Here is a 110,668-nt window from a genome sequence, read left to right as displayed (position 1 = left end):
ACATATTCGAACGTGTCCCAGTCCAGCCCAGACCCGGTCGAGCCGACACCAAAGACCGTGGCCATCAGGATTTGTACGTCATTTCCGCGCGGCGCGACGATCAGGTCGATCCCCGAGGCGGAATTTGCAAAAGCCAGCCTTGCCTGGCTGCGCAGACGCTCGACGCCAAGGATCAGGGCAACGCTGAGCGCGATGGAGAACACGGTAAGCAGGACGACAAAACGCCGGTTCCAGAGACTTTGGATACCCAGAGAGATCATGCCGATGCCCCCCTGTTCAGATCACGAAAGTCGACAACCCGGTCGAAATGTTGCTCAAGCCCGGTGTCATGACTGACGAACAAAAGCGCGGCGTTGGCTTGGGCACATTCCCGCATCAGCAGTTCAACGAACTGGTGCTTGGTGGCCTCATCAAGCGCCGAGGTGGGTTCATCAGCAAGGATCAGTTCCGGTGCGCCGATCAGGGCGCGGGCGGCCGCGACGCGTTGCTGCTGACCAACGCTGAGCGTGCTGGCTGGGGCGGACATCAGCGCAGGCTCTCCCAGCCCGAGATCCGTGAGAAGTGCGCGGGCCGTCTCTTGCGGGTCGTGTCCGGCGCGATCGCGGCGGCGGTTGGAAAATCGGCAGGGCAACAGCACGTTGTCCAGCGTGTTGAGCCAAGGCAGCAGGTTGAAAACCTGAAAGATAAGGCCAAGGTGATCGACCCGGAACCTGTCGCGCGCAGAGCCGGACAGCGCGCCCACGTCGGCGCCTGCGACCGAGATGGCATCGGCTGGAATGTCGACGACACCGGCAATTGCCGACAAAAGGGTGGATTTGCCAATACCGCTGGGACCTTTGAGAAGAACGCTCTCGCCAGGGGCGAGCGCAAACGAAGCCAGATCAAGCACGGGTGTCGTGCTGTTAGGCCAGCGGAAGACAAGGGAGTTAATGGTCAGGGTGTTCATGATATGTGATACTATTACAAAGTTTGCCTATGGATATCCAATGCCAGGCGAATTTACCAGTTCATAAATGACAGTCGTGCAGGTTTCCGCTTTTTGGGCAGCGTTCCGGTCAAGTCAAAGGGCCAAGTACAGCGTAAGAACGGGATTCTGGCGCAGCGGGCATAGACCCGAATCCTTCCATTCCATGTCGGACGGCGTTTTGAAATGTCCTATCAATCAGTGCTAGAATCTTTCGCCGACGGAAATGTACAACAAGGAGTCACCTTCGTCGTTGTAGGACATGTCGATTGCGAAATTGACGGGCATCGTCTTGGAAACACGATAGCGGATTCCCACCCCTCCGGCATAGCCGCTGCGGTCCAGTGAATTGAAAGACGATCCAACGCTTCCCGCCCCCACGAACGCCACAAAGCCGAATCGATCCGACAGGCGGTGCCGATATTCCGCTTGGGCCGATAGGAGCCGTGGACCCAAATACTGGGTGGGGTTGAACCCACGCATCGCATCCGTCCCGCCAATCGAGCACAGATCAAAAAACGGAACGCTGCCATTCGTGCCGCATCCCGCCACGCGCAGGGCGAGCACGTTTTCCGCGCCAATGGGCGTGTAGTGGGAAAACAGGGCGGTTGTCTTGGAATAATCCGTCACGCTGGAAGATTGCACTTCGTTGGCTAATGCGGTCGCCACAAGATGCGTGCCGTCTTTCGGATAGAGGTCGCTGTCCCGCGTGTCATATTCCGCGACCAGACCAAGGCTATAGGTCGTCAGGCCGCCGAGAAGACGATAGTTGCCGGGCAGACCGGAGAAGTTGGGGTTTCCCGAGGAAATGTCAGTGTCGAGATACTTGCCCAGGATCCCGACCTTGAAATTCGACGCAACCTTGCGATCGAGCTGGACCTTGGCGAACCTGCCGGTCTGCAGAAGCGGAATCGCAACTGGACCCGCCAAAAGGTCGTAGTTCAAATTCGCTTCTGCCAAGGTCGAGGAGAATGTCCAACGATCCTCGTCCAGAGCAAGCTTGAACGAAAGACCATGGGCCTCGCTCCCATTTTCCGATTTCATGGCACCAATCCCGAGCATGGATGTTCGCGAGGCCGGATCTGCCTGAAACAGGTATCCCGCTCCAAGCGCCAGACCGGCCCCGATCAGGGGATTGGAAAAAGGAATCGGTGCAACGATGAATGACCCGTGACGGAATCCGACAGTTGCTTCGGTCTCTGTGACCTTGGCGATCTGGTTGCCGGCCAAGTGCCGATCTTCGGCTTGCGCAGTTGCAGCTGCAAAGGTGATTGCAAGTGTCGCGAGCGTGACCGGAGTGGTGAATGGCCTAAGGAAATCACACAAAAACGAAAACATCGGATCCCCGCGCAGGCGTTAAGAACCCTCGAATTCTAACATGGCAACCAATGAAATCCCATGCGGTACACCGCCCATCCGTAAGTTTAGCTTTCGGCCTCGTCCATCAGCCCGCGAATCCATTTGGCGCAGAGCCAGGTCGCCGGAAAGGCCAGCGGGAATGCCAGAAGGATTGTGATCACGGGCTCCAGCGCGGTCCAGCCCAGCGCCTGCCACATCAACCCGATAAAATACAGGTTGATTGCGACCGCGCCCCACGCAAAGACAAAGAACCAGAGCGACAGGCGCCGAACCGTCCAATAGACGGGTTCGGCATTGTCGGCCTCAGTGGCTGGTGCCTTCGGAGAAGGTGATTTTGTTCCAGACATTGTATTTTCCCGAGGGTTTGCGCATCGGCAGGCGGCGCACTTCTTCCAGAGTTTCGGCATCATAAACGATCACCGCGCCATCGTCTTCCCAGATCGAAACCAGCGCATAACGCCCATCCTTGGTGAATTCGACATGCGCAACGGTCTTGCCGACGGCGGGTTGCAACGTTTTCACGATCTCAAGGCTTTGCTTGTCGATGACGTGCATAAGATCCCGGTTGGGGCCAAAAAAGACATCGGCCCAGACATAGCGCGAGTTCTCGTGGCTGCGCACAAAGAACCCCGGCCCTTTGGCTTCGATCTTCTTGATGGTTTCCCATGTCGACATGTCGATCACCGACACCACGCCACCGCGCATGTGCGGGGTTGCCATCACGGTAGTGCCATTACGTTCCCAGGTGGTGCCCGAACTCAGATGCGGCATGCCCGGCAGGTCGAGATCGGCGATCTTGTGACCGATGACAAGGTCGATGACCTGCCCGCCGGTGCCTTCGGCCCCATCACGGGACGCGCCCATGATGTATTCATAGGTCTGGTCAAAGAAGAAATCGTCGAGATAATCGGGCAATGTGATCTTGCGAAGGGGGAAGGGAATATCCTTGTGTGCCAGACCCTCGGTGCGCCAGTCATGGGCAAAGCCGAATTGTGGGGGATTTTTGCCGTAAAAGATCTCCCAGATCTCCGGCACATCCTTGAGCGCCAGCACAAAGCTTTCGCGCGGCGGCACCTGATAGACGGCCGACACGCGGCTTGGTGTGCCATCCTTGCCCACTACGGGCTGCACCTTGGCGACGGTCAAATCTTCGGTATTTAGGATGGTCAGCAGATTGGGCAGATAGCTGGCCACGGCCAGCCATTTGCCGTCACTCGACATCGCGATATTGCGGCTGTTTAGCCCTGCGCGCACCTGACCGACGGTCTGCAGCGCGTAGATGTCATATTTCTGCACCCAGCCATCGCGCGACATGATGAACAGATACCGCCCAGTCGGATCGTATTTCGGCCCGCCATGCACGGCAAAAGGCGTCGGAAACCGGTCAAGTACCTCGAACGTGTCGCCATCCAGAACACTGACGTGATGGTCCCCCGTTTCCACGACAACGGTGATGTTCATCGGGTCTGCATCCCAAACGGGTCCATCCACCGGCGTATAGTCCGGGTTCATCTCGCGGCTGGCGTTGATCTCGGCTTCACCCCACGGAGGGAGCGCCTCAAGCGGGGTTCTGAGCAGTTCGACAATGGCATCTGCCCGCGCCTGATCCAGCTCTTCATTGAAGGCCGGCATCTGCGTCGCTACGCGCCCGTTCAGGATGACTTCGGCCAGGTTCGGCCCTCGGATCTTGCGCAAGGTTTCGGGGATCAGCGCCGGTCCCGAACCGCCCAGCCGATCTTCTCCATGGCACGAGGCACAATGCTCGGCGTAATCCTCCTTGGCTCCGGCAAACGCCATGCCCGACAGGAACACGGCCGCCAGCGTGGTCAGCATTCGTCCTATCTTCATTTTGCCGAAAATACTCATGCGGTAGGCGTCCGAACGCGCGCCGACGAAGGGGTCAGAAGAACTGGTGTTGCGGGTCATGTTTCTTGCCTCGAAACGGGGTGACGCTCAGCCGTTCGGCCTCATCGACACCGATCTCGGAATTTGTCAGGTAGCAGGCCGGATCTTCGGCCCACGGATCGCCCGTAACCTGCAATGCGCGGATGCGGGTGTTGCCGCCACAGACATCCTTGATCGCGCAGGCGCCGCAACGGCCCTTCAGGGGGCGCGGCCGGGTGCGCAGGGTGGCCAGCATCGGATCGTCACCAGTCCAAAGCTCGGAAAACGGCGTCGTCTTAACGTTGCCGACGGTATAATCCGACCAGTAGGTGTCAGGATGCACCTTGCCTAGGAAATCGATATTGGCCACGCCAAGGCCAGAGCTGTTGCCGCCCCAGGCCACGAGGTGGTCGCGCAGATGGGCGACCTTGTCGGCGTCGAACCGCTCAGCTGCCCATTGCAGGAAATAGCCCGCGTCGGCGTCGTTGTTGCCGGTCACGATATCCAATTCGCGCCCGCCATTGGCAGATTCCCAAGCGCGTTCCAGCAACAGGTCCATGCCCTTGCGGGTCATCAGGTGATGCGCATCCTCGCCCCGGTTCTTGTCGCCGCGCCCGGCATAGACAAGGTGGCTGAGGTAGAACTTGTCCACGCCCTCGTCGTCGCAAAGCTTGAGAAGATCGGGCAGGTGGTGCTGTGTGCCTTCGGTCAGGCAAAAGCGCAGACCCACGCGCACATCGCGTTTCTTGAGCTCGCGCACGCCGCGCACGGCATCGTCAAATGCGCCATCGACACCGCGGAACCAGTCATTGGTCGCGCCGATCCCGTCGATGGAAATACCAACATAGTTGAAGCCGATCTCGGTCACGCGGTCGGCGGTTTCGCCGTGGATCTTGGTGCCATTGGTCGACAATGCCAGAACGCGGGTCAGCTTGCGCGCCCGTTCCGCCAGCGGGAAAAGATAGGGGCTGTCCAGCGGCTCGCCACCCGACAGGATGATCGCCGGGACCTTGAACTGACCCAGATCCTCAAGCGTGTCGAACGCCTGTTGCTCGGACAGTTCGCCGGGGAAGTTCACATCCGCCGAAACGGTATAGCAATGGCGGCATTTGAGATTGCAGCGCCGGGTCAGGTTCCAGATCACCACCGGCTTCACGGCGCGATCGGGGTTGCGGTGCCGCGCGGGTGTCGGCTTGACCAGCTGGTGCATGTATTCGGTGAGGCGGAACATATCAGTCCCCTTTCTTACGAAGCCGAAGCCCCGTCTTTTTCAGAATCCGGGTGGAATAGAGCGTGTCACAGCCCCGCAGCGCATCGCCCAGAAGGGCCACGATCTGCTGGCGTTTTTCCTCGACCTCGTCCTTGGAAGACCCGTGCACCATGGCAAACAGGTTGTAAGGCCAGTCAGGAAGCGCGCGCGGACGCTCGTAGCAATGGGTGACAAAAGGCAGGGCACCGATCTGTGCGCCAAGCTCGGCCAGGCGATCATCCTGAACGTCCCAGACGGTCATGCCATTGGCGGTCATGCCAAGCTTGTAGTGGTTCGGTGCGGCGGCGATCCGGCGGATCACGCCGCTGTCTTTCATCGCCTGCAAACGTTTGGTGAGTTCGCCTTCTGGAATGGCGAGCTCCGAGGCCACCTTGGCATAAGGCGCCGGGACAAGCGGCAGCCCCCCTTGAAGGGCTTCAACGATGCGGCGGTCTGTAGCGTCAAGTGTCATGCGGCAACCCGAAACCCGATGTAGAATTCCTGAAGCTTGGGAAACTGGAGTACCCTGTACCCGGTGTCCTGTTCGATCTCTTCGGCCACCTGTCCGATCGCTTCTGGCGTTTCACAGGCCAGCACGAACCACATGTTCAACCGATGCGTACGTTCATAATTATGCGCAACCTCGGGGCGCGCATTGACTTTGGTTAGCACGGTTTCAAAGTCGTCTTCCGGGATCGCCATGGCGCACAGGCAAAAGTCACCCCCCATCGCATGGGCATCAAAGAACGGGCCAAACCGGGTCAGAACACCATCGGCGCGCAGTTGACGGATCCGGGTGAGCACCTCGTCTTCGGTGATCCCGAACTCCTTGGCCAAAACCTTGAAGGGGTGATGGTCCAAGGACAGATCATCCTGCAACCGGTTGATCAGGTCGCGGTCCAGTTGGTCAAGCTCGCTCATGCTGCGCTCTCCTTGGGGGCGGTGATCATTGCGCCGGTCTGTTTGAAGCAGCGGGTGGAAAACAGCGCCTGATGCCGTACCCCTTGCAGTTCGGGCAGTTTGGCCGCGTTTTCCAGCGCTTCCAGCGCCTCGCCACGGCTGCGGGCATGAATCATGGAGTATAGGCGGTAGGGCCAGACGCCCTCGACGGGCGTGCGTTCGTAGCACAGGGTCACGCCTGGCTGAGCGGCCAGTTTCGGGCCCGCCACCGTAATTTGGTCGGGCGACAGATCCCAGACCACCATGGCATTGCTGCGCCATCCCAGCGCGCGGTGCCGCACGATCACGCCAAGTCGGGCAATGATGCCAGAGTCTACCAGTCGATCAACGCGTTCAAGCACGCTGGCCTCGCTGCGGTTCAGCGTTTCGGCAAGGGCGGCATAGGGTTGAGCCACGATCGGCATGCCTTTGGTCAGAAGTTGCAGGATGTCCTGATCACCCGGGCGCAGCGCGGAACAATCGGCCTGTTTTGCCGCGGGAGGTGCACCGCGTGTCCCCTCGCCACCATTGAGGCGGAAGCCGAGATCGACATTGAAGGGCCGCACGAGGCGCAGAGCCAGAACACGCAGGCCCGTACGTTCCTCGATCCGCGCCAGCGATGCATCCACATGGGCGCGGTCAGGCCCGGTGGCAACGAACCACAGGTTCCATTCATCTTCACGCTCGTAGGAGTGGTTCACACCCGGTTCCTGTCCGATGATCGCAGCAACCTCTTCGATCCGCTCATCTGGTGCCGCCACGGCGGCCAGCGTGCTGGCCGACACGGTGTTGGGCGCGCAGGTCGCGCCGACCCGCGTGATCCGTCCGCTATTCTGCATCTTGGACAGGCGGTCGAGCACGTCGTCCTCGGTAATCTCCAGCGCCTTGGCCAGCTCGGCAAAGGGGCGCGCGGTGATCGGGAAATCACGCTGGAAATCATCCAGCAAAAGGCGGTCAATCGGGTCGGCAACGATCTTCATGGCTTACAGTCCCGTCCTGTGCGCACGCGCTGTGAAAAAGATGCCCGAGGGGCTGTCGGCGTCAATCTCGCGCAGCTTTTCAAAGCTGTGCGTGTCGTAGATCATGACCTTTCCGGCATCGCGCACGCTGATCCAGACCTCGTTGCCACGCGGCGTGAACTCCATGTGCAGCACGGCGGGGCCGGGTTTGAACTCGTGGATGATTTCCTTGCTCACCGTGTCGATCACCTGGATCGTGTCGTTGAGCGGATGGGCAAAGTTCACCCAGACATGCCGCCCGTCGGGGCGCGCCATGGCAAAGACCGGCTGGCCATAGGTCTGGGTGCGTCCGCTTTCCTCCAGTGTTTCGGAATTGATCCATAGAACCTCGTGATGGCCCACGGCGGGCAGGACAAATTCGTTGCCAGTATGCGCCCAGCCTTCGAGGTGGGGCATCTTGTAGACCGGCATTTCCTTTTGGCCGCGCCCATAATTGGGCAGCACGCGGATCGGTTGGGGATTCTCGTCCCAGAGATCAAGCGCGGTCAGCCCGTCTTCGCCAAAAAGTCCGGTGATATAGGTGCGGCCATTGGCGGTGATCAGCGCGTCATAGGGACGGTCGCCCATGTCCGGGATCTTGGTGATGTCGAGATCACCGGACGACAGGTCGGCAATCCATGTCTCGCCGGTGTCCCACATGGTGAACACGAAACGGCGCCCCGGCGCATCGACAAGGCCGATGGTCTTGCTGTCGGTCGGGATGTCGGCAACCATTTCCAGCGTGTCAGCATCAAAGATGCGCACACCACCGGGCTCATAGTTGGACACGGCTACGAGGGTTCCGTCATCCGAGATTGCACCGCCGATGGCGTTTCCGGCCTGTACCACGCGGTTGGCAATCTCGCGGGTGACGATGTCGACCTTGGTGAGGCCACCGTCACGGCCAAACACATAGGCAAAGCGTTCGTCCGGTGAATAGACCAGCGACGCGTGGCTGAGATCGCCCAATCCTTCGATCCGCGCCAGCGCGGCGCGTTCGGACTGGTCCACCAGAAGCACAGAACCCTGCGCGCGCTCGATCACCAGACCGAGATCCCCCGTCGCGGTGGGTTCACCAAACGCAGTCGTCGCCAAAAGCGCCGCTGCCAGCGTCAGGCCGAGCGATTTCATTGCATGTCCTCCGGGGAAAGCAGGTAACGGGCCACCCATTCGGCTTCTGCCTCGCTCATCAGCGGGCGCCAGGGCGGCATGGGGGTGTCGGGGATGCCGTCAAGGATCACGTCCCTGAGCACCTCGACGTCGTAATGTTCGATGGTTTCGGGGCGCAGGTCGGGACCCAAGCCGCCTTTGAGCGTCAGCCCATGGCAGGAGCCGCAATCCTGAACCACCAGCCGCTTGAGAGCGTCCGGGTCAATCGCGTCCGTGGCCAGCGCCATGGTTGCCAGAAAGAGCGCCCCAGTGAAGACTGCATTGCCGGTCAGGGCGTTGCGCCGCCGCCGGGGTGGGCGCGGGATCGGGTCGCGATATGCTTTTTCAAACCTATCCATTTGCGCTCACCGCTTCGACGGGCAGGTCTTGCGGTTTATGGGCATAAAGCGAGACGACCTTGCCGATGATAAAGAGGGTGGGAGGTTTCAGACCGGCATCGCGGCAATCCTGCGCGATGGTGCCAAGGGTCGAAACCATGCGTTCTTCGTTTGCCGCCGTGGCACGAGAAATCGCCATGACCGGAGTCGAGGGTTTGAGACCCTCGGTCATCAGGCCCACGGCGATCTGACCGATGTTGGCCACTCCCATGTAGACGACCAGCGTCGTGTCCGGGTCCGCGAGACGTTTCCAGTCAAGATCAAGCACCTTGTCCGCCTGACGGTGCCCGGTGACATACTGAACGCCCGTGGCCAGCCCGCGATGGGTCAGCGGCACGCCGGTCGAACAGCTTGCGCCCTGAGCAGCAGTGATGCCGGGGGCGTATTCGATCTCGATATTGCGATCCAAGAGATAGGCGGCCTCTTCCGAGCCGCGGCCAAAGATCATCGGATCACCGCCTTTGAGTCGCGCCACCTTGCGCCCCATCGTGGCCTGCTCCCACAGGATTTCATTGATCCGGTCCTGCGGGACGAGATGATTCTTGGGGCATTTGCCAACCGCGATCAGCTCTGCGCCCTCGGGGCAAAGCTCCATGATCTCGTCCGAGACAAGCCGGTCATAGACCACAACGTCGGCCTCTTTCAGCATACGCAGGGCGCGCAGGGTCATCAGCTCGGGGTCGCCTGGGCCGGCTCCAATCAGGAACACTTTACCGGTCATGGGAAATCTCGCTTGTTGGTGTGGATGCGGACAGGCCCGGACTCCGCGCCGTAAACGGCACCGGAAGAGAAAATTCTGGCTTGGGAATCCTGGCGTTTCATGGGCCCGAGATTGGCCCCTGGGCGCCCGCGCTTCCTTGACAAAAGTTAAGGCAGGGCGAAATAGATGCGGCAGATAAATATCTATTAGAGATAGAGGTTTTTGGGGTCAGAGCCTGGGCGAAATAGGATTGCGATCAGAGTCATTTGGTGATTGCTTCGAGCCTTCTTGACCGATGTTGCGTGTTGAATAAGTGCTGGCTGTTCGTGTTGGTGGCAAAACCGTGTCAAAATCTACAAGGGTTTGTGGCACAAGTATTTGCAGTGGTTTCAGCCCTCGAGCGACAAGTGGCAAAAATGACCGTTTTTGGCACACAGGTTCTCTCAGGGGCTTTACGTCCGCTCGCCGGACAGAACGACTGTTCGCCCCACGTGGAATCAAGCCGAAGGCGCAGCGCATCGCTGGGCCGTCCCCCGGCACAGCGATTTGGCCGAGTTTGACGCACGACTGTGAGGGTATTCGGGTTTTGCGGGCATAAAGTGCTGTCCTTCAAATGTTGGGTCGCTGCGCCACGGCCCAGTGATGCGCTATTGCAAGCGAGGCACTTTCGGTTCACTGCGGTCCTTCTCGGCTCCGCTGAATGTGCCAAAAGCAGCGTCGGACCTTGCAGCGCTTCCGGCTAGAGCCTCGCGAAAGTCGACCTTCCTGATTTTCGGGGCAACGGCGGGTTCAGTCCTGAACCTTGACCATTCCGATCATGTTCTGGGTTTCCCAATGCGGGCCACAGAGTGTCTGGGCGTCGACCGGTTCAAGGAAGGTGAATTCGACATGCTCTTCGGGGAAGGCGCGGTCGGATTCCGGCATGCTGGCATCGGGCGAAAGAACGCTGTGGCTTGTGCGTTTGTCCACGTTCACCCAGCGCACGGTTGTGCCAACGGGCACGGTGATTTCAGCAGGGCAGAAGTTGTACTTGTACATGGTCACGACCGTCACGCCCTCGGCTTCGGAAGACGGTGCGCCGAACATCTCGACATAGCGTTCCTCGGCTTCGGCGCAGATTGCGGCCTTGTCGTCGTCACCCGCCAAAACGGGAAAAGCTGCCGCGAGCGACAGCAGGGCAGGTGAGAGAAGTTTAAGGATACGCATGGGTTCACTCCTGACCAAAAAGCGGTGGCCGGGAAATCGCCGGCCACCGTCTGATTGTTTACTGACCAACCACGTTGATCTGTGCTTCGCCGTTGTCCAGCGCCATCGTCGTGTTCAGCGTGACGTGGTGGAAACGTGCGGCGGCAAAGTCGTCGTGGATGGCAAAGCCCACAGTGTAGGTCTTGCCCGCCTCGAGCGGCACGTCGCCCACACCCCCGGCCAGAGGCCGCGAGAAGACAACAGTCCACATACCGGCCGACAGATTGGCAGAGGCGGCAATCTCGCCTTCGTTCTGCACCCGGCGCTCAAGCAGGTAGCCGTTGGTGGCGCTGCCGTCGGCGTAGACGCGCATCAGGTCCATGAAGGTGCCATCGTTGAGATAGGCGTCAAGTTCTTCCGCAGACTTCAGCTTGTCCCAGCCACCCTGCGGCGCACGACGTCCCTTGATCTCGATGTCGGTACGGGACTCTGCGAGGTACTTGGTGATGGTGTCGGTTGCCTGAAGCTGAGCGGCGATCTCGGCAGCTGAAGCGATGGCATCCGCACCCGGATCTGCGGGCATGTAGGTGTTGTCTGCGTGGCATGTTGCCCAGCAGCCAACTTGCTCGCCCATCTCGATACCGGTGCCGGTGATCATCATGGCCACCTTCACCTGGTTGTCCGGGTCCATCTTGCCGCCGTCCACAAACGGTGCCGGGGCGTGCGGATTGTCGGCCCATTGCAGGCGGAAATAGACATTCTCGCCGTCATGTGCCGCCTGAACCGTGGCATTGATGATGCCAGGCTTGCCCGGAATCGGGGTCGGCTCAAGCTCGCCGTCCTTGCCTCCGGCGCCGCCGACGATCTTGTTGCCGATGGTTTCAAGCTCTGCCGCGTGGCAGGTGGTGCACTGATCGCCACCCTTGGTCAGCGGACGCGCGCCGCCGTGGGTTTTGCCGTTCTGCACCCATTCGAACGAGGCCTGACCGGGGTAGAACAACGTCAGATCGGCGCCACTGACAGAGGCCCAGTCGACGTTTGCGCCAACTGCGTCACCGGCATCAGCTTCGGTTGCCTGACCAGCAGCCTTGGCCTGTTCCTCGGCACGGGCCGCGTCGACCGCGCTGGCGATCTGGGCCTGAACCGCGTCACGAGCAGCTTTTTCCGCAGTTTTCTTGGCTTCGGCTTCCTCTGCCTCGATGGCTTCGATCTTGGCAAGGCTGTCGAGGTATTTCTGCGGCACTTCGCGCACGAATTTCGGGTTCGGCGCTTCGAGGGCTTCAAGATACTCCTCGTCCGCACGGCCCCTCAGGTCGCTGTGTGCAATGCCCTTGTGACAGTCGATACAGGTCTGACCGGCGGTCATGGCGTTCAGGTGTTGTTGACGGGCACGCGGTTTCTGGAACTCGGGCAGCATCGAGTCGAAGTGGTGACAGTTGCGGCATTCAACCGAGTCGGTCTTCTTCATCCGCTCCCATTCGTTCATCGCGAGTTGCAGGCGGTGCTTGTCGAATTTCTCGGGTGTGTTGATCTTGCCGGTGATCTTGCCCCAGACTTCCTTGGAGGCCTTGATCTTGCGGATGATCTTGTGTGTCCAGTCTTTCGGCACGTGGCAATCCGAGCAAACGGCGCCCACACCCGAGCGGTTCACATCGTGAATCGTGCCCTTGTATTCCTGGTATACGAAGTTCTCCATCTCGTGGCACGAGATGCAGAAATCCTTGGTGTTGGTAGCTTCCATGGCGGTGTTGAAACCACCCCAGAAGACGATCCCGGCGATAAAGGCCACGAGGACCCCACCGATGGGCATACCCCAGAGCACATAGCGCTTCCACAGGGGCTTTTTGGTTTCTGGTTCGTTGGTCTGGGTCATCTCCAGGCTCCGTCTGTCACTCTTCTAAGAGGGCCCCGTTTGCCGGGGTCTGAGGGTGTTGGATTGCAAGGAGCGGGGGGCAAAATCCGGGGTTTATGCTCTGCCCGGGTTCCCCGCGGTCGTCGCAATCCGGCACCGCGGTGCAAGAAAAGAAGGGCGGGCGCGTGGCCCGCCCTTCCGAGGTGGTCTCAGGTCACGATCAGGTGACGTGGTTCGAACGGTTGTAGACGTTGAACTTGCCGGTCGGGGCGTAGAGGCCCTTCACGCGACCAATCTCTTCCAGCGTTTTCGCGTCGAAGATCACGATCTCGCCGTTCGGCTCTTTCGAGGTCGACAGGTTCCACTTGGACACCCAAACTTCGGTACCGTCAGCGTTGAACTCGAAGTGAACAGCTGCGCTGCCTTCTTCTTCGGTGATCTGGATCGTTTTCACGATTTCGCCGGTCTCTTTCGAGATGACCTGCACCGACTGCTGAATTTCAGGCTCGGGGTGCTTGGTCTGGTCCGCCCAGATGTAGTCCGAATTCGGGTGAGTCCGTACGAACAGGCCGGCACCATCGGTTTCGGTCTCGTAGCAGACTTTCCACGCCTGGTCCGGGTGGCCTTCGGGGTCGTTGCCCCAAACGGTCACAGTACCAACACCCAGGTGGGTCGTACCGGCAACCGGACCACAGTTCGGGTCGTTCCAGTTGGCGCCGGGGCCGGGGTGCGGCAGGGCTGCGGTATCGATCATCGCTTCCAGCTTGTGGGTCTTGGTGTCAACCACAACCATCTTGTTCGAGGCGTTTGCCGCGATCTGGAAGTAACGACCTGTCGGATCAAAGAACCCATCGTGCAGGAACTTGGCCGAGTTGATCTTGTCGATCCGCAGGTTGTCGAGATCGGTGTAGTCCACCTGCCACAGCTGGCCGAGTTCTTTCACGGCAACGATCCAGGTCGGCTCGTTCGGGGTGGTGTAGATGGCGGCCACGCGGGCTTCTTCCACATAGTCCCCGTCCACGTTTACACCGCGGGTCGAAACGACTTTCAGCGGTTCCATGGTTTGTGCGTCGACGATGGCGAAGTGCGGAGGCCAGTAACCGCCACCGATCACGTATTTGCCGTCGCCGGAAACGGCCACGTCACGTGCATCGTATGCGATCTTGACTTCCGAAACCAGCATCTTGTCCGGCGTCTGCCAGAGGTCGATCTTGGTCATCTTGCCGTCGCGGCCCATCGTGTACCAGAAGCGGCCCGGGTTTTCCGGCTCTTCCAGCTTGTGGTGCTCGGAGGCTTTCAGAACGTGCACCGCGTAACCGGTGGGGATGTGTGTCAGCACTTCCTTGGTGTCGCCGTCGACAACGGCCACTTTACCTACGTCACGCTCGATGACGACGAAGAAGTTTTCCCAGTTGCGGCCGTGCAGCGGCTCGGTCGGGTAATCGGCTTCTTCGACATAGACCTTGCGGGTCTCTTTCATCTGAGCGAGCGACATCTCCGGCGGCTTCGGCGGATCCATCATGATGTAGGTCGCCATGTCCTTGATTTCCTGCTCGGTCATGATGTCCGAGAAGTTGTTCATCCCGCCTTCGGTACCCCAGGCGATGATTTTTTCAAGGCGTTCCTGGCCAAGCTTCAGCGTGCCACCTTCGGTGACGGTGCCATCCTTGGCAGTCTTTTTCCAATGCGGCTCCAGGTTTTTGCCGGTGGCGCCTTTACGCAGAACGCCGTGGCAGCCCGCGCACTGTTCAAAGTACAGTTGTTTGGAGGCTTCAAAGGCTTCCTCACTCAAGGTGGGGCCTTCTGCCAATGCGGGCGCAGCGGTGGAGCCAAGCAGCAAAGCAAAGCCGACTCCCAGTGCCCGACGAGATTTTTTGTAGGTGATTCCAAGCGACATGATCACTCTCCTTTGCTGGTGAGGCAGGTCGGATATGAGGGGGATCACCGATTCCAATCCTTGACTTTTGTTAGCTCCCCTTCCGATTTGCAAAGACGTCGCAGTGAAAAATTTCGCCGCCCTTTGACAATTGTTAAGAGCGGCCGCAGGCGCAGACATATTCTTGCACGCAAGAGCAGATGGCGTGCCGCTCCCTTCTCATCCAAACGGCACGCCGCCAGAAACCCGCCCCCATCGGGGCGAGCGCAGATCAATGGAGAAGGTCAGGTGTCTACTCTCAAACGTATTCTGAGCGAGGGCTTTCGGGTCTTTTTCCTGTTGGCCGGCCTTTACGGTGTGTTCGTGGGGTTGGTCTGGGCGGTGTGGCTGATCACGGCCACCGGCACCGACGCGACGTTCCTGTACGCGCATGACCCGATCATGTGGCATGCCCATGAGATGATCTTTGGCTATGCCGGGGCCGCCATGGGCGGCTTCTTCCTGACCGCTGTGCCGAACTGGACCAACACGCCCGCCGCGCGCCTTTCCTTCTTGTCGGTGGCTGCGGGGCTGTGGCTGGCCGGGCGGCTGGCCATGTGGTTTTCGGGGGCGCTGCCTCCCGGCCTTGTCGCGGCGTTCGACCTGTCCTTCGTGCCAATTCTCGGGCTCAAAATCGCGACTCAGCTGATCAAACGGCCCAAACCGCAGAACCTGATGTTCTTGCTGATCCTCACCCTGCTCTGGCTCGGCAATCTGACGGTGCACCTTGAATGGAGCGGCGTGACCCAGGATAGCGCCGCAACGGGGCTGCGGGCAGGTCTGTTTGCGCTCTGTGCAATGATCGTTGTGCTGGGTGGCAGGATCACCCCGGCCTTCACGCGCAACGCGATGAAGCGGGAAGGTGTGCCAGAAGAGCAATGGCCCGCCGCATGCGCGGTCTCCGACCGAGCGTCCCTTGTGCTCGGTCTGCTCCTGCCTGTGTTTCTTCTTCTTCCCGTTCCCGGCGTCCTGCCGGCCATCGCGGCCATTTTGCTGGGGGTCGTTCAGGTGCTCCGCATCAGCCGGTGGCGCGCGGGCTGGGCATGGAAACAGCCGATTCTCTTTGCCCTTCATCTCGGACTCGGAACGCTGGGTATCGGCCTGATTCTCTGGGGTGCGGCCGGATTGGGTCTTGGCCACGAGGTTGCAGCGCTGCACGTGATTGGGATTGGCGGTGTCGGGGGCATGACCCTGGCCGTGATGAGTCGTGCCGCGCTCGGGCACTCGGGGCGCCCCCTGGTCGCGCCCCGCGCCGTGGCATTGTCCTACGGGTTGCTGGCCCTGACGGCGCTGGCGCGCTGGCTTGTCCCGATCCTGAGTCCCGATGCCTATTTCCCGTTGATGGCGGGCATCAGCCTGCTTTGGGGCTGTGTGTTCATCCTGTTTGTTCTCAGCCTTTGGCCTGCTCTGACACAACCCCGTGTAAGCGGCTAAATACCTGAAAATACAAAACTAAGAAGAAAACCCTCATGTTTTCCCCAGCAATGAATCCGCAAGCTTGACTTTTGTTAAGGAAGATCGGCGGACCTCCGCCGATAAGTGTTCCACTATCAACCTGGCGCAAAGGAGAGCCCAATGCGCGAAGTCATGACAAAAAGCATGGCCCGAAACATCTTCTACGGCGGGTCACTGTTTTTCATCATCATCTTCCTGGGACTATCGTTCCATTCGCATCGCTATATCGTCACTACCTCCACCAACGTAGAAACCCTGTCCGAAGAAGTCGCGCTGGGTAAAAAGGTGTGGGAAGATAATGCGTGTATCAACTGTCATACGCTCTTGGGCGAAGGGGCATACTTTGCACCCGAGCTTGTGAACGTGATGACCCGCTGGGGCGTCGATGACGACCCGGAGGCCGCTTTCGAAACCCTGAAAGGCTGGATGGAAGCCATGCCGACCGGGATCGAGGGACGCCGCCAAATGCCCAACTTCAATCTGAGTGACGACGAAATCCGTCACCTGTCCGAGTTCTTCCTGTGGATCAACACGATCGACGCGCAGGACTGGCCACCGAATGAAGCGGGTTAAGGAGGTCTGAACCAATGAAATACAAATCTCAAAAAATCGCGCTGGTCTACTTTGCCGTGGCAATGGGCCTGTTCGCGATCCAGGTTCTGGGCGGCCTTCTGGCTGGCTGGATCTATGTCTCGCCGAACACGCTGTCCGAGCTTCTGCCGTTCAACATCGTTCGGATGCTGCACACCAACTCGTTGGTTGTCTGGTTGCTGCTGGGCTTCTTCGGCGCTGCCTACTTCCTGATCCCGGAGGAATCCGAGCGGGAAATCCACAGCGAAAAGCTTGCCTATCTCCAGCTTCTGATCCTCGTGGTCGGCACGCTGGGCGTGGTTGTGACCTATGTGTTCAACCTGTTCGAAGGTCACTGGCTGCTGGGTAAAGAAGGCCGCGAGTTCATCGAACAGCCCAAATGGGTCAAGGCCGGTATCGTCGTGGCCGCGCTGATCTTCCTCTACAACATCTCGATGACGGTGTTGAAAGGCAAGAAAACCGCGATCACCAACATCCTGCTTCTGGGTCTCTGGGGTCTGGCGCTGCTGTTCCTGTTCAGCTTCTACAACCCGCATAACCTGGCACTCGACAAAATGTACTGGTGGTACATCGTGCACCTGTGGGTGGAAGGCACCTGGGAATTGGTGATGGCCTCGATCCTCGCCTACCTGATGCTCAAGCTGACCGGTGTTGACCGCGAGGTCGTCGAGAAGTGGCTTTACGTGATCGTCGCCGCCGCCCTGTTCTCGGGTATCCTTGGTACAGGTCACCACTACTACTTCATCGGTACGCCCGGTTACTGGCAGTGGATCGGCTCGATCTTTTCGTCGCTCGAAGTTGTTCCTTTCTTCGCCATGATGGCCTTCGCTTTTGTCATGGTCTGGAAAGGGCGTCGTGACCACCCCAACAAAGCTGCCCTCCTGTGGTCGCTCGGCTGTGGTACTCTGGCGTTCTTCGGCGCGGGTGTCTGGGGCTTCCTGCACACGCTGCATGGTGTGAACTACTACACCCACGGCACGCAGATCACCGCCGCTCACGGTCACCTGGCCTTCTACGGTGCCTATGTCTGTCTGAACCTCGCGATCATCAGCTATGCCCTTCCGGTGCTGCGCAACCGTGATCCCTACAACCAGGTTCTCAACATGGCGTCGTTCTGGATGATGACCTCGGGCATGGTGTTCATGACCTTCGTCCTGACCTTTGCTGGCACCGTGCAAACGCACATGCAGCGTGTTCTTGGCGAATACTTCATGGACGTTCAGGACTCGGTGGAACTCTTCTACTACATGCGCTTTGGTGCGGGTCTGGTGGTTGTCCTCGGTGCGATCCTGTTCATCTACTCGATGGCAGTACCGCGCAAGGAAATCATCGAAGCCGGCTCGGCTGAGACGCCTGCGGAGTGATGAAAATGGACGGTTCAATGAACCCCGAACTGAAGGGGGCGGCAGACGCCCCCTTCTACCTCGCCCAAAGCGACGAATGCGACGTGTTTGAAGCTGCCTCATCCAACAATCTGCCGGTTCTCCTCAAGGGTCCGACCGGCTGCGGCAAAACCCGCTTTGTGGCCCATATGGCCGCGAAACTGGGCCGCCCCCTTTACACGGTTGCCTGTCATGACGATCTGGCCGCCGCTGACCTGATCGGGCGTTACCTTCTCAAGGGTGGTGAAACGGTCTGGGTCGATGGCCCCCTCACCCGCGCGGTGCGCGAAGGGGCGATCTGTTACCTCGACGAGGTGGTCGAAGCGCGCAAGGACGTGACCGTGGTGCTGCACCCGCTCACCGACGATCGTCGCATCCTGCCGATCGACCGCACCGGCGAAGAACTCGAAGCCGCTCCCGGCTTCATGCTCGTGGCGTCCTATAACCCGGGCTATCAGAATATCCTCAAGACGCTGAAACCGTCGACACGGCAGCGTTTCATCTCGGTCGAATTCGACTTCCCCACACCCAATCTCGAGGAGAAGGTCGTGGCCGAGGAAAGCGGTCTGGAGCTGGAGCGTGTGAAACCGCTCGTGCGTCTGGCCAACAAGCTGCGCGGCCTCAAGGGGCAGGATCTGGAGGAAGGGGTTTCGACCCGCCTCGTGGTCTATGCCGCCACCCTGATCGCGCAGGGAATGAACGTGGATCGCGCCATTCGCGCGGCCATGATTGAACCGCTTACTGATGACGAGGACATCAAACGCGGCCTCTTCGATCTTGTCACTGCTGTCTTTGGGTGAGGCCGGTAATGGCTAAGATCGAGTTTGAGCCATGGGAACCCGAAGAAACCGTCGGGAAACTGTGGCACAATTTTGCCAGTCGCCTTGATGCGCCAGAGGCGCATGATGAGGCCGGAGTTGACCTTTCCGAGGTTGGCGGGCGGCTGGCAGTTCTTTTCAGGGGATTGGGGGGCAGTTCGAGCGTCGAACTGCGCCCCGTCTCCGACGAGATTTCCCGTCACCGTCTGAGCTGGCGCCGTCGCCTTGGCACCGAGGCCGAGTTGGTTGCGCGCACAAGCTTTGACGGTGAAATCCTGCGTCTGCCGTCGCGTCTGGCCGTGTTGCCCACGCGCGAGGCAAACGGCGCGATGTATGTCTGGCTGGCCGCCGTGGCTGCCCATGCGCCGGACCGCGTGGCCGAGGATGACCCGCTGCGCGCCGATCTGCGCGCGCTGGCCGCATCGCGCAAGATGGTCGCTGACACGCTGGAAGACGCGCCCGGATTGCGCGATCTCTATCATGCGTTGTGTCAGGGTATTCTGCATTATCGCTTGAAATCGGACCTGCCCCGCGACGAGGCGGCGGTGGATGACATCGTGCGCCACATGCTTGGCGACGACCTTCCTGCCAGCGCGCAACCGCTTTGGCAGGCCATGGAAAACGACGCGCTTGACGGAATTTCCGCACCGCGCGGATACCAGACATTCCGGCCCGTTCCGCTGTGGCCCGAACTGCGCCCCGTGCAGTTCTCGGAAGGCCACGAGGTCGAGAACCGCGAAACCGAAGGCCCGCCGGAAGAAGGCGATACCAACGAGAAAACCCACCGTGCACGCCGCCGCAAGTCGGATCAGGCCGAGCGCACGGACAGTTTCATCCTTCACAAGTTCGAAGCGATCCTGAGTTGGGCCGAGTTCCTGAACCTCAACCGCCGCGTGGATGACGACGATCCCGACAATGCCAAGAAAGCGGCGGATGATCAGGACGAGATCGGCCTGGGACAGATTTCCAAGGCCCCGCCGACCAAGCTCAAGCTGCATCTTGATCTCGCCCCTGAAGACGTCGACCGCGAGAGGCTTTCGGGCAAGATCATGTATCCCGAATGGGATGTGCGCACGGGCCAGTATCTGCAAGATCACGTCTGTGTTCTGACCTCGGATGCCGAGGCGAAAGAGGAAAATCAGGCCTATGCCCGTGATCCGGTGGCGGCGCGGCGCATTCGGGCCGTCAAAAAGCAATTCGAGGCGCTCCGCCCGGGCCGCGTGACCACGCGCGGGCATCTGGACGGCGATGCGCTGGATATGGACGCCACCGTGCGCTCGCAGGTCGACCGGATTGCCGATGGTGAAGGCTCTGACCGGATCTGGCTGCAATCGCGCCCCGAAGCGCGCGATCTGGCCGTGTCGATCCTGCTTGATGTCAGCCGCTCCACCGAGAGCGCCATTACTGGCCGCGCCGTGATCGACATCGAGCGCGAAGCGCTGGACGCGCTGGCGTGGGGTCTGAATGCTTGTGGCGATGATTTTGCCATTCACGCGTTCTCCTCGCTCAAGCGTGACCGGGTATATATCCAGAAATGCAAAGGCTTTGACGAACCGATGAGCCCCCTGGTGGAACAGCGGATCGGCAGCTTGCGCCCCGGCTTTTACACCCGCCTTGGGGCGGCGATCCGGCATGTGTCCGCGGATCTGTCCGAACAGACCCGCAAGCGCCGGTTGCTGCTGGTGATCACCGATGGCAAGCCAAACGACCTTGACCACTACGAAGGGCGCCACGGGATCGAAGACACTGCGATGGCAGTCCGCGAGGCGCGTCGTGCCGGACATGCGGTCTATGGCGTGACCGTGGACCGGGACGGAAAAAGCTGGTTTGCGCGCATGTTCGGGCAGGGCGGCTTCTCGATCATCCCGGACCCGGATAAGCTGATCTATGCCCTGCCGCAAATCTACAAGCAGCTGGTCACGGGATGAGTCAAACAGACAGCACGCATCCACCGGGCGCCTTGCCGGGCGAACTCATGATGTGGGTGCTGATCATCTCGGAACTGTTGGTGTTCGGAGCCGGACTCTTGGCCTTTATGGGGGTGCGCTTGACCGATCCGGCTGGCTTTGCCGAGGCGCAATCGCATTTGCACCGCACCGGGGCGGCGCTCAATACCGGGGTGCTGGTCACCTCGGGTTACCTCGCAGCGCGGGCCTATCTTTGGCGGGTCGGCGGCGCGCGTCTGAAGGCGCGTTTGGCGCTGGTCGGCGCGGCGGCGCTGGGCATCGTGTTCCTGATCATCAAGGGAGCGGAGTACGCCGACAAGGCCGCGCAGGGCATTGCGTGGGACACGCACCCGTTCTTTACCTTCTACTACCTGCTCACGGGTTTTCACGCTACGCATGTCGTGGCAGGTGTTGTGCTGTTGCTGCTGGTGGCGTGGAAGGACGCGCCCCGCAATATCGAGGCCGGGGCGCAGTTCTGGCACATGGTCGACCTGGTCTGGGTACTTCTGTTCCCGGTGATCTACCTGTTGGGATGACGCTGATGACGCACGCAAAGCTCACTCGCGCCTGGGCCATGCTGGTCGGACTGTCTCTTTTTGCGGCAGCATGCTCGATGGGTTTGCCGATCCGCATCGCGGCACCGGCAATCCTGTTGCTCGCGCTACTCAAGGCGCGGATTATCCTGCGCGATTATCTTGACCTGGCATCCGCGCCAAGCTGGGCGCGGGGCTTTACCCTGACGCTGAGCCTGTTCTGCGCAACGATTCTGGGTCTCTACCTTGCCGGGTGAAACGCCCTAATGCTCGACTTCGACGTAATCACGCAGCGTTTCGACATCCTTGATGCGCGCCACGTCTTTCTCGATCTTCACGCCGGCATCCTTGAGCCGCGCAAAGGACCGCGACAGGCTCTCGGGTTTCATCCCCAGTCTGCCCGCGATCAGCACCTTGTCATAGGGCATCTTGACCGTGCAGGACCCGCTTTCGCAATCCGCAAGGCTCAACAGGAACTCGGCGACACGCTGTGCACCGGTCTGCGCCTTGAGCTGCTCCAGCTGGCTGACCAGAGAATGCAGGTGGTTGAAGGTTGACGACAGGATGGTCAGGCCAACTTCGCTATCGTGCCGGATCAGATCGACAAGCGTGTTGGTCGGGATATGCATCACGTCGCAGGCGGTCGCCGCCTCTGCCGAAACCGGATAGGGCATATGGCGCAGCGCCACGGCTTCGCCAAAGCTCTCTCCGCGCGCAAAAACACTCACCACCGCCTCGTTGCCGTTCGGTGTGACGCGGTAAAGCTTTACCCACCCATCCAGCACGATATGGATCGCGGTGGCTTCCTCATCCTGAAGAAACAGGGTTTCGCCGCGGTCGTAATGCCGCCAGAGCGCCTTGCTCAGAAGCGTTTCGATATGTTGATCCGGCAACGCCTTCATCAACAGCGCGTTCCGCGCAATTGCCTTGTGAATTTCGTGTGGCACGCGTGTTTCCTTAAGTCCTGTGGCCCGCTCTGCGGCCCAACATGGCAACAGCCCTATCAAATGAATGACGAGACGTCCATGACATGCGGATCGACGCTGCTCTTGACGTTGGTCAAGAATTCACCGGCCTGAATGTGGTTTCTGACACTCAAGAAACCGCAAGAGGCCCGCCATGGATTTTCAGAGCTACTTTTCAGACCGCCTGACTGCGCTGCAAGACGAGGGTAACTACCGCGTCTTCGCCGATCTCGCCCGCTATCGTGGCGATTTCCCCCGTGCGGAGCACACCGCGCAATCGGGACAGCAGCAGGACGTGACGATCTGGTGCTCGAACGACTATCTCGGCATGGGTCAGCATCCCGACGTGACCGGCGCCATGCATGACGCACTGGATCGCTGTGGCGCCGGGGCAGGGGGCACGCGCAACATTTCCGGCACGACGCATGACCACGTTCTTCTCGAACGTGAACTGGCCGATCTGCATGGCAAGGAAACCGCGCTTCTCTTTACCTCGGGCTATGTCTCGAACTGGGCGGCGTTGGGGACGCTGGCTTCGGAAATTCCTGACATGATCGTGTTTTCGGACGCGCTCAACCATGCTTCCATGATCGAAGGCATTCGCCACTCACGGGCACAGAAGGTCATCTGGAAGCATAATGATCTGGCTGATCTCGAGGCCAAGCTGGCTGCGGCGCCTGCCAATGCGCCCAAGATGATCGCCTTTGAATCCGTCTACTCGATGGATGGTGACATCGCTCCAATCGCGGAAATCTGTGACCTTGCCGACAAATACGGCGCGATGACCTATCTTGACGAGGTGCATGCCGTGGGTCTTTACGGCCCGCGCGGCGGCGGTATTGCGGAGCAGGAAGGTCTTATGGATCGCCTGACCGTGATCGAAGGGACGCTGGGCAAGGCATTCGGCGTTGTCGGCGGATACATCGCCGCCTCGACCGAACTGTGTGATTTCGTGCGCAGCTTTGCCAGCGGGTTCATCTTCACCACGGCATTGCCACCAGCAGTCGCCGCTGGTGCGGCCGCGTCGGTGCGCCACCTCAAGCAATCGGGCAGCGAACGCCAGGGTCAGCGCGACCGCGTGGCCGCGGTGCGCGCCGGTCTCGACGCGCTTGGCATCCCGCATCTGCCCAATCCGAGCCACATCATCCCGGTGATGGTGGGTGACCCAGTCAAATGCAAATTCATCTCCGATACGCTCATGGAAGAGTTCGGGATTTACATCCAGCCGATCAACTATCCGACCGTGCCAAAGGGTACGGAACGGCTGCGAATCACCCCGTCCCCGGTTCACTCCGAGGCGGATGTCGCTCAACTTCTTGGTGCTCTTTCTGAACTTTGGAATCGGTGCCAAATGGCAAGGATTCCGTGCGCCGCCCAGTGAGAAACCACTAAAAGGTGCACGATTCAGTCATGTTTTATTGGCTCGCAGCAGAATTGCTGCGGGGCAGCATCTACTTATTCAATTTTTGGAATTTTTACAGGGACTTAATCCAGAAAAATCTGCATTTGTATGATGCAGATCAAGTACCCGACTCGGGGTTTCGCTCTATGGCTATGTCGATGTTTTCGCGAGCAAGAGCATGTCTCATAAGCCAGCCCGTCGTTCCTTCCTGAGAGGCCGCTTTACGCGGCCCAATGTCATGCGTCCTCCCGGCGCATTGACACCTGACGACTTTGCCGAGATCTGCACCAAGTGTGATGCCTGTATCAAGGCCTGTCCCGAGGCGATAATCTTCCGCGACGAGGACGGGTTGCCTAAGGTCGATCTGACCAAGGGAGAATGCACCTTCTGCGGGGTGTGCGCATCGGTTTGCGAGCCAGAGGCCATTCTGCCTGCCGAGGGCTGGAACTGGCGTGCGAAACCCACGTCGTCCTGCCTGAACCTGCAGGGCATCACCTGTCGGACGTGCGAAGATCAGTGCGAACAGCGGGCCATCCGGTTCCGCCCCCAGCTTAACGGACGGGCCGACATCACCTTTGACAGCGACACCTGCATCGGCTGCGGCGCCTGCGCGGCGGCCTGCCCGGCGGGCGCTGTTGCCTTTCACCAAATCACCCCCCAGCACAGCGAGGAAAAGCCATGCTGAACATCTGCGGATGCCTGGTCCATGCGACTCCGGAAAAGGCCGAAGAAGTCATTTCCGCGATCAACGCGACCGAAGGCGGCGAGGTGCACGCCCATGAAAACGGGCGCATCGTTGTCACCGTTGAAGACACCGCTGACAAACGCGCATCGGATCAGATCATGGACATGCACCAGATCCCCGGCGTGCTGACCGTCACGCTCACTTATCACCATTTCGAACCGCTCGGCCCCGACACGGCCGCCGCGCATACGCTCTGAGGAGGCCCTGCCATGACATTGCCAACGTCCCGACGTTCCTTTCTGAAAGCCTCGGCCGCCGCCGCAACCGCTTCGGCTGCCGGGATCACCCTGCCCAGCGCCGCTGCCGCACAGGTCGGCACCCCTGACATCCGCTGGGACAAGGCCGCCTGCCGCTTCTGCGGCACCGGCTGCTCGGTTCTTGTCGGCACCAAGGATGGCCGCGTCGTCGCCACCCAGGGTGACCCCAAGGCGCCCGTGAACCGGGGCCTGAACTGTATCAAGGGCTACTTCCTGTCCAAGATCATGTACGGCGAAGACCGCCTGACCCAGCCGCTGCTGCGCAAGACCAACGGCAAGTACGACAAGGAAGGCGAATTCACACCGGTGTCGTGGGAAGAGGCCTTCGACATCATGGCCGAAAAGTGGAAAGCCGCTCTCAAGGAAAAAGGTCCCGATGGCATCGGCATGTTCGGCTCGGGCCAGTGGACCGTCTGGGAAGGCTATGCCGCGTCCAAGCTGATGAAGGGCGGCTTCCGTTCGAACAATATCGACCCGAACGCGCGTCACTGCATGGCGTCCGCCGTGGCCGCCTTTATCCGTACCTTCGGCATCGACGAACCGATGGGCTGCTATGATGACCTCGAGCACGCCGATACGTTCGTGCTCTGGGGCTCGAACATGGCCGAGATGCACCCGATCCTGTGGTCGCGCCTGACCAACACCCGCCTGACCAAGCCGGGCAGCCAGGTGCACGTGCTGTCGACCTTCGAACACCGCTCGTTCGAGCTGGCCGACAACGGCATGATCTTCAAACCGCAGACCGACCTCGCGATCCTGAACTTCATCGCCAAGTACATCATCGACAATGACGCGGTGAACTGGGACTTCGTGAACAAGAACGTCAACTTCACCAAGACCCCGACCGACATCGGCTATGGCCTGCGCCCCGAACACGCGCTGGAACAGGCAGCCGCCAATCCCAGCCACGAAGGCAAACACGGCAAGCTCGAGAAGATCGATTTCGAGGCCTACAAGGAATACGTCTCGGAATACACGCTCGAGAAAGTCAGCGAAATGTCCGGTGTTCCGGAATCCGCGCTGCTGCGCCTTGCTGCCCAGTACGCCGACCCGGACCGCAAGGTCATGTCGCTCTGGACCATGGGCTTCAACCAGCACACCCGCGGTTCGTGGGTGAACTCGCTGATGTACAACGTCCACCTGCTTACCGGCAAAATCTCCGAGCCGGGCAATTCGCCCTTCTCGCTCACCGGTCAGCCGTCGGCCTGTGGTACCGCGCGCGAGGTTGGCACCTTTGCCCACCGTCTTCCCGCCGACCTCGTGGTCGCCAACGAAGGCCACCGCACCTTCTCGGAAGAAAAGTGGAAGCTGCCCAAGGGTCTGCTCAACGGCAAGGTCGGCGCCCACGCGGTTCTGCAGCACCGTCACCTCAAGGATGGCAAGATCAACGCCTACTGGGTGCAGTGTACCAACAACATGCAGGCGGCGCCGAACATCAACGAAGAAGGCTGGCCGGGCTATCGTAACCCCGACAACTTCATCGTGGTGTCCGATCCCTATCCGACCGTTACCGCGCTCGCCGCTGACCTGATTCTGCCCACCGCGATGTGGGTCGAGAAGGAAGGCGCCTATGGTAACGCCGAGCGTCGCACCCAGTTCTGGCGTCAGCAGGTCAAGGCACCGGGTCAGGCTCGGTCTGACGTCTGGCAGGTGATGGAGTTCTCCAAGCGCTTCAAGACCGACGAAGTGTGGCCGGCCGAGATCCTCGATGCCAACCCCGAATACAAGGGCAAGACCCTGTTCGAGGTGCTCTATGCCAACGGTCAGGTGGACAAGTTCCCGCTGTCTGAAACCGCAGAAGGCTTTGACAATGACGAATCCGAACATTTCGGCTTCTACATTCAGAAGGGCCTGTTCGAGGAATACGCGTCCTTCGGGCGCGGCAAGGCGCACGATCTGGCCGACTTCGATGTCTACCACAATGCCCGCGGTCTGCGCTGGCCGGTCGTCGATGGCAAGGAAACGCTCTACCGCTTCCGCGAAGGCTATGACCCCTATGTGAAAGAGGGCGAAGGCGTCAAATTCTACGGCAAGCCCGATGGCAAGGCGAACATCATCTTCGCGCCGTTCGAACCCGCCCCGGAAGAGCCGGATGCCGAGTATGACCTGTGGCTGGTCACGGGCCGTGTGCTTGAGCATTGGCACTCGGGCTCGATGACCCGTCGTGTGCCGGAACTGCACCGTTCCTACCCGTCTGCCGTGGTCTACATGCACCCGTCGGACGCCAAGGATCGCGGTCTGCGCCGGGGTCAGGAAATCACCCTGTCGACCCGTCGTGGCGATGTGGTGAGCCGGGTCGAAACCCGTGGCCGGAACAAGATGCCCAAAGGGGTTGTGTTCATGCCGTGGTTTGACGAAAGCCAGCTGACAAACAAGCTGACGCTGGACGCGACCTGCCCGATCTCGAAAGAGACCGACTTCAAGAAATGTGCCTGCAAGATTGAGCGCGCCTGACGCGCTCACCTTCTGGCTCAATAGCTAACCCCAAGAGAAACCCATGTCCGCCAAGTCGACACAGATCAAGAACCGCGACCGCCGCCGCTTCCTTCAGGATGCAGCGCGCGGGGCGGCAGGCTGTGCCGTGGCGGGCATGGGACTTACCTGGCTGGTTCAGGACGCCCGCGCCCTGCCAGACCGTGCCATCCGCCCGCCGGGGGCTCTGGCCGAAGATGATTTCCTGTCTGCCTGCATCCGCTGTGGTCTTTGCGTGCGCGATTGCCCCTATGACACGCTGGTGCTGGCCGAACTGGGTGTGGATGGCGCTGCCACCGGCACGCCGTTCTTCACCGCCCGCGACATCCCTTGCGAGATGTGTGACGACATCCCCTGTGTCGCCGCCTGCCCGACAGGTGCGCTCGACAAGGGGCTGACCAATATCGACGACGCCAAGATGGGTGTCGCCGTCCTGATCGATCAGGAAAACTGCCTGAATGCGCTGGGCCTTCGCTGTGACGTCTGTTATCGCGTCTGCCCCGTCATTGACGAGGCGATCACGCTTGAGACCACGCATAACGCGCGTTCGGGTCACCACGCGATCTTCATGCCCACGGTGCATGCCGACAAATGCACTGGCTGCGGCAAATGCGAAAAATCCTGCGTTCTGCCGGGCGAAAGCGCAATCAAGGTGCTGCCGATGCGCACGGCGCGTGCCGAAGCCGCCGACCATTACAAACGCGGCTGGGAAGAGAACAACCCGCTGGTTGACGAGCTGATCGACCTGCCCGACCGCCTGCCCGGACCGGGCACGGACAACCTTGTTGCGCCCGGTGGCTTTACCGGGGACACGATCCCCGATCCAAGCATGCAAGGCGGGTTCAATCCGTCCTTCTCGCTGCCCGGCACAGGGGGGTCGAACTGATGAGTGACAAGACCCATCTCCCCGTCGGTGCCGAAGCCATCCGCGACAAAGGCTGGTTCAACGCCCACCGCTTCCTGATCCTGCGTCGGGTCAGCCAGGCGTTTTTCCTGTCGCTGTTCCTGTTGGGGCCGTGGTTCGGCATCTGGTGGGTCAAAGGCAACCTCTCGGGGTCGATGACCTTTGACATACTGCCGCTGACCGACCCCTTCATCACGCTCCAGGGCCTGGCCGCCGGCCACTGGCCCGAACTCACGGCGCTTATCGGCGCGCTAATCGTGGGCGTGGCCTATGCGCTCATTGGCGGCCGGGTCTATTGCAGCTGGGTCTGCCCGATCAACCCGGTGACAGACGCGGCCTCTTGGCTTCACCGCAAGCTCGACCTGCCCAAGGGCTGGCAGCCCAAGCGGGGCACCCGGTATTTCATGCTCGGCATGGTGGTCGTTGTTTCGGCCCTGACCGGCACGATCGCATGGGAGTTCGTGAACCCGATCTCGATGCTGCATCGCGGGCTGATCTTTGGCATGGGCTTTGCCTGGGCCTTCGTGATTGGCGTCTTCCTGTTTGATCTGATCCTCGCGCGGCGCGGGTGGTGCGGCCACCTCTGCCCCGTGGGCGCCTTCTATGGCCTTCTGGGCCAGAAATCCGTGCTCCGCATCACCGCCGACAAACGCGAAGCCTGTGACGATTGCATGGACTGTTTCGCCGTGTGCCCGGAAATGCACGTGATCACCCCCGCCCTGCGCGGCTCGGACGAGGACACCCCTCTGATCCTGTCGCCGGATTGTACCAATTGCGGCCGTTGCATCGACGTGTGCTCGGTCGACGTTTTCCACTTTACCCATCGTTTCGACGAGACGCCCGCGCCGGGGCGTGTCCGAACTCGATCCAACCCTGCGCCAAAGGTCGGCAAAGCCGCCTGAGCGAGCCAAGGAGATAGCAAGATGAAAAAACAACGCCTCATCAGTGCCCTGACCATAGCGGCCGTGGTTGCCGCAGGCGGCCTGGCCGTCGCTCAGCAGGCCAGCAATGTCAAAAGCCTGCGCGGATCGCAGGTTGATGAATACGTGCCGCTCGAAGACAACTACCGTCAGGAAGAAAAACGGTTCGTGCGCAACTATCGTCAGCAGCCGCCGCTGGTCCCACACCAGATCGACAGCTACCAGATCGACCTCTCGGCAAACCAGTGTCTGGCCTGCCATGACTGGAGCAATGCGGGTGAACGCGGCGCACCAACCCTGTCGATGACCCACTACCTCGACCGTGACGGCAACCAGCTTGACAGCGTGGCTGGCACCCGCTGGTTCTGTAACCAGTGTCACGTACCGCAGGCCGAAGCGCCCGCGCTGGTCGACAATACCTTCAACCCCTCGAACTGAGGCGCGCGGAAAGGACAACGATCATGTCAGACCAAGACAAAAGACCGGGGCTGCTCGGCCGCATCTGGGGCTGGTTCTGGAGCCCGTCCGGGGTGCTCAGCGTGGGCTTCACGCTGATCGTCGGCTTCATGGCAGGCATCCTGTTCTGGGGTGGATTCCACTGGTCCATGGAAATGACCAACACCGAGGAATTCTGCACCGGCTGCCACACCATGGAAACCAACCTTGGCGAGTACCGCGAAACGATCCACTACAACAACCACTCGGGTGTGCGTGCGATCTGTTCGGACTGCCACGTGCCCAAGGAATGGAACCACAAGGTCAAAGCCAAGGTGATGGCAGTGAAAGATGTCTATCACGAGCTGATGGGCACCATCGACACGCCTGAGAAATACGAAGATCACCGCCTGAAGATGGCCTCGCAGACCTGGAAGAAGATGAAAGCGTCCGACAGCCGTGAATGCCGGAACTGCCACAACTTCGATTACATGGACTTCACCATTCAGGAGACCCGCGCCGCCAAGGAACACCAGCGCGCGATCGACAACAACATGACCTGTATCGACTGCCACCAGGGTATCGCGCACCGCCTGCCCGAAGGCTATCTCGACGAATACAAGCGCGTTGTTGACGAGCTGGCGATGGAGAAAGGGCCCAAGTCGCTCAAGACGGCGGATGCCAACCCCGGAGCTATCAAGGGCTACCTGAGCAAGACCACTTCAGAGAAAACCGGAGACTGATCCATGCTTAACTTTCTGGGCACGATTGCCGGTAACATTCTTGGCCTTGCCGGTATTCTGGGCTTCACGCTTGGCCTGATGACCCGCAACCTCTTCCTTGCCGCAGGCATGGGTGCCGTGGTCGGCTTGGTCGAAACCTTGGGGTTTGCCGGGTTCGACATGGCCAAGGTTGAAATTCTGGACCTGATCATCGCGATTGGCGTGGGCCTGATGGCGGGGGCGCTGGGTTGCGCCGTCCGCGTCAAGGGCACCACGGTCTGAGTCCGGATCGAATGTATAGGGCGGGCTGACGAAGCATCGTTGGCCCGCCCCTCGCGACAACCTCCATTCTTTCCCGGAGAAACGCAATGAAACTCGCCTATGTCCTGACCGACCAGACCGGCGATCTGAACCGCGCCCTGGCCGCAACGGCGCAAGCCCTGATCGCTCAGGGTTTTCGGGTGGCTGGAACCACCCAGACCGACACGCCGCGTCCAAAGACCCACCATTGCGATATGGACGTGCAGGTGCTGCCGGATGGACCGGTCCTGCGCATCAGCCAGGATCTTGGTGAGGGTGCAAAAGGCTGCCGGCTGGACGCCGATGCGCTTGAGCGCGCCGTGGGCTTGACCTTGCCACGTCTTGACGATGCGGAACTGCTTATCATCAACAAGTTCGGCAAGCACGAGGCCGAAGGGCGCGGGTTTCGTGAATTGATCGCCGAGGCGCTGAGCCGCGACATCCCGGTTCTGGTGGGCACAAACGCACTGAATGTCGAGGCGTTTCAGACGTTCTGCGATGGCATGGCAATCCGTCTGCCCGCTGATGCGCAAGCGTTGGTTGGCTGGCTTTGTCCCGCGGCCAAGGCGGCCTGATCCACAACCTCAAACCCGTTTAGCATTACCTAAGGGCCATGCGACAAGTTGGCCCTTGAGCCCTCGCACGGCTTTCTTCACATATTCCACAATAAACATATCATAAAATTGGAATATTGAGTCGGAGGATCCCATGACCAACATCTTTAAAACGCTTGTTCTGGTACTGGCCGTCGCGCTGAGCCCGTTTTCGGCGCAGGCCGAGGACGGAAAACAGCGCCTGTTCGTGAACCTGACCACCGATGATACGTGGGCGGCTGCCAAGGCGATCATGTTTGCACATCAGCGGGCGCAGAACGCCGGGTATGACGCGGCGATCTGGATGAATGTACGCGCCGTTTATCTGGCGGACAAGAAACGCCCAAGCCACGTGCATGGCCTGATGGCGGACAACGGCACATCGATTCAGGACATGTTGACCGCGTTTATGGCCGATGGTGGTACGGTCATCATGTGCGGCGCTTGCTCCAAAGCGGCCGGGCTGACCAAAGCGGACTATATCGACGGCATCCAGATGGGCAATCCAGAGCTGGTGCAAAGCTGGCTGTTTGATCCAAATACCAAAACACTGGGTTGGTAACCCCCGCCCGCTCGCCGTTCAGTCGGCGCGTGTTTTTCCCGGGCGAGGGCCAAGGACAGGCGGTGCCAAAGCGCCGCCTGTTTTTGTGACTAATTCAGACCGAGGCCTCGATCCGGGCGCCCGCGTACTGCGACACAAGCGCGGCACCTGCGTCTTCGCTCATCAGGCAGAGCGCGGTGGACAGACCGTCGGCAATGACGGCGCGCGGGGCCGATACCGACACAAGGGCGCGGTGCGGATCCTTGCCGGCGGGATGCAGGATGTGACCCTGATCCCCGAGAACCGTTCCCCGAACCGCCGACGTCGCCAACGCGCGATCCTTGAGCGTCAGGCGTGCGATTACCTCGCCTTGCGGCGTGGCAACGCCTGCTTTCCACGGCGTCCCATCCGCACGTGCACCCATGGCGGCGATCTCGCCCATGTCCATCAGCACGTCACGCAGCCCCTCGTTGCGCAGCAGCGCCGTAATTCGATCGGTCACGAACCCTTGCGCAATCCCGTTCAGTGTCAACGCCATCCCCGGTTCCAGCACGACCTTGCGCGCATCAAACCGCACGCGGCTCCAGCCGACCGGCCCATCCGCACCCTGACCGGCCATCGCCCGCCACTTGGGTTGAATGCTGGGGTCAAAAACCCCACCGCTCGCGCGGTGAAGACCATCAGCAAGGCTCAGCACCTCAAGCAGTTCCGGCGCCGGGGCGTCAAGCTGCCCATCCCGGTTCAACGCAACCAGCGCGCTGTCACGATAGAGCGAGAAAATACGCTCCAGACGCACCAATTCCTGCTCAACATGCGCAAAGATCGGCGCGGCTTCAGTATCGCCCAATCCCGCAATTTTCATGTAGGTCGTGGCGCCAAGCGCCTGTCCGCGCCAGGTGGCAGTTGTCAGAGTTGCAGCCCCGGCAGGCAGGGCCACGCTCGCCGCGGCAATGGTCAAAAAATGGCGACGGTTCAAAACACTCATGAAGGTGTCTCCAAAGTCAAAGTCATATCAATAGCGCCAATCGCGGCTTCGTCCGGGATTGCATCAAGCGACACCACCCGGCCACCCCAGCGTTTGGAAAACGCCTCGGCAGCACCGCGTCCGGCAAATGGAACAATTTCCGGAGCGCCCATGCCCCCACGGACCGGCGCGCCCACAACAAAGACCGCCCTCTCGGCGTCGATCCAGTTGCCAATTCCGGGTGTTTCCCAATTCTCGGCCACACCCATGTCACTGACATAAACGGCAGTGATTTCTGCATCCCGCTCGGGGCTTTTGAGATAGGCCACCATGTCCCGCACCTGCGCAAAGAACAGCGGGGCGGGGTGCCCGTCGAGATGAATCTGCCCTTTGGGGCCGCCATGTTCGGCAACATTCATCTGGCAGAAATAGCTCAGCGCCTCTTCTGTCAGGTCCGCAGGCGGGGGCGGCGCCTTGGCGACGTCCTCCTTGCAGGCGGCAAGGGTCAGCGCGGCGATCAGAGCAACGGCAAACCTCATGGTTCAACCCTCCGAAAGGCTCCCCGGGCGGCGACAAAGCCAAGGAAAGGCCAGATCATCAGCGACACCGGAGCGGCCCAGGCGGGCAGGGCGCGCGCAGCCCCCACCATGCCGGACGAAAGCGCTACGCCTTCGCTCCCGGCAATGTTCCACACACGGAACGCATCTGCGGGGTTGGCCACCATCAGCCAGGGGAAAAGCGTCTGGGTGAACCAGCCCCCCGAATCCATCACCACGGCACCCAACAGGCCAAGGTCGTAAAGCACCACGAAAATGAGCCACAGCCCCGCCGACATGCCCGCTGCCGCAGTGCTCGATTTCGACAGGGCCGACACCAGATAGCCCAGCGTCAGGAACACCGCGCCCAAAAGAACGCTCGTGGCGATCAGCCGGGCCAGCGCCAGGAGGCTTTCTGAACCTGCCCCGCCAAACCACGCCGCCACGGCACCGGCACTTCCGAAGCCCACCCCCATGGCGATGGTCAGCGCCGCCAGATGCGCGGCGAACTTGCCCAAAAGCACCTCACCGCGTCCCGCAGGATAGCTCAGCAAAAGGCCCAGAGAACCGCGCTCGGCCTCGCCGGCGACGGCATCAAAGGAAATCATCAACGCCAGAAGCGGTGCCAGATACACCGACAGGGTCGTCATGGACGCCACCGAAACGGTCAGCATGTCCACCCCCAGAGACCCTGTCGGCGCACTGCCCGCGAACGTCAAAGCAAGTGCAAAAAGCACCATGATCAGCGTGGCCATGAACAGCCAGCGATTGCGCCGCAGAATGCGCATTTCACATTGCGCGATTGCCAGGAAACGGGTCATTGCAGCCCCTCCTTTGCGTAATGGCGATATAGATCTTCCAACCGGGGCGGCGTGATTTCAAGATCGGCCACCGCATCGCCCATCGCCGCGATTTCGCGCAGCGTGGCCATCTTGTCAGCAGCCTGAATTTCGATCTCGACCGACGCGCCATTGATCCGGCGTCCACCGGTCCGGGCTGCAATTGCAGCGGCATCTTCGCTCGCCCGGATCCGCACGCGTGTCGGAAGACCCGCCTGCGCACTCAGACCCTGAAGGCTGTCATTCGCAACCAGAACGCCCTTGCGCATGATCGCGATCCGGTCGGTGCGCGCCTCGACCTCGGTCAGGGCATGGCTGGCGATCAGCACGGCGGTGCCTTGCGCGGCCAGCTCGTCGATGATGGCATAAAGATCCTGCCGCGAAATCGGGTCGAGCCCGCTTGTCGGCTCATCCAGAAGCGCCAGTTTTGGCTTGCCCAAAAGCACCTGAGCAAGGCCAAGCCGCTGTCGCATCCCCTTGGAATACGTGCCGATACGCCGATCCAGCGCTTCGCCCAGCCCGACACGTTCCAGCAACGCGGCGATATTGGCCTTGACCCCGGCCAGACGGGCAAACAGCGTCAGCTGTTCGCGCCCCGTGACCGCAGGGTGAAAACTCACCGCTTCGGGCAAAAAGGCGGTTGCCGCGCGCGCCTTGGCGCTGCCCGGTTTGCTGCCACAGATCGAAATCTCGCCGCCCTCGGCCTTGATCAGACCCAGAACCGCCTTGATCAGTGTCGATTTCCCGGCCCCGTTATGGCCCAGAAGCGCGACCCGCTCCCCTGCGAAGAGGTCAAGATCGACCCCGTGCAGCACCTGCACCTTGCCGCGAAACTTGTTCAGGCCCCTGATGCTCAGCACCGGATCAGAGCCAACTTGCGCGTTTCCCTTATCCATCAGTCTTCACCTTTCTGCCCGCCTCGGGCATCTGTGGCGTCATCAGCGGATTGCTGTCGATCACACCCCCCGGCAACAGCGCCGGGAAAGCAGATTGCGACCAGCGCACCAACTGTACGGCAGGCGACCCCATCAAGAGCTTGGCCGCCGGTTGGGTCCACAGCACGTGATCCATGCTGTCATTCGGACGGAACGGTTGATCCGCCACCCCGTCGCCATCGACGTCGAACCCGGAATTGTCGCTCCAGTAATTGCCCCGCCCGTCGCGGGACCATTCATACCAGTTGGTCGACACCAGCTTGACCTGCGTGCGGTTGCCCACAAAGCTGTTGCCAAGGATGTCGTTCTTGTCCGACCCGGTGAAATGGATGCCAATCGCGCAGCTTTCGAACCAGTTGCCGGAAAAATCATTCTTGTGCGAGTTATAGAGGAAGGCGCATTTTTCCTTGGCGCCGCGGACGTAGTTGTCCCTGATCTCGCTGCTGTTGGTGTAGTTGAAGGCAATCCCGTGTTCGCGGTCATCAAGCGAGGCATTGCCGATCACCTGCACGTTCTTGGTGAACATGATCGCATAGCCAAGATCATTGCCGATCGACACGTTGCCGCTGACTTCGCTGCCATTGGCATACATGAAATGCACGGCAAAGCGCAGGTCGCGGAACAGGTTGTTCTTGAACACGTTATCGCGGCTGGAGTTGACGAAGATCCCGTCACGTCCCCAGCGAATATCATTGCCGTCCACGACGGCGCCGGGCGCGTTCCAGATATAGACGCCGTTGCCCCGGTCGTTCATGCGTTGGTCCAATCGGCCTTCGACCACGTTCCCGGTCACAAGCGAATGCTTGGCGCCGTGAATGTCGATGCCGTAAAGGTTGCCTTTGACCACGTTGTCGCGCGCAATCGCGCGATCCGCGGTCTTGGTCAGCTTGATGCCACTGTCGATCTCGCCATGATCCGAGCCCGAGCCGATCACTGTCAGACCCTGCACAATCGCATCTTTCGCGGTGACGGTCACAACCGTGCCGCTGCCTTGTCCGTCAATCGTGGCATGGCCCTGCCCATCAAGGGTCACGGCGCGGTCGATCACCACGTTTTCCGAATAAGTGCCAGGACCAAGGCGAAGGACGTCGCCGTCTTCCGCCTTGGCCAGTATCTCGGAAATGGCGCCTGCCCGCACCGGCACATCCCATTCCGCCGCACCGAGGGGAGCGGCCAGCAGGGAAAGCAGGAGGGGCAGGAACCGTTTCATGTGTTTATGCTCCGCGAGGCTCAACAAACATCCGGCCGCGCATTTCCATGTGCAGCGCGTGGCAGAACCACTGGCAATAGTACCAGTGAACGCCCGGACGTTCAGCAACGAAGGTAACAGACGCAGTCGCCTGCGGCCCAATCTCCATCGCGACACCAAAGTTCGCCATGCAGAAGCCATGGGTCAGGTCGTCGATGTCATCCAGGTTGGTGACGATCACAGTGACCTCGTCGCCCTGTTTGACGGTAAAGCTCTCCAGCGAGAAGCTCGGCGCCTGGCTCGACATGTAGACGCGGACCTTGTTGCCGTCGCGAATGATCGTGTCCTGATAGTCATCAAGATCCACACCATCGGCCTCGGCCTGTGCCCGTGCATCGGCCCACATCGGGTCATTCCGCTGCCAGGTGTCGGCAGGGTTGACCTTGGAGCGGTGAACGATGATCGAGTCGTGCGGCTCGGCAAAGGTCGGGCCGTCATGGACCACCTTCATCTTGTCGCCCGAAATGTCGATCAGCTGTTCGTTCTCCGGCTTGAGCGGACCCACGTTCAGGAAGCGGTCTTTCGAGAACTTGTTCATCGAAATCAGCCACTTGCCATCGGCTTCGGCGGTTTCGCCCATCGAGGTCGAGTTGTGACCCGGCTGATACTGCACGTCGACCTTGTCCATGATCGGATCAACGTCGGCACCTGCATAAGCTTCGATGGCTTTGCCGATGTTCCACTTCACGACCTGAGAGTCGAGGAACAGCGTGGTATAGGCGTTGCCCTTGTTGTCGAACGCGGTGTGAAGCGGGCCAAGACCCAGCTGCGGTTCTGCAACCACTGCCGAGCGCGGATCGGCGCCACCAAAGACGTCGGGCAGCTTGGTTACGTCGATCACCGAAACGGTGGGCGACAGCTTGCCGTTGATCATGATGTGCTTCTTGTCCGGAGCCGCGTTCACGCCGTGCGGCGAGTTCGGGATCGGGATGTACTTGGTCACGTTCAGGTCCGAACCCTTGCGACCGTCGACAACCTTGACGCCTTTCAGCTCCTGGTAGTTGCCAGCAGCAACAGCGGCTTCAATCGCCTTGAGGTCGAAGACAACAACGTGGTCCTGCTCGGATTCGGTCATCTCGGCCAGGTTCATACCCATTTCCGAGTTGTACGAGGTCGAGAAGGCATAGTTGCCCTGATAGTCACAGTCGGTGTTGTCGAGGTTGCCCGACACGATCACCTGCCATGCGACTTCCATCGTGTCACCGTCGATGGCGGTGAAGATGTTGACGTATTCCTCGGGCTTGTCGAGGATCGAGCCGTCATTGACCAGCGGCGCTTCGTGCTCACCATTGGCGAACACATAGCCAGTGCGCGGATATTTCTGCGGACGCAGGCCGTGGATGTCATGCGCGTTCGGGATCTCGATGATCTTGTCGCATTTCATCACGTCGCAACGCACGCGTGCCACGCGGGTGTTGGCCTTGTCGTTCATGAACAGGAAGCGACCGTCATAGGTGCCATCGGTGAACGACATGTGGGGGTGGTGAAGGTCGCCGTTGTCATAGGTGACCTTGCCGTTTGCCGCGAGGAACTCTTTGGTTTCCGGCAGCAGGTTCTCGGTCAGAACCTTGAGCGACTCGTTGGTCTGACCCCAGCCGGTGGCCGAGCAGCGGTTGAACACCGGCACACGCATCAGTTCGCGCATGGACGGAACGCCCAGGATCCGCAGTTCGCCGGTCTGACCGGACGACCAGAAGCCATAGTATTCGTCAAGCTCACCGGGCTCGAGCGCAAACTTGCCCCCGGCAGCTTTGGCCTGGGTGGCGCTACCCAGAAGTCCGGTGCCGGCGCCGGCGGCCAGAACAGCCCCCGTAGCAGTGGCACCCAGCATACCCCGACGGGTCATGCTCAGGCCTTTTTTTACCTCTTCAGTCATGGTTTTCCCTCCTTCAAGAAGCGGTCTTAGTTTTGGCATTAGGGTGATTGGCTGGCGGAGACTTTTTCGGAATCTTGATCTCCGCCGACCCGGTCTTCTCCCGCCGCTTGAGCTGGCGGATGACGACCGGACATTTCTCTTTGGACTGGTACAGAACCTGGCAATGCAGACAGTCCACACATTCGTTCGGATTGATTTCCCCGGTGGGATGGATCGCCTGAACCGGGCATTCATTGGCACAGGTCTGGCACGGGCTGCCGCATTCCTTGTAGCGACGCAGCCAGTCGAACATCCGGATCCGCGCCGGGATCGCCAGCGCCCCGCCCAGCGGGCAAAGGTAGCGGCAATAGAAGCGCTCGATGAACAGGCCGGCCAGAAGCAGGATCACGGCAAAGACGACAAACGGCCACTCGCGCACGAATTTGAGGATGATCGCCGTCTTGAACGGTTCCACCTCGGCATATTGCTCGGCCAGCGGGATCGACACCATCGACAGGCCAAACAGGCCAAGGAAGATCATGTATTTCAGCGGCCACAGGCGTTCATGCAGGCCCCAGGGCAGGGTCCATTGTGGCACTTTGAGCGCGCGCGCGGCCTTGTTGAGCAGTTCCTGAAGCGCACCAAAGGGGCAAAGCCAGCCGCAATAGGCACCCCGTCCCCAGAACAGCAGGGCGGCGGCAATTGCGAACCACTGGATGAACACCAGCGGGTCCATCAGGAACGCATCCCATGTGAACCCCGTGCGGATCGACCCGGCCAGCGCCATCAGGTTCACCACCGAAAGCTGTGCATTGGCATACCAGCCAAGGAAGACCAACGTGACCGACAGATACCCGATGCGGAACCAGTAGAAGACACGCGCATTTGCGGTGGCCTGGAACTGGAAGAAGAACACGCCGGTCAGCACCAGTAGCATCACGCCCAGAACGCCGATCTCAAAGGTCTTGTCCTTCCAGATACGTTTCCAGAGCGCAGACTTGGCGGCGGCTTCCGCGGTGGCATCCTCTACATGGTTGGGGGCCTGCACCGGCAACAGGAAACGTTCCGGCAGCTTGTAGCCCAGATCCCATGTCAGGAAGACGCGGTCCAATGCCCCGACCGAGCGTTGCACCAAAAGCTGCAGGCGGAAGGGTTCTGCCGGATCGAATTCGCTGTCGGCAGGGATCTTGAAAACATCAAGCTCGGTGAAACTCGGCGCGCCCTCTGCGGCCACTTCGCCAAGGCGGCGTTGCTGCTTGTCAAAGAAGCGAACCGAGTTATCGCCCTGGATAAGCTGGATACGGTCAAAGATCCCACCGCGCACATAACCCGATCCCTTGAAGGAATAGGCCCCGCGCCCCAGCACCAGAATCGCGTGCTCGCCCTCGTCGAGCCATTCGACGAGGTTTTTGTATTCCGCGTCACCCAAAAGGCTGCGGCCGATGCTTGGCACGCTGACAAGCGCCATGTTCATGTCAATGAAGGTGTCGCCCGGCTCGCCGGGTTCGGGGCGTTTGATTGCGCGGGCATCGCCGGTTTCCTCAAAGGCGGTGTTGACCTGTCCCACGTCAAGCGTCATCCGCCGCACCGATCCGTCACCGGCCAGCTTTTCCCAGTCCTCAACCGTGTCCTTGGTCATGTCCAGTTCGCGTTTCGGACCCAGCTCGACCGGAGACAATCCGCCAAGCCCAAGCGCGCGCGCGACCTTGATGCCGCCGCGAACAAGGCTGTCGTCGATCACCATGATCGTCACGGTCGCGCCTGAAATGATGTCGAGATCATGCCCTTCGCCACCCGTGGCGGCCTCGACCTTGAGGTCCAGCCCGGCATAGCTCTCGGTCAGCGCAACCATTTTCGAGTTGGGGATACCAATCAGCACGATCGGTTCAGAGTGTTTGACCAGCTTCACGCCGGTCAGTACGGCGTCGGCGTCAATCGCCGCGACCACGTGAATGGGTTTGCCGGAATAGCCGGTCGTGCCCACGAAATCAGACGTCAGAAAAGCCCAGGCGACGGTTTCGCCGTTCTTGAGAACCGGGGCGACCTTCACATCATCACGTACCGGGCCAAAGGCATCGGCGCCGGGGGCAAGCTCTTCGGGGGTAATTTCAGGTAGAAAGCTGGCGAGGCTGTCGGCGCGGGCTTCAGCGGCCACGATCGCACTCAGAATCAGAATAACGGCACTCAACCAGGAAAAAATTGTGCGCTTTGCTCTCACAGCGCATCTCCTTTTTGGGAAAATTGCGCCATGCCAGCGGACCGCGCCCGGTCCATGTCGACTTGGAACACGCGTGGAGGGCCGCGAGTCATGGGGCGTTCAAATGGTTTGGAGGAGGACATCCGGGACCCTGCACCTGTAACAAGGACGCAGAATACAGGCACAGGGCCGGACATTGTTGCAGCCACAGGTTGGGCCGCAGGCGTCGCAACTGTACAGAGAAGACAGTCACGGCATTCGCTATGGCGGGGCGCCTTGGTGTCCGAGTCGGGGTCGAACTCGTCCTCGACCGCAATCCAGACAGCGCCCGCTTCCGCGCAGATCTCGATCCAGCTTGCCCCGTTGGCGGCGGCTGACTGTGCCAGGGATGGCGTGATCAGCTGCAGCATCAGGGCCAGCGCTGCCAGCATCGCGGACATCGGGCGCATGCCGATCCACACGGATCGGGCAGGGCCTTGGTCTGCTGCCTTGCTGGCGGGCATCGGGAACCTCTCGCGTTTCAGGTTGCCCGTTTCTAGAATCGCTGCGCCGCCCGCGACTTGACTTTCGTTAATTCGGATCAGGATTCTGACCCGGTCTCCAATACCGACGCGATACCGACGCGATACCGACGTGATACCGACGCGGTTTTTGGCGTTTCACTTGGTTCCCGGAGATCCGGCTGATTTGGTCGCCCGGCAGTGCGGGTGACTGGCTCATTGGTCAAAAAAAACCCGGCCAGCTTGAGTCCTGACCGGGTTTTCGAGCGAGGCCAGCGAATCTGGCCCAGGTTGGAAGGGTTTAACCTATCCAGGTTGTGCTCTTAGCGACGGTTCTTGCCGGCTTTATTATAGTGGCCGTTGCCATGCGACTTGTTGACCTTGCCGTGGTGGTGGTCGTAGCGGTCTTCGAAGTCGTTTTTCTGTACGACTCCAGCCACGGCGCCAACCGCTGCGCCAACTGCCGCGCCCTGGGCGGCGTCTCCGCCGGTTGCCTCGGCCACGACGGCACCAGCAACCGCACCTTTCACTGCCTTTTCAGCGACATAGTCGGCATGTGCGGTCATGGGGGAAGCCACCATCAGAGCGGCTGTGAGGGTTGCGAGTACGGTGTTTTTGCGTGCGTTTGTCATGGTTCCAACCTTTTTGACTTTGTGTTTGCGTTTGGCGTTCGATGTGTTCGCCTTGGATGATTGATATTTTGAGGAATCGAGCCGTTTTTGATTTGGAATTTGAGACAATTGAGTTGGAAATTGAGACACGTTCAATTTTTCGCCGCCAAAACCGCGTATGATAGTGCTGTCATCTGCCAGCGAGGTACTTGGGGTGCTTGGAAATTGCGTTTCGCTGGCGCTTTCGGGCCGCAACGGCATGTTGAGACATCCCAAGATGCTGGAAAAATCAAGGCGCGATTCTTCTGGTTGCTACACAGGTATTCGGTGCAGGCGAGGAAAATCAGAAATCCGGCGTCCCAGGCTTGTGCGAAAACTACCAGTGCATTTTGAGGGGAAACTGGTGCCGGTGATAGGCACCAACCAATTGTTTTGACGTGTTTCTATCTGTCCGGCCGTGTCCTGTATCCCCCTAAAAATATGAAACAACCTGTCCTGCGGTGTCTTGTTCTGTCCGGGGGTATCCACTAGCTTAGGGTGGATATTAAGGTGGATACAAAATGCGAGCGACCAACCGACTTTCGGCCTCTTTCGTGAAATCAGCCCCAGTTGGAAAGCACTGCGATGGAGCTGGGCTTTGGTTGATAAAGCGCAGAGACGGGGGATCTCAGTGGGTTCTGCGGGTGACCATTCATGGCCGCCGACGCGAAATGGGCCTCGGTGGCTATCCAACACTCTCGCTTGCCAGTGCCCGCGATATGGCTGCCCGCTGGCGCTCGGTCGCAGCGAGTGGCCGTGACCCAGTGAAAGAACGCGAGGCCGAAGCACGGGCCGCGCGGCGTGAAGATATATCACTTTCAGTTCTCACAGCCGACGCCTTCGAAGCTCGCAAAGCTGAATTGAAGGACGACGGCAAGGCGGGCCGCTGGCTTTCACCCCTCGAAAGACATGTACTACCCAAGCTCGGTAAAGTCCCGATAACGGACATTGACCAGCGCGATATTCGCGACACCCTGGCTCCAATTTGGCATACTAAAGCCGACACGGCCCGCAAGGCGTTGAACAGGATCAGCATCGTGCTTCGCCATGCAGCGGCTTTAGGCTTGGATGTTGACCTTCAAGCAACGGAGAAAGCCAAAGCGCTATTGGGAAAGTCCCGGCATGAACCCAAGCATATCCCGGCGATGGCGTGGGGCGATGTGCCAGCCTTTTACACCAGCCTTGAAGAGCCCACACTCGCGCACCTCGCGATGAGGCTTCTAATCCTAACAGGTGTTCGTTCAAAACCCCTGCGTTTATTGAAGCTTGACCAAATCGATGGAGATATTTGGACCATTCCTGGAGAAGCCATGAAGGGCCGCAAGGGGGCAACGAATGACTTTCGAGTGCCACTGTCTCAGGAAGCGTTGCGCGTTGTGGAGCTTGCCTTGCCGCATTCCAGAAACGGATTCCTGTTCCCAAACACAAGGCAAGGAGTGATTTCTGATATGACTCTTTCGCGCATGATGGAACGGCGACAACTTGAAGCCCGCCCGCACGGGTTTCGGAGCAGTCTCCGCGATTGGCTGGCCGAGGCAGCCGACGCGCCACATGAAGTTGCGGAGGCAGTGCTTGGGCATGTCACCGATTCCGGCGTCGTACGAGCTTACCGGCGTACGGACTTTCTCGAGCAGCGCAGAGTCCTGCTTGAACGTTGGGCGGACTTCTTATCTGGGGGTAAAGGCCATGTCCTAAAACTGGCAACCAATCAATGACCAAGCGGAACGACAACGCTTCGGAAGCGACCGTAAAGCCTACTTCTGATTTGAATGAATGGGGTATCCCAAATTGGTGCGACGCCAAAACGTATGGCAACACTGAAGACTGGACGTTGTATCGGTGGAGGTGGGAATTTTTTAGGCGCAGATCCGATCTACGAGAGTTCTTCGATCAGTGGGCTGCCGATACCCACCAGAAAAAAATGGCTTGCAATATTGGGTTAGGCCCATGTGACGCAGGCTTTCTTGCCTTTGGACCTGCGGCTTTACAGCGGAAAGCTTCAAAGGAGTTCGACTATCTCGGTATCCCTAACCCACGTATTGGCTCGCAACCTGCTGGGGCGATCTTGCCTCGCAGCCGGCTTCTCAAGCGATCGCGCTTGATCAATGGCGCAAAACGACATGCACCAGTTAGGGGAATACTGGATGTAACTCATGAGCTTTCAGCCTCACAGTTTTCACAGTGGCTTGAACCACATGAGGTGACGATCAAGTTTGACTTAAACAAACCGCTTCAGGGTCAGATTGAAGAAGCACACGAACTAGTTAGGAGCCACCAAAAACGGCTTCATGGAAAACTGGTTGTAAAACGCCAGCATAGAAAAAAATGGTTGGGGTACCTGCGTACATTGGATGCATGCGAGGCTCGTGCCTCTTGGGCAAAAATCGCTGCTTTGCATCCCGCAACTGCGCAATCAGAGCAATCAGCTCGCGATATTTGGGAGCAAGCGAAGGCCTTGTGTTTTGATTTCTGATTTCTCTTCGCAATCCCTCGGCTAGGCGCATTTTGTCACTTTTGCACCATCCCAAACAGCACTGGATGGTGAGAATGAAATACCTGAACTTTTCCGAACTTCGCGCAAAGTTAGGCGGACGCTCGCGCTCTGCAATTTACCTTGATCTTGAAGCAAACCGGCTGCCACCGCCTATCAAACTGGGGGGACGGCTATATTGGCCCGAAGAAGAGATCGACGCACACCTTCGCAACCTACGTAATGTGGCGAGTGCACGACATGACTAACACTACCCCATTGCCCAAATGCGATGGGCGGCCAGTGGCGCAGCTATTGCGGCGGCGATCCATGACCAGTTTACTATCCCGAAAGCGTCAATCGGCGGAAAGCCATACCACCGACAACTGCCAAAGTCAGTCGGTTCCGGCTCTCGGGCGAGAAAGCCAACAGCAAAATCCCCAATTTCTTGTGGGCGGTGGAGCCGGTGCCGTAATGCTTTGGCCCAGTGCCAAAAACGTTCGGATGGATTCGCGAAAAGGCATTTACTTCGTTCACCGTCGCTACCGAGGAAAGTCCGAAGTTTTCGAGATTTTGAACGCGCGCGAGGTGGCGGGATGATCCGGGAAAAGACTGAAAACGAAAACCCCGGCGCGATGTGCGTCGCGGCCGGGGTTGGGGATGAACTGCAAAACGCTCACAGAACAGATCCCGAGAAACATATCACTCCAGGGCCAATTGTCAAAAAATCTGGGTGTAGTGGTACGAGTAATTCTCAGCGTTTCCCCGCCCCGATCGAAATAGCTTCCCGATCCATCGGCTGCGCCCTTTGGATGAATACGCCGAATGCATGGGAAGGGTTGCAAACCATCCTGGCGGCCCGTCTCAGCCCAGCGTGCCTTAGCCTGCTCGCATCCACCATTCTCTGTACCTTGCGGCGGGATGACGCCATCGAGGCGCTGGTGCGGGCGCACGGCGGCGCAGGCGCTCCTATCCCACCCTTGTTCAGCTTTATGGATGAAGCGGTATTCTGGGCTCAAATGGCCGCGCGCGACGAGCTCAAAGCGTATCTTCTGGCCAGCTACAATCATCTGCCGGAACAGGATCAAGCGGCTTTTCTGGACTTTGTACAGAAGGGGTAAGCAGCGTGATGAGTAATTTTTCAGAAATGGCAGGTCGGCCTGTGTCGCACCCCGATGAGTTTCCACAAGAGAAAGTGCATGGGCGGCGGGCGCGTGAAATCAAACGTCGCCTCGTGGACCTCTCGGCAATCGATGCGGTGTTGACCGACAACTACTTGCTCAAAGGCTGGCTGGATCGGAGTTGCCTTTCGATGCTCTACGGCCCTTCCAACGCGGGCAAAACCTTCGTGGCCCTGGAGATTGCCATGCACATCGCGGCTGGCAAACCGTGGCGCGGCCTGCGGATCAACGGCGGGCCGGTTCTCTACATCGCTGCTGAGGGCGGCGCGGGTATCCTCAACCGCATTGCCGCGATCAAACGAGACCGCCCCGATATGGCTGATGCACAGTTCTACTTGTTGCCCTTGGTGTTGGACTTGCACGGCCAGCGGGATGCCCGGACCGTGTGCGCAGCCATGCCTTGCAAAAAGCCCGCGCTGGTAGTGATCGACACCTTGGCCCGATCCATGGGTGCGGGTGATGAAAACACAGCCAAGGACGCGGCCCAATTTGTGCGCAATTGCGATCTGATCCGCGAGGCGACCGGCGCGCATGTCATGGTGATCCACCACACCGGAAAAGATGAGGAACGGGGCGCTCGTGGTTCCTCAGCCCTCAGGGCGGCAGTTGATAACGAAATTCAGGTGACGGCTGAGTGGGAGATCAAATCCCGCAAACAGCGTGACCAAGAGCCGCCTGACCCGCTGCATTTCAACCTGCGGTCTGTGACGCTCGGAATCGATGAAGACGGTGATCCCGTCACATCTGCGGTGGTCGATATGGCCGAGCCGCCCAAGCCTGAGCGCAAGCCCCTGAGCGGCAAAAATGAGGTGGCGATGCAGGCGCTTTACGACGCCTTGTGCGACCACGGGGAGACCCGCACGGGCAACCTGTATCCGCCCAACCGCAGGGTAGTTCATGTGGATAAGTGGCGTGAAGCCTGTGATCTGCACGGCCTCACCTCAGGTACCAGCGAGAGTGCAGGACGCCAAGCCTTCAAGCGCGCCAAGGATAAGCTGATGGACCTGAACGAGGTGCGTCAACATGGCGACCATGTGTGGCGGGTGCAGGATGATGACTAACCTCCACCGTGACAATCGTGACAAGCCGTCACCGTGCGTGACACGTGCGGGCCAGAATGACCGTGACGAACGTGACACCCCTTTAGGAGGTGTCACGATTGTCACGCTGGCGACGGCATGGCTTTAAATGGTCCCAATGCCCCGGTTTGCGGAGGGGGGTGGGTCGCGGAGTGGGACTATTCTGTTCTGTTTCCCGGTAACTTTTGGGAGGGCTGCTGATGGCTAGGGCATCGAAAGACGCGAAGGCGGCGCTGCGCTTTTCCTACCAAGCTGGTGGTCTCTGGGGAACTGCTGGCTGGCAAGAGGACGAAGCTGGAGACATATCAGAAAGAGATTGTGCGCGGGGCCGTTGCCAATGGCATCGAGGCTAAAGCGCATAGAGGCCTCTCGCGCATCATGGGGTTCGTCGACTCTGCCGACAAAAGTTAAGGTTTTCTGATGGGCAGACAAACCAAACTCATGAAAATAATGCAGGCCCGATTCAAATCGAAACCGATTGATTTTGATGCACTTAGATCTCTTTGGCGGCCTTGCCCAGCCGAGCAACACAAGCACCCGAACTATCGAAAATCCTGCTCGCAATGTTTGGGGAAAACTTGCAAGCGGATGATCGAATTGGGTCTGAATGATGACGGCGTTCCGCTACCCAAAAACGACCGCCCCACATGCGGCGCGAAAACGCGCTCCGGCGGCCAATGCCAAGCACGCGTGGTGCCAGGGATGCGGCGTTGTCGACTTCACGGCGGCTTGAGCACAGGGCCGAAAGGAAAGCAAACGCAGTGAACGAACTCTGAATTTGCCAGGTTGAACTCCAGGCGCTGTAGAGCCCGCAGCAAGCCATTCTCGGTTGGCAATAGCCGCTACCGGCACCAAGACCGGCAGGACGCGCGTTGAGTGACTTCCGTTTGCAAAAGTCGTCACGAACCGTTTTCCTTGAGAGCGATAAATTGGCTGCCACTTTGTATCATTTGGGACTGCTACGCCCTCCGGTTTTCTGCTGCACATCGGAGAAGACGAAATGCACATGGGGATTTCTCAGGTCGTTTCCGTGTTTATCATTAACGGTAGCAACATATCCGGCGATCCCATGACTCAGGCGCACCGCCTCGGCGATCGTCGCGCCTTGGCCTTGCAACACCTCAAACCTCACCTTCGTGATCGACAGCCCGCCAAAGGTAGTGCCGTTCGCCATTGATCTTCACGAACATCTCATCCAGATGCCACCGCCACTGGCTCGACTTCATACTAGAAGTGCGCCGCTTTCGGATTTCAGAAGCGAACATCGGACCAAATTGATGCCACCAGTAACGAACCGCTTCGTGGCTGACGTCGACACCCCTGCTCATGCAGAAGATCCTCCACAATGCGAAGCGAAAGAGGGAAACGGACTTACAGCGCTACAGCCAAGCGGATGATTTCCGGGCTCGTTTTGAAATAGCGAAACGGCGATCTTCTGGTCCTGACGCGACGCTACAAAACCGCCCTACCCGCCTCAAGCCGGTTTTCTTTGACAGCACCATGACAGAACCTTTCTATGCCACAGCCTTTACAGAACGACTGGCAGGCTATGCTCAAATAGTCTATTTATGAAAGCAAAACGGGATTTCAGCATGACATTGTCAGCTCAACAGCGCTTCTTTGAACATATTGTCCAAGCCCCCCATGCAGCGCGGGGCTTTCTTGAAACGGATTATGAACACTTCCGCCCGCGCAACGACGTGGAAGTAAGGTTTTCACATACAGTAACATCCGACATGCGCTTGCGGTCTCACTGCCTGTCGCGTGATGAGAAAGAGGAGAAGCAGATTTTGGCACATTGGCATGGCGCGGCAGTGTCTGTGCACTGCCAGCTGTTGCCGGAAGAACTGATGTGTCTGGTTTTTTTTGGGGGGGGGGAGGAGAGCCAGCCTCCACCACAGAACCCCAAAAGTCTGAAATCTGGCTGGGCGAAAGTTTCTGGCGCCATCGCGTAACTGGTTTTTTCGTACGATGGAAGCAGCGTGAATAAAGCTCGTTCAAAGCTAACAACTGGCTAACAGTATGATGAGTGACGGCGTGAATACAGTGTTGGTGGTGGACTTGGACGGAACGCTGCTCAAGTCCGACATGTTGCATGAAAGTTTTTGGAGCGCATTTGGCAAAAACTGGCGCAGCCCCTTTTTGTCGGCCTCAGCGCTTGCGCGGGGTAAGGCAGCACTGAAGAGCTATCTACAGTCACAGGCGGATATAGACGCCACCTCCTTGCCTTACGACGAAGCCGTTGTCGCCTATGTGCGTGACTATCGTGCTCGGGGTGGGCGTACGGCACTGGTAACAGCTTCTAATCAGATTATTGCCAATCATATAGCCGAACATTTGCAAATATTTGACGAGGTGCATGGCTCTGGTGATGAGCAAAACCTGAAAGGCGCCAATAAAGCAGCATTTTTAGTCGAGCGTTTTGGGCACGAGGCGTTTCAATACATGGGAGATGCTCCTGCTGATTTGCCCGTTTGGGAAGCATCACAAAAAGTAGTCACAGTCGACGCTTCTCCATTATTGCGCCAAAAAGCCGAAGGCTTGGGCAAGCCCATTGAACATTTGGGGACGACGGCAAGGTCGGTACGTCCCTATGTAAAGGCACTTCGCCCGCATCAGTGGCTGAAAAACATACTGGTCTTCCTGCCCATGCTGGCTGGACATCAGTTGGATGCCGTGACTTTCATCAGTTCCTTGCTAGCCTTCGCTGCGTTCAGCCTCGTTGCATCCAGCGTCTATGTTCTGAATGATTTGCTGGACTTGAACGCTGACAGAGCGCACCCCCGCAAGCGACTACGCCCTTTTGCCTCAGGCGCAGTCCCTATCGCACATGGTGGCTTTTTGACGTTAGCATCTTTATTGTCAGGTGTTTTGATTTCAGCGTTTCTTGGATGGCAGTTCCTGCTGACACTAGGCGCATACTTTGTCCTCACAACGTCATATTCATTGCGATTTAAGCGTCAAATCATCCTAGACATCTGTGTTTTAGCAGGGCTCTACACAATGCGGATTGTTGCAGGCGGTGTGGCAACGGGGATTGAACTGTCCGTTTGGCTCTTCGCTTTCTCCACCTTCTTCTTCTTATCACTTGCTGCCGTGAAACGCCAAGCCGAGCTAGTGGATATGGCTGAGCGAGGAACGCTTACAGCCAAAGGGCGCGGCTATCATGTGGAAGATCTGCCCATCATAAGTATGGTTGGGTTGGCCGCTGGGTATATTTCCGTGCTGGTTATGGCGCTATATGTGAACTCGCCAGCAGTTATGGAGCTCTACGCCACACCGGAAACGTTGTGGGGCATTTGCTGCGTGTTGCTTTATTGGCTGACACGCATGGTGTTGATTACCCATCGAGGGGCAATGCATGATGACCCAGTTGTATTTGCTGCAAAGGATCGTGTGAGCCAAATCTGTTTTGTGGCGATGCTGTCTTTTGCAGCTGCAGGTGCGTTTCTATGACAGTGCCCACGTTGGTTCTCCGCTATACCTTCTTCGCTGTTTTAGCGACGCTTGCTAACCTTGCAGCACAGCGTACGGTGCTGTGGTTTGGCGACAGCGGTTCTCTGTTTGCTATAGCTGTGGGAACAGGTACCGCAGTGGGACTGCTACTAAAATATTTTTTAGATAAACGCTGGATATTTGAAGACTTGAGCTCCGGCGCGAAAGCGCACAGCAAGAAGTTCTCACTTTACACAGCCATGGGTGTCGTCACGACAGCGATCTTTTGGGGCACTGAGACTGCGTTCTGGCTTGTGTGGCAAACAGATCAGATGCGTGAGCTGGGCGCTGTGATTGGACTGAGCATCGGCTATGTCGTCAAGTACCGGTTGGACCGACGCTTTGTGTTCAGTGATGCACGCTTGGGACAGCTGACATGAAGTTGGCTGGCTGGGGCAGATATCCGTGTATTGACGCAACGGTGAGCACCCCGCGCACAGTGGAGGCACTTCAAGCACTGGCTCAGCAAGGCAACGCGATTGCACGTGGTAATGGAAGAGCCTACGGCGACAGTGCTGTCAGCGCAGAAAACACTATCCACATGAAGCATTTCAACCGAATGCTGGCGTTTGACGCGGAGCACGGACGGTTGATTGCAGAAGCAGGTGTGCTGCTGGCAGATGTAATTGATGCGTTCTTGCCGCGAGGTTGGTTCCCTGCTGTTACACCAGGTACAAAGTTCGTCACACTGGGTGGAATGATTGCGGCGGATGTACATGGAAAGAACCATCATAAAGACGGCAGCTTTGGCAACTACGTTGACTGGATAGATGTGCTCACTGCTGACGGTGCTATTCGGCGCTGCTCGAAAGCAGAAAATACAAAGCTGTTTGAATGGACGATTGGCGGGATGGGGCTGACAGGCATTATCCTTCGTGCGGCAGTACGCTTGCGTCCCGTCGGTTCGGCTTGGATTGAACAGCGCACATTGGTGGCAGACAATATACAGCACGCTATCGAAATGTTTGAGCAGTCGCATGACGCAACATATTCGGTTGCTTGGATAGATTGTCTGCAAACAGGCTCGGCGCTAGGGCGCTCGTTGGTAATGCTAGGTGAACACGCTGAAGCAACCGCAGCGCCGTTGCAGTATCGCAAGACACCGTTGCATATACCGCCAAAGCGTAAACTGAGAATACCTGCAGAGTTTCCAAGCTGGGCGTTGAACAGCCATAGTGTCCGAATGTTCAATGCTCTCTACTATTGGAATGGCAAGCGAAAGTCAGAGAGGCAGCTTGTTGATTGGGACAGCTACTTCTACCCGCTCGATGCAATACTGGGCTGGAACAAAATCTACGGACGGCGTGGCTTTGCGCAGTTTCAATGCGTCATCCCACTTGAACATGCCGAACAAGGTCTGAGCGAGTCGCTCGGTGCTATCGCAAAGGCTGGCGCGGGTTCCTTTTTGGCGGTTCTCAAGCGGCTTGGAGCACAAGAAACCCGGTTCTCATTCCCAATGGAGGGCTATACGCTGGCGTTGGACTTTCCAATAAATGCAAAAAATCTCGCACTGATGAACAAGCTGGACAGTATCACTCTGCAATATGGTGGGCGCCTTTATCTCGCTAAAGACAGCCGGATGTCGTGTGAAGTGTTCGAGCAATCTGAGCACCGTGCTGATGACTACAGGCAATATCGTCAGCAGGCTGGAGTACTGGAAGCTTACAGTTCGGCTCAATCGGAAAGGTTGAGGTTATGAGCAAAGGCAAAGCGCTGATCCTCGGTGCGCGAAGTGACATTGCAATGGCGATAGCGCATCGTTTTGCGAAGGCTGGCTACAACATTCAGCTGGCAGCGCGGAATGCAGACAGTTTAGACGCTAATAAATCTGACATTGAGCTGCGATATCAGGTTGCTGTGTCTGTGCATGAGTTTGATGCGCTGGATATCGCATCGCATGACAGTTTCGTGGATGGATTGCCCGAACTGCCCGCTGTGGCAGTTTGTGCTGTCGGTTTTATGGGTGATCAAGCAGACAATGAACGCGATGTGCAGGCTTCAGCCAAAGTAATGCGCAGCAACTATGAAGGACCCGCCAGCATTCTAGCTGTGCTTGCCAATCGGTTCGAGCAACGCGGTTCAGGCTGCATAGTAGGCATTAGCTCTGTGGCTGGCGAACGAGGTAGAGCAACCAACTACGTCTATGGCTCAGCAAAGGCCGGGTTCTCGGCGTTCTTATCTGGCCTGCGCAACAGATTAGCAAAAAAGGGCGTACATGTTGTCACCGTGTTGCCCGGCTTCGTCGCCACAAAGATGACAGCGGGCATGGACTTACCTCGAAGGCTTACAGCGCAGCCCGAAGAAGTGGCGGGTTCTGTGTTGAACGCCGTGCAAAAGAAACAAGACATCATCTACGTGAAGCCCGTATGGCAGTTCATCATGATGTTAATACAGAAAATCCCAGAGCGGATTTTCAAAGGAATGAGAATATGAAGTCTTCAGTTCAAGGTCGTGGCACGCGGACGCTAGAGATACTCTCTGTTTTTGTTTTACTCTCCTCACTTTCCTACTTATTTTTAAGGTTGATACATGACGTGAGGCATGGTGGAAATCCGTGGAAACAGGGGGATTGGCTAATAAACTCTCAAGCTGGTACTGTGCGCCGCTCATTAACGGGAGACTTCACATTTTTAGTATCAGATTTGTTGCACACCAATCCACTTATCGTCTTGTCCACAATACAGGCGCTCTTATTGGTTTCACTCTTCTATTTCTTTGCAAAGCTCGGGCGGTTTGTGCCGTCAGCACTTTTGTTTGTGCTTGTGTGCTCTCCTGCCTTTTTTCCGCTTTTTTGGGCTTCAGACCCACAAGGTAGCCTACGAAAGGAGTTGATTGTATTCGTTTCAGTTGTCGTTTTAACATTATCGCTCAAAGCAGGGTCTCGCGCTGGACTGTGGGGCTCCATATTTCTGTACGTTGTTGCTGTTTTTAGCCATGAGGCGCTAACTGCTTTCATGCCATTGGTTTTGTATCTGATACCCATCTACGGGCGGAGCACTTTCTCAACTTATGAGATTTGGATTTCTTGTGCTGTTGTTGTGCTGGCCTCTATGGCCGCTATCACTTTTGTTATGCTATTTTCCTCTGGTCCAGGGGCGCAGGCTGTATGCGGTGTCCTTATAGATTATAACTTGCCCGAGCAACTCTGCAACGGTGCTGTAAAGTGGCTCGATAGAGGAGTTTCACATGGTTATTCAAGAGTTTTGAATATGGCGGATGGGTTCGCCATATTAAAGTTCTTGGCGGTTTATGTTTTTTGCTTTTCGGGAATATTCGCTGTTACAGCAACGAGAGAAAACTTGCCTTTTCTGCTTGCCGCCTTCGTCGCGACTGGAGTTTCCTTTTTTCCGTTGTATTTTATTGCTGTTGACTGGGGTAGGTGGCTGAGCTTTCACTTCTTCTCATTCACTATTTTGATAATGGCTAACTATATTTTCAAATCTGATAGCCCAGTAAGGGCAAACTCAGCGACCGCAAGCTTTACCGTTGGAATATTCTTACTTGTTTTAGGAACTCCGGCACATACCCTTGGGTTTCTGCCCGGGGGGGCTGTGGCACGTTTTTTTGGGGAAATTACTGTCTTTCTTACTTATTTTATTTAAAGATGTGTATTCTGTGATGTGAGCAGGCTCTGTTGGGGGAGACGAAGTTCGTACGAGCGGCCTCATCTGACTGGTCCAGTTTGGTTATTAGGGTCAGGACTCATAGCCAGAAAATGACGAGTGCCGCCAGCGCGATGGCTGACAGGAATACCTTTGGGGATCTGTCGTAACGGGTCGCGACCCGCCGCCAATCCTTGAGCCTGCCGAACATGATTTCTATGCGGTTGCGCCGTTTGTAGCGGCGCTTGTCGTACTTCACCGTTTTCTTCCGCTGTTTTCGACCGGGGATGCAGGCGCGTATCCCTTTGTCTTTCAAAGCTTCTCTGAACCAATCGGCGTCGTAACCACGATCTCCGAGCAGCCAATCTACTTTTGGCAGGCTGCCAACGAGAACCCGTGCGCCGGTGTAATCACTGACCTGACCGGCTGTCACAAAGAGGTTCAGAGGACGTCCTTGGCTGTCGCAAATGGCGTGCAGCTTTGTGTTCATGCCGCCCTTGGTGCGCCCAATCAGACGCCCACGCCCCCCTTTTTCACACCCAGACTGGACGCCGTGCGATGAGCCTTCAGATAGGTGGCGTCGATCATGACCGTTTTCTCTTCACCATGATCAGCAGCCAAACCAATCAGCATCTCGGCGAAGATGCCCTTGTCGCTCCAACGCTTCCAGCGATTGTAGAGTGTCTTGTGCGGGCCGTATTCCTTGGGAGCATCACGCCATCGTAACCCGTTGCGATTGATGAAGATAATGCCGCTCAGCACCCGGCGATCATCCACACGAGGTTTGCCATGGGACTTGGGGAAGAAGGGCTCAAGGCGCGCCATCTGCGCGTCGCTCAACCAGAAAAGATCAGACATGTTTACCGCTCGTTTTTCGAGTCGTGAATCATGCCGCCAACCGGAAATCAATGGGTCCTGACCCTAGTGCATTGTTGACCTCTGATCCATGGGGATGAGGTGCCCCTAGTTTCCTAGACACCTGCCTTGAACAGTTTGTGCTGCCTGCTTTCAAAGTCAACGGGCTCTGACCTGCCCCCCGATGGTCCCTCATTCAAAACGAGAGTCTGCGGGTCTGGTTTTCATATTCTTCGGTTTCGGTTTGGGCAAGCGCGCCGGGCGCGGAGCCCTCATTTGGCTCAAGCGCCCGGCGCGCTTCCGCGGGTGTTTGATTGCCGAGCGATGAGTGCGGCCTGACGTTGTTGTAGTCGTAGCGCCAGAGGGCCAGAATTCGCCGTGCATCTTCCAAGCTGTCGAACATCTCCTCGTTCAGCAACTCGTCCCGGAGGCTGCCGTTGAAGGACTCGATGAAGGCGTTCTGCTGGGGCTTGCCCGGATCGATGTAATGCCAATCGACGCCGTTGTTGTTCGCCCATTTCAGGATCGCCCGACTGGTGAACTCGGTGCCGTTGTCACTGACTATGCTGGCGGGCCTACCATAGACCCGGACAAGCGCATCCAGTTCCCGCGCCACACGGGCACCCGAGATGCTGGTATCGGCCATCAGACACAGGTTCTCGCGGCAGCAATCATCGTTCACCGCCAGAATGCGGAACCGTCGCGATGCCCCGAACGTGTCGGACAGGAAGTCCAGAGACCAGCGTTCGCCGGGCCTCAGAGCCTCGGGCATTGGCGTCCGCGATCCCCGCGCCCGTTTGCGACCCCTTCGTCGCCTGACGCCCAGCTTCTCCTCCGTGTAGAGGCGGTACAGCTTCTTGTGGTTCATGATCATCCCCTTGCGCTCCAGCATAACGCCGATCCGCCGATAGCCGAACCGGCGCCGCTGGACTGCGACGGCTTTCATCTCCTCCCTGATCTCAGGATTGTCGGGCGGGCGTTCACGCCTGACAGTTTTGGGATCGACACCAACGAGCCTGCACGCTCGGCGCTGCGAGATGTCATGATCCCGCATCGCCTTGAGCGCTGCATCCCGCCGTTCGGTTGGCGTCGTCAGTTCTTTCCCAGCAAGTCTTTCAGAACGGCATTGTCCAGCATCGTATCTGCCAGAAGGCGCTTGAGCCTGGCGTTCTCGTCTTCCATCGCCCTCAGCTTAGCGACATCCGACACCTCCATGCCGCCATACTTCGATTTGTACTTGTAGAACGTGCCCTGGCTGAGACCGTGCTTGCGGCACACCTCCGCTGTCGGCATGCCTGCTTCCTGCTCTTTGATCATCCCAATGATTTGCGCTTCCGTGAAACGGCTCTTTCGCATCTGTTTGCTCCTTCGAAAGGTTGAGCAAACTCTACATCAGAACGAGGGAGAATTTGGGGGGCAGGTCAACCATTATCCTCAAGGATCATTTTATCTAGTTGTCTCAACATGTTGCTTGTAGGGAGATATCAGTGATGTTTAGGCCGTGACACTAGTTTGCTACCCACTGAACAAATGCCATTAGATTTCTATCTATTTTGCTTGCCACGATTGCATGCCAGCAGTAAATACACCGCGTTGCCTCAATAGCTCAGCTGGTAGAGCAGGTCCTTCGTAAGGACAAGGTCGGGGGTTCGAGTCCCTCTTGAGGCACCAAAAAACTCCACTATAAGTTTTCTAAATAACTGATTTCATTGAATTTCCACCAGTTTTCCGCTGCCTCCACCGTAAAAACTGTATCACATTTTGTAGCACATGTGGGCATAACCTCCTGTTACCCAGTTCCTACAGGTCAAATGGTTTGTTGACCCATCACAGCTCTGCAAGTGCGGGTGTCTCGGTGTTTGTTTCGAGCGAATCTGAAAAGTGCAGCTATCAAGGGTTTTGATTTCAGAGCCCTTGCTCCCTGACCGCTACCAACAAAAAAGCCGCCGACCCTTCGTCACCGGCTTTGGTTTCAATACGGAATTGGAGGGGCACTATTGCTTGTTCGCGATGGCTTGAATTCTCGCCATCGTTTCAATTCCGCGTTGACGCTCATTGACCTCCCTCTCCAACCTTTGAAAAATTGGTGTGTACAATTCTCCGTCTGAGCGGTTGTGGATGGCTCTAGGGTCAGGACCCATTGATTTCCGGTTGGCGGCATGATTCACGACTCGAAAAACGAGCGGTAAACATGTCTGATCTTTTCTGGTTGAGCGACGCGCAGATGGCGCGCCTTGAGCCCTTCTTCCCCAAGTCCCATGGCAAACCTCGTGTGGATGATCGCCGGGTGCTGAGCGGCATTATCTTCATCAATCGCAACGGGTTACGATGGCGTGATGCTCCCAAGGAATACGGCCCGCACAAGACACTCTACAATCGCTGGAAGCGTTGGAGCGACAAGGGCATCTTCGCCGAGATGCTGATTGGTTTGGCTGCTGATCATGGTGAAGAGAAAACGGTCATGATCGACGCCACCTATCTGAAGGCTCATCGCACGGCGTCCAGTCTGGGCGTGAAAAAGGGGGGCGTGGGCGTCTGATTGGGCGCACCAAGGGCGGCATGAACACAAAGCTGCACGCCATTTGCGACAGCCAAGGACGTCCTCTGAACCTCTTTGTGACAGCCGGTCAGGTCAGTGATTACACCGGCGCACGGGTTCTCGTTGGCAGCCTGCCAAAAGTAGATTGGCTGCTCGGAGATCGTGGTTACGACGCCGATTGGTTCAGAGAAGCTTTGAAAGACAAAGGGATACGCGCCTGCATCCCCGGTCGAAAACAGCGGAAGAAAACGGTGAAGTACGACAAGCGCCGCTACAAACGGCGCAACCGCATAGAAATCATGTTCGGCAGGCTCAAGGATTGGCGGCGGGTCGCGACCCGTTACGACAGATCCCCAAAGGTATTCCTGTCAGCCATCGCGCTGGCGGCACTCGTCATTTTCTGGCTATGAGTCCTGACCCTAGTGTCTGACCCCATCCCGCGGCCAGATTTGCTACCCGATTGCTACCCGATGAAATTTAAAGCTGAATAAAAGCAACGTGTCACGAAGCGCGCAAAGCATCGCAAAAATGCTATCAACGCCTTGAAATTACGTTATTTTTTACAAGTTCTTAAGATTTCAGAAAAGAGCTGGGCAAAAGGAAAGCTTCACGAAATCTTGGTATAGGTCATTACGAATGACGTGCTCTACCAGCTGAGCTACACCGGCGCCGCGTTGGGGTATAGTTGCATGAAGAATGCGAGGCAAGAGGAAACCGGACCCCTCAAACACAAGTATTATGGAGCCTTCAGTGCGGCTCCGGACTCAATAATCCTTCTGGAAGAAAAGCCCGATTCCGCTGTCGGAATCGGAATCAACACGGCCCTTGACCGTCAGGCTTTCCGTGACATCGAGATTGAGGCTGATCGAACTCTTGCCTTCGCTGTCTACACCCACCTCGGTATAGACGTTTTCGTTGATGTATTTGCCCGCTCGCAAACCGGGAGTACCCGATTCGTCGAAAGTAAGTGCAAGTTCATCCAACCCGGTGTTGCGCCCCAGCCGCGGTCGCCCCGGTCCGTTACCCGAAAGAGAAGCCAGCGCCGCCGCCAACTGCGCCGCCTGCAGCCCCGAGATACTAGAAAGGTCGCGTCCAAAGAGTAGTTGAGACAGCACTTCGTCTTCGGGTAGTTCCGGTTCGGATTCCAGAATGATCTCGGGATCGTCCAGCCGCCCTTCGAGAATAACGCGAACCGTGGCATCAGTCTGCTTCGAGGTGGCCTGAACCCGCATCCAGGGGATCAGATCGCCTTCGAGCCGGATCAGTCCTTCGTCGATGTCAAAGGTTTTGGTCAGGAAGGCCATGCGCCCCCGGATCAGTTCCAGCTGCCCTTGCGTATCAAGGTTGTTGGTTGTTCCGGCAATCGTCATGCCCCCGTCGAAATCCGCATTGAGACCCATCCCGCGCACCGATATGCGCTCGCCAGTCCGTATGCGCAGGTCGAGACTGAAGGGGGCTGAGGCATTGCTTTTGCCGGTCTCTTCCTTGATCAGACCCGCATTTGCGCGCGTGCGCTGTGCACTGGCGGGTTCGCCTACATGCGCAATCTCTGGCACGTCACCGACCCCGGCCAAAGCCGCCGAAGCAATGCGGATATTGGTTTGACCGAGAACCAAATCGCCGGAAATGGTGCCGCCACCCGTCAGGGGGCCAGCGACTTGAACCATTCCGTCAACGACTGTTTCCAACAATTGACCGTCCCGATAGGCAAGATCGCTCACGCGGATTGGCAGGTTCGCATTGAAAGGCGCCGAGAGACCGACAGAGCCGTCAACGGAAATGGTGCCTCCTCCGGAAAACGCTGTCGTTGCCGCAATGCCTGCAGCCCCGTTGGCAAGGGTGATCGTGCTGTTGATATCGTCAAGCGAAGCGCGCAGCGAAGGCAGGGAGAATCGCGCACCGGCCGTGCGAACTGTTCCCGAGACGTTTTCGAGTGCGGGTACCCCTTCCAGGCGCAGTTCATAGGTGGCCAGACCTTGTACCGAATTCGGCGCCAGCTGTCGGTTGGCGATGGCCAGTGGCAATGATCCGGTTAGATCAAACAGGCTGTTATTGCCTTCGATGTCGATCACGCCCGACCCGGTTGCCTGTGTTTCGAACGGACCAGATGCCGTAAGATCAACTTTCCAGCCTGTCTCAAGTTGGCGTGTGTCGGCCTGAATGCGTGCCTGACCAGGCAGGGCGTCCAGAAACGTTTCGAGTTGGCCGACGGTCATATCAATACTGGCATCCATCGGGCCAGAGGCAGGAACGCCGCCGTCGACCGTCGCAACGGTCTCGCCGGGGGCGGTTGCTTTTACGTCAAAACTCCAATCCCCGTTGGTCAGCGTGGCGGTTCCGTCGATTGTGGACGGACCGGACACGCCCTCCAGAACAACTGCCGTGTCCTCAAGCCGGGCCGCAAGGGTCACATTGCCGTTGTTGCTGTCCAGATCACCTTTGACGGTGATATCGAATCCATCCGTGTCGAGCGCGGCGTGGCGCAGGTTCAACCCATCAAAGTCGCGCTTGCCTGAAAAGGCCAGCACGGTTTGGCCTCTGGCCAGCCTGTCAAAACGTGGATCGTTGATCGTGAGATCACGACCGCGTGCGGTGATATCCGCGTCGAATGCACCGGTCAGTGGGGCGAAAGACCCTTCAACGATCGTCAGCAACTCACCCGACAGCGGGCGCGCCGCAAGACCGCTGAATCGGGTGATGTCGGGCGCAAGTATCCGCAAACGGCCATCCACCGAAAGATCATTGCCAAGCCCACCAATCGCCGCCTTACCATCCGCCAAAAGCCCACCCGCGGCCATTTCGAAGTCCGATAGCTGTATGTCCGCGCCCTCTTCCCACAGGACATTTCCCGTGAGTTGGCCACTCGATCCAATCGCCTGATCAAGCGCTGGGTCGGCCAGCTTCAAACTGTCCATGTCCAGCCGCAGAGCCGCGGATACGCGCGTGGGCGTGTTGCGTCGAATCAGGCCGTTTGCGGCAATTGCCGCCCGCCCAAGATTGACCGTGTCGGTGTCAAATCCTTCCACGATGCCAGACAGGGCCCAGCGTTCCCCCTTTGCCGCATCAAACTCGGCTGTCAGATCCGCTCTTTTCAAAAGGGTCCGCGCTCCGGCCACCGGCAACAGCACCGGCTTGCCTGACGGGTCCGCCATTTTCAACGTGACATCAAACTTGTCCGGCAACCCATCCGAAGACAGGCTCACCGCACCTTTGAGCGCCATCGATGCTGTGGTCAGCGAAAGGTTGTCGAGCGTCGTTTCTCCATTGGCATAGAGATGCACTAAAGAGTTGAGAGCGATTTCGGTGCCGAAGAAATCCCGGTATTCTGGGGCGAACAGGGGCGCCATGTCCCCCGAGATATCCGCAAGAATGACCTGCGTCGCCGGGGTTTCCGCGGTTTCGGCCTCTTCCGTAGACAGGATGACCTGCCCGGCCAGCCGTTCTTCGCCAGCGCTGGCAAGGCGAATATCGGCGGTAAAGTCATCAAGGGGACCTTCGCCCTTTATGCTTAGATCAATGGCTGGCGTGCCGGGCAAGCGGATCAGGCTTGCCACGATGCCGTCATCAGCTTCGTTCGCTTCAAGATCAACTCGCAATTGTCCTGTTGCGTTCGAAAAGGCGGCATCAAGGTGAAACTTGCCGCTTGGCCCTTCGATACGCGTCGCTTCGAGAATGGCTTCGCCGTCGCCCTCGAGAAGGACCAGTTTGGTTTCCAGCGACAGGACGGCTTCCTGCCCGAGAACCGGCTCGCCCAGTTCGATACGTCCGGCGCTGAGTTTCTGGATATTGATGCTGACAGGCAGTTCCGGCAAGGAAAACGGCGTAGCCTCTGCGGTAGGCGCCTCCGGGTCCGGTGTTGTTTTTGGAAGCCGGACGAGCACAATACGATCTGCCGAAAGCTCGTTAACGTTGACGTTGCCCCGCAAGACAGCGAGCCGGTTCCAGTTAAGCTTGATCTTGGAGAGCGTGATCCAAAGCCCGTCATCGTCCGAAATCCGGATTTCTTCGATCGTGGCTTCCGAGCTGATAGCGCCGCGCAATCCGACAACTTCAACTGACCGGCCAGCCCCGGACAGTGAGGATTCGAGGAACCTTGTCAGCATTCCCTTATCGTCTTCTTCCTGAGCCAGACCCATGACCGGCAGGAAAAGAAGGTATATCACAACCACCCAGCGCATCAGAACGCGTGCCCTATGCCAATATAGAGTTGCAGCCCGTTCCCGGTACTACCTGAAACAGGGGTCGCGAGGTCGACACGTAGCGGACCGAAGCCGGTGTTGTACCGCACCCCAAGACCCGCACCGGAATGCCAGTTGCCTGCGCCGGAGAAATCTGAAGACTCGCCCACGAAACCCGCGTCGTAGAAGGCGACCGTCGAAATGTGATCCGTGATCTTGACCCGAACCTCGCCGGACAGTGTCAAAAAGGACAGCCCCCCGCTATCGATGCCGTTTACAGTCACGAAATTAGACTGGTAGGGCTGACCCCGCACGGTGTCGCCGCCGCCTGTGTAGAACAGCATGTCCGGCGGCGTGCCCCTGATTGACGGTCCTACAATGGACCCGATTTGCACGCGACCGGCTAGGACGACGCGGTTCTCTTCCATGATGCCGCGATACCCCCGCAAATCGGCCTTGAGATAGAGTCCGCTATCAGCGTCCTTTTGGCCCAGATAGGGCACCACATCTGCCAGAAGATAATAACCACGGGTCGGATTGGCGAAGTTATCCCGCATATCCCAGGTCACTCCGGATGGAATGCCGTAAATCGCAAAGTTGCGATCGCCAAAGTTGTCTTCGACTTCCGAAAACCGGAACCCGAACGCCGCGCGTGTTTCCAGCCGCTCGGAATGGTAGCGCCGGAAACCGACCTGCATACCTGCCTGCCGCAGAAAATACAGCTCTTCGTCTTCCTGCTTGATTTCCGCCCCAATCAGAAGGTCTGTATCCGCGCCCAGTGTTGCCGGGCGCGTGTAAAGGGCGCCAAGCCGCCAGTCCATACCGCTGTTCTGGCCGCCGATATTTTCGACTGAAGCATCGAACCTGAGGCTCTCGGCACCGCCCAACAGGTTCCGGTGCAACCAGAAGGCCGAAAGACCCAAACCATCGCGGCTCTCCAGTTCGGCACCGAACCCGATACGGCGCGGAAGATCGTCGACCAGCGACAATGTCATGTCCAGCGTATCGTTCGGGCCGATATCCTCGGCCTCGCGCAAGTCGACGGATCGGAAAGTTCCGGTACGCCGCAGCCGTGTGGCAACGCGCTTGGCTTTTTTCGGATCAAAAGTTTCCCCGGTGGGCAGATCGGCAATCTTGCGCACCCGCTTTTCCCGGACCTTGCTTTGGCCGGTGTACTCCAGGTTGCCAAAGGCGAGCCGGGGGCCGGGCGCCACTTTCAGATCAACATCGAGCTGTTTTCCGGGGTGATTGGCGGTGATTTTTTGATCCGAGATGTCCGCTTTGGCGTGCCCGACGGCGCGCCAGCCGTCCACGGCGGCCCCGGCTGCGTTCTGGATCACCGACAGGCTTGCCCGTTCTCCCGGGGCGAATTCCTTGGGAAGCTCGGTTTCAGGTGCGATGGGGGCGACACGGGTCTTTCCAAATTTGAAACGGGGGCCCGGATTGATCGCGATGGCAACGTTACGCACATTGGAAATGTTGGCAAATGGCGAAATGGCCGCCGCCTCCTGGCCGTTCACGCGGATTCGGATATCAGGTCCAAAATATCCCTGTTCATAGAGCAGGCTGACCAGCCGTTTATAGTCCGATTGTGCGGCAGCGATGATGTCCTGACCGTCAGTCGTGCCCTCCGTTTTTGCAGCAAAGATCAGCGAAGAGCCCGTGATCCTGTCGCGCAGGTCTTCGTCGTTTCCCGCGACGTTGAGAGAGATTTCAAAAGCAGGTGACTGCGTGGGCAGAAGACAAAGCGCCACGAATGCCGCCCGGGCAAATGAAGCAAACAGGACACCAATCACGCGTTGCCGCATATTCTTCCCCAAGCAGGGCCACAATAGGCCCAAGAGCCAAGTCAAACCGAACTCCTGTCCGGTTTGCGAGCAGACTAACCCAAGGTTTGGTGGCTGACCATAGAAGAGCCGCCATATGAGCGAGTTTCCCGCCATGTATGTCTGGTTCTGTTGAAGTTCTACGAGTCGTTGGTCGCCGTCGATCAAAATCAGAAGAAGTTTTTTGGGAGCCGATCAATTGATCGCGCTACAGAGATGCATTCGCCAGGATTCTCTCAAGGCACACGGATCCGACCGATCCCCCTGACAAGATAGTTAAAATTCAATGTGTTAATGGCAGAGTAACACCTTGTCGATATTGCTGGATGCGGGTGAGAAATAGGTGGTGAGAAATGGCTGCGCGCTCGAATGCCGCGCCAGTTATCATCAAGAAGAAAAAGATCGTTAGCGGCGATGGGCATCATGGCGGTGCCTGGAAAGTCGCCTATGCCGACTTTGTGACGGCAATGATGGCCTTTTTCATGTTGATGTGGCTGTTGAACGCGACAACTGAAAAACAACGCAAGGGGATCGCGGATTACTTTAATCCGACGACACCGATCAACCGCATTTCCGGCGGTGGCAATGACATGTTCGGCGGGGACAGCATCCTCAAGGAACAGTTTCTGGCCAACAATGGGATTGGCGGGCTGCCCACGCGGCTGTCTGGCGGACCCAAGCCCACACACAGCGAAAGCGGGGCCCATTTGGAAGAAACCGGGCTTTCGGAGGTTCAGGATTTCCTGATCGGCGGTGGAGGTGAAAGCTTTTTGGCAGACGATATCCGAAAGCACGTGGTTACGCGGCTGACGGATGAAGGTTTGGTGATCGAGTTGTTCGACAGCGATGATGTGCAATTGTTTGTCGAGGCACAATCCAGACCATATCGCGCTCTTCTCGAACTGCTTCGGGTGGTGGCAGATGCCGCCAACCTTGTGCGCAACGAAATTGCCGTGGAAGGGCATGTGCGTGCGGCGCCGGTGGTGCAGATCAGCGCGCAATCCTGGGAATTGTCCTCCGAACGGGCGCATACGGTGCGCGGACTGCTGGAGACCCATGGCATTGACCCCGATCGGTTCTCGCGCGTTACCGGGCATTCGGACAGGGAACTGGTGTCCAATGACCCGCGCGCCGCGCGAAACAACCGCATCGAGATCATTCTTTTGAGAAAGGACAGTCGCTAACTAAGTAAGATTTTATCTGTTAGCGCGCCATTAAGGGGCTGCGCCTTATCTGTTGCATTGAAGTTTGGTTGATGCAGCAGAAAGGCGTATTCATGACAATTTCCTCTTCGCTCAACGCGGGGGTGGCGGGCCTGTCCGCCAACGCGACACGGCTTGCAGCCATTTCCGACAATATCGCGAACTCTGCCACCTATGGTTATCGTCGCATGGAATCGGATTTCCATTCGATGGTCACATCGTCGTCCGGTGGCGCGTATTCCGCCGGGGGTGTGCGGGCGACAACCCAGCGCCTGATTGATGAACGCGGTTCGCTTGTGTCGACATCGAACGCCACCGATCTCGCGGTGCGGGGTCGTGGTATGCTGCCAGTGGCCCTGGCGTCCGAGGTGGGTCTTGGTCGTGGAAACGCGCAAATGCTTCTGACCACGACGGGGTCATTCCGCACCGACGCACAAGGCTATCTGACGTCGGAATCCGGCCTTATGCTACTCGGCTGGCCTGCGAGTCCAGACGGCACTGTCCCGGCATTCCCGCGCGACACAAGCGATGGCCTGGAGCCGGTTCAAATCAACGTGAACCAACTTACAGGAGAGCCGACGACCTCAATGTCGCTGGGCGTGAACCTGCCGGCGACGGAAACCGAGGCCGGGGCCGCCGGGGACACGCAGGATCTCTCGATTGAGTACTTCGATAATCTGGGACGTTCCGAAAGTCTCCAGATTGAATTTGTGCCGACCGTGCCCGCTTCCGGCACATCCAATGAATGGACGATGATCATTCACGACACCGCATCCGGCGGGGCTGTGGTGGGTGAATACACGTTGACCTTTGACGACGGGCGGGCGTCCGGTGGCACGCTTCAGGCGGTTTCGGCGGTTTCTGGCGGGGGGTACGATCCCACGACCGGTTCCGTGATTGTCAACGTTGCTGGAGGCCCCATGGAGATAACCATTGGTGAACTGGGGACCAGCGGGGGCCTTACACAACTGTCCGACAGCTTCGCACCGTTGCAGATTTCCAAGGATGGTTCACCCGTCGGCAACATGACGTCGGTAGAGGTGGATGCGAATGGATTTGTGCATGCGTTCTTTGACACCGGCGTGACTCGAACGATCTACCAAGTACCGCTCGTCGACTTGCCAAATCCCAATGGCATGGTCTCGCTCGATCATCAGACCTACGCGCCTTCTCCCGAAAGCGGGTCGTATTTCCTCTGGGATGCCAGTGATGGGCCAACCGGCGACATCGTTTCCTATGCCCGTGAAGAATCGGCCACCGATGTCGCGGGTGAGCTGACGGACATGATCCAGACGCAGCGGGCCTACAGCTCGAACGCCAAGGTCATACAGACGGTTGACGAAATGCTGCAGGAAACCACCAACATCAAACGGTAAAGGCCCTCGCCGGCCGGAAAGTGTCAACCATGAGCATCTCAGGCGCCCTCTCCAACGCCCTCTCCGGGCTGACCGCGGCAGCGCGGTCGGCCGAGATCGTGTCTTCGAACCTGGCCAACGCCATGACCGAAGGATACGGGCGACGGCAGATTTCCCTGTCTTCACAGAACCTGCGGGCCTCTGGTGGGGTGTTGGTCAATGGTGTTGTGCGCCATTCCAATCCCGCTCTGCTGGCAGAGCGGCGCCTGGCGGATGCCGAGTTTGGGAATGCGAGCGCGCTGAACAATTTTTTCAATCAACTGGAAATGAACATGGGCACTCCGGACAAAAGCAGCAGCTTGAGCGGAAGGCTGGCGACGTTCCAATCCAGCCTCATCGGTGCGTCCGGCGCCCCCGAGAGTCAGACGCGCCTGCAAACCGTCGCGCGCGATGCCGCAGCGCTTGTCGACACGTTCAACACGGCTGCGTCCGATATCAAAACTTCGCGCGAACAGGCCGACCGGAGCATTGGCACAATGGTCGAACGGCTGAACACCCTGCTTTCGCGAACTGAGGAGATGAACCAGAAAATTTCCGCTGCCATCAATCAGGGCCGGGATACATCGGCCCTCGAGGATGACCGCCAGAAGCTGATTGACGAAATCTCGGTTCTGGTTCCGACCAAGTCCGTCGCGCGCGATCGCGGCGGGGTCGCGCTTTACACGACGAGCGGGGCGATCCTTCTGGATGGGAAAGCACCGGAAATCGGGTTTGAACCCACACCCACAATCCTGCCCCATATGACGCTCGAAGGCGGGCTACTGTCAGGGTTGACGGTGGGGGACGTCTCTCTGGACGGGGCTGGTGCCCTTGCTGGCGGGGCCTTGGCCGCGCAGTTTGACATTCGCGACACCCATGCGCCGCAAGCTCAAGCCGAGCTGGACGCCGCCGCGCGAAACCTCGTTGAACGGTTTCAATCCTCGGGGGTGGACCCCACCCTTGCGTCTGGTCAGGCGGGCCTGTTCACCGATCAGGGAAGTGCCTTTGATCCTGCCGACGAGATCGGTCTGTCAGGAAGATTGAAGCTTAATGCATTGGTCGATCCTAAAGGAGCCAACGAAGCCTGGCGGTTGCGCGCAGGTCTTGGTGCTGCGGGTCCGGGTCTGGCGGGGGATGCGACTTTGTTGAACGCGATGTCAGATGTCCTTGCGGAAAAGCGCAATCCCGGATCGGGAAGCCATTCAAGCAGCGCTCTTTCAATGGGTCAACTTTCGGAAAGGGTGCTCTCTGCCGTGGCAGCCGACCGGGTGAAGAGCGATGAGGAACTGAGCTTTTCGGCAAATCGTCTCTTCGGTCTGCAAGAGGCGGAGCTTTCCGAAGGCGTGGATAGCGATCATGAGATGCAACTGCTCATGTTGATCGAACAGGCCTACGCAGCCAACGCCCGTGTGATCGAAACCGTTGACGAAATGATGAGCCAGTTGCTGAGGTTGTAATTCATGAGTTTTATTCAAGTGGGCGACCTTGCCCAGCATCTGATGATGCGCCGCCAAAATACATTACTGAAAACCCAGATGAACACCCTGACCCAAGAGCTGGCGTCCGGCAGGAAAAGCGACATCGCCAGTTCGGTTTCCGCTGATTTTTCGGTTCTTGGCGATATCGAACACACGCTCACGGTGCTGGATGGGCATGCCATGGCGCTCAAGGATGCGCGTTTGTTCACCGACACGGTCCAGAATGTGCTTGAGCAGGTCCAGACCCAATCTCAGGCACTCGGGACGTCGCTCCTCTCCGTGATGTCCGCAGGCTTGGAAGAGCCGATCAACAGCACCATCGGCAAGGCACGAGAAAGCTTTGACGCAATCGTGTCCAACGTCAACGCCCAGGTCGCAGGGCGGGGTTTGTTCTCGGGCGCAGCCACACAAAGCGCGGCCCTTGCCGGGGCGGACGCCATGTTAAGCGATTTGAGCACGGCCCTGGCTGGTGCGCTTACCGTTTCTGACATCGTGAATACGGTCGATCAGTGGTTCATGGCGCCTGGCGGAGGATTTGAAACGATGGGCTATCAGGGTGCTGCCGAAAGCCTTGCACCCTTCAAGCTCGGCGAGCATGAAACGGTCCGCCACGAACTTACGGCGGACAGTATGGAACTGCGTACCTTGCTGCGCGACACCGCGCTTGCGGCGCTCGCCGGTGATTCAGGGCTGAGTCTCGATTTGAGCCAGAAGAAACAGCTGCTCAAAGTCGCGGGAGAGGGTCTTCTGACACAGCAGGAAGGATTGACCAGGATACGGAGTGATCTTGGGTTTGTGCAGGAGCGGATTGCGAATATCGAAACACAAAACGCGGCACGCCGAACAAGTCTTCAGATCACCCGGAACACGCTGACTTCGGCGGATCCCTTTGAAACCGCCACACAACTCGAAGCCGCACAGGCGCAGCTTGAGACTTTGTACACGGTAACCGCGCGCCTTTCGCGCCTTTCGTTGATGGATTATCTGAGGTGATTGCAATGCGATTTTTGAAGATGGTGCTGATCTGCCTGATGCTTCCAACGTTTTCGGTCGCGAGCCCGATCCGGATCAAGGACCTTGTCGAGTTCGAGGGAGTTCGAGGCAATGATTTGGTCGGCTATGGTCTTGTCGTCGGTTTGAATGGCACGGGCGACGGTCTTCGAAACGCGCCTTTTACCGAAGAAATCATGTCGAATATCCTCGAAAGGCTTGGCGTCAACGTCACCGGCGAACAGCTGCGGCCCAAGAACGTGGCGGCGGTTTTTGTTACAGCGGCGCTTCCGCCATTTTCGCGCGCCGGGGGCCGGATCGACGTCACCGTTTCCGCGATCGGAGACGCCAAAAGCCTTCTTGGGGGCACGTTGGTCATGACGCCGCTCAACGCGGCCGATGGCGAAATTTATGCTGTGGCCCAAGGCACAGTGATCGCTGGTGGCGCATCAGCCGAAGGCGATGCGGGTGCGGTCGTCCAGGGAGTTCCGACGGCCGGTGTCATCCCGGCAGGGGCACGGGTCGAGCGTGAGGTAGATTTTGACTTTTCATCGTTGACCAATCTGCGTCTTGCACTGCGAGAGCCGGATTTCACGACGGCGGGCCGGATCGAGCAAGCCATCAACAGAAGTTTTGGGCGCCGGGTGGCCTTGATGCTGGATGCCGGGACGGTACAGATTGACATTGCACGCAGCGGTCAGATCTCGGCCGCGCATGCGCTGGGCAAGGTCGAGAATATCGCCGTTGAACCGGAACGAAAGGCACGGGTTGTTGTCGATCAACGCTCTGGAACCATCGTCATGGGGGACGATGTGCGCATTTCACGTGTGGCCGTGTCCCAGGGCAACCTGACGCTACGAGTTCGGGAGACACCGATCGCGATCCAGCCGAACCCGTTCGCCAACGGGCGTACCGTGGTGGTGCCACGCACGAATGCAGAGATCGAGGAAGAGCCGGGAATTGGTCTTGCCGAAGTGCCGGGTGGAACGTCGTTGAGCGAAGTTGTTGCTGGGTTGAACGCTCTCGGGGTCGCGCCTCGTGACATGATCGACATCCTCAAGAGCATCAAGGCCGCCGGCGCCTTGCATGCCGAGTTCGTCGTTCGCTGATGAGTCGGTTCTGAAGGGGCAAGCCCCTTCAGAAATAGCTGCGAACCAGACTGCCAGCGATCAGGCTCCAGCCATCGGCGATGACGAAAAAGGAAAGCTTGAACGGCAGGGACACGATGGCTGGCGGCACCATCATCATCCCCATCGACATCAGGATCGCGGCAACGACCAGATCAATGATCAAAAAGGGCAGAAAGATCAGGAAACCGATCTGGAATGCGCGGGCCATTTCCGAGAGCAGAAAACTTGGCACAAGGACCGACAGGGGCGAGTCCGGTGTCGGGACCGTCGATGGTACGTTGGGGCGCAGCTCGGCCATGGCCTGATAGGTTTCTGGGTCAAGGCGGGCTGCCATGAACCCCCGAAACGGGTTCAGTGTTCTGGAGAACGCGGTTTCAACGTCGATTTCTTCATTCATCAGGGGGGCGATCCCGTCGATCCACGCTTTGGAAAACACGGGTTCCATGACGAAATAGGTCAAAAACAATGCCAGGCTGATGATCAACATGTTCGGCGGGGATTGCTGCAGTCCCAAAGCCTGCCTGAGGATGGACAAAACAGTCACGATGAAGGGGAAACACGTGACCATGATGGCGATGCCCGGGGCTAGGCTGAGCACCGTGATGAGCAGGAAAATCTGTATGCTGCGTGCCGTCAGAGAGCCAGAATCGCCCAGGGACACGGTCACGTCCTGCGCAAGCGCGAGATCGGGAAGGGCGCTGACGCCCAAACCCGCAACAAAGCAGATGCCAATCTGTGTCCGGGTCATCCCAATCCGGTCCCGATCTCCGCGAGTTCCGTCAATCTGACTGCAAGCAGCCCTTTCTGTGCACCTTCGAGTTCCTCAAGTTCACCTCGCGCGATCAGGCGGTCCCCGATGTAGAGTTCGACAGGGTCTTCAACGCGTTTGTCGAGTGGCAGAACTGCGTTTTCTGTAAGATCCAGAAGATCGCCGATCAGGGGCCGGGCCTTGCCGACCGAAACGATGACTTCGACCGGGACGGATTTGAAAAGGCTTGTCTTCTCTGGGTCAGCCATGAGTGATCTCCTTCTGGGATTGATGAGTGAAGCCGGCAAAGGCGCGCGATACGATCGAGAGAACTTCGTCCATGTCGATCTGCCGCTCGCCTTGGCCGAACTGAAACCGCACTTGCCCTTCGCTCAATCCGGCGTCGCGCACGACATCGAGAGGAAAGTCCACATTGTCCGGCAACAGCTCGGAAACGGCTTCGTAGTTTTCGGGAGACGTGGTGATCAACACCGGGACGCCGCTGTGATCGCGCGTGATCGCGTTCAATTGCTCCAGCACCTGGAGGCCGATCGCCTGTCGCGACATGTCCGGCAATACCGACATCACCGCCTGCTCCATCACCGGCGCAAGCTCGGCAACGACGGCTTCGCGCGCCTCGTGATAGGTAAAGCCGAGATCTTGAAGATTGCGTGCGAAGTCGGCGGAAATGCCGGCGCGTTCCTCGGATTTGGCCCGAATGGCATCTTCCCACCCGGCTTTGTATCCCTGTTCGAAACTGTCGAGCAGGTCGGCATCATTGGCAGGCACCGATTGTCCAGATTGCATGCCGGAGGAAGTCACGACGCCAAAGTCTTCCAGGAGATGAGAAATCGACATTATGCGCGCTCCTCTTTGTCTTCGAGCCAATTTCTCAGGATTTCAACGGTTTCCGCCTGTCGGTCGCTGATCAGGGCGCGCAACCGCTCCACCGCGTCAGTCTGGGTCGTTTCGGCCCCCGGCAGTGAAAGCGACCTGTCGGCACCGAGAGCATCTCCTCCCAACGGTTCGTCAATTTCACCTGTGAGTACCTGAGCGTCTGTCGGCATTTCACCGGGGCGGGCCTCGACAAGACGCGCGGGCGGCATGGGGGCAGGTAGCTCCCCGGTCGACCGCGTCAGGATCGGACGTACGACAAACATGCCCAGCACAATCGTTACAACGGCAAGGATGGCCATCTGCAGCAACGACATGGCATCAAGGGTCAAACTGCCAATCAGAGAGGTATTTGCGGCGGAACCCATCGGTTCGATCGGTTGAAACAGCATGGATTTGAGCGTGATGACGTCGCCCCTGGCTTCATCGAACCCGACTGCGGATGCGACCAGCTCTTTCAACGCGCCCAGCTCTTCGTCGGACCGGGGCGATACGACGGTTTCGCCGTTTTCCTGCACCACAGCGCTCCCGTTAACAAGCACGGCAACGGTCAGACGGCGGATGGCACCGGGTTCACGCGTGACCTCTCGCTGGGTTTCGGACACCTCATAGTTCACGCGCTCACGCGTTTCACTGTTCTTGTTGGACGAGCCAGGATTCTGGGCTGCATCCCCGTCTGGCAGGTTCGACGCCACCGTGACCTGACCGGACGTTGCGTTCGTAGAATCGGTATTGCGTTCCTCGGTGTCTGTGCTGATGGCAACCCGGCCCGTTGGATCAAAGATGCGTTCCTTGATCGATTCACTTTCATTGACCGTTTCCACGCTCACTTCGACCACGGCATTTCCCATACCAACGCGCGCCTCCAAAAGACGTTGAACGGACTGCCGCAAGGTTTCCGAGCGATTATCCTGGGCATGGGGTGCAATGTCATCCGTGGCTCCGACCAGACCGTTTGCACCGTCGATGACGGCGACATCATCAGGAGAAAGACCGGCAACGGCCGATGCCACCAGAAACTTCAACGCCTGAGCCTGACGAGGGGGCAGGCCACCGCCGGTCGACGTGATGGTTACGGACGCTGTGGGTTGCAGCCGTCTTTGAAACGGGTTGGACCCGGCATGGGCGATGTGAACCCGTGCCGAGCTGATCAAAGGGCTTCCAACGATCGTGCGGGCCAGCTCACCTTCTTTTGCGCGCCAATAGGCGGCATCGAACATCTGGGACGTGGTGCCAAACCCGGACAACGAATCGAGCAGCTCATAGCCCTGTGTTGTATTGGCGGGCAAACCTTCGCTGGCCAGCGTCATGCGAAGCTCATCACGGGCGGACGATTCGACATAAATGGCGCCACCGCGCACGTCGAAAACGGCGCCTCTTTGTTCCAGCGAACGCACGACCTCGCCCGCGGCACCGCTTTCCAGGCCGCTATACAAAAGGGACATGCCGGGGCGAGTCGCCATGCGCCCGAGCGCGAGAACGATTGCAAACATGGCGAGGGTCGCCACGATCACGATGGCTTTGCGGCGCGTGTCCATCGCGGACCAGATGCTCAGAAGCTGTTGCAAGACATTCCTCCGTCACGCCAGACGTTCTGCCTGGCTGCATGGGCATCTTTCTCCGATCAGCCTTAACAATCGGTTAGTTTCTGTGGGGTTATAGAAAAGGGGACCAAGAAACCGGACCCTGAGATGACCGACACGACTGAAATCGAGGAACCGCCTGCGGCAAAGGCTTCGCGACTGCCCATGATCATCGGGCTTGTACTTGCACTTGCCGGCGGCGGCGGCGGGTTCTACGCGGTGCAATCCGGATTGCTGTTCGGAGCTGCTTCTCACCACGAAGAAGAGGAGCATCAAACCGCATCCGTGGAACCCTTGCCCGATGTCGCCTTTGTGCCACTCGACCCGATCGTGGTGTCACTTGTTGATGGGGGAAGCAGCCACCTGCGGTTTCGAGCGCAACTGGAAGTTCCGGGTGAATACGCAAGCGATGTCGAACACATTCTGCCCCGCATCGTCGATGTCTTGAACAGTTATCTGCGCGCGTTGTCACCTGCGGACATTGAGGCGCCCGACGCGCTGGTTCGTTTGCGGGCACAGATGCTGCGCAGGGCGCAGATCGTGACCGGTCAGGGAAGGGTGCGCGATCTCTTGATCATGGAATTTGTGCTGAACTGAGAGGATGTGAGATGGATTTGATTGCGGATATCCTGCTGGTGGCCGGCGCATTGGGGGCAGGCCTTTATTGCTTTGTTCTTGCCCGGCGTCTGTCTCGGTTCAATGATCTTGAGACCGGTGTCGGTGGGGCCGTGGCGGTGCTTTCTGCACAGGTCGACGACCTGACCCGCACGTTGCAAGCGGCGCAGAAAACGGCGGGCGAATCGACGGAAACTCTCGATGATCTGACCGGGCGCGCCGAGGATGTTGCGAAACGTCTCGAACTGTTGGTCGCGTCGATGCACGATCTGCCGGAATCGCCGCCCGCGCAAGAACCGGTGGAGCCGGTTTTCCGACGCCACCCCGCTGAACAGAGCGCCGCATCATGAGCGGTGGCCGAAGCCGAAAACGTCCCGCAAAGGGAAGTCTCATGTTGATCGCCGGCTTCCTGATCGGCTCGGCCGTACTGCGTATCGGCAGCGAGGCCGGGCAAGCCTTTGCAAAGGTCGATCCGGGTACGACATCGCATTCCATCATCGAGACCGCGCCCCAAGCACCCGAGCAGGTGTGCGAACCGCCCGAAGACTTGCGTCGTCTGATGGAGGCGTTCGATGCGCGTGAAGAACGGATTGCCCGGCAGGAGTCTGATATTCGCAACAGGATGCAGGCGCTCTCTGTTGCCGATGATCAGGTGTCGCAAAAGCTTGATGCACTTGTGCAGGCAGAGGAGCGGCTAAGAGCAACGATTGCTTTGGCTGAAACCGCGTCCGAAGACGATCTGACTCGTCTCACAACTGTGTACGAAACGATGAAGCCCAAAGATGCTGCGGCCTTGTTCGAGGAAATGGATCCGGAATTTGCAGCCGGTTTCATTGGACGCATGCGCCCGGAAATCGCGGCTGGTGTGATGACCGGCATGAGCCCATCCGCAGCCTATACGATCAGCGTCATTCTTGCCGGGCGGAATGCGGAAGTCCCCCGGGAGTGAGGGCTTTCTTTACCACTTGCGGGTCAGACTGGACCAAAACTGAGTCAGGAGTTGCACCGTGATCGGAATCATCGGAATCGCCATCATTTTCGTCATGGTTTTTGGCGGCTACATTGCGGCGGGCGGCAAGCTTGCGATCATACTCAAGGCTCTGCCGTTCGAGTTGGCCATGATTGGAGGGGCTGCCGTGGGAGCGTTCCTTCTGAGCAATGACATGTCGGCGGTCAAACACACGATGAAGGATATCGGAAAGGTCTTCAAAGGCCCCAAGTGGAAACCCGAGGATTACCGTGATCTGTTGTGTCTGCTCTATGAACTTATCCGTCTTGCGCGGCAGAACCCGGTTGCCATCGAAGAGCACATCGAGGCACCCGCGGACTCGGCAATCTTTTCCCGATATCCGCGTATTCAGGCCGACAAGGAAGCCGTCGAACTGATCGCGGACACAATGCGCTCCGCGTCGATGAATTATGATGACCCGCATCAGGTGGAGGAAGTTCTCGAAAAGCGGATGGAGGCGAATTTTCACCACGCCATGCATTCCAGTCACGCACTTCAGACAGTTGCGGACGGCCTTCCCGCCCTTGGGATCGTTGCTGCCGTCCTCGGGGTGATCAAGACCATGGGTTCGATTGATCAGCCGCCCGAAATCCTCGGAAAAATGATTGGCGGGGCCTTGGTTGGCACCTTTCTGGGCGTTTTTTTGGCTTATGGTCTGGTGGGCCCCTTCGCATCCAAGGTCAAGGCCGTGATTGAAGTGGATAGCCATTTCTATCAACTGATCCGTGAGGTTCTGGTCGCCAATCTTCACAATCATTCGGCCAATATCTGCATCGAGGTTGGCCGCCAGAACACACCTGCCCATTGCCGCCCGGATTTTGCGGATCTGGAAGAGGCGCTTAAATCCGTCAAGAAAGAAGCGGCATGAGGTGGCTTTCGACTTTTTTCCTCTATGTCCTGTCTGCCGTCGTCGCGTGGGCTGGGCAAGTTTCCTTTCAGTCCGGGGAACACGACGGATTCACACGCCTTGTGATGACCCTGCCCGATGCTACGACGGAATGGGCATTGTCCGGGACAGGAGAAACCTATCTTGTCACCGTGGCGGACCCGGCGCTGAAAGTTGATGCTGGGTCTGTGTTCGGCCGTATTCGCCGTGACAGGTTGAAGGAGATCGTCGCCGATGAAGCCAAGGGTCAGATTCGGCTGGTTCTGAATTGCAGATGCCAGATCAAAACCCGCATTCTAAAAGACCGCTACGTCGTTTTCGACATTCGTGATCGTGTCGCGAAAACCAACATCAGGCCAGACCGCTTTGTCTTTGAACTGGATCCGATTGAAATGGAGGTTACCCGCAGGTTCCGCTTTGCGGAAACTGGCGGTGGCATGCCCACTTATCCTTCGAAAGTAGAAGCGAAAGAGCGAATATCCGATATCGTGGAGGCTGCGACGGCTCCGGAAAGTGCCGTTAAAAAGCAGAAAGCGCTCGCAACTGCACAATCCGAACTGTTGGAACAGATCGGGCGCGCGGCGACGCAATCGCTGTTGGAGCCGGTGCAGGTTTTGCCACAGAGGGCTTCGCAGAAGCCCGAGTCGGCTTCTTTTCTTCAGGAAACAACTGAACGGAATCCCGACAGGACTGGCGGAAAGGGCAACATGGCGGCCCACAATGCCATGGACGAGTTCCTTACTCTGCAAGAGGGTTTGTCCAGGGCGCTGGTGCCGGGTAGCAGATGTCTCCCGGAAGACGCTTTGGACATCGGAGCATGGGCCGACGACCGTACTATTGACGCGCAGGTCGCAGCGCTGCGGGGCAAACTTTACGGAGAATTTGACGCGATTAACCTTTCCGCCGCCCAAGAGCTGGCGCGTTTGTACGTCCATTTCACGTTCGGAGTGGAGGCTCGGCAAATCCTGAACATGGCGGCGGTTGATGATGCTTTGGTGTTGCTGGAAATTTCCTATCTGGTTGAAGGATTGCCGCCGCAGACCAAGGTCTTTCAAGAACAGGCTCGGTGCGCCGGGCCTGCCGCCTTGTGGGCGCTTTTGTCTGGCGCGCGCCTCAGCGAGGAACATGTCGTGACCAGTGTCGTGAACACTTTCAACAACATGCCTCGGCATCTGCGCGAACACCTTGGCGGGCGTCTGAGTGCGGCGCTTAATCGACAGGGACATATCGAAGCGGCAGAACTTGTTCTTAATGCTGTTGAACGTCTCGACGGCCCCAAGCCACCTGATTTTGGTGTTGCACAGGCGAAATTGGCGAGTTCCAAAGGCGATCACGACACAGCCAACGCAAAATTGAGGGAGGTTGTTGATAACAACTCGGAGATGTCATTGGACGCAATTGTCGATTTGATTGACCTCCACGTTAAGCAAGATCTGGCGCCGACCAGTGATACCATTGCCCTCGTTGGCGCGTTCGCGGTCGAGCACAAGCACACGCCCCACGGTCCAAAGCTGAGGCGCGCGCATTATCTGGCACGGTTGCAAGCGCGGGAACACGGCTCGGCATTGGATCTGCTGGAAGAAATTGAGAAACTGGATGATGCAAATGCTGTTTCCGATTTGCGTGATATGTTGGGCCGGAGCCTGGTTGCGCATGCGGATGACTTTGAATTTCTCGAACTGAGTGTTGGTCGTGGGCTGGTTGCGCCGGGTATGTTCTCTGAGCCGGTCGCGGTTTCGGTCGCGGAACGACTGGTAGATCGCGGTTTCCTGCAGGAGGCTCGGCAACAGTTGCAATCTGCATTGCCAGGCCTGAAATCTGATCGCCGGCGCCTGATAATGGCACGTATTGCCTTGGACGAAGGTTTGCCGCGCCGGGCCGAGGCGGAAATTCTCGGGCTAAGTGGTGAGGAAGCCGAACGATTGCGCGCGGCGGCTCGGGCGGCAGCCGGGGATCATGCCAAGGCGGCTGCTTTTCTACAGGCCATTGGTGACATTCCTGCGGCCACGGAACAGGCGTGGCTGGGAGGCGATTGGCAGGCGCTGGCAGAAACAGAGCCAGAACCTTATCGGAAACTCGCATTTTTGAATGGCGAAGCAATCGAGCCAGTCATTCCGCTCGACGGCGTCGAGCCATTGACAAATGGGGTTCTTGCACGAAATCGCGCTCTGCTTGACGAAAGTGTCGATGTCCGAAGCGTGATTGGAGAGCTGCTGGAAATGCATCCCGCTTCTCTAGGCGAAGGCAGCTGACGCTTACCGAATCTCAAGACATCCCCACTAGCCTTTCCATTGATATGCAGAAGGCGATCATGAAATTGGCAGGAAGAATGTGTCGGTCCACCCGTTCCATAGTTGGAACCAGAATCCGGTTGTTGGCATACTTTTGGATCTTTTTGGGTAGTTTTTGGTCCATGGAAGTCGCCGCACAAGAGGCATCAGACTCTGCTTTGTGTGACCGGGCCGCGCGCCTTGCTGCCATGGAAATGGGTGTTCCTGAAAATGTGATGCTCGCGATTACCCGTACGGAAACGGGGCGCAAAAGTGATGGCCGACTTTCGCCCTGGCCGTGGACCGTCAATATGGAAGGTAAGGGTATTTGGTTCGACACCCGCCAAAAGGCGCGCGCATATGCCGAACTGCGTTTTGAGCAGGGTGCTCGCAGCTTTGACATCGGTTGTTTCCAGATCAACCACCGTTGGCATGGCGAACACTTCACTTCGATCGCCGCCATGTTCGACCCGATCGAGAATGCACGTTACGCCGCTGGGTTCCTGTCCCGCCTCCACCTTGAAACGGGCGATTGGTCCAAGGCAGCTGCGGCTTATCACTCCCGCACGCCGGAATATGCGACAAAGTATGAAACGCGGTTCAATCGCATTCTGGCCGGACTCTCTGTTGGCGGAGCCGGTGAACAGCAAGCGCCTCTGTCACCGGCCAACCCTCTGCCGTCGACTTCAGCCGAAAACCATTTTCCGTTTCTGGTAAAGGGCAATAGCCACACCGCGCCAGGGTCGCTTGTGCCTTTGAGGCAAGCCAGCACGCGTCCGTTCATCCAGAGAGGCGGATAACATGAGCCGTGAAAACCTGCGCCTTCTGTTCAGTCCAACCATATTGCTGGCCCTGGCATTGATGGCAATCATCGTGATGATGATCTTGCCCGTGCCGGCCTGGGTGCTCGACGTTGGTCTTGCCGGGTCCTTTGCCTTGGCAATTCTCATTTTTACGGTGACGCTTTTCATCGAGCGCCCCTTGGATTTTTCGGCTTTCCCGACTGTGCTACTGGCCTCATTGATGCTGCGACTGTCGCTTAATGTGTCGTCAACAAAGCTGATTATCGGTCAGGGTCATACCGGAACGCGTGCTGCAGGTGACGTGATCGAAGGGTTTGCAAACTTCGTCATGGGGGGGAGCGTCTTTCTCGGACTGGTGGTCTTCGGGGTGCTGCTGATCGTCAATTTCATGGTGATCACCAAGGGCGCGGCCCGAATGGCCGAAGTTGGGGCAAGGTTTGCCCTGGATGGCATGCCGGGAAAACAACTGGCGATCGACAGCGATATGTCGGCGGGGGCCATCGACCATGGAGAAGCCAAGGCCAGACGAGAACGCGAGCAACAGGAAACCACGTTTTTCGGCTCGCTAGATGGTGCCTCGAAATTCGTCAAAGGCGATGCAATTGCCGGTCTTCTGATCACCATGATGAACCTTGTCATGGGGCTTATCATGGGTGTCGCGGTACATGGCATGCCTATGGGCCAGGCATTTGAAACTTATGCAATTTTGACGGTTGGCGACGGGCTCGTCACACAGATTCCTGCCGTGATCATTTCGATCGCGTCTGCATTGCTTTTGGCCCGGGGCGGGGCCACCGGATCGACCGACCTGACTCTTGTGCGCCAACTGGGCAATTATCCCCCGGCACTGGTCGCGGTTTCCGTTTTGATGGTGTTGTTCGCCCTTGTTCCCGGGCTGCCGTTCTTGCCATTCATCTTCGGGGCGGCGATCCTGGGCGGAGCGGCATTCTATCTGCACCGCAACAAGACGTCTGATGACACAAGCGACAACGTCCCCTCAATGCCCGAAGGTCCACGGAAAAAGCCCATTGGGGATATTCTTGATCTTGATGACATTCACGTCGAATTCGCTTCGGATCTTGTCAACCTCGTTCTAGATGCAGGAACGGGGCTCGACGCCCGCATCGCGAATATGCGGACCCACATTGCTGCGACCTATGGGCTGATTATGCCCGAAATTCGTTTGACCGACGCGCCTTCGCTGCCCCCGGGAACCTACGTTATTCGGGTGCAGGGTGTCGTCCAGGCCCGGGCAGAGCTGAAATCGGCCAAGGCCTTGGTTCTGACTTCGGAAGCGCCGGATGAATTGCCGGACGGGCTGGATGTGAACGAGCCGGTCTATGGCGCGCCTGCACGATGGATCGATTTGCGGGATCAGGAAAAGGCGGCCCTGTCCGGTGCGACGATCGTGACCCCTGGAGAAGTGCTGGCAACGCATCTTCTCGAGACAACCAAGGATAATCTAAACCGGCTTCTGACTCTGAAATCTCTGCGGCGTATCCTGGATGAGATGGTCAATCTGAGCGATCCTGCACGCGCCGAAGCAAACCGGAAGATGTTGGATCAACTCATTCCGGAGAAGGTGCCGCTGGACTTGCTGCACCGGGTCTTGCGATTGCTTCTGGAGGAACAGGTGTCGATCCGCAACATGCCCCTGATTCTGGAGGCCGTGGCCGAGGCGCGGCAGGTGCATGTTCTACCCGAGGCGATTTGCGAACACGTGCGGCAAAGGCTGGGTTTTCAGTTGGTATCCGAGATGAAACGTGAAGACGGCACGATCCCGCTCGTTCAACTGGCTCCGGAATGGGAAGACACGTTCGCAAATTACCAGATTGACCGTGAAGGCGGCGGGTTGGACGTGGCGTTGCCCCCCGACATCTTCAACAAGCTGGCGCAGTCCATATCCGACCGTATCACGGATGCAGGGGAACAGGGTCTGATTCCCGCCGTTGTCACGTCAACGCGCAGACGACGGTTCCTGCGAACCGTGTTGTTCGCAAAAGGTATAAGAAACCCGGTCCTGTCATTTGAGGAAATTGGCCTGGAGGCCCGGCCATCCCTGGTTGGGTTGGTTGCCGCATGATTGGGCAGGCACAGGCGTTTCTGAACCTCTCTCAGGACCTAGCCATTCACGGCTTTCTCGTGTTCCTGAGACTGGCAGCAGCGGTTTCCCTTTTGCCTGCCTTTGGAGAAATGTCCGTGCCGGCGCGCGTGAAACTGGGCATCTCCATCGCGTTCACCGGGATAGTGGCGCCAACCGTTCCGATCGGCGTCGACGCTTTCGATCTGTCGGATTTGGTCGTGCTGATCGTGGCCGAAACCTTGAACGGGCTATTGCTTGGCGTTGCAGTGCGCATGTTTGTTTTTGTGTTGCAGACAGCGGGCGCCATTGCCGCCCAGTCCACTTCTTTGTCGCAGCTGCTCGGGAACACTGGAGGGGAGCCATTGCCGGCGATTGGACATGTCTTGGTGGTGTCCGGCCTGGCGCTGGCTGTCACGACGGGGCTGCACGTACGGATCGCCGCGTATTTTGTGGCGTCCTATGACGTGTTGGCTTTCGGGAAGATGCCGCCTGCGACGGTGCTGTCCCAATGGGGGCTTGCGCAGGTGTCCAGCGCCTTCGCAATGGCGTTTCGCCTTGCGGCTCCTTTCGTGATTGTCTCGGTGCTCTACAACATCACGTTGGGCGTTATTAACAGGGCCATGCCCCAATTGATGGTGGCATTCATCGGGGCGCCCGCGATCACGGCGGGTGGCCTGGCGTTGCTGGCCCTTTTGTCGCCGGTTCTCCTGTCCGTGTGGCTGGCGGCTCTCGAGGACTTTCTTGCCACTCCGGGGATGGCGCCATGAGCGGACAGGACGACGACAGCGAAAAGTCTTTTGAACCGACGCCGCGCAAGCTTGAGGAGGCCCGCAGGAAGGGCGAGATCGCCAAATCTACAGATATCTCCGTGGCTGCAGGATATGCGGGAATGTTCTTCACCCTGTCGGTCCTCGGTGTTGCTGCAGTCGCACATATGGGCGAAGCTTTGAGCGTACTCCTGGATCAGGCACACAACATCGCTCCGCTTGTATTCGAAGGCCACCCCTCGACGGTGTTTGGCGGGATTCTGATGAACCTGTTCCGGTCGCTTGCGCCGTTGTTCATTTTGCCTGCAGCCGCCGTATTGCTCAGTTTGGTCGCGCAACGTGCCTTTCTGTTTACCCCGTCAAAACTCGCCATGAAACCAAACCGCATCAGCCTTGTGCAGAACGCACGGAACAAATTTGGCAGGGGCGGACTCTTCGAGTTCGCAAAGGGGTTTGCCAAGCTTCTAATTTATTCGATTTGCCTTGGTTTTTTCCTGCGTGCCAACCTCGACAAGATGGCGAGCACGGTTCTGGCCGACCCGGCAATGGCGGCAGCGATGCTGGCAGAGTTGCTGATAAGCCTTCTTCTGGTGGTTACGCTGGTGGCGTCCGTTTTGGGCGTGATCGATTATCTCTGGCAACGCCAGGAGCACATCCGCAAGAACATGATGACGCGCAAGGAAATGATGGACGAAAGCAAGGAGGCTGAGGGGGATCCCTATATCAAACAGAGCCGTCGGCAGAAGGCACAGGCAATCGCAAGCAATCAGATGTTGGCAGATGTCCCGAGTGCGGACGTGGTGATCGTGAACCCGACCCACTACGCTGTCGCGTTGAAATGGAGTCGAAAACCCGGCGAAGCGCCAACTTGCGTGGCCAAGGGAACCGATGAAATCGCGCGCCGTATCCGTGACGCGGCACAGGCGGCGGCCGTTCCGATCAGAAGCGATCCCCCGACAGCGCGCGCCCTTTTTGCCACGGTGGATATTGGTCAGGAAATTCCGGGTGAACTCTATCGGCCGGTGGCCACGGCGATCCGGTTTGCCGAAGCGATGCGCAAGAAGATGAGGTCGCAGCTATGAAGGAAGAACAACTCGCGCAACTGCATGAAGTGGCTCAGGCGAAATACGACGCTTCACAGGCAAAATTGGCGGCGATCACGGCCGAAGAAAGGCGCCTGCGGGACCTGCTCGCCAATTTGACGCGCGATCAGGAAATCGGGCGTGGCGCATCGATCGCCGACGGCGCGTTCAGGGCGGTTCGCGGCGATCAGGCCTGGAATAGCTGGGTTGGGAATAGACGGGCGGTGCTCAATCTTCAATTGGCGCGGCTACTCGTGGTCAGGGAAGCCGCCATGACAGAGGTGCAGGGGGCCTTTGGCAAGGCGGACGTTCTGGGGAAACTCTTGTCAGAACAGAGACTGTCACGGCGCAAAAGCCGAGAGGCCGCCGCATTGGAGGCAGCCATGCAGGTGAGGTTACTCGGCTGAGGCCTGGTCACACATCCTGGCGCGCTATATCAACAATCAACACGCTGGACACACGGTTGCCCGAGACGGACCGGGCGACATCGCTGAGCGTGTTGCGCAGAATGTCAAGCTTGCTCGAATTGGTGAAAGCCCCCTTGAACCCACCCGCGTTGGCGTGATCGAACATGACTTGCAATAGCGCGTCTCGCAGTTTTGGCTCCTGCGCGAAAATAGCCTCGCGGTCGCCCGCGCCGACCTCCAATGACAGGGAAACAAGGACAAGCGACGTAACCATTTCGTCGACAACCACCGGCACGACGAACTGGTTGGTCAGTTTGACATATTCCCTTGTCGACGTCTCGACCGGTTCGGGAACGCTCGCGGTGATCACGGGTGTCGCAGGATCGGCGACGCATGGCACAGCGGCCTCTTCGGTGGCAGGATCGGGGCGCAGGAAAAGGCCGGCGCCAATCCCGGCGCCAATCCCGATGAGTGCCAACAGCACTGGAAGGAGCTTCTTCATTCGCACCTCCTCAGAACGGCATGATCACGTCAAGAATCTGCTGGCCGTACCGCGGTTGTTGCACGTCCGTGATCTGACCTCTTCCGCCATAGGACACGCGCGCCGAGGCGATCTTGTCATAGGTGATCTCGTTCTGTCTCGAGATATCCTCGGGCCGCACGAACCCCGAAACCAACAGTTCCCGCAATTCGAAATTCACTCGCAACTCCTGACTGCCCTCAATAGCCAGGATCCCGTTAGGCAGAACATCCACCACCGTGGCCGCGACCCGTAAAGTGAGCTCCTCGCTCCGGCGCACGGACCCGTCGCCCGTGCTGCTGCTGGTGGAATCCAGCGAAACGGCGGGGTTGGTTGAGGCGCCGGTCGGAAGCTCGGGTGTCAACCTTTGAGGCAATCCCAGCAGGTGCGGGACACCAAGGTTTTCCGACCCGCTTCGGCTGCGCGAAGTCTCGTTGTTGATCTTGGCTTCTTCGTCGATCTCGATAACGACGGTCATGATGTCCCCGCGGCGCATGGCGCGACGGTCTCCGAGCAGGGATTGCCGGTTCCGGCTCCAAAGTGACGCTTCTTCGGTACGCCGCTTCTGCAAGAGCGTTGGCGGAAGCGGCGGGTTCATCATCGCATAGTGTTCATGGTTGTTGACTGTCGGTGTGAAACTCGGAGCCTTGCCGACATGATCAAGGCGGGCACACGCGGCAAGCGTCAAGCTGGCCGCAAGCGTCAGGTAAATCTGGGGTTTCATGAAGTTTCCTTTCAATTCGAAACGCTTACCGAGCCATCGGGCATCACTGTGCCGCTCACGGTATTTCGGGAGGAGAGGTTCATGACGCGGGCGCGTTCGCCCTCACCTGCACGTGTAAGCGAACGCCCTTCGGTCCGGATGGTCAGGCCGTGGGTGACGAAGGTCACCACAACGATCTGGTTGCGTTCGATCAGGGCGGGTGTTCCCACATCCGCCAGACGCACAGGGCGCCCGGCATAGATTGTCGTGCGGGCTTCGAAGCCAATGACTTCGGAAAGGTTTGAGTGCACGCCCGGTGTTGTTCCATCCCTGAGGGCAACTGCGTTGGCCGGGATGATCGACGTGGCGCGGATGGTTTGCGTGGCCACAACCATCTCCGCTTGCGCCACTTGAGCCACCAGCAACGCCAGTGTCATGCAGAGAAAACGCATCACCGTACCTGAGTTGTGGCGGCCATCATCTGATCGGCGGCGGAAATGACCTTGGCGTTGAGTTCGTATCCACGCTGGGCTTCGATCAACTCGGTAACTTCGCGCACAGCGTCGACCGAGCTGTCCTCAAGATATCCTTGGCGCAAGACGCCGAGTCCATCCTCGCCCGGGTTGCCCAGAATTGGCGCACCAGAGGCTTCGGTTTCAAGAAACATGTTGCTTCCAATCGCCTCGAGTCCCTTGGCATTGGCGAAACTGGTCAGGGTGAATTGCCCAAGAAGCTGTGCCTCGGCGGTTTCATCAAAATAGGCATAGACCTCTCCGTCGGGATTGATCGAGATGCTGCGCGCGTCGGCGGGGATGGTGATTTCAGGGGAAACCCCAAAACCATCGGACGTGACGATCAGCCCGTCAGCGCTACGTTTGAGCGCGCCGTCACGTGTATAGCCCGACTGTCCGGATGGCAGCTCGACCTCAAGATACCCTCGCCCCTCGATCGCAAGATCAAGATCGCCACCCGTTTGCGACAGCGACCCTTGGGAAAGATGGACATTGATGGCCGAGGGGCGGACCCCCAGGCCAACCTGCACCCCGGTTGGCAAAACCGAACCGTCCGACGCGCTGATCGCACCTGCCCGTGACACTTGTTGATAGTGCAGGTCGGCGAATTCCGCGCGCCGCGCGTTGTATCCGGTGGTGGACATGTTGGCGAGGTTGTTCGAGATGGTTTCGACCCGCAATTGTTGGGCGCTCATGCCGGTGGCAGCGATTTTCAGGGCACGCATCGGCGGTCTCCTTGATGTTAGCGGATGAAAGTTTTGAGAGCCGAGCGGATGCGTTCGTTCTCTGCGTCAAGAAAGCTCTGACCCATTTCATAGGCGCGCTGCACTTCGATCATGCGGGACAGCTGACCAATGGTGTCCACGTTCGAACTTTCCAGAAAACCCTGCACGACACGGCTGGTTTCAACGGGCTCGACGTCCCCAGAGGCGTCAAACATCACGCCGCCCACGCGCTTGAGTGAAAGCGGGTCAACAGGCGAAAATACCCCGATCTGGGCGATTGGCTGACCTCCGACCGACAGGGTGCCGTCAGAGGCCATGTCAATTCCCTTGGCATCGGGTGGGATGAAAATTGGGGTGCCGCCGGAATCCAGTACCTTGAAGCCATCCGGCGTCACGAGATCCCCATCACCATTTGCGGCGAAACTCCCGGCCCGCGTGAGCCGTTCTCCTTCAGGCGTTTCCACCATGAAGAACCCGTCACCTTCGATTGCGAAATCAAACGTGCCGCCGGTGCGGGTCAATGTGCCCTGTGCCATCGACATGCTGGGCAGGTTGGCGACCCCCATCGACAGGCTTTCGCTGTTTGGCGCGGTCTTGATGTATTCGGTGAACGTCACGCCAGCCTGACGAAACCCAGTTGTGGACGCATTGGCGATGTTGTTGGCCAGAACGGACATCTCGCGTGTCAGCCCGGCCTGGCGTGTTAGCGTGGTATAAACGGCATTGTCCATTGTCAGCCTCCTATGATCAGGGGGATCAGGTGATCCTGAAAGAATGAGACGAGGGTCTGGCTCATGAACCCCATCGACGCCCAGAACACGATCACGATGGCCAGCAGCTTGGGCACGAAGGTGAGGGTCATTTCCTGGATCGACGTCAGCGCCTGAAACAGGCCGACCGTCACACCGGCCAGAAGCGCCACGGCGAGGATGGGGACCGAGATGATCACCGCGATCCACAGCCCCTGCCGCAGGGTGTCAAAGAAAAGGGCTTCGTCCAGCATCAGACCGGCATTCGCAGGATTTCCTGGTAGGCTTCGACAACCTTGTTGCGAACTGTTACCGCCGTTTCGACGGCCAGTTCGGTCTGCGCCAGCGCCTGGACGAGGGCGTGCGGATCAGCGTCCCCTGTCATGGATTGCATGGCAACCTGCTCGCCTTCCCGCAGCGTCGCGGCAAAGTCTTTCCCCAGGCTTGCAAGCGTCCCCGAGCTTTCTGCGGGGCGCGGTTCCGTGGCGGGTTTGGAGGCCGTGTATTTCTGGGCGGCCGTGACGGATCGGATATCCATTCTGGTTCTCCTTTATCTGCGCAAAAGATCCATCAGAGAGGCGGACATCTGCCGCGTCTGATCGAACATTTTCAGGTTGGCTTCATAGCTGCGCTGCGCCTCTCGGGCGTCGGCAATCTCCAGGATCAGGTCCACGTTGGACCCCTGGTAATGGCCGCTTTCGTCGGCCATCGGGTGTGTGGGATCAAAGATGCGCTTGGGATCTTTCTGATCCAGCTGAACCCGCCCGACGCTGACACCGGGCGCGTTCGGGTTGGTTTCGAAGGCCACGGTCTTGCGACGGTAGCCCGGCGTGTCGGCATTTGCGATATTTTCTGAAACGTGCCGCAAGCGCGCGGCCTGGGCGCGGAGCCCGCTGCTGGTCACAGAGAGTGCGGATGAAAAATCACTCATGGGTCAACCTTTCTGGTTCGGATCACTGGCGGCCAAGCGACGTGCGTAGGACCTTCAGTGACGACTTGTAGATCGCCAGCGCGCGGTCATGCTGCCGTTTGACGTTCACGGCCTTGATCATCTCTTCTTCTAGGGAAACACCGTTGCCATTCGGAGAGGTATGCCCTTTCGCATCCTCCGGGCGTATGGCGGCTGGTTCCAGCGTGCTGCCGAAATGCCCGGGCCGCGTGGTGTGCATGCGGGCAGTAGTGGATCGATGGTGCCCGACGATGTCCTCGAATTCGGGCAAGGTGCGCGCGGAAAACCCGGGCGTGTCGGCATTGGCGATATTGCGGGCCACGACGGCCTGCTGCCTGGCGGCATGTGACGCCATGGCATGTGAGATCTTGAAAACCTCAAGCGATTTGAACATCGGGGCTTCTCCCTCGAACAGCTTAAATCAAGGCTTAACCCTGATTCCTTTAGAAATTGTTTTCAGGAACGAATTGGAGGACCGCATGACTGCTTTGGATATCGCCTCGCTCGGGGCAGAGCTTCGTTTTGCGCGCCCAGTGCGGGAGATCGGTCGGGTTTGTGCGGTCGAAGGCAACTTGTTGCGCGTTCGTGGCCTTGGCGCGACGTGCAGCATCGGAGATGTTCTGCGTGTCTGGCTGCGGGATGGCACTCTGCTCACCGGTGAAGTCATCCAGCTTCACGGGGAAGAATTGACCGTACTGCCCAATGCCGCACCGGACGGGGTTTCGATCGGGGATCGGGTCGCTTTGCGCCACCAAACCGGAATCGCGCCAACTGACGCGTGGATCGGGCGCATTGTAGATCCTTATGGCGTGCCTCTGGATGGTGCGCCTCTCTTGCGCGGGCCGGATCCCCGACCGCTCAAGGCCAGCCCGCCACCGCCGGCGGCGCGGCGGGCCATGGGCAGGCGACTTGAAACCGGAATGGCGGTGTTCAACACGCTTCTTCCCATCGTGCAGGGACAACGGCTAGGGCTTTTTGCCGGTTCGGGGGTTGGAAAATCCAGCCTGATGGGGCGGTTTGCACAACAGATGCAGGCTGACGTCGTAGTGATCGCCCTGATTGGTGAACGCGGGCGCGAATTGCGCGATTTTGTCGAAAATGTCCTTGGCAAAGAGGGGCTGGCCCATTCCGTCGTGATCGCCGCGACCTCGGATCAGTCTCCGCTTGTGCGGCGGCGCTGTGCCTGGGCGGCCATGGCGGTGGCGGAACATTTTCGAGATCAGGGGCGACACGTTCTTTTTTTGGCGGACTCGATCACCCGTTTTGCCGAAGCCCACCGCGAGGTTGCCGTTGCTGCGGGCGAGATGCCGGCATTGCGGGGGTATCCACCTTCCACCTCGCACCTGATCATGTCCTTGTGTGAACGCGCCGGCCCCGGGCAGATGGGGCAGGGGGATATCACCGGGGTTTTTAGCGTTCTGGTCGCCGGGTCGGATATGGAAGAGCCGATTGCAGACATTCTCCGGGGTGTTCTGGACGGGCATGTGGTACTCGACCGAAAGATTGCCGAACGCGGACGTTTCCCGGCGATCGATCTTCTGCGCTCTGTCTCAAGAAGCCTGCCCGCTGCAGCGACGGAAAAAGAAAATGATCTGATCTCCGGAGCGCGGAGACTTCTGGGGGCCTACGAACAATCCGCGACCATGATTCGCGCAGGGCTCTACAGCGAAGGTACTGATCCATTGCTGGACAACGCCATTCGGGCCTGGCCAGAGCTGGACGCCTTCCTCGGAGACAAGCGGGACATGACCACGAAAGATTCCTTTGCCAAGCTCGGCCTGATCCTGCGGCGTGCCGGGGCGGGAATGCCGTAAGGCACCTGATGTCTAGACCTGTAGCAGGGTCAGAGCAATCTGCCCGCCATTCATGCTCTGCCCGGTGTCTAGCTGTGACATGACCAGATACCGTTCCACGAGTTTTTCCCTTGCGGCTTCCGATGTGAACTGGCTTATCTCACCGTCCCCGAAGGCGCTGTTCAACCGGTCCCGGAATTCCTGCTTCTGCTTGTCGAGGTCGAGCTGCGCGAAGGAGGCTGGAAGACCAAGCGCGGTTTCTAAAACCTTGCGCAGCGGGGGCGAGCCCATGACCGAATACCACTTGGCATCGTCGCTGCGTCCTGTTGAAGAAACCTCCTCGAGTTCGCGGATCGCGTTCATGGCGAGGCGCATCGTGTCCTCCTGGTTTCCAACCGCGATTTCGAATTGACGCGCACGATAGGCCGAGACGATTTTCTCCCCGAAATCGGAGATCTTGGTGGAAGGTGTCGCGAAATCGCCGAAGCCGAACGCCTTGGAAAGCTTGGAGTAACGCGAGTCGGCAAGCTTGTTGGCCAGCGCGTCACTCTTGAGCGTGCCTTCCTCCAGGATCTTCTGAATGAAAAACCGGTTGTCGATATCTGCATCCAGACCGAAGGCGCCAAGCGCAACCCGCAGCAACCGCCGGTCCGCGACCAATTGTTCCGCGGTGTCTATTTTTCCAATGTTTTCAGAAAAATAAGCCGTGTCGCGCTGAAGCATTGGTGACCTGTTGAATGTATCGGTCTGGATCGGCAGTGTTCGTTTCAGGAACGCCCACCCCGCCAAACCGCTCCCCGCGACAATCGGCTGAAAACTCATGACCTGCGCGCGGCGGCAAGCAGCCGCTCCTCTCTTGGCAGCAGTGCCCGCAAGGCTTTCAGGCCCTGATAATGTTGCCCCTCAAGAATGGCCGTGGTGGTCAGCGTCAGTTGCTGACGGCTGTCGATATCCGTCAGAACCTGACTCAACTCCTCGACGCGTCGCAGCAGGTTGAGCTCGACCTCCTTGGGATCGGAATCGCCTGACAGAACCAGTTGCAGCGCATAACAGGCGCGCTTCACGGGGGTATCTGCTTCATAGGGGTGGATGGCGTCACGCAACCGCAGGATATGGGCGTTTGGCGTCATGATCGACAACCGGCTGCGTCGATCACCGTTCTCGATCACCGCGCCATTCACCAGAACCCGCTCTTTCGGGCTGAGTTTGAGGACAAGACCGCTCATGCCGCTTTCTCCCCACTGCGAAGGCCGCGCAAGATGGCGGTGTTGATTTCGAGCAATGGCCGTACCGAGGCGCGCCCAGCAAGCACTTTACCACTGTGATGATTGGTGAATTCCGCAAGGTAAAACAACTGTGCGCGCAAGGTTTCGGGCAGCCCATTATCGGAATCTGCCACGTCAGTGGCCAGCAGCGTCCAGAGTTGCCGGTTTTCGTGCACCGCTTCGGCAAGGCCGGCAAATCCGGGTTTCCCCTTCTGAGCAGCGGATTTGAGGCGGTGGGTGATCCTTGCGATCACGTCATATTCAAGTTTACGGGGTGTTCTTGTCGGCGCGGAGGCGCGGGAATAGCCCCGCTGCGCAAGCGTATTCGGAGTCACATTCTGTCCTTCCTGTGGCTACACGGGTTCAGCGTGTCATGGAGCGCGCGATGGCGCGCTCCATGGTTCCCTTAGCGGAACAGAGACAGGATCGACTGCGGAGCCTGGTTGGCAATCGACAGGGACTGCGTCGCCAGCTGCTGCTGGACCTGCAGCGCTTGCAGCCGAGCCGAGGTCTCTTCCATGTTGGCGTCGACCATCGACCCGATGCCGGATTTCAGCGAGTCAGTCAGCTTGGACACGAATTCCATCTGCGTATCCACCCGGCCTTGTGCCGAACCAAAAGCGGCAGCCGCGTCAATCGACGTGCCAATCAGGGTTTCAATGGATCCCAGCGCGGCGCTAGCACCTGCAGAGTTCGAGACATCAATCGCGGCAAGAGCGCCCAGACCGCCGGATCCGACGTTGTGGAACTGACCCGAGATGCTCAGACCATCAGTCGTGTCCTCGTTCGTGATCGCAAGCCGACCGGTATTGGCGATGTTGTACTCCACCGAGACATTTGCATCCGAGGCTTCGATGGCCGCTTTCAACCCCACGGCGATAACATCTGCCGTCGATGTGGCGTCAATGTCTTCCTGGCTGATCGTATAGCTCACATCGACATCACCCAACCGGATCGAAATGCGGTCGCCAGCGGTATAGGCGGCCGTTGCATGCGACTCGATTTCGAACTGTCCCACGTCATCGGTACCGCCATTGGCGTCCAGCGCAAAACCGAACGTGTCCTGGCCGTCGGCCGACACCCCATTGGTGTTGGTCGCGTCGAACACCGCCTTCGCGCTGTAACCGCCGGTCGAGAGGTCCTGTGCCGTGACGGTGATCGACGAGGCGGTCACATTGCCCGCGTTGTCGCGATCAAGCGAGGCGAGGATGTCGGCGCTCGCGGTGGAGCCGTCCACCAGATTCAATCCATTGAACTGGGCCGCGCCGACCACCGATGCGATCTGATCCTTGAGCGCAGTCACGTCCGTGTTCAGCTTGGCTCGGTCGACGTTGTCTTCCTGGGCGGCGACGATCTTGCCCTTCATCTGGGTCAGCAGATCGGTCACAGTTTCGGCGGCCTGGCGGGCCACTGCAACCGTCGACTGGCCCAGAGACAGGCTCTCCGAGATCGCCTTGAAGCCCTTGACGTCGGATTCCATGACCTTGGAGATCGCCCAGATCGCCGAATTGTCACGCGCGCTGTCCACGCGTTTGCCGGTCGAGATCTGCGACTGAGTGGTCGCGAGATTCTTGTTGACCGATTGCAGAGTTTGCAGCGCAACCATTGCACTGTTGTTTGTCAGAATGCTGGACATGGCATTTCCCTTGAAGTGTTCGGCGCTTTGCGCCGGTTGCTAGAGTGCGCCCCGAAGGACGCTCACGACCCGTCTTTCTGACGAATACCGCCCCGAGCCGGGATCGGTGCCACCCTTTCGGATGCGGGACTACCATGTCGTTCGATGTGCTAACGGAGTGCTAAGCCCGCCAATTCGTTTTCCGGGCATTTGAAACAAATCCGTTTCTAGGCCCTTTTCTCGATCTTGCTGCGGACCGTCGAAACAGACAGGCGCCGCCCGTTTTCATCATAGGTATCAAGCGACTGCCGGACCCGTCCGAGTTTCTGGATGCGGTCCGCGACCGACCTGATACCGGCAAGCGCCGCGTCCAGCAGCGCCTGGTTCCGCAACGTTTTTTCCCGCAGCGCGGCCAGTTCGGATTCCGGCTTGCCGTCCAACTTGGACAACTTGTCGAACAAAAGCTCCTTGCGCTTCACCAGTTGCTGCAGTGCTTCAAGGTTTCCTTCGATCAGGGCGATGCGCTCTTCTTCCAGAAGCGCATCCAGGGCCTCAAAGATCTTTTGCGCTGCCGACATGCTCATCTGCTCTCTCCACCAGTGCCTGATAAAACGATTCGGTGAGGCCGATGCCTCCGGCCTGAACCATTGCGCGCGCGTGTTCCCTGCGCAGGAAAGAGGCGAACTGGTCTTCACCAGCGCCGCCGCCAAAGCTTTCCCGTGGTTTACCAAACCCTGCAGATTTCAACATTTCTGCAAGGAAAGAGACCTCCAGTTCCTGTGCGGCCTGCCGCAATGCGCCTTCAATTGCACCGGTCGGGTGCGGGGGAGGGCTGTGTGATAAAGCCGTGATCATGATTGACTCCATATTGATCTGAATTTTCCCGATCAGATTGTAAAGCGGTAAAGAATTGGTAAGGAAAGCAAGGGCATGATGCGGTTCCCAGAGGAAGAAATCCCGGAGAGTCCATGCAGCCGCCGCCCGTCTTATTACTGCAATCAAGTGTTGGAACCGGGAGAGGGGACTGTGTCCGGATCGAACCGGGCCCCGGTTCCGGTCAATTCATAGCCATCTTTGATGAGATGGCATCGGAAGTGTTGCCTGCCGATCCAGAAGCAGGCCTGACCACTGCGGAGTCTTCTGAAACTGATGAGGCTTCGTCCGAGCTGCAATCGCACACCCCGGAATCGACACAGAAAGTAATCGCGGGCGAGTCCGCGGATGACCGTGAAGATGGTTTCATTGCAGGCGTTCCGTCCAAGCCGTTCAAAGATGTCGCGACGCTCCCAGACGATTTGAGGGAGGACGGCGCTATTGGCCCGGCGACCGACGGTCGAACGAAACCCGCGCCATTTGTGGCACAGCAGAACATCGCTGATGGCGCCGAATACTCTCCGCAGGAGACACCTCCCCCCATCCGCGTGACCGCAACAGGTCGGACAGGTCTGGGGGGGGCTCCTCTCCCCGAATCTGCAACGTCGGTGGCAGGAGCGGGCATGCCGTCCCGTGTACCTTCGCAACTCGTCGATTTCAGGTTCGCGGAAACTGAGCCGATATCGATGCCTGAGCCGGGTGAGGTGGCGCCAGATCTGCAAACGACAAAAGCGCATCGCCTTGATCAGGTGGCGCAGGACGGTCAGGGCATCTTGCGACGGGATGCAGGCAGGCCGCGCCCTGTGGAGTACGCCGCTACGACAGAAGGGACCAACGGTATCGAAGTTCGCGCAGAGCCACACATGCCGAGTGGACCAGCCAAGAGCCGGGGCGATGTTCCGGCCGGGTTGCAAACCGTCGCCGCGCCGCAGCTTTTGACCTCGATCATGCCGTCGCATGGCGATAACGGGGCATCGAAAAAAATGACCCGTTATGAGACCATACCGCCCTCTGCCACGCCCCAGACAGGGATTTCTGCGACCATTCCAGGGGAACAAGCAGCAGCGCCAGGTGTTGCCCCGGGCACTGAATTGCCCCCCGCGCGCCAAGCCCTTGTCCGATCGACAGGGCCGTCTGAGGCGCATTCGCTTGCGATTGCTATCGGATCGGAAGAGGCGCCGCCCCCTCTCGCACAGTCTGTGTCGGCACTCACGCCTGAGACCGTGGCCCAGTCCCAGTTTCGCGCCCCGAGCGTGGCCCCGCCAACGCCCCAGGTGATCGTGCGCCAGGTACTCGAGGCGCTTGGTTCGTCCGGACGGGACCTGATAGAAATCACGCTCGATCCGCCCGAGCTTGGTCGGATCAGGATGGCGATGGCGGAAACCGCCGGGTCGATTTCTGTGACCATTCAGGCCGACGCATACGCCACATCCGATTTGCTGCGGCGTCATCAGGACATGCTGCGGCAGGATTTGTTGGCGCAGGGGTACAAGGATGTTTCCTTCACCTTCGAACAGAATGCCTTCGGCGGGCGAGGACAGGATTCTCCCGACACAAACGACACCCCGACCGGCGAGGCTCCCGAGATGCGGACCGTTTCGGAAACCCGTCTCACCTTCTCATCAGCGGGCGTCGACATTCGCCTTTAGGAGACTTTCATGACCATTTCACCCGTCGCCACGTCTCAGCCGTCCGGTGCGCCGACCGCGGCCCAATCGGCACAGACCCAATCGGCCCAAGGCGCATCGGCGCTCAGTTCGGATTTCGAAACCTTCCTGCACATGTTGTCGGTCCAGATGCGTAACCAGGACCCGCTCAACCCCACGGATTCGAGCGAATATGCCGTGCAGTTGGCGACGTTTTCATCTGTTGAGCAGCAGGTGTTCACCAATGATCTCCTCACGCTCATGTCCTCGCAAATGGGAGCCATGGGCATGAGCAGCCTGGCCAGTTGGATCGGGATGGAGGCGCGCATTACCGGCCCGGCCAGTTTCACCGGAAACCCTGTCGAGGTGGTGCCCTACGTTGAACCCCTGGCGGATGAGGCGCACCTGATTGTACGTGATGCCGACGGGGTCGAGGTTCAGAGATACGCGATCGACACGACCGACGATCCCCTGCATTGGAAGGGTGTTGATGACACTGGCAAGCCGTTTGATCCCGGCCTCTACCGGTTCGAGGTTGAAAGCCGATCAAATGGCAAGGTCCTGCAAACCCATCCGGCGGATGTCTATACCCGTATTTCCGAGGCGCGTGGTGGTCTCTACGGCACGACTCTGATCGCTTCGGGAGGGGTCGAGTTCTTGTCATCGGATGTGGTCTCCTTGCGCGAACCGCGCTGACGCTTGCCTCCCGGTTTGGACTGGACTAGCGTGCGCGGCGCTTTTACTCGGGAGCGTCATGACCGCCAGTTTTCCCCAATCGCCGCCGTCCGACCTGTGCCGCGCATTGCCCGCGCTCCTGTCGGGCGAAACCCCTGTTCGGTGGGAAAAACTGTCGGGCGGGCGTACGAACGCGGCGTGGCGCGGCCACATGCAGGACCGCGACATCGTGCTCAAACTGTACCGGGACCGATCGCAAAACCCGCTGTTTCCCAACCTCCCCGAAGCCGAAGCCAACCTTCTGGAATATCTCCGGGGGACCGGACTGGCCCCCACGTTGCTCGGAACGCTGAACACGCCGGACGCGCGGTGCAATGTGTATTCCCATATCCCCGGAACCGTCTGGCGACAGGGAACGGGTGAAGTGGCCCGGATGATGCGGCGCCTGCACGGTCTGGCTGTTCCGGCTGGGTTGCGCGCCTGTGCGAACGGAAGCCGTGCCCTTCTGCAACAGGCCGAGGCGATTCTCGACGCCTGCAACCACACCCCTTTGCCCGCTTCCCTGCGGCCCGACTGCGACATTGCTCCAATCGGGGACACCGTGCTTCTGCATGGGGATATCGTTCCGGGAAACCTGATTTCCAACGACAACGGGCTGCACCTGATCGACTGGCAATGCCCGGCCATTGGCGACCCGTGCGAGGATATCGCGATCTTCCTGTCACCGGCCATGCAACAGGTCTATCGCGGTGGCCCCCTGACCGCGTTGGAAATTGACACATTCCTGGCGGCCTATGGTGCGCCGGACATCGCCGCCCGGTATCGCGCCCTGGCTCCAGTCTACCATTGGCGCATGGCGGCCTATTGCCAGTGGAAGATGGAACACGGGTCCCCCGAATATGCCAAGGGGCTCGAACTCGAACGTGCCGCATTACACGATGCGACATGAAAAAGCCCCGCGCAACGCCGTTGCGCGGGGCTTTTCCGGGATACGTCAAATCAGGTGCCCGATTTGATCTTGGTCCACATCCGGGTCACGACCCGCTGGGTTTTCGGCGGGTAAGGTGTGGTGGTGTAGAGGTTGTTCAAAGTGGCTTCATCCGGATAGATCGCCGGGTCGCCGATTACATCTTCTTCCAGCATCGGCTGCGATGCCTTGTTGCCGTTGGCATAGTAGACATAGTTCGACGCAGCCGCCATGTTGCCGGCATCCATGATGAAGTTCAGGAACTTGTGCGCCGCATCCGGGTTCGGTGCGTCCACCGGGATGGCCATCTGGTCAAACCACATCAGGGCGCCTTCGCTGGGTGCGTTATAGGCGATCTCGACGCCGTTTTCGGCCTCCCATGCGCGGTCACGCGCCTGCAGGATGTCACCCGACCAGCCCACGGCCACACAGATATCGCCATTGGCCAGCGCGTTGATGTATTCCGAGCTGTGGAATTTCTGGATATAAGGGCGGACGGCTTCCAGCACCGGTTCTGCCTTGGCCAGCACATCCTTGTCGTGGCTGTTGGGGTCTTCGCCCAGATAGGCCAGCGCTGCCGGGATCATTTCGTCCGGGGCATCAAGGAAATGCACGCCGCAGGACGCCAGCTTTTCCATGTTGGCCGGGTCAAAGACCAAGGCCAGCGATCCGATCGGGGCGTCTTCGCCCAGCACTTCCTGAACCTTGCCGACATTTACGCCCAGTCCGGTGGTGCCCCACATGTAGTTGATCGAGTATTCGTTGCCGGGGTCATACTTGGACGTGCGGTCCATGATGACGTCCCACATATTGCCCATGTTCGAGAGTTTGGACTTGTCGAGCTTCTGGAACGCGCCCGCCTGGATCTGGCGTTGCAGGAAGGTGCCCGAGGGAACCACCACGTCATATCCTGACTTGCCCGCCAGCATTTTCGTCTCGAGAACGTCGTTGCTGTCGAACACGTCATAGATCAGCTTGATGCCGGTTTCTTCTTCGAACTTGGTCAGCAGCTCTTCGTCGATATAGTCCGACCAGTTGTAGACGTGAACTTCTTCCGCATGCGCGGCCATGGCCCCCAGCGCCACGGTGGCCGTGAGTGTGATCAGGGTCTTCTTCATTTGGGTCTCCCGTTGGTGGGCCGGCCTGAAACCGACCATTCTGTTGTGGGATTAATTTGATCAAGTTTTTGCAATATGGCAATATGGTAATGCAAACTGACACCCGATATGATGTGCGGGCGATCAGATCAGGAGGTACGGACGCACAAATGGAAGGCAGTTTTTCTTCGGGGCCAAAAACCTCCTATGGCGATGAAAACGCACAGCGTATTCCGGTTCACCAGCAAGTCTACCAGCAACTGCGCGAGGCCGTTCTGTTCGGAGAGCTGGCGCCGGGCGAAGCGGTGACAATTCAGGGCCTGATCGAACGGACAGGCGCGGGAATGACGCCGATCCGCGAGGCGATTCGCCGTTTGACGAGCGAAGGCGCGCTCGAGTTTCGCGGCAACCGGCGGGTCTGTGTTCCGATGCCTACGGTTGAAGGCATTGATGAACTTATCTTTTTGCGCGAGATGCTCGAACCCCAACTGGCGGCGCGTGCAGCAGCCCGCGCGACCGAGGCCGATATCAACGCGCTCGAAGCCATTGATGACGGGCTGGATGATGCCATTGCTCAGGGCGATGTCGGCGCATACCTGCGGCGCAATTACGCCTTTCATGACAAGCTGTATTCCGTCGCGGCGGCGCCGATCCTGACCGAGGTGGCGGTTGGTCTCTGGCTGCGGTTTGGCCCCTCCATGCGCGTGGTGTGCGGGCGGATGGGCACCCAGAACCTGCCGGACAATCACAAGAAGGCGCTGGATGCACTGCGGGCCGGCGATACCGATGCGACGGCGGACGCCATTCGCGAAGACGTGCTTCAGGGGATGGAGCAAATGCGCGCCGCGTTGGAAAGTTCGGGTCTGGATGGCGAACTGATTGACAGATAAAAATTTGATCATATTCTGAGTCGCAACGGTCCGCCTCTGTTCGGGCGGCCCTGATTCCGGCTTTATGAGGTTCGCCATGAACATGATCACCAACCATCTGCCCACCGCAGAACTCCAGGCGCTGGATGCCGCGCATCACATGCATCCCTTTTCCAACCAGCAGGAGCTTGCTGATCGCGGGGCCCGTGTCATCACCCGCGCCAGCGGCGTGACCCTGACCGACAGCGAGGGCAACGAGATCCTCGATGCCATGGCGGGTCTGTGGTGCGTGAATATCGGCTACGGGCGCGACGAACTCGCCGACGTGGCCGCGCGCCAGATGCGCGAGCTGCCCTATTACAACACCTTCTTCATGACCACCCATGCCCCGGTGATCGCGCTGTCGGCAAAGCTGGCTGAGCTGGCGCCGGGCGATCTGAACCACGTGTTTTATGCCGGGTCGGGGTCCGAGGCGAACGACACCAATATCCGCATGGTGCGCCACTACTGGTCGGCCAAGGGCAAGCCGGAAAAGAAGATCATCATTTCGCGCCAGAACGCCTACCACGGCTCGACCCTTGGCGGGGCGAGCCTTGGTGGCATGATTCCCATGCATCAGCAGGGCGGCCTGCCGATTCCGGATGTTCACCACATCCCGCAGCCCAACTGGTGGGCTGAAGGCGGCGACATGTCCCCCGAGGAATTCGGGCTCGCCCGTGCGCAAGAGCTTGAAAAAGCCATCGAGGAGCTTGGCGAAGACCGTGTCGCGGCCTTTATCGCCGAGCCGATCCAGGGGGCAGGCGGTGTGATCGTCCCGCCCGAGAGCTATTTCCCGGAAATCCAGCGTATCTGTGACAAGTACGACATCCTGCTGATCGCCGACGAGGTGATCTGCGGGTTCGGGCGCACGGGCAACTGGTTCGGTTCCCAGACCGTCGGGTGGAAGCCGCACATCATGACCATCGCCAAGGGGCTCAGCTCGGGCTATGCGCCGATTGGCGGGTCGATCGTATGCGACGAAGTGGCCGAGGTCGTGGGCGCGACCGAGTTCAACCATGGCTACACCTACTCGGGCCATCCCGTTGCGGCGGCTGTCGCGCTTGAAAACCTGCGTATCCTGGAAGAGGAAAACATCATCGGCCATGTCCGTGACGTCGCCGCGCCGTACCTCAAGAAGAAATGGGAATCGCTGACCGATCATCCGCTTGTGGGCGAAGCCAAGATCGTGGGCATGATGGGGTCGATTGCCCTCACCCCGAACAAGGAGGCGCGTGCGCCCTTTGCCGCTGATGCGGGCACTGTGGGTCTGATCTGTCGCGAGAACTGTTTTGCCAACAACTTGGTGATGCGCCACGTCGGGGACCGCATGATCATTTCGCCGCCGCTGGTCATGCAGCCGGACGAGATCGACACGCTGATCGAACGCGCCACGCGCGCGCTGGACCAGACTTACGAGCGCATCAAATCCGAGGGACTCTACAAGTAAGACTGGCCTTCCAGCGTCAGAAACACCTTTGCGGCCCGCCGGAACGCCCGGCGGGCCTGCCAAATTTCTGGGCGAAATTTCAGCAGTTATCGCCCAAAAAATCCTTGCCCACACGCCGACCTGCCAATTTCGGACGGTGCTCTCAGAACTTTGAGAAATACAATATTTTCAGTGGATTATTGTGAATTCTCTGGGGGAGTTGCCCATTGGCATCGAGCGCTCGGCGACGCTTCGGGCAAAAAAGCGTCGTTTCTGACGCCTTGTGTCGTTTCCGTAGGGTTAACATCTCTTTTTAACCGATTGGTTGCACACCAACACCCGAGTGTGGTTACATTTGGGTAATAGCGCGGGGTAAATCCGCCAGTTAAAAACGGGGAGCCGGTTTTGGCCGATGCTGACACATCCAACGCGTTCGTAGAGTTCGAACGTGTCCAGAAGAGCTATGATGGCGAGACACTCGTTGTCAAAGACCTCAATCTCACCATGCCGAAAGGCGAGTTTCTCACGATGCTTGGCCCGTCAGGGTCTGGCAAGACGACCTGCCTCATGATGCTGGCCGGGTTTGAAACAGCCACACATGGCGACATTCGCTTGGGCGGGACGTCGATCAACAATATCCCACCGCACAAACGCGGGATCGGAATGGTGTTCCAGAACTACGCCCTGTTTCCGCACATGACGATTGCCGAGAACCTCAGCTTCCCGCTCGAAGTGCGCAAGCTGGGCAAGTCGGAACGCGAGGCAAAGGTGAAGCGCGCGCTCGACATGGTCGAAATGGGTGCCTTTGGTGGCCGTCGTCCGGCCCAGCTTTCCGGCGGTCAACAGCAGCGGGTCGCCCTGGCACGCGCATTGGTGTTTGAACCCGAACTGGTTCTTATGGACGAACCGCTCGGCGCGCTCGACAAACAGCTGCGCGAAAAAATGCAGTTCGAGATCACCAATCTGGCGCATGAACTGGGCATCACAACCGTCTACGTGACCCACGATCAGACCGAGGCGCTCACGATGTCGGACCGCGTCGCCGTGTTCGACGATGGCCGCATTCAGCAGCTCGATCCGCCCGACACACTCTATGAAGAGCCGAAAAACAGCTTCGTCGCGCAGTTCATCGGCGAAAACAACACGCTGGAAGGCGTGGTGAAAGAGATCAACAATGGTCTGGCGCTGGTTCAGCTCGACGATGGCGAATTGATCGATTGCCAGCCGGTACACGAGTCGGTGAAACCCGGCGCGCGCACCCGTGTGTCGATCCGCCCCGAGCGGGTTGAATACAACAAGGACCGCTTGAAAGAAGGCGTCCACACGCTGAAGGCGGAAGTGAAAGAGTTCATCTACATGGGCGACATCTTCCGCACACGGCTCAACGTGGCTGGCAATGATGAGTTCATCATCAAGACCCGGAACGCGCCGGACGTGGATCGCCTGCAACCCGGACAGCAGATCGAAATCGGTTGGCTGCCCGAAGACTGTCGCGCGCTCGACGCCTGAACACCGTCGGCGCGCCGGTCCGCGCCATCGCGCGGATCAAATTAATAAGTTCAACAAGGAGAGTACCCAAATGAAAGCCAAACTCACAGCATTTGCCGTGACGACAGCTTTGGTGGCCCCGGCCGCCATAGCCGAAGAGATGACCATCGTGTCTTGGGGTGGCGCCTACTCCAAGTCACAGCAGCTGGCCTATCACGAGCCCTACACTGCCAAAACCGGCATCACCATCATCAACGATGACAGCTCGGCCGAAGCCGTGGCCAAGATCCGCGCGATGAACGAAGCCGGCAACGTGACCTGGGATGTGGTCGACGTGGTGGCATCGGACGCGATGCGTCTGTGCGACGAAGGTCTGGCCGAAGAGCTTGACCATGATGCCGTTCTGGCCGCAGCGCCTGACGGCACCCCGGCCTCGGAAGACTTCGGTGACCTGATCGTCAGCGACTGCTTCGTGCCGCAGATCGTCTACTCGACCACCTTCGGCTACCGCACCGACATGGTGGGTGACACGCCGCCGACCAGCGTTTGCGACATCTTCGACCTCGAGAAATATCCGGGCAAGCGTTCGCTGCAGAAGCGTCCGATCGACAACATGGAGTGGGCTCTGTACTGCGACGGCGTTGCCAAGGAAGACATCTATGATGTTCTGGGCACCCCCGAGGGCGTAGAGCGCGGCCTGGCCAAGCTCGACACCATCAAGGACAGCGTTGTCTGGTGGACTGCCGGCGCAGAAACCCCGCAGCTTCTGGCAGACGGCGAAGTCGTCATGGGCTCGACCTTCAACGGTCGTCTGTTCTCGGCCATTGCCGAACAGAACCAGCCGATCGGTATGCTCTGGGACATGCAGTCCTTTGACCTTGACGGCTGGATCATCCCCGCCGGTCTGAGCGAAGAGCGCAAGCAGCGCGCGCTGGACTATCTCTACTTCGCAACCGACACGCAGCGTCTCGCAGACCAGGCCAAGTACATCTCGTACGGTCCGGCACGTAAATCGTCGGCTCCGCTGGTGGGCAAGCACGCCTCTCTCGGTATCGACATGGCGCCGCACATGCCGACCGACCCGGCCAACGCTGGCAACGTGCACATCTATGACTACGAATGGTGGGCCGACAACCGCGATGATCTGGACGCAAAATTCCAGGCATGGCTGGCCAAGTAATTCTATAAACGACACCCAGAGAGGCGGCCTCCGCCTCTCTGACTTCCCGCAATAATGCCATGCCAAAATGGCACAACGGGACCACTGCAACGGGGACTGCAATGAGCGACACAACCCAATCCGGCCCGGTTTTGGCCGCCGATGGCACGCCGCTGAAACGAAGCTTGCACCGTGCTTTGCGGATACAGAAGCTTCGCGCATTGATGCTGATTGCGCCTTTGTTGGCCTTCGTGCTGCTGACATTCATTGTCCCGATCGGTCAGATGCTGTTCCGTTCGGTTGAAAATGACATCGTCGCCAACACATTGCCTAAAACCGTCATCGCCCTTCAGGATTGGGATGCGGCTTCGGGACAAGCACCTGACGAGGCTGTTTTTGCCGCCTTGGCAGCCGATTTGTACGTCGCCTCGAACGAAAAGACCCACACGCGGGTTGGCAGCCGTTTGAACTATGAAACGCCGGGGATCAGCTCCCTGTTCCGCAAGGCGGGCCGCAAGGCCAAGAAGTGGGACGTCGAGAATGACGGTCCGTTCAAGGAACAATTCATCAAGATCGACGACGGTTGGGCCGATCCCGACGTGTGGCGTACGATTCAGACCTACAGCCCGAAATACACGAACGGCTACTTCCTGAACGCCGCCGACATGCAGAAAGGCGCCGACGGGGCCGAAATCCGCCCTGAATCCGAGCGCATCTACATCACTCTTTTCAAACGCACATTGATCATGTCGCTGATCATCACGGGGGCCTGTATCGTGCTGGCCTATCCCGTGGCATGGATCCTGGCCAACCTGCCGTCGGCCAAGGCGAACCTTTTGATGATTCTCGTGCTCCTGCCGTTCTGGACCTCGCTTCTCGTGCGGACCTCTGCCTGGAAGGTCATGTTGCAACAGCAGGGGGTGATCAACGATACGCTCGTCTGGCTGGGCCTTGTGGCCGATGATGCGCGGCTTGTGATGATCAACAACCAGCTTGGCACGATCATCGCCATGACGCATATCCTGCTGCCCTTCATGATCCTGCCGATGTATTCTGTGATGCAGACGATCAACCCGTCCTACCTGCGCGCCGCAAAATCCATGGGGGCAACCAACTGGACGGCCTTCTGGCGGGTCTATTTCCCGCTTTCGGTGCCGGGCATTGGCGCGGGCTCGATCCTCGTCTTCATTCTCGCCATCGGCTACTACATCACGCCGGAACTGGTCGGCGGCACCAAGGGTGTCTTCATCTCGAACCGGATTGCCTTCCACATCTCGACATCGCTCAACTGGGGCCTCGCGGCCGCGCTGGGGACGATCCTGCTGGCGGTCGTGCTGATCCTCTACTGGGCCTATGACAAGATCGTGGGCATCGACAACGTGAAACTGGGGTAAGGAACAATGGCTGCACTCACACCCATCTCCCGCAAGCCCCTCTCGCTCGTCATTCCCTGCATCGCAGGGGCGGGCGGCCTGTTGGGCCTGTTCGTCGGCACCGCCAATGGCTCGGGTTTGCTCGGCATCGTCATCGGCGCGGCACTGGTCTCGCTCATGGGGTTGTTCTTCATCTTCGTGTTGAAAAACGAAACCACGGCCAAGTGGATATCCATCCTCTTCGTGGCCGGGCTCGGCTTCCTGTTTGGCGGCGTTCCGGGGGTCATCCTCGGCGCGATCTTTGGCTGGCTGTTTCACTGGTTCATCTACTGGACCTACGAAGGCCGCTACCGCGCGCGCCTGCTGCCCTATCTCACACCGGGACAGGTGCTCTGGCACTACACGTTCCTGTTCATCTGTGGTGCGATCTTCGTCTTCCTGATCACGCCCATCCTTGTCGTGATGCCGCTGTCCTTCAATGCGCAGGACTTTTTCACCTTCACGCCGGAAATGCTGCGCCTTGACCCCGAGGGCTATTCGCTCAAGCATTACCGCGACTTCTTCACCAACAACGAATGGCAGCGCAGCTTCAAGAACTCGCTGATCATCGCGCCCATCGCGACCATTATCTCGGTGAGCCTTGGCACACTGGCCGCCATCGGCCTGAGCCAGAGCCACGTACCGGGGCGCCGCGCGATCATGGCGATCCTGATCTCGCCGATGATCGTGCCGCTGATCATCTCGGCCACCGGCATGTTCTTCTTCTACAGCCAAATCGGCAACTGGCTCGAAGGCACGCTCGGCTTCAACAAGACGTTCGTTGGCTATGTCAAAGTTGTTCTGGCCCACGCCGTTCTGGGGATTCCCTTCGTGATCATCACCGTGACGGCCACGCTCGTGGGCTTTGACCGCTCACTGACCCGCGCTGCGGCCAACATGGGGGCCAACCCGGTCACGACCTTCTTCCGGGTTCAGATGCCACTGATCCTGCCCGGTGTGATCTCGGGCGGCCTCTTTGCCTTCATCACCTCGTTTGACGAAGTGGTTGTCGTGCTATTTGTCGGCTCGGCCAGCCAGAAGACCCTGCCCTGGCAGATGTTCACCGGCCTGCGCGAACAGATCAGCCCGACCATCCTCGCTGTTGCGACGATCCTTGTGGTGATCTCGATTGGCCTGCTGACGGTCGTGGAAATGCTGCGCCGTCGCTCTGAACGTCTGCGTGGCATGTCGCCGAGCTGACGTCAGGGATAACCGAATGAAAAAAGGGGCGCCCCGAAACGGGCGCCCCTTTTGTTTTACGAGATACCGTTGGCACGCTGAACTTCGCGGATATACGAGATGATCGCTGCGACATCCCCCCGCGTCAGTCCCTCGACCGGCGCCATGTCCCCGAACGACCAGTGATGGGACCGCACGCCAAGCTGAACGGCGCGCTGGAACGCCTCGTCGCCGTGGTGCGACGGCTCATAAATCTTGTGAATGAGCGGCGGCCCCGCGCCATCCACCCCCGCCGCGCTGACCCCATGACAGTCGATGCACTTTGCGGTGAAAATCTGTTCACCGATCTTGCCCATATCGCTCAGGTTTGCAGGCAGCGTCACCTGCGCGAGCGTATCGCCAGATCCACCCGCCGGCATGTCCGGCGCGCTCTTGCTCCAGAGTGAAAGTGAAATCGCGCCCGCCACACCGACAACTCCGGCAATGGCCAATATCTTCCAGTTCATGTGATCCCCATGTTTTCTTTCCAACCCCGCCCTACAGGCTTCCAGCGGGGTAGGGTCAACGGCCATTCCAGTAACGAACTGGTGAGGACAATGGTGTGCACTCTTTGCAGAATACCATGGCTCATGGCATGCTGAATCCAGAGCAGGAGAGACCTTCATGAAACGACGCACATTCCTCACCGCCGCAACCGCCGCACTGGCCACGCCTCAGATTCTGCGTGCGTCTGCCGGAGTGCCTTTCGAGCTGATGGAACACCTGCGCCCCCGCGAAGTACGCGTGCAAAAGAAGTACGGGTTCGAACCGGGCCAGCTCGTGGTCACGCTCCAGGCGCATTACCTTTACCACATGCATGATGAGCGCACCGCGACACGCTATGGCGTGGCAACAGGTAAAGAGGGTCTGAATTTCCGTGGCAATGCCGTGATCGGCCGCAAGGTCGAATGGCCCAGCTGGCGCCCGACGCAAGAAATGATCGAACGTAATCCCGGCTATGCGCGCTATGCCAACGGCATGCCCGGCGGCCCCAACAACCCACTCGGCTCACGCGCGCTCTATCTCTATCAGGACGGTCGCGACACCTTGTTCCGCATCCACGGCACCAATACACCCCAGTCCATCGGCACGCCCTCGTCCAACGGCTGCATCCGCATGCTGAATGAGCACGTGGAGCACTTGTACACGCGCATCCCGCTTGGGACCAAAGTCACGGTGATGTAACGCCTCGCTCGGCCCCTATCGCAGCTTTTTAAGGATATGCAGCGAGGCATAGCCATCCGGCTTCATGCCATTCGCTTTCTGAAACTGCCGCACGGCCTCGATGGTCAGCGGCCCGATTTTGCCGTCGATCTTCTTCGTGTCAAAGCCCTGGCCGGTCAGCCGTTCCTGCAGCTCAATCCGCTCGTCATAGGTCAGCGCCCGATCCTCGCGCGGCCATTCCCCCCGGATCTTCGCGCCCCCAAGGATGCGATCCCCAAGATGCCCGACACCGATCACATAGGCATCGGCGGTATTATAGCTTTCCAGCACTTTGAAATTGTCAAAGATCAGGAACGCCGCGCCATTCGCCCCCGCAGGCAGCAACACCGACGCCTTGCCATGGTTGGACACCGCGCGCCCGTCCATATCCACAACCCCCAACCGCGCCCATTCGCTCGGCATCTTCATGTTGTCGCGGTTGGCCTCGGCGTAATCGAACCCCTTGGGCAATTGCACCTCGACCCCCCAGGGCTGCCCCTTGGTCCAGCCATTCGCCTTGAGATAGGCCGCCGTTGACGCCAGCGCGTCGCGTGGATCATCCCCCCAGATGTCCCGCTTGCCATCGCCGGTGAAATCCACCGCGTGTTGCAGGAACGAGGTCGGCATGAACTGTGTATGCCCCATCGCCCCGGCCCAGCTGCCCTTCATCTGCGCCGCCGTCACGTCCCCGCTCTGTAAAATGCTGAGTGCTGCGGTCAGTTGATCCTCAAAGAACGCCCCGCGCCGCCCGTCATGGGCCAGCGTCGCCATCGCCTCAATGATCGGGATTGATCCGCGAAACGTGCCATAGGCGCTTTCCAGCCCCCAGATCGCCACCACGATCTGCTTGTCCACGCCGTACCTGGCCTCGATCTCCTCCAGCTCGCCCCGCTGCTTGGTAAGCGCGGCCTGTCCGTTCTTGACCCGCAAGTCCGACGTGGCGCTGTCAAGATACTCCCAGACCGTCTTGGTGAATTCCGACTGGTTGCGATCCTTCTGGATCACGCTTGTATTGTAGCGCAGGTCCGCCATGGCCCGGTCAAACACGTCCGCGCGTATCCCGGCGGCCAATGCGCGGTCCCGGTAGCCCTCGATCCACCGATGAAACGCCGCGTTTCCGCTTTCGCTCACCTGCAAAGCCACAGGTCTGATCGTCGGGCGCAGCGACTTGCCCGGCGCATTTGCCTCTGCAACGCCCACGCCCACCACCACCCCAAGGGTGGCCGCCATCAAAGCTGAACCAGGATACCGCATATGTGCCTCATGCTCTTTTGTACGAGAGACTAACGCGATTGCGCGCCCCGTCAAAGCGAGTCGACGTGGCGCACGCAGGGATTTGCCGATCAACGACCTACTGCCGCCGACGTGATACCTTGCGTTTGATCTTGTCCGCCTTGCGTTTGGCCTTGGTCGCTTTGCGCCGGACCGGGCGGCCTTTGCCACGCCCCCCCGAGCCGCGTTTGACCACCTCGCCTTCCAGCGAAATCAGTTCCAGCGCCACACCGCCCGTCACCGGGGCGGCTTCGGCCAATCGCACGGTCACGCGTTGCCCCAACCCGATCACCAACCCGGTGTCGGCCCCAACCAAGGTGTTGGTATCACGGTCAAAATGGAAATATTCGCGCCCCAGTTCGCGCATCGGGATAAGCCCATCCGCCCCGGTTTCATCCAGCTTCACAAAGACGCCAAACCGGGCAATCCCGCTGATCCGACCTCCGAATTCCTCCCCGATCCGCTCGGACAGGTAGGACGCCAGATAACGATCCGTCGTGTCCCGTTCGGCCAGCATCGACCGCCGTTCCGTTTCGGAAATATGGGTAGCCGTGTTTTCAAGCAGCTCCACCCCCTCGGGCGACAACCCATCATCGCCCCACCGATGCGCCGAGATCAGCGCCCGGTGCACGATCAGGTCGGCATAACGCCGGATCGGTGACGTGAAATGGGCATAGGCCTGCAGGGCAAGGCCGAAATGCCCGAAATTCGACGGGCTGTAATAGGCCTGCGTCATCGACCGCAGGGTCGAAATGTTGATCAATTCGGCCTCGTCCGTACCTGCGGCGGCATCCAGAAGCGCGTTCAGGTGCCGCGTCTGCAACACCTGCCCCTTGGCCAGCGTAAATCCCGAGGCAGCGGCCGTTTCCCGCAGCGCGTCGAGCTTTTCGGGGCTGGGTTCCTCGTGAACCCGGAACAACAGTGGCGATTTTGCCGCAATCAGGGTCTCGGCGGCACAGACATTGGCCAGCACCATGAATTCCTCGATCAGCTTGTGCGCATCGAACCGGTCGCGGAAGGCCACCGATTCCACTTCACCCGCATCGCTCAGCACGATCTTGCGTTCCGGCAGATCAAGGTGCAGCGGCTGGCGCGCCGCCCGCGCCTTGGTCAGCGAGTCATAGGCGGCATAAAGCGGGGTGATCACCTCGTCCATCAAAGGCGCGCAGGTTTCGTTGGGGGTGCCATCGCGGGCCTGTTGCACTTCGGCATAATTCAGCGAGGCGACCGAGCGGATCATGGCACGGGTAAAGCGGTGGCCGATCTTGCGGCCCTTGGAATCCACCTGGATGCGCAGCGCCAGCGTGGCGCGCGGCACCCCTTCGTGCAGCGAACACAGGTCGCCCGAAAGGCGATCCGGCAGCATCGGTACAACGCGGTCGGGGAAATAGCTCGAATTGCCCCGCTTGCGCGCCTCGCGGTCAAGCGCGGTGCCCGGGCGCACATATTGCGCCACGTCGGCAATCGCGACCCAGATGACATGCCCGCCATCGTTCTTGGGGTCGTCATCCTCATGCGCCCAGCACGCATCGTCATGGTCACGCGCATCCGCCGGGTCGATGGTGACAAAGGGCAGGTCGCGCAGGTCTTCGCGGTCTCCCAAAGGCGCAGGCTTGGCCGCGTCTGCCTCCTTGATCACGTCATCGGGGAAGGTGTCGGGAATGCCGTGCTGGTGAATCGCGATCAGCGACACCGCCTTGGGCGCGCTCGGGTCGCCCAGCCGCGACACCACCTTCGCGCGCGGCAGGCCCAGCCGCCCTTTGGGGCCGGTCTGTTCGGCCTCGACCAGTTCCCCGTCCTTGGCGCCGCCAACGTGGTCGCTCAGAACCATCCATTCCTTGCCATCGCCCTTGTCGACCGGAACAATGCGCCCGCCTTCGTCGGTTTTGCGGAACACGCCCAGAACCCGGCGCGGGTTGGTGCCGATGCGTCGGATCAGCCGCGCCTCATAGGCATGCTCTTCACCCGTGACTTCGGTCAACCGTCCAAGAATGCGGTCGCCTTCGCCCAACGCGGGATCGCTGGCGCGTGGGATCACGAGGATACGCGGTTCTTCGGCCTCGCCGTGCCACTCCAAGGGTCGCGCGAACAGGTCGCCGTCGCTGTCGGCGCCGGTGATCTGCAGCACAGACACGGGCGGCAGCTTGTCCGGATCGCGATAGGTTTTGTGGCGCTTTTGTAGGTGCCCCTCGGCCTCAAGCTCCTTGAGAATCCGCTTGAGATCAATCCTGGCCGCGCCCTTGATGCCAAAGGCCTTGGCAATGTCGCGTTTCGAGGTGAGGGTCGGGTTCTCGGAAATCCATTCAAGGATTTCCTCTTTTGTGGGTATGCGCATGGGAATGGCCTAGCACGGGGCGCGCGCGGCGTCACGCGGGATTAGGGGGCGCTGCCCCCTCGTTCGAAAATCGTAAGATTTTCGATCTTCACCCCCGGGGTATTTCCGGAAAAAGAAAGACGCAGGTCCGCAATTGTGTCGATGTCGTGCAGGGTCGCCACCGTGGCAATGCGGTGATGGGGCAGGGTGGCGATGCTGTCGGCAAGGGCGTGGGGCGTGGACCAGCGGACGTTTTCGAACAGGGTGGCAGGTGCGCGGGCGTGTTTCAGGCCAACCAGCCAGTAGCCGCCGTCCATGGCCGGGCCGAACACGGCATCATGGTCGCCGAGCGCGCGGAACGCCTCTGCGATGTGGTGTTTGCGGATGCCGGGTATATCGGCCCCGATGACCAGCGTCGGCCCCGGCAGCCCATGACATAACTGGCGTTTCATCCGCGCACCAAGATCGCCCCGCCCCTGGCGCGCGCGCCGGAACTGCGCGGGCCAGACGCGCGAGGTCAGCCCCTCCCTATCCGGTGCAACTGCGAGGATGATCTCCCAGCGTGGATCATGCAGGCGGTGCAGAAGCGACAGGCTTTGCAGGCGGAACCAATGTGCTGCCGCCCCCATGCCGATATCGCGCCCAAGACGGGTTTTGACGCGGCCTGGGCGCGGTTCCTTGACCATGACCACCAGCCGTTGCCGCCAGCGATATTCAGCCGAAATAGTCACGCAATATCCGCGAATAGATCGCTTTGAGCTGATGGATCTGGTCGACAGGTACGTTCTCGTCGACCTTGTGCATGGTCTTGCCCACCAGCCCGAATTCCACCACCGGGCAGTGATGCTGCACAAAGCGCGCATCCGAGGTGCCCCCCGAGGTGCTGAGCTCCGGATCGCGCCCGGTCTCGGCCCTGACACTGGCCGCGACCAGATCCGAAAGCGGCCCCGGCGGCGTGATGAAGCTTTCACCGGAAATCTTGACCTGCATGTCGATTTCGACCCCGGTGTCGGCGCCAACCGCGTCCACCAAACCTTGCATCCAGTCGGTCAGCGATGCACCCGAATGGGCATCGTTGAAGCGGATGTTGACAGTGGCGCGGCACTCTGCCGGGATCACGTTGGTCGCCGGATTCCCTGTATCCATCGTCACCACCGCCAGCGTCGAGGCATCGAAATGCGCGGTACCCTCGTCCAACACATGCGACGACATCCGATCCATCAGCCGCGCCATGGCCGGAAGCGGGTTCTTGGCGCGATGCGGATAGGCGGAATGGCCCTGCACCCCGGTAAAGGTGAAATAGGCGGTCAGCGATCCGCGCCGCCCGATCTTCATCATGTCGCCCATCTCGTTGGGGCAGGTGGGTTCCCCGACAAGGCAGACCGACATCTTTTCCCGTTCGCGGTCCATGTAGTCGAGAAGTGCCGTAGTGCCGTCGATCGCGTCGCCTTCCTCGTCCCCGGTAATGGTCAGGATCACGGCGCCGTCCGGTGGCGTATTTGTCACGAAATCCACCGCCGCGGCGGCAAAGGCGGCGACACCCGATTTCATGTCCGTGGCCCCGCGTCCAAACATGATCCCGTCCCGGATTTCCGCGCCGAACGGGTCGGCGGTCCAGGCCGCCGCGTCGCCGATTGGCACCACGTCGGTATGGCCGTTAAAACCGAAGGTGCGCGGGTGCCCCTTGTCGCCCCAACGCGCGAACAGGTTGGACACGCCGCCCCGATCCACGCGCGCACAGGCAAATCCGGCATCGCTCAGGACCTTTTCGAGCAACACCAGCGCGCCGCCCTCTTCCGGTGTGACAGAGGGGCAGCGGATCAATTGCGCGGTCAACAGGGCGGCGTCGGTATTGGGCATTGCGGGGTCCTTCATTTCCTGTCGTTCTGGACTTGGGGCAGTTGTCGCACAGCCCGCCATTGCCGGAAAGCCACAAAACACCCCGGCTCCCGTCACATTCGCGTCCAAGCCCCTTAACAGGCGTCCTTTTTTCGTGTTTAGATAGAGCCAATAACACGACCGAGGCAGGTCACACGAGCAGTCAGGCCAACAAAAAGGCCCTCCGCAGCATCCCGGCGTTTCTGACGCCGGTTTGATCGTTGCATACACCTGACCGGGATAATCCCGGCGCTGCTGGTGGAATCCGCTTAGGTGCGATGGGCGCAGGCAGCAGGCCGTTTGTGATAGAGGCTTTCAACGCCAGCGCGTCCGACATGGCAAGGGACCAAAAGCATGAGCTGGATCGCATTATGTGATACCACCCGCGCGCATTTCCGCGCCGATGGTCTCGCGCGGCATGCTCAGCCCCTTCCCAA

The 110,668-nt window shown here is 58.9% G+C and carries 114 protein-coding genes, 1 tRNA gene and 1 pseudogene (2 of these 116 cut by a window edge); 60 read left to right on the top strand and 56 right to left on the bottom strand.

Features of this window, described 5'->3' with window-relative positions:
* The 15 genes from ACS3QZ_RS14465 to ACS3QZ_RS14395 all read right to left on the bottom strand — a co-directional run.
* Positions 1–260, bottom strand: the beginning of a protein-coding gene (locus ACS3QZ_RS14465; RefSeq protein WP_456038476.1) for an ABC transporter permease. It extends 1,192 nt beyond the left edge of the window; the window shows 260 of its 1,452 coding nt (coding positions 1–260); its start codon is at positions 258–260; its stop codon lies off the left edge, out of view.
* Positions 257–946 (bottom strand): ATP-binding cassette domain-containing protein, encoded by a 690-nt coding sequence (locus ACS3QZ_RS14460; RefSeq protein WP_456038475.1) that lies wholly within the window; start codon positions 944–946, stop codon positions 257–259. The genes ACS3QZ_RS14465 and ACS3QZ_RS14460 overlap by 4 nt, the downstream gene beginning before the upstream one ends.
* A 222-nt stretch (positions 947–1,168) precedes the next feature.
* The gene (locus tag ACS3QZ_RS14455; protein ID WP_456038474.1) at positions 1,169–2,302 is read right to left on the bottom strand and encodes a BamA/TamA family outer membrane protein; all 1,134 of its coding nucleotides are present in this window, start codon (positions 2,300–2,302) and stop codon (positions 1,169–1,171) included.
* 86 nt (positions 2,303–2,388) lie between these two features.
* Complete coding sequence (locus ACS3QZ_RS14450) at positions 2,389–2,670, bottom strand: hypothetical protein (RefSeq protein ID WP_456038473.1); 282 nt, start codon at positions 2,668–2,670, stop codon at positions 2,389–2,391.
* Entirely contained in the window at positions 2,627–4,249 is a 1,623-nt protein-coding gene (locus ACS3QZ_RS14445) for a cytochrome D1 domain-containing protein (protein WP_456038472.1), read from the bottom strand. Before ACS3QZ_RS14445 ends, ACS3QZ_RS14450 begins: the two co-directional genes overlap by 44 nt.
* Positions 4,224–5,438 carry a heme d1 biosynthesis radical SAM protein NirJ gene (nirJ, locus tag ACS3QZ_RS14440; protein ID WP_456038471.1) on the bottom strand — a complete coding sequence of 405 codons (1,215 nt, stop codon included), beginning with the start codon at positions 5,436–5,438 and terminating at the stop codon, positions 4,224–4,226. Before nirJ ends, ACS3QZ_RS14445 begins: the two co-directional genes overlap by 26 nt.
* 1 nt (position 5,439) lies before the next feature.
* A complete protein-coding gene (gene ahbB, locus ACS3QZ_RS14435; RefSeq protein WP_456038469.1) occupies positions 5,440–5,928 on the bottom strand; it encodes a siroheme decarboxylase subunit beta in 489 nt (162 codons plus the stop codon).
* Complete coding sequence (locus tag ACS3QZ_RS14430) at positions 5,925–6,377, bottom strand: Lrp/AsnC family transcriptional regulator (protein ID WP_456038468.1); 453 nt, start codon at positions 6,375–6,377, stop codon at positions 5,925–5,927. The genes ahbB (ACS3QZ_RS14435) and ACS3QZ_RS14430 overlap by 4 nt, the downstream gene beginning before the upstream one ends.
* Positions 6,374–7,375, bottom strand: coding sequence for a siroheme decarboxylase subunit beta (ahbB, locus tag ACS3QZ_RS14425; RefSeq protein ID WP_456038467.1), 1,002 nt, complete (start codon positions 7,373–7,375; stop codon positions 6,374–6,376). The genes ACS3QZ_RS14430 and ahbB (ACS3QZ_RS14425) overlap by 4 nt, the downstream gene beginning before the upstream one ends.
* 3 nt (positions 7,376–7,378) lie before the next feature.
* Positions 7,379–8,524, bottom strand: a complete 1,146-nt coding sequence (locus ACS3QZ_RS14420) for a cytochrome D1 domain-containing protein (protein WP_456038466.1) — start codon at positions 8,522–8,524, stop codon at positions 7,379–7,381.
* Positions 8,521–8,901: a c-type cytochrome gene (locus ACS3QZ_RS14415; RefSeq protein ID WP_093092175.1), complete on the bottom strand. Its 381-nt coding sequence runs from the start codon at positions 8,899–8,901 to the stop codon at positions 8,521–8,523. Before ACS3QZ_RS14415 ends, ACS3QZ_RS14420 begins: the two co-directional genes overlap by 4 nt.
* The gene (gene cobA, locus ACS3QZ_RS14410) at positions 8,894–9,661 is read right to left on the bottom strand and encodes a uroporphyrinogen-III C-methyltransferase (protein WP_456038465.1); all 768 of its coding nucleotides are present in this window, start codon (positions 9,659–9,661) and stop codon (positions 8,894–8,896) included. The genes ACS3QZ_RS14415 and cobA overlap by 8 nt, the downstream gene beginning before the upstream one ends.
* A 768-nt stretch (positions 9,662–10,429) precedes the next feature.
* Positions 10,430–10,846, bottom strand: coding sequence for a plastocyanin/azurin family copper-binding protein (locus ACS3QZ_RS14405; RefSeq protein WP_456038464.1), 417 nt, complete (start codon positions 10,844–10,846; stop codon positions 10,430–10,432).
* A 58-nt stretch (positions 10,847–10,904) separates the two neighbouring features.
* A complete protein-coding gene (locus tag ACS3QZ_RS14400; protein WP_456038463.1) occupies positions 10,905–12,698 on the bottom strand; it encodes a NapC/NirT family cytochrome c in 1,794 nt (597 codons plus the stop codon).
* Positions 12,699–12,897: 199 nt separating this feature from the next.
* On the bottom strand, positions 12,898–14,574 hold the full coding sequence (locus ACS3QZ_RS14395; RefSeq protein ID WP_093092168.1) for a cytochrome D1 domain-containing protein: 1,677 nt from the start codon (positions 14,572–14,574) through the stop codon (positions 12,898–12,900).
* Positions 14,575–14,841: 267 nt separating this feature from the next.
* Here ACS3QZ_RS14395 and ACS3QZ_RS14390 point away from each other — a divergent pair, with 267 nt between their 5' ends.
* The 7 genes from ACS3QZ_RS14390 (at position 14,842) to ACS3QZ_RS14360 (ending at position 21,574) form a co-directional block, all read left to right on the top strand.
* Complete coding sequence (locus ACS3QZ_RS14390; protein WP_456038462.1) at positions 14,842–16,026, top strand: NnrS family protein; 1,185 nt, start codon at positions 14,842–14,844, stop codon at positions 16,024–16,026.
* A gap of 141 nt (positions 16,027–16,167) precedes the next feature.
* Positions 16,168–16,620 carry a c-type cytochrome gene (locus ACS3QZ_RS14385; RefSeq protein ID WP_093092164.1) on the top strand — a complete coding sequence of 151 codons (453 nt, stop codon included), beginning with the start codon at positions 16,168–16,170 and terminating at the stop codon, positions 16,618–16,620.
* Between the two features lie 14 nt (positions 16,621–16,634).
* On the top strand, positions 16,635–18,002 hold the full coding sequence (locus tag ACS3QZ_RS14380) for a cbb3-type cytochrome c oxidase subunit I (RefSeq protein WP_093092162.1): 1,368 nt from the start codon (positions 16,635–16,637) through the stop codon (positions 18,000–18,002).
* 5 nt (positions 18,003–18,007) lie between these two features.
* Positions 18,008–18,820 carry a CbbQ/NirQ/NorQ/GpvN family protein gene (locus ACS3QZ_RS14375; protein ID WP_456038461.1) on the top strand — a complete coding sequence of 271 codons (813 nt, stop codon included), beginning with the start codon at positions 18,008–18,010 and terminating at the stop codon, positions 18,818–18,820.
* Between the two features lie 8 nt (positions 18,821–18,828).
* Positions 18,829–20,766, top strand: coding sequence for a nitric oxide reductase activation protein NorD (locus ACS3QZ_RS14370; protein WP_456038460.1), 1,938 nt, complete (start codon positions 18,829–18,831; stop codon positions 20,764–20,766).
* Positions 20,763–21,320, top strand: coding sequence for a cytochrome c oxidase subunit 3 (locus tag ACS3QZ_RS14365; protein WP_456038459.1), 558 nt, complete (start codon positions 20,763–20,765; stop codon positions 21,318–21,320). The genes ACS3QZ_RS14370 and ACS3QZ_RS14365 overlap by 4 nt, the downstream gene beginning before the upstream one ends.
* A gap of 5 nt (positions 21,321–21,325) precedes the next feature.
* Positions 21,326–21,574 (top strand): cytochrome C oxidase subunit IV family protein, encoded by a 249-nt coding sequence (locus ACS3QZ_RS14360; RefSeq protein WP_456038458.1) that lies wholly within the window; start codon positions 21,326–21,328, stop codon positions 21,572–21,574.
* A 6-nt stretch (positions 21,575–21,580) separates the two neighbouring features.
* On the opposite strand, the gene ACS3QZ_RS14355 is transcribed toward ACS3QZ_RS14360, so the two are convergent.
* Positions 21,581–22,264: a Crp/Fnr family transcriptional regulator gene (locus ACS3QZ_RS14355; RefSeq protein ID WP_456038457.1), complete on the bottom strand. Its 684-nt coding sequence runs from the start codon at positions 22,262–22,264 to the stop codon at positions 21,581–21,583.
* A 172-nt stretch (positions 22,265–22,436) separates the two neighbouring features.
* On the opposite strand from ACS3QZ_RS14355, the gene hemA reads away from it, so the two are divergent.
* The 11 genes from hemA (at position 22,437) to ACS3QZ_RS14300 (ending at position 31,594) form a co-directional block, all read left to right on the top strand.
* The gene (hemA, locus tag ACS3QZ_RS14350) at positions 22,437–23,663 is read left to right on the top strand and encodes a 5-aminolevulinate synthase (protein WP_456038456.1); all 1,227 of its coding nucleotides are present in this window, start codon (positions 22,437–22,439) and stop codon (positions 23,661–23,663) included.
* A gap of 199 nt (positions 23,664–23,862) precedes the next feature.
* The gene (gene napF / locus ACS3QZ_RS14345) at positions 23,863–24,369 is read left to right on the top strand and encodes a ferredoxin-type protein NapF (protein WP_456038455.1); all 507 of its coding nucleotides are present in this window, start codon (positions 23,863–23,865) and stop codon (positions 24,367–24,369) included.
* Positions 24,363–24,626 carry a chaperone NapD gene (locus ACS3QZ_RS14340; protein WP_456038454.1) on the top strand — a complete coding sequence of 88 codons (264 nt, stop codon included), beginning with the start codon at positions 24,363–24,365 and terminating at the stop codon, positions 24,624–24,626. Before napF ends, ACS3QZ_RS14340 begins: the two co-directional genes overlap by 7 nt.
* Positions 24,627–24,638: 12 nt before the next feature.
* The gene (gene napA / locus ACS3QZ_RS14335; protein WP_456038453.1) at positions 24,639–27,140 is read left to right on the top strand and encodes a nitrate reductase catalytic subunit NapA; all 2,502 of its coding nucleotides are present in this window, start codon (positions 24,639–24,641) and stop codon (positions 27,138–27,140) included.
* Positions 27,141–27,183: 43 nt separating this feature from the next.
* Positions 27,184–28,044, top strand: coding sequence for a ferredoxin-type protein NapG (napG, locus tag ACS3QZ_RS14330; RefSeq protein ID WP_456038452.1), 861 nt, complete (start codon positions 27,184–27,186; stop codon positions 28,042–28,044).
* Positions 28,044–28,964 (top strand): quinol dehydrogenase ferredoxin subunit NapH, encoded by a 921-nt coding sequence (gene napH / locus ACS3QZ_RS14325; protein ID WP_456038451.1) that lies wholly within the window; start codon positions 28,044–28,046, stop codon positions 28,962–28,964. Before napG ends, napH begins: the two co-directional genes overlap by 1 nt.
* A 21-nt stretch (positions 28,965–28,985) precedes the next feature.
* A complete protein-coding gene (locus ACS3QZ_RS14320) occupies positions 28,986–29,420 on the top strand; it encodes a nitrate reductase cytochrome c-type subunit (protein ID WP_093092143.1) in 435 nt (144 codons plus the stop codon).
* Positions 29,421–29,443: 23 nt separating this feature from the next.
* Entirely contained in the window at positions 29,444–30,160 is a 717-nt protein-coding gene (locus ACS3QZ_RS14315) for a NapC/NirT family cytochrome c (protein WP_456038450.1), read from the top strand.
* 3 nt (positions 30,161–30,163) lie between these two features.
* Positions 30,164–30,421 (top strand): hypothetical protein, encoded by a 258-nt coding sequence (locus ACS3QZ_RS14310; RefSeq protein ID WP_456038449.1) that lies wholly within the window; start codon positions 30,164–30,166, stop codon positions 30,419–30,421.
* Between the two features lie 86 nt (positions 30,422–30,507).
* Complete coding sequence (locus ACS3QZ_RS14305) at positions 30,508–31,014, top strand: DUF2478 domain-containing protein (protein WP_456038448.1); 507 nt, start codon at positions 30,508–30,510, stop codon at positions 31,012–31,014.
* A gap of 133 nt (positions 31,015–31,147) precedes the next feature.
* Positions 31,148–31,594 carry a DsrE family protein gene (locus tag ACS3QZ_RS14300; RefSeq protein ID WP_456038447.1) on the top strand — a complete coding sequence of 149 codons (447 nt, stop codon included), beginning with the start codon at positions 31,148–31,150 and terminating at the stop codon, positions 31,592–31,594.
* Positions 31,595–31,688: 94 nt separating this feature from the next.
* Here the strand turns inward: ACS3QZ_RS14300 and ACS3QZ_RS14295 are convergent, their stop codons facing one another.
* From ACS3QZ_RS14295 to ACS3QZ_RS14255, 9 genes are all read right to left on the bottom strand, one after another.
* Positions 31,689–32,558 carry an FAD:protein FMN transferase gene (locus ACS3QZ_RS14295; protein WP_456038446.1) on the bottom strand — a complete coding sequence of 290 codons (870 nt, stop codon included), beginning with the start codon at positions 32,556–32,558 and terminating at the stop codon, positions 31,689–31,691.
* Positions 32,555–33,076: a nitrous oxide reductase accessory protein NosL gene (locus tag ACS3QZ_RS14290; RefSeq protein ID WP_456038445.1), complete on the bottom strand. Its 522-nt coding sequence runs from the start codon at positions 33,074–33,076 to the stop codon at positions 32,555–32,557. The genes ACS3QZ_RS14295 and ACS3QZ_RS14290 overlap by 4 nt, the downstream gene beginning before the upstream one ends.
* Positions 33,073–33,894 carry an ABC transporter permease gene (locus tag ACS3QZ_RS14285; RefSeq protein WP_456038444.1) on the bottom strand — a complete coding sequence of 274 codons (822 nt, stop codon included), beginning with the start codon at positions 33,892–33,894 and terminating at the stop codon, positions 33,073–33,075. Before ACS3QZ_RS14285 ends, ACS3QZ_RS14290 begins: the two co-directional genes overlap by 4 nt.
* Positions 33,891–34,808, bottom strand: coding sequence for an ABC transporter ATP-binding protein (locus tag ACS3QZ_RS14280; RefSeq protein ID WP_456038443.1), 918 nt, complete (start codon positions 34,806–34,808; stop codon positions 33,891–33,893). Before ACS3QZ_RS14280 ends, ACS3QZ_RS14285 begins: the two co-directional genes overlap by 4 nt.
* Positions 34,801–36,057 (bottom strand): nitrous oxide reductase family maturation protein NosD, encoded by a 1,257-nt coding sequence (locus tag ACS3QZ_RS14275; protein ID WP_456038442.1) that lies wholly within the window; start codon positions 36,055–36,057, stop codon positions 34,801–34,803. Before ACS3QZ_RS14275 ends, ACS3QZ_RS14280 begins: the two co-directional genes overlap by 8 nt.
* Before the next feature lie 4 nt (positions 36,058–36,061).
* The gene (gene nosZ, locus ACS3QZ_RS14270) at positions 36,062–37,972 is read right to left on the bottom strand and encodes a TAT-dependent nitrous-oxide reductase (RefSeq protein WP_456038441.1); all 1,911 of its coding nucleotides are present in this window, start codon (positions 37,970–37,972) and stop codon (positions 36,062–36,064) included.
* Between the two features lie 13 nt (positions 37,973–37,985).
* Positions 37,986–40,151: a 4Fe-4S binding protein gene (locus tag ACS3QZ_RS14265; protein ID WP_456039345.1), complete on the bottom strand. Its 2,166-nt coding sequence runs from the start codon at positions 40,149–40,151 to the stop codon at positions 37,986–37,988.
* A gap of 14 nt (positions 40,152–40,165) precedes the next feature.
* Positions 40,166–40,651, bottom strand: coding sequence for a DUF2946 family protein (locus ACS3QZ_RS14260; RefSeq protein WP_456038440.1), 486 nt, complete (start codon positions 40,649–40,651; stop codon positions 40,166–40,168).
* A 320-nt stretch (positions 40,652–40,971) separates the two neighbouring features.
* On the bottom strand, positions 40,972–41,520 hold the full coding sequence (locus ACS3QZ_RS14255) for a YMGG-like glycine zipper-containing protein (protein ID WP_456038439.1): 549 nt from the start codon (positions 41,518–41,520) through the stop codon (positions 40,972–40,974).
* Positions 41,521–41,819: 299 nt separating this feature from the next.
* Here ACS3QZ_RS14255 and ACS3QZ_RS14250 point away from each other — a divergent pair, with 299 nt between their 5' ends.
* The 6 genes from ACS3QZ_RS14250 to ACS3QZ_RS14225 all read left to right on the top strand — a co-directional run bounded on the left by ACS3QZ_RS14250 (position 41,820) and on the right by ACS3QZ_RS14225 (position 46,793).
* Positions 41,820–43,013, top strand: a complete 1,194-nt coding sequence (locus tag ACS3QZ_RS14250) for a tyrosine-type recombinase/integrase (RefSeq protein WP_456038438.1) — start codon at positions 41,820–41,822, stop codon at positions 43,011–43,013.
* A complete protein-coding gene (locus ACS3QZ_RS14245; RefSeq protein WP_456038437.1) occupies positions 43,010–43,771 on the top strand; it encodes a hypothetical protein in 762 nt (253 codons plus the stop codon). Before ACS3QZ_RS14250 ends, ACS3QZ_RS14245 begins: the two co-directional genes overlap by 4 nt.
* Positions 43,772–43,836: 65 nt before the next feature.
* The gene (locus ACS3QZ_RS14240) at positions 43,837–44,037 is read left to right on the top strand and encodes a helix-turn-helix transcriptional regulator (protein WP_456038436.1); all 201 of its coding nucleotides are present in this window, start codon (positions 43,837–43,839) and stop codon (positions 44,035–44,037) included.
* 327 nt (positions 44,038–44,364) lie between these two features.
* On the top strand, positions 44,365–44,889 hold the full coding sequence (locus tag ACS3QZ_RS14235; RefSeq protein ID WP_456038435.1) for a hypothetical protein: 525 nt from the start codon (positions 44,365–44,367) through the stop codon (positions 44,887–44,889).
* 8 nt (positions 44,890–44,897) lie between these two features.
* Positions 44,898–46,010, top strand: coding sequence for a helicase RepA family protein (locus ACS3QZ_RS14230; protein ID WP_456038433.1), 1,113 nt, complete (start codon positions 44,898–44,900; stop codon positions 46,008–46,010).
* A gap of 438 nt (positions 46,011–46,448) precedes the next feature.
* A complete protein-coding gene (locus ACS3QZ_RS14225; RefSeq protein WP_456038432.1) occupies positions 46,449–46,793 on the top strand; it encodes an HGGxSTG domain-containing protein in 345 nt (114 codons plus the stop codon).
* 181 nt (positions 46,794–46,974) lie between these two features.
* On the opposite strand, the gene ACS3QZ_RS14220 is transcribed toward ACS3QZ_RS14225, so the two are convergent.
* A complete protein-coding gene (locus tag ACS3QZ_RS14220; RefSeq protein WP_456038431.1) occupies positions 46,975–47,202 on the bottom strand; it encodes a hypothetical protein in 228 nt (75 codons plus the stop codon).
* A pseudogene (locus ACS3QZ_RS14215) lies at positions 47,153–47,426 on the bottom strand (DDE-type integrase/transposase/recombinase); the annotation flags it as partial. The pseudogene ACS3QZ_RS14215 and the gene ACS3QZ_RS14220, both read right to left, overlap by 50 nt.
* Between ACS3QZ_RS14215 and ACS3QZ_RS14210 the strand changes: the two are divergent.
* The 7 genes from ACS3QZ_RS14210 to ACS3QZ_RS14180 all read left to right on the top strand — a co-directional run bounded on the left by ACS3QZ_RS14210 (position 47,355) and on the right by ACS3QZ_RS14180 (position 53,125).
* Positions 47,355–47,600 (top strand): hypothetical protein, encoded by a 246-nt coding sequence (locus ACS3QZ_RS14210; protein WP_456039370.1) that lies wholly within the window; start codon positions 47,355–47,357, stop codon positions 47,598–47,600. The pseudogene ACS3QZ_RS14215 and the gene ACS3QZ_RS14210 sit on opposite strands and share 72 nt — an antisense overlap.
* Before the next feature lie 20 nt (positions 47,601–47,620).
* Entirely contained in the window at positions 47,621–47,983 is a 363-nt protein-coding gene (locus ACS3QZ_RS14205) for a hypothetical protein (RefSeq protein WP_456038430.1), read from the top strand.
* A gap of 70 nt (positions 47,984–48,053) precedes the next feature.
* The gene (locus tag ACS3QZ_RS14200) at positions 48,054–49,484 is read left to right on the top strand and encodes a UbiA family prenyltransferase (RefSeq protein WP_456038429.1); all 1,431 of its coding nucleotides are present in this window, start codon (positions 48,054–48,056) and stop codon (positions 49,482–49,484) included.
* The gene (locus ACS3QZ_RS14195; RefSeq protein WP_456038428.1) at positions 49,481–49,903 is read left to right on the top strand and encodes a GtrA family protein; all 423 of its coding nucleotides are present in this window, start codon (positions 49,481–49,483) and stop codon (positions 49,901–49,903) included. Before ACS3QZ_RS14200 ends, ACS3QZ_RS14195 begins: the two co-directional genes overlap by 4 nt.
* Positions 49,900–51,222 (top strand): FAD-binding oxidoreductase, encoded by a 1,323-nt coding sequence (locus tag ACS3QZ_RS14190; protein ID WP_456038427.1) that lies wholly within the window; start codon positions 49,900–49,902, stop codon positions 51,220–51,222. The genes ACS3QZ_RS14195 and ACS3QZ_RS14190 overlap by 4 nt, the downstream gene beginning before the upstream one ends.
* Entirely contained in the window at positions 51,219–51,956 is a 738-nt protein-coding gene (locus ACS3QZ_RS14185; protein WP_456038426.1) for an SDR family oxidoreductase, read from the top strand. Before ACS3QZ_RS14190 ends, ACS3QZ_RS14185 begins: the two co-directional genes overlap by 4 nt.
* The gene (locus tag ACS3QZ_RS14180; RefSeq protein WP_456038425.1) at positions 51,953–53,125 is read left to right on the top strand and encodes a hypothetical protein; all 1,173 of its coding nucleotides are present in this window, start codon (positions 51,953–51,955) and stop codon (positions 53,123–53,125) included. The genes ACS3QZ_RS14185 and ACS3QZ_RS14180 overlap by 4 nt, the downstream gene beginning before the upstream one ends.
* Positions 53,126–53,225: 100 nt before the next feature.
* Here ACS3QZ_RS14180 and ACS3QZ_RS14175 read toward each other — a convergent pair.
* Together ACS3QZ_RS14175 and ACS3QZ_RS14170 are read right to left on the bottom strand one after the other, a co-directional pair.
* A protein-coding gene (locus tag ACS3QZ_RS14175; RefSeq protein WP_456037200.1) for an IS5 family transposase occupies positions 53,226–53,983 on the bottom strand; the annotation gives its coding sequence in 2 pieces (ribosomal slippage) (positions 53,226–53,665 and positions 53,665–53,983; 759 coding nt in all).
* A gap of 193 nt (positions 53,984–54,176) precedes the next feature.
* Positions 54,177–55,336 (bottom strand): IS3 family transposase gene (locus tag ACS3QZ_RS14170; protein WP_456035993.1). Its coding sequence is split into 2 segments (ribosomal slippage): positions 54,177–55,087 and positions 55,087–55,336, totalling 1,161 coding nucleotides; the frame shifts between segments, so codons are not numbered across the junction.
* A gap of 239 nt (positions 55,337–55,575) precedes the next feature.
* Here ACS3QZ_RS14170 and ACS3QZ_RS14165 point away from each other — a divergent pair.
* Together ACS3QZ_RS14165 and ACS3QZ_RS14160 are read left to right on the top strand one after the other, a co-directional pair.
* Positions 55,576–55,651: transfer RNA gene (locus tag ACS3QZ_RS14165), tRNA-Thr, on the top strand.
* A 520-nt stretch (positions 55,652–56,171) separates the two neighbouring features.
* Positions 56,172–56,929, top strand: a protein-coding gene (locus ACS3QZ_RS14160) for an IS5 family transposase (RefSeq protein ID WP_456036452.1) whose coding sequence is annotated in 2 segments (ribosomal slippage) — positions 56,172–56,493 and positions 56,493–56,929 — 759 coding nt in all. Because the reading frame shifts where the segments join, the coding sequence is not laid out codon by codon here.
* A gap of 354 nt (positions 56,930–57,283) precedes the next feature.
* On the opposite strand, the gene ACS3QZ_RS14155 is transcribed toward ACS3QZ_RS14160, so the two are convergent.
* Positions 57,284–60,697, bottom strand: coding sequence for a translocation/assembly module TamB domain-containing protein (locus tag ACS3QZ_RS14155; RefSeq protein WP_456038424.1), 3,414 nt, complete (start codon positions 60,695–60,697; stop codon positions 57,284–57,286).
* Complete coding sequence (locus tag ACS3QZ_RS14150; RefSeq protein ID WP_456038423.1) at positions 60,697–62,505, bottom strand: autotransporter assembly complex protein TamA; 1,809 nt, start codon at positions 62,503–62,505, stop codon at positions 60,697–60,699. Before ACS3QZ_RS14150 ends, ACS3QZ_RS14155 begins: the two co-directional genes overlap by 1 nt.
* A 371-nt stretch (positions 62,506–62,876) precedes the next feature.
* Between ACS3QZ_RS14150 and ACS3QZ_RS14145 the strand changes: the two genes are divergently transcribed.
* From ACS3QZ_RS14145 to ACS3QZ_RS14125, 5 genes are all read left to right on the top strand, one after another.
* Positions 62,877–63,707, top strand: coding sequence for a flagellar motor protein MotB (locus ACS3QZ_RS14145; RefSeq protein ID WP_456038422.1), 831 nt, complete (start codon positions 62,877–62,879; stop codon positions 63,705–63,707).
* 92 nt (positions 63,708–63,799) lie between these two features.
* Positions 63,800–65,101, top strand: a complete 1,302-nt coding sequence (locus ACS3QZ_RS14140) for a flagellar hook protein FlgE (RefSeq protein WP_456038420.1) — start codon at positions 63,800–63,802, stop codon at positions 65,099–65,101.
* A gap of 29 nt (positions 65,102–65,130) precedes the next feature.
* Entirely contained in the window at positions 65,131–66,576 is a 1,446-nt protein-coding gene (gene flgK / locus ACS3QZ_RS14135) for a flagellar hook-associated protein FlgK (RefSeq protein ID WP_456038419.1), read from the top strand.
* Positions 66,577–66,579: 3 nt separating this feature from the next.
* The gene (locus ACS3QZ_RS14130) at positions 66,580–67,590 is read left to right on the top strand and encodes a flagellin (RefSeq protein WP_456038418.1); all 1,011 of its coding nucleotides are present in this window, start codon (positions 66,580–66,582) and stop codon (positions 67,588–67,590) included.
* Positions 67,591–67,595: 5 nt separating this feature from the next.
* On the top strand, positions 67,596–68,696 hold the full coding sequence (locus tag ACS3QZ_RS14125) for a flagellar basal body P-ring protein FlgI (RefSeq protein ID WP_456038417.1): 1,101 nt from the start codon (positions 67,596–67,598) through the stop codon (positions 68,694–68,696).
* Positions 68,697–68,724: 28 nt separating this feature from the next.
* Here ACS3QZ_RS14125 and fliP read toward each other — a convergent pair whose 3' ends face one another.
* From fliP to fliF, 4 genes are read right to left on the bottom strand one after another with little or no spacing between them, the layout of a single operon-like run.
* The gene (gene fliP, locus ACS3QZ_RS14120) at positions 68,725–69,465 is read right to left on the bottom strand and encodes a flagellar type III secretion system pore protein FliP (protein ID WP_456038416.1); all 741 of its coding nucleotides are present in this window, start codon (positions 69,463–69,465) and stop codon (positions 68,725–68,727) included.
* A complete protein-coding gene (locus tag ACS3QZ_RS14115) occupies positions 69,462–69,734 on the bottom strand; it encodes a FliM/FliN family flagellar motor switch protein (RefSeq protein WP_456038415.1) in 273 nt (90 codons plus the stop codon). The genes fliP and ACS3QZ_RS14115 overlap by 4 nt, the downstream gene beginning before the upstream one ends.
* Positions 69,727–70,323 carry a FliH/SctL family protein gene (locus ACS3QZ_RS14110; protein WP_456038414.1) on the bottom strand — a complete coding sequence of 199 codons (597 nt, stop codon included), beginning with the start codon at positions 70,321–70,323 and terminating at the stop codon, positions 69,727–69,729. The genes ACS3QZ_RS14115 and ACS3QZ_RS14110 overlap by 8 nt, the downstream gene beginning before the upstream one ends.
* On the bottom strand, positions 70,323–71,927 hold the full coding sequence (gene fliF / locus ACS3QZ_RS14105) for a flagellar basal-body MS-ring/collar protein FliF (RefSeq protein ID WP_456038413.1): 1,605 nt from the start codon (positions 71,925–71,927) through the stop codon (positions 70,323–70,325). Before fliF ends, ACS3QZ_RS14110 begins: the two co-directional genes overlap by 1 nt.
* A gap of 123 nt (positions 71,928–72,050) precedes the next feature.
* Here fliF and ACS3QZ_RS14100 point away from each other — a divergent pair, with 123 nt between their 5' ends.
* From ACS3QZ_RS14100 to ACS3QZ_RS14055, 10 genes are all read left to right on the top strand, one after another.
* Complete coding sequence (locus ACS3QZ_RS14100; protein WP_456038412.1) at positions 72,051–72,539, top strand: flagellar basal body-associated FliL family protein; 489 nt, start codon at positions 72,051–72,053, stop codon at positions 72,537–72,539.
* 11 nt (positions 72,540–72,550) lie between these two features.
* Positions 72,551–72,907 (top strand): hypothetical protein, encoded by a 357-nt coding sequence (locus ACS3QZ_RS14095; protein ID WP_093092094.1) that lies wholly within the window; start codon positions 72,551–72,553, stop codon positions 72,905–72,907.
* A 41-nt stretch (positions 72,908–72,948) separates the two neighbouring features.
* Positions 72,949–73,506 carry a MotE family protein gene (locus ACS3QZ_RS14090; protein ID WP_456038411.1) on the top strand — a complete coding sequence of 186 codons (558 nt, stop codon included), beginning with the start codon at positions 72,949–72,951 and terminating at the stop codon, positions 73,504–73,506.
* A gap of 58 nt (positions 73,507–73,564) precedes the next feature.
* Positions 73,565–74,434, top strand: a complete 870-nt coding sequence (gene motA / locus ACS3QZ_RS14085; RefSeq protein WP_456038410.1) for a flagellar motor stator protein MotA — start codon at positions 73,565–73,567, stop codon at positions 74,432–74,434.
* A 104-nt stretch (positions 74,435–74,538) separates the two neighbouring features.
* Positions 74,539–76,704, top strand: a complete 2,166-nt coding sequence (locus ACS3QZ_RS14080) for a hypothetical protein (RefSeq protein ID WP_456038409.1) — start codon at positions 74,539–74,541, stop codon at positions 76,702–76,704.
* A gap of 59 nt (positions 76,705–76,763) precedes the next feature.
* Positions 76,764–77,522, top strand: coding sequence for a transglycosylase SLT domain-containing protein (locus ACS3QZ_RS14075; RefSeq protein WP_456038408.1), 759 nt, complete (start codon positions 76,764–76,766; stop codon positions 77,520–77,522).
* Position 77,523: 1 nt separating this feature from the next.
* Positions 77,524–79,608: a flagellar biosynthesis protein FlhA gene (flhA, locus tag ACS3QZ_RS14070; protein WP_456038407.1), complete on the top strand. Its 2,085-nt coding sequence runs from the start codon at positions 77,524–77,526 to the stop codon at positions 79,606–79,608.
* Entirely contained in the window at positions 79,605–80,375 is a 771-nt protein-coding gene (locus tag ACS3QZ_RS14065; protein ID WP_456038406.1) for a flagellar biosynthetic protein FliR, read from the top strand. Before flhA ends, ACS3QZ_RS14065 begins: the two co-directional genes overlap by 4 nt.
* On the top strand, positions 80,372–81,457 hold the full coding sequence (locus tag ACS3QZ_RS14060) for an EscU/YscU/HrcU family type III secretion system export apparatus switch protein (protein WP_456038405.1): 1,086 nt from the start codon (positions 80,372–80,374) through the stop codon (positions 81,455–81,457). Before ACS3QZ_RS14065 ends, ACS3QZ_RS14060 begins: the two co-directional genes overlap by 4 nt.
* Positions 81,454–81,864 carry a hypothetical protein gene (locus ACS3QZ_RS14055; RefSeq protein WP_456038404.1) on the top strand — a complete coding sequence of 137 codons (411 nt, stop codon included), beginning with the start codon at positions 81,454–81,456 and terminating at the stop codon, positions 81,862–81,864. The genes ACS3QZ_RS14060 and ACS3QZ_RS14055 overlap by 4 nt, the downstream gene beginning before the upstream one ends.
* A gap of 7 nt (positions 81,865–81,871) precedes the next feature.
* On the opposite strand, the gene ACS3QZ_RS14050 is transcribed toward ACS3QZ_RS14055, so the two are convergent.
* From ACS3QZ_RS14050 to ACS3QZ_RS14010, 9 genes are read right to left on the bottom strand one after another with little or no spacing between them, the layout of a single operon-like run.
* On the bottom strand, positions 81,872–82,366 hold the full coding sequence (locus ACS3QZ_RS14050; protein WP_456038403.1) for a flagellar basal body-associated protein FliL: 495 nt from the start codon (positions 82,364–82,366) through the stop codon (positions 81,872–81,874).
* Positions 82,367–82,376: 10 nt separating this feature from the next.
* Positions 82,377–83,108, bottom strand: coding sequence for a flagellar basal body L-ring protein FlgH (gene flgH, locus ACS3QZ_RS14045; protein ID WP_456038402.1), 732 nt, complete (start codon positions 83,106–83,108; stop codon positions 82,377–82,379).
* An 11-nt stretch (positions 83,109–83,119) separates the two neighbouring features.
* Positions 83,120–83,539, bottom strand: coding sequence for a flagellar basal body P-ring formation chaperone FlgA (flgA, locus tag ACS3QZ_RS14040; RefSeq protein WP_456038401.1), 420 nt, complete (start codon positions 83,537–83,539; stop codon positions 83,120–83,122).
* The gene (flgG, locus tag ACS3QZ_RS14035) at positions 83,539–84,324 is read right to left on the bottom strand and encodes a flagellar basal-body rod protein FlgG (RefSeq protein WP_456038400.1); all 786 of its coding nucleotides are present in this window, start codon (positions 84,322–84,324) and stop codon (positions 83,539–83,541) included. Before flgG ends, flgA begins: the two co-directional genes overlap by 1 nt.
* Positions 84,325–84,341: 17 nt before the next feature.
* Positions 84,342–85,055 (bottom strand): flagellar hook-basal body complex protein, encoded by a 714-nt coding sequence (locus tag ACS3QZ_RS14030; protein ID WP_456038399.1) that lies wholly within the window; start codon positions 85,053–85,055, stop codon positions 84,342–84,344.
* 2 nt (positions 85,056–85,057) lie between these two features.
* Complete coding sequence (locus tag ACS3QZ_RS14025; protein ID WP_456038398.1) at positions 85,058–85,327, bottom strand: flagellar biosynthetic protein FliQ; 270 nt, start codon at positions 85,325–85,327, stop codon at positions 85,058–85,060.
* Positions 85,327–85,611 (bottom strand): flagellar hook-basal body complex protein FliE, encoded by a 285-nt coding sequence (gene fliE / locus ACS3QZ_RS14020; RefSeq protein ID WP_456038397.1) that lies wholly within the window; start codon positions 85,609–85,611, stop codon positions 85,327–85,329. The genes ACS3QZ_RS14025 and fliE overlap by 1 nt, the downstream gene beginning before the upstream one ends.
* A gap of 12 nt (positions 85,612–85,623) precedes the next feature.
* Positions 85,624–86,004, bottom strand: coding sequence for a flagellar basal body rod protein FlgC (flgC, locus tag ACS3QZ_RS14015; RefSeq protein ID WP_456038396.1), 381 nt, complete (start codon positions 86,002–86,004; stop codon positions 85,624–85,626).
* Between the two features lie 22 nt (positions 86,005–86,026).
* Complete coding sequence (locus tag ACS3QZ_RS14010; protein ID WP_456038395.1) at positions 86,027–86,416, bottom strand: FlgB family protein; 390 nt, start codon at positions 86,414–86,416, stop codon at positions 86,027–86,029.
* Between the two features lie 85 nt (positions 86,417–86,501).
* Between ACS3QZ_RS14010 and ACS3QZ_RS14005 the strand changes: the two genes are divergently transcribed.
* The gene (locus ACS3QZ_RS14005; RefSeq protein WP_456038394.1) at positions 86,502–87,836 is read left to right on the top strand and encodes a FliI/YscN family ATPase; all 1,335 of its coding nucleotides are present in this window, start codon (positions 86,502–86,504) and stop codon (positions 87,834–87,836) included.
* 12 nt (positions 87,837–87,848) lie between these two features.
* On the opposite strand, the gene ACS3QZ_RS14000 is transcribed toward ACS3QZ_RS14005, so the two are convergent.
* The 6 genes from ACS3QZ_RS14000 to ACS3QZ_RS13975 all read right to left on the bottom strand — a co-directional run bounded on the left by ACS3QZ_RS14000 (position 87,849) and on the right by ACS3QZ_RS13975 (position 91,697).
* Entirely contained in the window at positions 87,849–88,637 is a 789-nt protein-coding gene (locus ACS3QZ_RS14000; RefSeq protein ID WP_456038393.1) for a DUF1217 domain-containing protein, read from the bottom strand.
* The gene (flbT, locus tag ACS3QZ_RS13995; protein ID WP_456038392.1) at positions 88,634–89,041 is read right to left on the bottom strand and encodes a flagellar biosynthesis repressor FlbT; all 408 of its coding nucleotides are present in this window, start codon (positions 89,039–89,041) and stop codon (positions 88,634–88,636) included. The genes ACS3QZ_RS14000 and flbT overlap by 4 nt, the downstream gene beginning before the upstream one ends.
* On the bottom strand, positions 89,038–89,415 hold the full coding sequence (gene flaF / locus ACS3QZ_RS13990; protein WP_456038391.1) for a flagellar biosynthesis regulator FlaF: 378 nt from the start codon (positions 89,413–89,415) through the stop codon (positions 89,038–89,040). The genes flbT and flaF overlap by 4 nt, the downstream gene beginning before the upstream one ends.
* 71 nt (positions 89,416–89,486) lie before the next feature.
* On the bottom strand, positions 89,487–90,716 hold the full coding sequence (locus ACS3QZ_RS13985) for a flagellin N-terminal helical domain-containing protein (RefSeq protein ID WP_456038390.1): 1,230 nt from the start codon (positions 90,714–90,716) through the stop codon (positions 89,487–89,489).
* 206 nt (positions 90,717–90,922) lie between these two features.
* Positions 90,923–91,279, bottom strand: a complete 357-nt coding sequence (gene flgN, locus ACS3QZ_RS13980; protein ID WP_456038389.1) for a flagellar export chaperone FlgN — start codon at positions 91,277–91,279, stop codon at positions 90,923–90,925.
* A complete protein-coding gene (locus ACS3QZ_RS13975; RefSeq protein ID WP_456038388.1) occupies positions 91,248–91,697 on the bottom strand; it encodes a rod-binding protein in 450 nt (149 codons plus the stop codon). Before ACS3QZ_RS13975 ends, flgN begins: the two co-directional genes overlap by 32 nt.
* 494 nt (positions 91,698–92,191) lie before the next feature.
* Here ACS3QZ_RS13975 and ACS3QZ_RS13970 point away from each other — a divergent pair, with 494 nt between their 5' ends.
* Genes ACS3QZ_RS13970 through ACS3QZ_RS13960 form a run of 3 tightly spaced genes read left to right on the top strand, consistent with a single transcriptional unit; the run spans position 92,192 to position 94,838 of the window.
* Entirely contained in the window at positions 92,192–93,217 is a 1,026-nt protein-coding gene (locus ACS3QZ_RS13970; RefSeq protein ID WP_456038387.1) for a flagellar hook-length control protein FliK, read from the top strand.
* A gap of 9 nt (positions 93,218–93,226) precedes the next feature.
* Positions 93,227–93,910 (top strand): flagellar hook capping FlgD N-terminal domain-containing protein, encoded by a 684-nt coding sequence (locus ACS3QZ_RS13965; RefSeq protein WP_456038386.1) that lies wholly within the window; start codon positions 93,227–93,229, stop codon positions 93,908–93,910.
* A gap of 58 nt (positions 93,911–93,968) precedes the next feature.
* Positions 93,969–94,838: a phosphotransferase gene (locus ACS3QZ_RS13960; protein WP_456038385.1), complete on the top strand. Its 870-nt coding sequence runs from the start codon at positions 93,969–93,971 to the stop codon at positions 94,836–94,838.
* Positions 94,839–94,888: 50 nt separating this feature from the next.
* On the opposite strand, the gene ACS3QZ_RS13955 is transcribed toward ACS3QZ_RS13960, so the two are convergent.
* Complete coding sequence (locus ACS3QZ_RS13955; RefSeq protein ID WP_456038384.1) at positions 94,889–95,974, bottom strand: polyamine ABC transporter substrate-binding protein; 1,086 nt, start codon at positions 95,972–95,974, stop codon at positions 94,889–94,891.
* Between the two features lie 149 nt (positions 95,975–96,123).
* Here ACS3QZ_RS13955 and ACS3QZ_RS13950 point away from each other — a divergent pair, with 149 nt between their 5' ends.
* From ACS3QZ_RS13950 to ACS3QZ_RS13925, 6 genes are all read left to right on the top strand, one after another.
* Complete coding sequence (locus tag ACS3QZ_RS13950) at positions 96,124–96,843, top strand: GntR family transcriptional regulator (protein WP_456038383.1); 720 nt, start codon at positions 96,124–96,126, stop codon at positions 96,841–96,843.
* Between the two features lie 76 nt (positions 96,844–96,919).
* Positions 96,920–98,308 carry an aspartate aminotransferase family protein gene (locus ACS3QZ_RS13945; RefSeq protein WP_456038382.1) on the top strand — a complete coding sequence of 463 codons (1,389 nt, stop codon included), beginning with the start codon at positions 96,920–96,922 and terminating at the stop codon, positions 98,306–98,308.
* A gap of 384 nt (positions 98,309–98,692) precedes the next feature.
* On the top strand, positions 98,693–99,796 hold the full coding sequence (locus ACS3QZ_RS13940) for an ABC transporter ATP-binding protein (RefSeq protein ID WP_093092039.1): 1,104 nt from the start codon (positions 98,693–98,695) through the stop codon (positions 99,794–99,796).
* A gap of 70 nt (positions 99,797–99,866) precedes the next feature.
* Positions 99,867–100,955 (top strand): extracellular solute-binding protein, encoded by a 1,089-nt coding sequence (locus tag ACS3QZ_RS13935; protein WP_093092037.1) that lies wholly within the window; start codon positions 99,867–99,869, stop codon positions 100,953–100,955.
* A gap of 101 nt (positions 100,956–101,056) precedes the next feature.
* Positions 101,057–102,328 carry an ABC transporter permease gene (locus ACS3QZ_RS13930; RefSeq protein ID WP_093092035.1) on the top strand — a complete coding sequence of 424 codons (1,272 nt, stop codon included), beginning with the start codon at positions 101,057–101,059 and terminating at the stop codon, positions 102,326–102,328.
* Positions 102,329–102,334: 6 nt separating this feature from the next.
* The gene (locus ACS3QZ_RS13925; RefSeq protein WP_093092033.1) at positions 102,335–103,546 is read left to right on the top strand and encodes an ABC transporter permease; all 1,212 of its coding nucleotides are present in this window, start codon (positions 102,335–102,337) and stop codon (positions 103,544–103,546) included.
* Positions 103,547–103,602: 56 nt separating this feature from the next.
* Here ACS3QZ_RS13925 and ACS3QZ_RS13920 read toward each other — a convergent pair whose 3' ends face one another.
* Entirely contained in the window at positions 103,603–104,031 is a 429-nt protein-coding gene (locus tag ACS3QZ_RS13920; RefSeq protein ID WP_456038381.1) for a c-type cytochrome, read from the bottom strand.
* A gap of 157 nt (positions 104,032–104,188) precedes the next feature.
* Between ACS3QZ_RS13920 and ACS3QZ_RS13915 the strand changes: the two genes are divergently transcribed.
* Positions 104,189–104,749 carry a L,D-transpeptidase gene (locus tag ACS3QZ_RS13915; RefSeq protein ID WP_093092029.1) on the top strand — a complete coding sequence of 187 codons (561 nt, stop codon included), beginning with the start codon at positions 104,189–104,191 and terminating at the stop codon, positions 104,747–104,749.
* Between the two features lie 15 nt (positions 104,750–104,764).
* Here the strand turns inward: ACS3QZ_RS13915 and ACS3QZ_RS13910 are convergent, their stop codons facing one another.
* The 4 genes from ACS3QZ_RS13910 to dapE all read right to left on the bottom strand — a co-directional run bounded on the left by ACS3QZ_RS13910 (position 104,765) and on the right by dapE (position 110,213).
* Positions 104,765–106,021 (bottom strand): lytic murein transglycosylase, encoded by a 1,257-nt coding sequence (locus ACS3QZ_RS13910; RefSeq protein WP_456038380.1) that lies wholly within the window; start codon positions 106,019–106,021, stop codon positions 104,765–104,767.
* Positions 106,022–106,118: 97 nt separating this feature from the next.
* Positions 106,119–108,374, bottom strand: coding sequence for a ribonuclease R (gene rnr / locus ACS3QZ_RS13905; protein ID WP_456038379.1), 2,256 nt, complete (start codon positions 108,372–108,374; stop codon positions 106,119–106,121).
* A gap of 41 nt (positions 108,375–108,415) precedes the next feature.
* The gene (locus tag ACS3QZ_RS13900; protein WP_456039344.1) at positions 108,416–109,039 is read right to left on the bottom strand and encodes a TIGR04282 family arsenosugar biosynthesis glycosyltransferase; all 624 of its coding nucleotides are present in this window, start codon (positions 109,037–109,039) and stop codon (positions 108,416–108,418) included.
* A 28-nt stretch (positions 109,040–109,067) separates the two neighbouring features.
* Positions 109,068–110,213 (bottom strand): succinyl-diaminopimelate desuccinylase, encoded by a 1,146-nt coding sequence (dapE, locus tag ACS3QZ_RS13895; protein ID WP_456038378.1) that lies wholly within the window; start codon positions 110,211–110,213, stop codon positions 109,068–109,070.
* A 372-nt stretch (positions 110,214–110,585) separates the two neighbouring features.
* Between dapE and ACS3QZ_RS13890 the strand changes: the two genes are divergently transcribed.
* Positions 110,586–110,668: the 5' end (the start) of a Hint domain-containing protein gene (locus ACS3QZ_RS13890; RefSeq protein ID WP_456038377.1), read on the top strand. Its footprint extends 1,015 nt past the window's final position; only the first 83 of its 1,098 coding nucleotides appear in the window; it begins with the start codon at positions 110,586–110,588; its stop codon lies beyond the right edge, outside the window.

Source organism: Shimia sp. W99 (assembly GCF_053851455.3).
This window is presented reverse-complemented; position numbering and strand designations above follow the sequence as displayed.

What these genes read in the sequence shown, in the direction of transcription:
- ACS3QZ_RS13900 (WP_456039344.1), bottom strand. Translation starts at nt 109,039, where the DNA reads ATGGTCAAGGAACCGCGCCCAGGCCGCGTCAAAACCCGTCTTGGGCGC.
- ACS3QZ_RS14370 (WP_456038460.1), top strand. Translation starts at nt 18,829, where the DNA reads ATGGCTAAGATCGAGTTTGAGCCATGGGAACCCGAAGAAACCGTCGGG.
- ACS3QZ_RS14405 (WP_456038464.1), bottom strand. Translation starts at nt 10,846, where the DNA reads ATGCGTATCCTTAAACTTCTCTCACCTGCCCTGCTGTCGCTCGCGGCA.
- flgC (WP_456038396.1), bottom strand. Translation starts at nt 86,004, where the DNA reads ATGAGTGATTTTTCATCCGCACTCTCTGTGACCAGCAGCGGGCTCCGC.
- nirJ (WP_456038471.1), bottom strand. Translation starts at nt 5,438, where the DNA reads ATGTTCCGCCTCACCGAATACATGCACCAGCTGGTCAAGCCGACACCC.
- ACS3QZ_RS14235 (WP_456038435.1), top strand. Translation starts at nt 44,365, where the DNA reads ATGATCCGGGAAAAGACTGAAAACGAAAACCCCGGCGCGATGTGCGTC.
- ACS3QZ_RS14125 (WP_456038417.1), top strand. Translation starts at nt 67,596, where the DNA reads ATGCGATTTTTGAAGATGGTGCTGATCTGCCTGATGCTTCCAACGTTT.
- cobA (WP_456038465.1), bottom strand. Translation starts at nt 9,661, where the DNA reads ATGACCGGTAAAGTGTTCCTGATTGGAGCCGGCCCAGGCGACCCCGAG.
- ACS3QZ_RS14150 (WP_456038423.1), bottom strand. Translation starts at nt 62,505, where the DNA reads ATGCGGCAACGCGTGATTGGTGTCCTGTTTGCTTCATTTGCCCGGGCG.
- hemA (WP_456038456.1), top strand. Translation starts at nt 22,437, where the DNA reads ATGGATTTTCAGAGCTACTTTTCAGACCGCCTGACTGCGCTGCAAGAC.
- ACS3QZ_RS14055 (WP_456038404.1), top strand. Translation starts at nt 81,454, where the DNA reads ATGAAGGAAGAACAACTCGCGCAACTGCATGAAGTGGCTCAGGCGAAA.
- ACS3QZ_RS14210 (WP_456039370.1), top strand. Translation starts at nt 47,355, where the DNA reads ATGCAGAAGATCCTCCACAATGCGAAGCGAAAGAGGGAAACGGACTTA.
- dapE (WP_456038378.1), bottom strand. Translation starts at nt 110,213, where the DNA reads ATGCCCAATACCGACGCCGCCCTGTTGACCGCGCAATTGATCCGCTGC.
- ACS3QZ_RS14185 (WP_456038426.1), top strand. Translation starts at nt 51,219, where the DNA reads ATGAGCAAAGGCAAAGCGCTGATCCTCGGTGCGCGAAGTGACATTGCA.
- ACS3QZ_RS14130 (WP_456038418.1), top strand. Translation starts at nt 66,580, where the DNA reads ATGAGTTTTATTCAAGTGGGCGACCTTGCCCAGCATCTGATGATGCGC.
- ACS3QZ_RS14385 (WP_093092164.1), top strand. Translation starts at nt 16,168, where the DNA reads ATGCGCGAAGTCATGACAAAAAGCATGGCCCGAAACATCTTCTACGGC.
- ACS3QZ_RS13920 (WP_456038381.1), bottom strand. Translation starts at nt 104,031, where the DNA reads ATGAACTGGAAGATATTGGCCATTGCCGGAGTTGTCGGTGTGGCGGGC.
- ACS3QZ_RS14245 (WP_456038437.1), top strand. Translation starts at nt 43,010, where the DNA reads ATGACCAAGCGGAACGACAACGCTTCGGAAGCGACCGTAAAGCCTACT.
- flgG (WP_456038400.1), bottom strand. Translation starts at nt 84,324, where the DNA reads ATGCGTGCCCTGAAAATCGCTGCCACCGGCATGAGCGCCCAACAATTG.
- ACS3QZ_RS14310 (WP_456038449.1), top strand. Translation starts at nt 30,164, where the DNA reads ATGCTTAACTTTCTGGGCACGATTGCCGGTAACATTCTTGGCCTTGCC.
- ACS3QZ_RS14430 (WP_456038468.1), bottom strand. Translation starts at nt 6,377, where the DNA reads ATGAGCGAGCTTGACCAACTGGACCGCGACCTGATCAACCGGTTGCAG.
- ACS3QZ_RS14365 (WP_456038459.1), top strand. Translation starts at nt 20,763, where the DNA reads ATGAGTCAAACAGACAGCACGCATCCACCGGGCGCCTTGCCGGGCGAA.
- ACS3QZ_RS14110 (WP_456038414.1), bottom strand. Translation starts at nt 70,323, where the DNA reads ATGTCGATTTCTCATCTCCTGGAAGACTTTGGCGTCGTGACTTCCTCC.
- ACS3QZ_RS14195 (WP_456038428.1), top strand. Translation starts at nt 49,481, where the DNA reads ATGACAGTGCCCACGTTGGTTCTCCGCTATACCTTCTTCGCTGTTTTA.
- napG (WP_456038452.1), top strand. Translation starts at nt 27,184, where the DNA reads ATGTCCGCCAAGTCGACACAGATCAAGAACCGCGACCGCCGCCGCTTC.
- ACS3QZ_RS14030 (WP_456038399.1), bottom strand. Translation starts at nt 85,055, where the DNA reads ATGGACAATGCCGTTTATACCACGCTAACACGCCAGGCCGGGCTGACA.
- ACS3QZ_RS14420 (WP_456038466.1), bottom strand. Translation starts at nt 8,524, where the DNA reads ATGAAATCGCTCGGCCTGACGCTGGCAGCGGCGCTTTTGGCGACGACT.
- flgK (WP_456038419.1), top strand. Translation starts at nt 65,131, where the DNA reads ATGAGCATCTCAGGCGCCCTCTCCAACGCCCTCTCCGGGCTGACCGCG.
- ACS3QZ_RS13930 (WP_093092035.1), top strand. Translation starts at nt 101,057, where the DNA reads ATGAGCGACACAACCCAATCCGGCCCGGTTTTGGCCGCCGATGGCACG.
- ACS3QZ_RS14000 (WP_456038393.1), bottom strand. Translation starts at nt 88,637, where the DNA reads ATGAGTTTTCAGCCGATTGTCGCGGGGAGCGGTTTGGCGGGGTGGGCG.
- ACS3QZ_RS14050 (WP_456038403.1), bottom strand. Translation starts at nt 82,366, where the DNA reads ATGAAGAAGCTCCTTCCAGTGCTGTTGGCACTCATCGGGATTGGCGCC.
- ACS3QZ_RS14155 (WP_456038424.1), bottom strand. Translation starts at nt 60,697, where the DNA reads ATGCGCTGGGTGGTTGTGATATACCTTCTTTTCCTGCCGGTCATGGGT.
- ACS3QZ_RS14095 (WP_093092094.1), top strand. Translation starts at nt 72,551, where the DNA reads ATGGATTTGATTGCGGATATCCTGCTGGTGGCCGGCGCATTGGGGGCA.
- ACS3QZ_RS13960 (WP_456038385.1), top strand. Translation starts at nt 93,969, where the DNA reads ATGACCGCCAGTTTTCCCCAATCGCCGCCGTCCGACCTGTGCCGCGCA.
- ACS3QZ_RS14395 (WP_093092168.1), bottom strand. Translation starts at nt 14,574, where the DNA reads ATGTCGCTTGGAATCACCTACAAAAAATCTCGTCGGGCACTGGGAGTC.
- flgA (WP_456038401.1), bottom strand. Translation starts at nt 83,539, where the DNA reads ATGCGTTTTCTCTGCATGACACTGGCGTTGCTGGTGGCTCAAGTGGCG.
- ACS3QZ_RS14285 (WP_456038444.1), bottom strand. Translation starts at nt 33,894, where the DNA reads ATGACCCGTTTCCTGGCAATCGCGCAATGTGAAATGCGCATTCTGCGG.
- ACS3QZ_RS14025 (WP_456038398.1), bottom strand. Translation starts at nt 85,327, where the DNA reads ATGCTGGACGAAGCCCTTTTCTTTGACACCCTGCGGCAGGGGCTGTGG.
- ACS3QZ_RS14080 (WP_456038409.1), top strand. Translation starts at nt 74,539, where the DNA reads ATGACCCTGCCCGATGCTACGACGGAATGGGCATTGTCCGGGACAGGA.
- ACS3QZ_RS14280 (WP_456038443.1), bottom strand. Translation starts at nt 34,808, where the DNA reads ATGGATAAGGGAAACGCGCAAGTTGGCTCTGATCCGGTGCTGAGCATC.
- ACS3QZ_RS13910 (WP_456038380.1), bottom strand. Translation starts at nt 106,021, where the DNA reads ATGCGGTATCCTGGTTCAGCTTTGATGGCGGCCACCCTTGGGGTGGTG.
- ACS3QZ_RS14305 (WP_456038448.1), top strand. Translation starts at nt 30,508, where the DNA reads ATGAAACTCGCCTATGTCCTGACCGACCAGACCGGCGATCTGAACCGC.
- ACS3QZ_RS14145 (WP_456038422.1), top strand. Translation starts at nt 62,877, where the DNA reads ATGGCTGCGCGCTCGAATGCCGCGCCAGTTATCATCAAGAAGAAAAAG.
- ACS3QZ_RS14140 (WP_456038420.1), top strand. Translation starts at nt 63,800, where the DNA reads ATGACAATTTCCTCTTCGCTCAACGCGGGGGTGGCGGGCCTGTCCGCC.
- ACS3QZ_RS13985 (WP_456038390.1), bottom strand. Translation starts at nt 90,716, where the DNA reads ATGTCCAGCATTCTGACAAACAACAGTGCAATGGTTGCGCTGCAAACT.
- ACS3QZ_RS13945 (WP_456038382.1), top strand. Translation starts at nt 96,920, where the DNA reads ATGAACATGATCACCAACCATCTGCCCACCGCAGAACTCCAGGCGCTG.
- ACS3QZ_RS14075 (WP_456038408.1), top strand. Translation starts at nt 76,764, where the DNA reads ATGAAATTGGCAGGAAGAATGTGTCGGTCCACCCGTTCCATAGTTGGA.
- napH (WP_456038451.1), top strand. Translation starts at nt 28,044, where the DNA reads ATGAGTGACAAGACCCATCTCCCCGTCGGTGCCGAAGCCATCCGCGAC.
- flgH (WP_456038402.1), bottom strand. Translation starts at nt 83,108, where the DNA reads ATGAAACCCCAGATTTACCTGACGCTTGCGGCCAGCTTGACGCTTGCC.
- ACS3QZ_RS14230 (WP_456038433.1), top strand. Translation starts at nt 44,898, where the DNA reads ATGAGTAATTTTTCAGAAATGGCAGGTCGGCCTGTGTCGCACCCCGAT.
- napF (WP_456038455.1), top strand. Translation starts at nt 23,863, where the DNA reads ATGTCTCATAAGCCAGCCCGTCGTTCCTTCCTGAGAGGCCGCTTTACG.
- ACS3QZ_RS14415 (WP_093092175.1), bottom strand. Translation starts at nt 8,901, where the DNA reads ATGGATAGGTTTGAAAAAGCATATCGCGACCCGATCCCGCGCCCACCC.
- napA (WP_456038453.1), top strand. Translation starts at nt 24,639, where the DNA reads ATGACATTGCCAACGTCCCGACGTTCCTTTCTGAAAGCCTCGGCCGCC.
- ACS3QZ_RS14455 (WP_456038474.1), bottom strand. Translation starts at nt 2,302, where the DNA reads ATGTTTTCGTTTTTGTGTGATTTCCTTAGGCCATTCACCACTCCGGTC.
- fliP (WP_456038416.1), bottom strand. Translation starts at nt 69,465, where the DNA reads ATGACCCGGACACAGATTGGCATCTGCTTTGTTGCGGGTTTGGGCGTC.
- ACS3QZ_RS14225 (WP_456038432.1), top strand. Translation starts at nt 46,449, where the DNA reads ATGGGCAGACAAACCAAACTCATGAAAATAATGCAGGCCCGATTCAAA.
- fliE (WP_456038397.1), bottom strand. Translation starts at nt 85,611, where the DNA reads ATGGATATCCGATCCGTCACGGCCGCCCAGAAATACACGGCCTCCAAA.
- ACS3QZ_RS14010 (WP_456038395.1), bottom strand. Translation starts at nt 86,416, where the DNA reads ATGTTCAAATCGCTTGAGGTTTTCAAGATCTCACATGCCATGGCGTCA.
- ACS3QZ_RS14315 (WP_456038450.1), top strand. Translation starts at nt 29,444, where the DNA reads ATGTCAGACCAAGACAAAAGACCGGGGCTGCTCGGCCGCATCTGGGGC.
- ACS3QZ_RS14255 (WP_456038439.1), bottom strand. Translation starts at nt 41,520, where the DNA reads ATGCCGTTGCGGCCCGAAAGCGCCAGCGAAACGCAATTTCCAAGCACC.
- ACS3QZ_RS14100 (WP_456038412.1), top strand. Translation starts at nt 72,051, where the DNA reads ATGACCGACACGACTGAAATCGAGGAACCGCCTGCGGCAAAGGCTTCG.
- ACS3QZ_RS14340 (WP_456038454.1), top strand. Translation starts at nt 24,363, where the DNA reads ATGCTGAACATCTGCGGATGCCTGGTCCATGCGACTCCGGAAAAGGCC.
- ACS3QZ_RS14300 (WP_456038447.1), top strand. Translation starts at nt 31,148, where the DNA reads ATGACCAACATCTTTAAAACGCTTGTTCTGGTACTGGCCGTCGCGCTG.
- ACS3QZ_RS14190 (WP_456038427.1), top strand. Translation starts at nt 49,900, where the DNA reads ATGAAGTTGGCTGGCTGGGGCAGATATCCGTGTATTGACGCAACGGTG.
- ACS3QZ_RS14445 (WP_456038472.1), bottom strand. Translation starts at nt 4,249, where the DNA reads ATGACCCGCAACACCAGTTCTTCTGACCCCTTCGTCGGCGCGCGTTCG.
- ACS3QZ_RS14090 (WP_456038411.1), top strand. Translation starts at nt 72,949, where the DNA reads ATGTTGATCGCCGGCTTCCTGATCGGCTCGGCCGTACTGCGTATCGGC.
- ACS3QZ_RS14115 (WP_456038415.1), bottom strand. Translation starts at nt 69,734, where the DNA reads ATGGCTGACCCAGAGAAGACAAGCCTTTTCAAATCCGTCCCGGTCGAA.
- ACS3QZ_RS13965 (WP_456038386.1), top strand. Translation starts at nt 93,227, where the DNA reads ATGACCATTTCACCCGTCGCCACGTCTCAGCCGTCCGGTGCGCCGACC.
- ACS3QZ_RS14460 (WP_456038475.1), bottom strand. Translation starts at nt 946, where the DNA reads ATGAACACCCTGACCATTAACTCCCTTGTCTTCCGCTGGCCTAACAGC.
- ACS3QZ_RS14450 (WP_456038473.1), bottom strand. Translation starts at nt 2,670, where the DNA reads ATGTCTGGAACAAAATCACCTTCTCCGAAGGCACCAGCCACTGAGGCC.
- ACS3QZ_RS13970 (WP_456038387.1), top strand. Translation starts at nt 92,192, where the DNA reads ATGCCGTCCCGTGTACCTTCGCAACTCGTCGATTTCAGGTTCGCGGAA.
- ACS3QZ_RS14205 (WP_456038430.1), top strand. Translation starts at nt 47,621, where the DNA reads ATGACATTGTCAGCTCAACAGCGCTTCTTTGAACATATTGTCCAAGCC.
- flbT (WP_456038392.1), bottom strand. Translation starts at nt 89,041, where the DNA reads ATGAGCGGTCTTGTCCTCAAACTCAGCCCGAAAGAGCGGGTTCTGGTG.
- ahbB (WP_456038469.1), bottom strand. Translation starts at nt 5,928, where the DNA reads ATGACACTTGACGCTACAGACCGCCGCATCGTTGAAGCCCTTCAAGGG.
- ACS3QZ_RS14360 (WP_456038458.1), top strand. Translation starts at nt 21,326, where the DNA reads ATGACGCACGCAAAGCTCACTCGCGCCTGGGCCATGCTGGTCGGACTG.
- ACS3QZ_RS14200 (WP_456038429.1), top strand. Translation starts at nt 48,054, where the DNA reads ATGAGTGACGGCGTGAATACAGTGTTGGTGGTGGACTTGGACGGAACG.
- ACS3QZ_RS14320 (WP_093092143.1), top strand. Translation starts at nt 28,986, where the DNA reads ATGAAAAAACAACGCCTCATCAGTGCCCTGACCATAGCGGCCGTGGTT.
- ACS3QZ_RS14260 (WP_456038440.1), bottom strand. Translation starts at nt 40,651, where the DNA reads ATGCCCGCCAGCAAGGCAGCAGACCAAGGCCCTGCCCGATCCGTGTGG.
- ACS3QZ_RS13955 (WP_456038384.1), bottom strand. Translation starts at nt 95,974, where the DNA reads ATGAAGAAGACCCTGATCACACTCACGGCCACCGTGGCGCTGGGGGCC.
- ACS3QZ_RS13935 (WP_093092037.1), top strand. Translation starts at nt 99,867, where the DNA reads ATGAAAGCCAAACTCACAGCATTTGCCGTGACGACAGCTTTGGTGGCC.
- ahbB (WP_456038467.1), bottom strand. Translation starts at nt 7,375, where the DNA reads ATGAAGATCGTTGCCGACCCGATTGACCGCCTTTTGCTGGATGATTTC.
- ACS3QZ_RS14220 (WP_456038431.1), bottom strand. Translation starts at nt 47,202, where the DNA reads ATGGCGAACGGCACTACCTTTGGCGGGCTGTCGATCACGAAGGTGAGG.
- ACS3QZ_RS14240 (WP_456038436.1), top strand. Translation starts at nt 43,837, where the DNA reads ATGGTGAGAATGAAATACCTGAACTTTTCCGAACTTCGCGCAAAGTTA.
- ACS3QZ_RS14375 (WP_456038461.1), top strand. Translation starts at nt 18,008, where the DNA reads ATGGACGGTTCAATGAACCCCGAACTGAAGGGGGCGGCAGACGCCCCC.
- ACS3QZ_RS13925 (WP_093092033.1), top strand. Translation starts at nt 102,335, where the DNA reads ATGGCTGCACTCACACCCATCTCCCGCAAGCCCCTCTCGCTCGTCATT.
- ACS3QZ_RS13950 (WP_456038383.1), top strand. Translation starts at nt 96,124, where the DNA reads ATGGAAGGCAGTTTTTCTTCGGGGCCAAAAACCTCCTATGGCGATGAA.
- ACS3QZ_RS14005 (WP_456038394.1), top strand. Translation starts at nt 86,502, where the DNA reads ATGACTGCTTTGGATATCGCCTCGCTCGGGGCAGAGCTTCGTTTTGCG.
- nosZ (WP_456038441.1), bottom strand. Translation starts at nt 37,972, where the DNA reads ATGACTGAAGAGGTAAAAAAAGGCCTGAGCATGACCCGTCGGGGTATG.
- flgN (WP_456038389.1), bottom strand. Translation starts at nt 91,279, where the DNA reads ATGAGCATGTCGGCAGCGCAAAAGATCTTTGAGGCCCTGGATGCGCTT.
- rnr (WP_456038379.1), bottom strand. Translation starts at nt 108,374, where the DNA reads ATGCGCATACCCACAAAAGAGGAAATCCTTGAATGGATTTCCGAGAAC.
- ACS3QZ_RS14275 (WP_456038442.1), bottom strand. Translation starts at nt 36,057, where the DNA reads ATGAAACGGTTCCTGCCCCTCCTGCTTTCCCTGCTGGCCGCTCCCCTC.
- ACS3QZ_RS14065 (WP_456038406.1), top strand. Translation starts at nt 79,605, where the DNA reads ATGATTGGGCAGGCACAGGCGTTTCTGAACCTCTCTCAGGACCTAGCC.
- ACS3QZ_RS14400 (WP_456038463.1), bottom strand. Translation starts at nt 12,698, where the DNA reads ATGACCCAGACCAACGAACCAGAAACCAAAAAGCCCCTGTGGAAGCGC.
- ACS3QZ_RS14290 (WP_456038445.1), bottom strand. Translation starts at nt 33,076, where the DNA reads ATGAGGTTTGCCGTTGCTCTGATCGCCGCGCTGACCCTTGCCGCCTGC.
- ACS3QZ_RS14250 (WP_456038438.1), top strand. Translation starts at nt 41,820, where the DNA reads ATGCGAGCGACCAACCGACTTTCGGCCTCTTTCGTGAAATCAGCCCCA.
- ACS3QZ_RS14060 (WP_456038405.1), top strand. Translation starts at nt 80,372, where the DNA reads ATGAGCGGACAGGACGACGACAGCGAAAAGTCTTTTGAACCGACGCCG.
- ACS3QZ_RS13915 (WP_093092029.1), top strand. Translation starts at nt 104,189, where the DNA reads ATGAAACGACGCACATTCCTCACCGCCGCAACCGCCGCACTGGCCACG.
- ACS3QZ_RS14295 (WP_456038446.1), bottom strand. Translation starts at nt 32,558, where the DNA reads ATGAGTGTTTTGAACCGTCGCCATTTTTTGACCATTGCCGCGGCGAGC.
- flhA (WP_456038407.1), top strand. Translation starts at nt 77,524, where the DNA reads ATGAGCCGTGAAAACCTGCGCCTTCTGTTCAGTCCAACCATATTGCTG.
- ACS3QZ_RS14380 (WP_093092162.1), top strand. Translation starts at nt 16,635, where the DNA reads ATGAAATACAAATCTCAAAAAATCGCGCTGGTCTACTTTGCCGTGGCA.
- ACS3QZ_RS14180 (WP_456038425.1), top strand. Translation starts at nt 51,953, where the DNA reads ATGAAGTCTTCAGTTCAAGGTCGTGGCACGCGGACGCTAGAGATACTC.